Source organism: Ruminococcus sp. J1101004sp1_RTP21198st1_B9_RTP21198_201120, from assembly GCF_040924245.1.
Classification (GTDB): domain Bacteria; phylum Bacillota; class Clostridia; order Lachnospirales; family Lachnospiraceae; genus Blautia_A; species Blautia_A faecis.
Genome location: NZ_JBCOMI010000006.1, coordinates 60,172 through 172,968 on the forward strand (window position 1 = coordinate 60,172; position 112,797 = coordinate 172,968).

The following is a 112,797-nucleotide window of genomic DNA, read 5'->3' on the forward strand; positions in this document are numbered from 1 at the left end:
GAGAACTCAGGTGTTCTAAAATATGGAACCTGTTCTGCTCCAATAGCGCGCACTACGTCATCCGACATTACCGGACCAACTGTAAAATTAAGCATTTAAACCATCCTCCCAACGAACAAGGTCATGGTACTCAATGTACCAATCCACAATGTTATCATATTCCGTACTTATATAATTCCCTTTCGTATGATTTTGTAAGTAAAGTGCTATCGCTTCTTGTAGACCATCCTTCATACTTTTGTAGGTTATTTGTGTGATTTTGGATATATTTGCAGAGTGAAAGCGTCTATTATACATAATATCATACGGCATTTGATACCCCCCCTCAAATAGTTTATCTATTTCTTTTGTATCATCAGCGAGATAGATAACAGGCTTATAAGAATATTTGTGTAGAATTTCTGAATATAACAACAATACATCATTCCATGTCATATATTCATTCGTAACAACTTGAAATATTTGTCCTAGTGCCGCTTCATTTCCCAACAGCTCCACTATTCCTTTTGCAACATCCACTCCATCAGTCAGTGCTGTATACTTGTCAAGAATTCCACGGTTTAAAACAATAGGTTTATCATTGATAATTCGATTCAGCCAGTGCTTAATCTCATATTCACCCAGTTGTAATCTATCAGATGAGTAGGTTTTATATGGACGGACAATCGTAACCTTATTGCATCCGTTTTTCAGAACATACTTTTCTTGGTGTGCCTTTTTTACTGCATATGTTCCAGAATCCTTAAAGCTCTGATTCTCCGTAGTATTTGCCAGTAATGAGCAACTTTCATCAATAAATGGCATTGAATTATCGTAAACACGTGCCGAGCTTAAAAACACATACTGTTTTGCAATTCTAATCAATTTTGAAAAATTTGTTTTCAAAATTTCATTACGGTAATTCATAAAGTCAATCAAAACATCAAACGAATTATCCTCAATCGTATTGATAAAATCAAAATCATTGGCATTTCCGAGTAAATAGTGGACATTTGCATATAAAGATTTTCGTTTGTTCCTAGATGTAACTGTAATATCATACACGACATCATTTCCAATAACGGATAAAATTGACTCTCCAATGGCTCCTGTTCCACCAAGCATCAGTATTCTAATCATTTCATATTCCTCATATTCCTCAGTTGTTTTTCCAATTTTCGATAGGTTTTTAGAACAGTCTGTCCATCGGTTTCCAAATCTGTAAAGACCTCAAAAACAATTGTTTTTGCATTATCCGAAACAAAATATTTCAATTTTTCTCGAAAATCAACTTCATCATTAGCCGAAATGTACTCAAAGCCCAGAGATTCAACCCATCCTTTTGCAACTTGATGATGCGCTGCACCAATATGTAAATCAATAGTTTTTAGCTCGTTATGAGAAGGCACAATATGGAACTCTGCTCCACCACCATTGTTTATCAATAAAACGCGAACATTATTCTTAATATGTTTTATGCCCATTGCGTTCATTGCGTAGAAAAAACTCAAATCACCTATCACGATAAATGATACGCCGTCGAATGCATAGGCTTGTCCTAAAAACGTTGGGAGGCAACCGTCTATTCCAAACGAATTTGCATTAGAATAAACCCTAATTGACTTATCCAAGTCAAAGAACTGCATTAAACGTGTAGCGTTCAAAATGCTCAAATGAAGTAGTGAATTGTCAGGAATTACATTGGCAAAATCTCTGATTATAGAAAAATTAGAGAATGGCAGGTCGGTAATATGCAATTGTTCGTCCAGTTGTTTCCATTTCTTTAAATAATGATCATTTGTGCAGAATTTCCACCCAACAATCCGAGAAACGAAATACTTTAGAGAACATTCAAAAATCTTTGTTTGACTTCTAAAACAATCTTTAATTTTCCCATCCTCTGCTATCAACCAATGGGCGCATCGTCTTTCATTCGCCTTAAACAAATCTTTGATTCGTTCCTGAAAATTCGCGCCATAGGTAATAACAATATCTGGCATATAATCTTTTATCGTATTTCCATCTAATGCTTTTATTGTTTTTTCTGGATTAATAGAGTTTTTTGAGTGAAAATTAGTCAAATTGTCACACAGTACTACCGCATTTAATTTATATATAAGTTCATTAAGGTACGCTTTTTCTACTTCAGTAAGCGTACAATTCTGGCCTAGTACAAAAAGAACTCTTTTTCCATCAAGTTCATTTTTCAAGTGCTCCCAATTATCTGTTTCATACGAATAATATTCAATAAATTTGATTGACTCACTTATACCTTCTTGTTTCTTCCATAGATCATTTGTTGAGCCAACCAGTGGAATATTAATATGAACTGGTCCAACATCATGCTGCCTTATTGAGATAAATGCTTCATTCAAAATTCGCTCACAATACCAAATATCCTCAACATCCTTTATCATGGGAAGTTCAATATTAGCCTTTGTAATTGAGTCAAATACCGTCATCTGATCAATTTTCTGTGTTTCTAGTTGATTTAACACATAAGGTGATCTATCAAATGTAATTACAATAAGCGGAACGTGAGAATAGTATGCCTCCGTTACGCCTGTAACATAATTAGAAACTGCTGTCCCACTTGTACATGCAATAGCAACCGGCTCATTTGACTGTTGTGCAAGTCCCATTCCGAAAAAGGCAGCATTCCTTTCATCGACAACTGAAAAGCATTCAAACCACTTATCAACTTCTACAGAACTCACAAATGGGATATTCCGTGTGCCAGATGACAGTACTAACTTATGAACATTATATTTTTTGAGAAAGCCAATTAAAATATCATTGCTTATATATGTCATTTATTTCCCCTCCAACAAATTCAATTCCATCATCAGAAATTCTTTCGATGTACTCCGGTCCATAGCAATTCTTTTATGAACGGCCTGATAATCTATTTGTGGCACGGTTAATTCCTTTATTTGTTCTGGAGTCACCATGCATTCAGAAAGTTCGAAAAGTTCTAGCAATTCCTTGATTTTCGTATCGCACTGTTCACGAGAGAATACATAAAATGGCCTGCAATACTGTACTGCAAAAATCATCCCGTGAAATGAATTCGTAATTACACATTCTGCATACTTCACAAGCGACAGAAATTCCTCAACTCCAGCTTCATAGAACATCTGATGATTAGGTTTTTCTGCATTTGTTGCGCGCAAGCTGATTTCGACAATTTTCCAGCCATTTTCTGTCGCAATTTTTTCTGCATATGCTTCCATTTTAGGATTATAGCGTCGTGCATAAAGCAACAGATATTTATCCTGTTGTAACCGTTCCTTCGCAATCTTGTCATAATCATCGCTCGTCAACAGCAACGTTGGATCAATTACCTTTTTTACTGGAACATTTGTATGCTTCGTTACATATGGAACCATTAATTTTTCTCGAAGACCAAAAGCATTAAAGTTTTGAAGTCTGTCATTTAGCACCTTATATGTTTCATCCGTGAAATGAGGATCACCAAAACTTGCTGCATAAGCGACCGAGTGTTTTTTCATGCACTCATAATTTGCATAGTAGCCATCATCAAATCCGAACTCATCCGGGCAAAAGATCGTATCGCTTCCACACACAAAACCTGAAATCTCCTCATCTTTGCAAATCCCGTTAAAATTCTGTGCTGTATATCTCTTGCTTGTCCGCGTAAATCTTTCGTGATAAAACCGATCGAACTTATAATAGTTTTCCCGAATTGCAGGCATCGTGAGTTCACACATTCTGCGTGATTCCTCATCTTTATCCCACATATTGGCAAATGGATTCAATGGATCTTTATCAGCTAAAATCTCAGGGCAATAATCAACAAGAACAGGATCAATCATATCCCCTGCCACTTTTTTTATTGCTTGATGAAGTGCCCATGTTTGAAGTGCTGAACCGTAGTTTGTAAAATTACAGTATATGTTATATGACACCGTTCCTATTCTTTTCATATTAGTATTAGTTTCCTTTCATAAAATACATCTGACGCTTCTCATTTAATACAACAGTTGTAATCAATTGATTTCAAGTCCGCAATAATTAGCTAATGTGTTTGTCGAATTCAAAACGAGAACCCCCGTCGTCATTATGTCAATAACATGTAAATATTCATTTAAGTATATATTCTTTCAAGTATCGAACGTCTTTTTTAAATAATAACAAGCTCAAAATCAAATATAGAACTCCAAATATAAGTGCATAGATAAAAGCATGTAAAACCCAATTCCAAACGGTGATTTCAGTCAGCGGTACAAAATGACAAATAGCGACTCCGATTAAAGTAACAAAAGAAAACGCCAATAATTTTTTGTAAAAGATCCATTGCTTTCTATTTTTCACTATCTTAGTTGTGAAATAGATTTGATATGCCATTCTATAAGTCATGCCCGCAATAGTTCCAATCGCAACTCCAATCAATCCAAGTTTATGTACAAGAATTATAGAAACCAATATATTAATACCTGCTTCAACAAATGCTGGTACCGATAATTCCTTGAATTTATTTGCAGAATAAGACAAATCCAAATGCGGTTCTTTTATAAGATACAGTCCCTCAGCCATAACAATTAGCACGCCAAATATAGGTTGAATATAATCAACATCCGTAATACCGTTTGTGTAAAGCTGTACAAATGGCGTTATCAGCAATCCAGATAAAGTAAAGCAAAAGTAAACCGAAATAAATGTAATGAACTCAAATAAGTCTAGCTTCTTATTCAATTCATGTTCATCGCCTTTAGCATAAGCTTGGCCAACTGTGGGTGCAATAGCTCTAAAAACAGCTGCAAACAATCCATTTAATCCATTCGTCACTAATGTATATACGCCATATATAGAAACCGTAGCGAGGTTTGTAAAAATTGTTAAAATTGTTATATCTGTACTATTGTGGATAAATGCTGCACAATTTATCGCAAAACCATTCCATCTTTCTTTCAAAAGATTATCATCTGGTTCAGTACCCCAATTAATACTATAATGTTTCTTTACAAAGTATCCATATACAAGTGGCTGAATAATATATAAAAGTCCCGTTAATAATTTTAGCAAATGAATGCTTGGATAAATCTTTACGCTAAAAAAAGCACAAGCTATATTGCATACAGTAATTACGATCTGAGTGAAAGATATAACATACAGTTTCTTATCGGCTTGCAGCAGCACCCTAAAACTCAAAGAGAAAAGGTACTGTATTAATAAATTTAATGAAAGAACAACCGTTAATGAAGCAACAAAAGACCAAGAAAAGCCTTCCTTTGATAAGATTGGATAAACAACTGCCACCCCAATGGAGTATGCAATAAACAAATAGCCTATCTTGTTAAAGAATTTCTTAGCTGTCACCAAAACTGCACTAATTTTTTTATTATCATGGTCAACAAGTGGTTTATATAGATTGGCAAGAACAACTCCCGTAATTCCGCCTTCAATCAAAGTAATATAACTCAGAAATTGATTCAGCGACGAAACAAGTCCATTAACACTTGAGCCAAAATTAGTGAGAATAATCTTCGGAATTATAAATCCGCTTATCACAGTAACAACTTGAAGTGTTAAACTTGATATAATATTGATCAGTGTCACTTTACTTTTCATTTGGTAATTCTCTCCATGCTTTTATTCCGTGATTGATTCTTTGGTCCTCTGGAGGTAATTTCATATAATCACCATAGGCAATTGACAAATAAGTATCCGCATCTTTCATACCATAAACTTGAATGTTTTCAAAATCGTACAATTTAAATTCTGTCATTAATTCCTTAGGCAGATATTTCAGACCGTCCCCCCAAGTGTTATTATTAATAAATTGCGATTCAGTTTTATTAAACTTTTTCCAATATTCAATGTATTTAAATGTCAATTTTTCCAAAGAATAATTTCTGAACAGAAACTCAACGATTTTATGGTGAATTGGGTTATTATATCCACATGTCACATTGTGTTTCTTTGCTCTTTTGCTTCCCCAAGCATGTCTAATATAAGATTTGAAGTAAGCATAGCGGAGCTTTGTAAAACGCATTGGAACATTGTCCCAGCAAAAAATATCAACCCATAAAAAATCCTCTTTAAATTCATTTCTATCAATAGACGCCGTGTGATCCTCTACAAAAATATTCTTATTCACAATTTTGATGTACGGTATATCATCATTGCCAAGTTCAAAACCTTCAGCATACACGCATTCATTGACAGAATTATGCTGTTCTCTTAAAAGACGAACCAATTTATCATATTGCTCTCTGGTTAAAGCAATATCAATATCATCATCCCAAGGTATAAAGCCCTTATGTCGAACAGCTCCTAACAAAGTTCCTGCAGTAATAGTATATTTAATATTGTGTTCAACTAAGAATTCATGAACCACCTGCAAAAGTGCTGTTAATTCGCTTTTTATTTGTTTATCTGATAAATATTCTCTCATTTTATCTACCTTTTATTTTCTTTATCTGTTTTTTAACTTTAACAGCAAAAACATCAAATCATATTTTTTATTATTAACAAGCCAAATTTTAAACCTACTTGCCAAATCGCAGTTTGATTTATCCACTCTGCTTGCCATATCATATAAGAGCTTGAATTTATGAGTTTCTAATATTTTATTTCTAAACTCAGATATCGAATTAACTGATTCTGCTATTCCAGCATACTCATTACACAAGGCATGAAAGGAATACGCATATATTCGGCGATCATCTACTATCTCAGACTCAACCAATGCTTTAACTGTATTCTCGAAATGTTCAAATTTTTTCACATTATACGAGTGCATCATCGAGTTGTTTAATATTCGATAAACATAGAAACTTTCGTCCAGGCAAACCATTGATTTAGCAAGTTTCAAGCAATACAAAGAACATAGCATATCCTCGCCAATAACGATTTTATCATCTACCAACTCTTGTGCCTTTACATATATTTCCCGTCTAACGACCTTGCAACACAAAGAATATGAGATTATGCCCGGATTTGAAATATTTTTATCCGTAGGATCGTAGATAAATTTGTCTCTAACTTCTTCATATTCTTTGTCTTGCAAGAGATCTTGCACCACAAAATCTTTGTTTAAAATCTTTTTGTTGCCCTCTAACGAATAATGACTAAGTACTACTATATCCGGATTGAATTCATCTAACGACCTTGCAACACAAGAAAAGTATCCCTGTTCAACATAATCGTCGCTATCTACACAAATAACGTATTCACCTTTAGCAATCTTTGCTCCAGCCTTCCGAGAAGAGGTAGATCCGCCGTTCGGTTTATTTATGATCCGCACTCTTTTATCTTTTTCCGCATATTGGCGACATATAGAAAGTGAATCATCTGGAGATCCATCATTAACCAGTATTAACTCGAAATCCTTATAATCCTGATTAAGAATTGAATCTATACACTGCGGAAGATATTTTTCCACATTATATATTGGCACTATTATTGAAAACTTCATCTAATTTTAATACTCCAATCAGAAAAATAATAAAACAATGCAACACCTCGCTGACGTCAAAACTTATCTCGTATGTACACGCCGGTTATCTTGAGATATCACCCCTCTAATCAAGCAGTACATTACCGGTCCAACAACGTAATGAATGGAAACAGCATATGTCTCCGTCAGTCCGGATATCAACAATACAATGACTAAAGACTTGACTATGCTTTGATCTATTGCTGTGCATCGTTTGCAACCGCTTAAGAAATCCTTGAAAATCAAAATATACGAAACAAATCCAATTAATCCGCTTTTGATTAGAATATTAACAGGCGCCATTTCTACACTAGATTGCCACCCAAGGAATTGTCTCATATTAGTTGTGTAGCTAAAACCTGTATTTGCATAAGCAATATCTGAAATGCCAAAGAACATATTCCTTGAATCCTGCAACAAATAATCCACAAGATTGCTCAAGCCACGCATACGGTACGCATACGTATACACATTGATTAAAATATTATTGTATATAAAAACACCTATTAAACAGGCAACGCTTCCAGCAAAGAAAACAAATAATTTTTTTTGATCTCTTCTAAACTTCAGAATTCTATCAAAATTTATCAACAAAATCCAAATCAAGCTAAGAGCGAATGCGCCTTTTGAGCCACTAAGAACAATCAGAAATAGGAACATTGTCAAAACGATTTTTTCCTTGTGACTAAGCCTTCCATTTCTTATATAGTATATATAGTTAAGAATAAACAAAAGAAGCCATATTCCACCACAGTAGTTTTTTACTTGAAATCCAGACACATATAATATTCCGACAATTGATTCGTCTGATCCAAGTGTAAATCCTAATGTTCCGGTGATTAAACCAATGAGTGCAGAAAAAACAGCTCCTGAAAAAATAGCATTCGCAGCAATTTTAATTCTCTTATTTGTAGACAGGATACTTTGCGACATCAATGCGAACGACATCAAAGCTAATGAGGTCAAAGCAAGCATATAACAGGCTTTTGTCGGCGTTCCTTTTATAAATGCACCAATTGACAACAATGACGTCAAGAAGAGTACCTTGATAATTTCTGTTACACTTACATGATGTACCTTACTTGGCCAATAACATAAGATCAATAATACCGCTATCCCTAAATACTCAATTAAGTCTCCGAATTTTGCACCTAAATATTTTCCGTTTCCAATTGTAATTAGAAAGAATCCTAGAAAAGGAATAATATCGTTCTTTGTGATTTTCATTTTCTAATATTTTCTCCTTCGGTAGCATCGCCTCCACTAATTACCTTTCGATAGTCAGCTATTCCAGAAGTATAATACGAAAAAAGTTTTGCTGCCTTTTTGTAGCTTCCCAAAGATTTTTTGCTATTTCGTACTGATTGTAATATTGCAAGGAGATATGAACATCTCGGATACGCTGCTTCGATAAGAGCTCCTTTGTCCTTAAAATATTTTTCATTATATCCCTTAAACCAAGTTGAATCGCTCATATCAACACTTGCTATTCTGATGGGGGTCTTATAGAGCTTTAAATCCTTTTCAATTAATTCCTTTAGAAATAATGTATCCTCTCCGCATGAATATGTTGCTCCACTTCCAAACAGGGTGTTAAAATAAACATTTTTACCTATAAGTGCTCTCTTTCTTATGGCGATATGAACCGACCCATATTCACGAGATTCTCTTTTCCCTACGCGTGCATACTTTTCTATAGGTTTTCCTGATCGTTCGTCATTAAGCGCTGTTACATTGAAAACCAACGCATCAGCTTCCGGATGTTTTTGAAACTCATTTATAATATCTTCTCTGTAGGTGTCTGTGTATACCATATCATCATCTGCGATACACAGAATCTCCCCTGTGCATCTTAAAAGAGCATTATTCCTACTTCTTGATAATCCTCTTTCTGCAAAAGTATAACATTCTATCTTATATCCATGATAAAATAAGCATTCATATTTCACGCAATCAGACTGATTTATAATCAATGCATCTGATGCAATATGCATCTTATCACATAGGCCAATAATATCTGTCAAATTCATTGTCGCCACAAGTAGTTGTAGTCTAGGCACTATTATCCTCCTCATATCGCTTGCTTTTTCATCCCATTAAATTTCTCTATTTATAGAATTCCAATATGGTATTTTTAATTTCTTTCCAAACATCAAATCCGTTTCGTATGTTATATCTGCATCAAATCCAGAATTCGGCGACAACGTAATTTCTCCGAAATAAATTTGACCATTGATGTTATACAAATCAATTCGTGCAAAAACAAAATCCTTAGATAAAACTTTTGCTATTTCCAACATTTTATCTAAGTTCTTTGGCATTGGAATTTTAGGATCCGGTAGCTTATCATCGCCTTTGTTCAATGGAACGAAATTCCATTCTTGGTCATAGTATAAATAAGATGCTTTATGTGAATTTTTGCTAAATCGGTCTTTGCAAACCAATATAACATCCGGCTTACCATTAAAGCAATAAATCTTATAATCCATCGGAACATTTCCATCATCAGAAATGAATTTTTCGCAAAGAATCATTGGCTTAATGTTTCTATATTGATATTCCCGTCCAATGTAAAAGAAATTACTCTTTAACGATTTCTCAATTTTCTTTTTTGCTTCTTCATAATTCAGTTTATCCTTATCTGTACAAACAACCAGACCTCCTGAATCATGATTGCATTTTAAGACAAATCGCTCTGGCAATGAAGAAAAATCAATATCACTATACTCTTCCCAACTTCCAAGTAAAGGAATCAAATATTCTTCTCCTATTTTTTCTTTTACATAGTCTCTAACCAACAATTTGTCTGACACAATTGACTGTAATGGAAATCTATAATTAAATTTCAGCCATTGAAGCTTTTCATTCAACGTTTCTGGATCATGCGTATTTAATTTTCTACCAACTCGCAACCGATAATATAATTTTATATATGCTTTATCCGGTAAAAATCTCAGACTCTTTTTCATAAAAGTCATAGCTTTTTCTCTATTCATATCAGACAAGTTCCTCTATGTATTTTTCTATGCTATCTACGATAGTGGTTGTATTGGATTCGTATGCAGCATATCTTGTATGTTTTACTGTTTCTATTGCCTCTGCTAATTCATCTGTATCTCTGCATGGGCAAATCAAGTTCAGGTCGTCAAATTGCTTAATCAACTGCAGTTGGTGATCATCAACGTGTTCTCCATATTTTGCAAGACGTGGAACAGCAATGACTTTCTTTTCTTTTTTTACTGCACCAATAATCGCACCTGTTCCGCCATGAGTAATCACTATATCCGCTTTACCCATTTCCATGCTAAATTCTTCTCTGTCCAGAAAATTATTATAGCGATAATTTTGGGGAACATAGTCACTGTAACCAATCTGCGCAAATACATCTTCTCCGCAAATAATCTTTTTTTCGCACAGTTTATCCACAGCTATAAGCAATCTATTGAACTGAAATTTCTGAGAACCCAATGTTATGAAAATTTTCTCTTCCATTTAATAAATCCCTCCCAAATATATAGCTTTAGGATAGAATTTCAGCATCGGCTTCCACTGAACATAAAACTGATCTGCAAATTTATAGAGCAGTTTACCTGTTTCTGTCGGAGAAGTAACTTTTGCGAAAGATTCAATGTAAATCAGCTTTTTACCCATAAGTTTAGAAATCAAACAAATCGGTATCATCGCTAGAACTCCTGTGCAGATTACTACATCAGGTTTCTCTTTTCTGTAAATGCCGATAGACTTCCAAGCATTTTGAATCATCCGCCAGATAAACTCTTTTTCTCGGCGATTAACCTGCTTCATATAGTATGTTTTTTCACCCTTTTGTTCTGCACTATAATCAGTCTTCTCCGTTATGATGAAACTGTCATATTTTTCCATCAGTGGTTTTAGCATCATGAGCTGCTCATAGTGTCCACCTGATGAAGCCGCAAAACATATCTTCACGTTTTTCTTTTCATCCATCTCTCTACTAACCCACATTTATTAATCTCTCTGAAAAATATCTCTCGTGTAAACTTTTTCCTTCACATCATCCAAACACTTGTCATAGCGGTTTGCGATGATGGCATGGCTTATTTCCTTGAACTTAGCCAAATCATTGACCACTGTGCTGCCGAAGAAAGTATCGCCGTCTTTCAGAGTCGGCTCATAAATGATGACCGTTGCGCCCTTTGCCTTGATACGCTTCATAACACCCTGAATAGAACTCTGACGGAAGTTATCAGAATTGGATTTCATGGTCAGGCGATACACCCCGATAGTTACTGGCTTTTCCTGCTTTGCATCATATTCGTTATCCTCATCATAGCCGTAATAGCCAGCCAGTTTCAGGACACGATCAGCGATGAAGTCCTTACGAGTGCGGTTACTCTCAACAATAGCTTCAATCAGGTTTTCCGGCACATCGGCATAATTGGCCAGCAACTGCTTCGTATCCTTGGGCAGACAGTACCCGCCATAGCCGAAGCTGGGATTGTTGTAGTGGCTACCGATACGCGGATCAAGGCAGACACCGTTGATAATCTGCTGGGTATTCAGTCCTTTGCTCTCCGCATAGGTGTCCAGCTCATTGAAGTAAGCCACGCGCAGAGCCAAATAGGTGTTAGCGAAAAGCTTGACCGCCTCGGCCTCAGTGAAGCCCATGAACAGCGTGTCAATGTTCTCCTTGATTGCACCTTCCTGGAGCAGACCAGCAAACTCATGTGCGGCTTTCACCAGACGTTCATCGTTCTGGTCAGTACCCACAATGATACGAGAAGGATACAGGTTATCGTAAAGGGCTTTAGATTCACGCAGGAACTCCGGGCTGAAAATGACATTCTTGCTGTTGAACTTTTCTCTTACACTTGCCGTATAGCCCACAGGAATCGTGGACTTGATAACCATAATGGCATTAGGGTTATATTCCATGACCAGCTTGATTACAGCTTCAACCGCAGACGTATCAAAGTGCTGGGTCTTGCTGTCATAGTTAGTAGGAGCCGCAATCACAACAAAATCCGCATCGCTATATGCTGCCTTTGCATCCAGCGTTGCGGTCAAATTCAAGTCCTTTTCTGCCAAGTATTTTTCAATATAATCATCCTGAATCGGAGATTTCTTGTTGTTAATCATATCGACCTTAGCCTGCACAATATCGACTGCAACTACCTGATGATGCTGGCTCAGAAGCACTCCCAGCGAAAGCCCGACGTATCCCGTGCCGGCCACAGCGATTTTATAGTTTTTCATCGTTCTATTCTCCCTCACTAGTCTTTTATTTTGTAAAAACAGCAAACAAGCCCACGGCGGATCACTCAATGGCAATCCACCGTAGACTCGATTCGTTCTCCTTAATTTTTTACTTGCTGCTCATTTTGTGGGTCAAAACAGAGCTGCACCAAAGCCTCCCACCTATAACCTCTGGATTTCAGCTTCTCCGCAGCCTGTCAGCAAATAAATACTTTTGTTGAACGAGTCGAGCCGTTGAAACCCTTTATTTGTCGTGGTTTTTCTTGGTTGACCCTATTATATCTCTAGCCCCGGTACCCGCAACCGCAATTTTATAGTCCTTTTTCATAATCCTATATCCTCCTGAAATCTCTTAGTGTATGGTAAGACTCATTACAAGCCGATCAAATTATATAAAACAGTGTATTCATCATCCATTTCTCAACGATTTTTGTGCCTATTATCACTGCATCACCAATCAGATACATATGCTGTACTTCTTTTTTTGAATCCATTCCTCTATTCCATCCTCACTTTTGTGTTTTTATCGCAATAATTTCTTTCCCCAAACACTTTTTCCAGTTACCTTTTGCACTACAATCTAAATTATAATTTATCTATATTATAGTAGACACAATCATATCGATCCGTCTTTCTTCGCAACAACCATCACCGTCTTCAAAAGAATCTTAATATCCAACCCAATATCCCAATTCTCAATATATTCCTTATCCAACCTCACAACCTCTTCAAAGTCCGTAATATCACTTCTCCCACTCACCTGCCACATTCCGGTAATCCCCGGCTTAATTGCCAGTCTTACCTTATGTCTCGGTTCATACAAATTCGTCTCCGAAATCAACGGCGGTCTCGTCCCTACAATGGACATATCCCCCTTGAGCACATTAAAGAACTGCGGGAACTCATCCAGGCTCGTCCTTCTGATAAAATCTCCCACCCCGGTCTTATGTGTCCCATCCGGCAGCACCTTATTTCCGATTACTCTGGGGTCGAAGTCCATCTTGAACATTTTGCCATCGCCCAGTTTGTTCTCTTTCATAAGTTCGGCTTTCCGCGCTTCCGCATCCATGTACATGCTGCGGAATTTGTACATTTTGAATTTCTTTCCGTTCTTTCCCACACGTTCCTGGGAGAAGAAAATCGGGCCTGGGGATGCCAGGTAGATGGCGGGGCCAACGAAGATGGTAATGATTCCTGTGAAAATACAGCCAACCAGTCCTCCGCAGATGTCCATCAGGCGCTTCAGGAAAAGCTGTCCGAAGGATGCATAGTTCAGGCTGGTGGTCAGAACTGTATAGCTTCCAACCTTTTCCACAAACTGTCTTTTGCCAGTCTGGTTGGTGATTTTTGCAAGGTTCAGATGAACAGTTACGCCGGTTTCGGTGAGCTTGTCGATAAGCCCGTCCGGGTATGGCAGATTTTCGGAGATGACGATCAGCACCTCGTCAATCCACTCCTGGCAGACATACATAGGCACGTCACTTTCGCCTGCCACAACAGGGACTCCACAGATTTTCTCACCGGTACAGTCCTCATCGATCACAACCACTCCGGCAAGGGAATATCTGGCATAATTGTTTTCCTGCATGCTGTGCACTACGTTTTTGGCTACCGCTTTGGAAGTGATGATCAGCAGCTTCTTGTCGCCGCCGTTTTCCATTTTTTTATGTAAGGAATTTTTCCAGATTTCTCTTATGGCATAGGTAAAGATCAGATAGATCACAATCGTGGTGATCAGGATCATTCTGGAAAAGCTCTGGCCTTCCTGGATTATGAACAGGTAAGCGATTGCAAGAGCACCTACTGCCACAGCATTTTTCAAGGTGGAGACAAATTCCTTATAGTGACCTCTTTTCAGCACGCTTTTCATGGTGCCGGAGGTGAAGATCACCACCAGGTCTGCAAATCCAAGGAATATTGCCATATTTCGATACAATATATCTCCATACACATTGAATCCGTACCCGCGGAATGCATATGCCAAAATAAATGCCAGCTGCAGACAGATCATATCCAGAACAATAAAATCCGCATGTTTTAACCAGCCCTCTGAGTCCTTCCGATACATATTTTCCTTTTCCCTCCCAAGTACTTTTCTTCCGTTCAGCTTAGGTAAATACAGTTGACAGAATCCTTCCATTCTCTAAAATGCAATGGTGAAATCTATTTTATTTATAACTTATCTAAATTTATATTTTCCCGCCAACGCTTCCCGGTTATGCTTTTTCTCAGGCATATTTAGGTCACATCACTCCTGATCTGTAACCACCGTTTATACGTCAGCGGTATTATTTATTTTCCAATTTCGACAAATTTCACCATTCCAGTCTTCTTAATAAAATACCACCCTGCCCTATTAGTGTCAACCCCCCCCCAGGTTTCTTTCTGGCTTTTCCGACAAAGTTTGGTAATTTTATCCACTTAACCCGATTTTTCCACTGGTTTTTTCCACTACTTTTTCATAAAGTGCTTGATAAACAGATACATAAGAATCACCAGCGCCCCAAAGTACCCCAGCACTCCCAAAGCCGGAATTCCCATTATCTTCGGTGTCATATCTGTGGTACAGATAATACTGGAGCTGATCAGAAGTGCCATTACCCAAAGACCAAGCACAATGTTCCGGATCAGGCGACGCATCAGCCACGCCAGGTCATCAGAGGCGTGAAGATCCAGGTTGATCTTGGTCTGGCCTTTCATACAGCCCTGCAGGAAATCTGCTGCCAGCGCAGGGATATCCACAGCGCGGAGCATGGAGCGGTACAGTTTTTTCCCGGTGCCCTTCATCTGCTTCTTCCAGTTTCCTTCATCCAGAAGGTTCCCTTTCAGACGGGCAGCTGCAATCTGCACCATATTAATCTCCGGGCTGATATCTGCCAGTACCCCTTCCATATGAGTCAGCCCTCTTGCAAGCATGGTGAGGCCATGGGGCATGACAATCTTGTTCTCCTTCATTACGTCCATCAGATCTGTAAGGATTTCTACGATATCGATTTCGCCAAAATCTGCGGTGCCGTATTTTGCCATAAGGTCTCGGATGTCTGTGTAAAGACGGCTCTGGTTAGGTTTCCCCTTGAATTCTCCAAGTGCCAGCACTGCATCCTGAATTTTTCCAATGTCATTCAGTGCCACACCTTCGATAGCCTGACCGATCAGCTCCCGGTCACGATCATTCAGCCGCCCCATCATTCCCATATCGATCCACACGATTTTGCCGCCCTGGATCATCACATTTCCCGGATGGGGGTCTGCGTGGAAAAAGCCGTCGTCCATAACCTGCTTGATAAAATTATCCACAAATTTGCTGCCGATCTCATCAAGGTCATAGCCGCCTGCGAGAAGCTCTTCCTTATGGTCGATGGGAATACCGTCGATGTATTCCATAACAAGGACACTGGCTGTGGTATACTCCCTGTAAAGAATAGGCGTTTTTACAAATGCCACATTTTTATTTTTCCTGGAAAATTCTTCCATGTTGGCTGCTTCCGTCAGGAAATTCATCTCTTCCTGGGTGACGCGCCACAGCTCTTCCAGCACAAGATTCAGATCTACCGCTTCCTTGATGCTTACAGGGGGAAGGAGCTTCACAGCCTTCTTCATCAAGCCGATATCGCGGGCCATGATCTCGTAGATGCCCTTTCGCTGAACCTTTATCACAACTTCTTCGCCGGTTTTCAGGACGGCGCGGTGTACCTGGGCGATAGAGGCTGAGCCAAGGGGCTTCTCCTGGATTTCCTGAAATTCTTCCTGCCAGGGACAGCCAAATGCTTCCCGGAGGACTTCTTCAACTTCTGCAAATGGCATGGGGTCTACATCAGAGCAAAGCTTCATCAGCTCGTCGCAGTAGCGCTTGGGCAAAATGTCGGAGCGCATGGACATGATCTGTCCCAGCTTGATGAAGGTGGGGCCGAGATCTGTGAGAATGAGGCGGAGCTTCTCCGGGGAGACGCCTCGGGTGATGGCATGCTTGTGGAGAACGGCTGTAATTTCTTTTAGCCTTTCTTTATACGTGCCGGTGTCTTTGCCATTTGACTTCTTACCGGCTGTGCTGTTTTTCTCATTTTTATCCTGTTGGATTTCCACTTCCTGATTCTTTCTTTGTGCCTGGTCTGCTTCTGACTTCATCGTACTGTCATTCTTTGTCACGCCCATGTCTGTTCCCCTTACTGAAAAGGCAGGATTCGGGTACTCTTTCTCCTCATCCTGCCTTCATAAATTTCTTTATTTCGTTCTGCAATGCCGTTCAGGATTTCCTGCTGCACTTCTTAAACAAGGCAATACTATTTCTTTTTCGGAAAATGTTATTGCTTATTCCTGAGGGTCGTCCTCGTATTCTTCTTTGGCTTCCTCCACTTCTTCTGCCTCTTCCTCTTCTTCGGCAGTTTCCTCTGCGTCTACGTCTTTCGCCTGCATCTTGCTGATCTGCTCTTTCAGGGCAGCCAGCTGATCCGGAGTCATTTTGCCAAGGACTTCCTTCAGCTCGTCCGGGTTGGACGGCTTCAGGGTTACGTTTACGTTCTTCTTCACGCTCTCTTTGATATTGTGCTTCAGTTCCTGATTGAGGACCTTGCCCTGTTCTACGGTGAGCTCACCTTTCTTTACCAGTTCATCCAGAACTTCTTTGGATTTCTCTGCGGTCACTGCTGCAGTGCCGATTCCTGCAAGTAATATTTTTTTGATGCCTTCTCCAAGTTCCATAGTGTGTGCTCCTTTCTTATTTACAGCTATATCTGCCAACTCCCTGTGGGATTTTCGTTTTCAGCAGATCGGACTTCTCATAAAAGTCCAAGAAATGCCAGCCCTTTAGGTACGAAAATGATCAGTCCGGCGATGGCTGCCATGATGGCGGCAATCAGGACGGCTCCAGCGGCAGTGTCCTTGGCGGTTTTCGCCAGAGGCTTGTGCTCGCTGGTTACCAGGTCTACCACGGATTCTACGGCGGTGTTCACCAGCTCCAGTGCCATTACCAGTCCGAAAAGGCCAAAACAGATGCACCATTCCACTGGGGAAAGCTTCAGGATGATGCCTGCGATCACTACCAGGACTGCCATGGCACAGTGGATCTTCATGTTCCGTTCCTTGCGGATGCAGGTGAAAATTCCTTCAAATGCGTATCCGAAACTTTTCGTAATTGGTGGTTTCTTTGGTGCTGTCATTTCGTACACTTCCTGTCTGTTGGTTTGGGGATAGTATAGCATATTTTGTGCTAAATTACTATAAATTTAGATATTTTTTACATTTTTCTCATTATTACTGTACGAATTTCAAAAAGGGCAAGCTGCAAAACAGGCCTGCCCTTACATACATTTTCTAAATATCCAGTTTACTAAAATCAATCATCAGGTTCTCATAAATTCCTGCTTTTACCGAATCCTGCAGTGTATATTGTTCTGCATCTCCTTTTTCAAAATTATATACAAATATCTGATTCTTAGCCGCATCTATGATCCAGTATTCTCTTACACCTGCTGTTCTGTATTTAAAAAGCTTCGTATAATAGTCCATTCGTTTACTTGCAGGAGAAACGATCTCAATAATCCAGTCTGGTGCACCATTGCAGCCTTGATCATCCAGTTTATCCGGGTCACAAATTACTGAAATGTCTGGCTCTACATAAGTACTAGTCGTGTCATCCAGATATACTGCAAATGGAGCAGCATAGACTTCGCATTTCCCCTTATGGGAACGGATGTACTCAAGAATTCTGGCTGACAGTTCCATGGATATTTTCTGGTGTGTTCTGTTAGGTGGTGCCATATAGTATATATGTCCATCAATAAGCTCCGCTCTCTCCCCTTCTGGAAGAGCATATATATCATCTATTGTATAAACTTTTTCTTCGAGTAATGGCATGTAATCACTCCTTTTCGATGATTTCTATTACTTCTAAGTATATCGAAAGAACTTCTTCAAATCAACCATTTGAAAATGAATTTTCATTGATATAAATCAAAAAGCAGTTTATAACTTTATATCTTTCTGTCGTTCTTTTAGTTTCTCCATAACCGTAGGATACCGCTTATAATCTGTATGGGGCAAAGCCTGGGCTGCTACCATTAGTTCCAGGAAATCCTCCACTTCGGCAAACTGAATATAAACCATTTCTTCCAGGATCTGGTCAATATCTGTGAGGAGACTTCGGTTTAAAAGAAGCTTCTGAGCTCCTTCCAGTGAGGAGTTTCCAGCGTTGATAATGTGGTCGCGGTCCATGTCGTGATACATGCCGATGGTGATGGCGGATTCTTTGGATACGTGTTTGCCAAAGGCTCCTGCCACGTAGAAGCGGTCTGCCTGGTTTAAGTCAAGACCGGATTCACGGAGCATGATCTCCACCATAGTGTGAGCGGCGGATTTGGTGCGGATAAATTCGTCGATGTCCTTCTGGTAGAAGTACAGACCGGGGGCATATTCCACACAGAACTGGTTGTCTCTCTCCTGGATAAGAGGGCTTTTTTCCGGGGAAAGCTTGCCACGGATGTCGATCCAGCCTTCCAGGAAAAGCTCTGCGATCAGGTCTATGATGCCGGAACCACAGATTCCCTGAGGCGGAGTTTCTCTCTTTCCATTACTGTCTTTGCATTTCTCATCTGATACATCTTCTGACAATAAATTTGTCATTTTTTCAGTGTTAGATTGTACTGAATCTGTGATATTTTTCTGGTTTTTTCTCTCTCCATGCATAACTTCAAAGCATTCTGCCTGTTTTCCAATTACATGCACAAAGATGTTTCCATCCCTTATCTTCACTTCATCTACTGCCCCTACGTCTGCCCGCATTCCAGTGCGCACCACGCCTCCCTCCAGCGCTGGTCCTGCTGCGCCTGCGCCGCAGAGAAGAAATTCTTTATTTCCGATCACCAGCTCGCCGTTGGTTCCGATATCGAAGAAAACACTGATCTCGTTTTTCTTGTATAATTCAGTGTCAATCATGCCACTGATAATATCGCCGCCAAGGTAGTTTGACTTGGCAGGATAACAATAAACGTAGCCTTTCAGCGGAATGTCCAGATCGCGCGCCAGCTGGAAGCCGGGGCAGTCGGCATGGACTGCGTGTGGGGTGTAAAAGACGCAGAAAGCGTCCATTCCCAGAAGGAAGTGAATCATGGTGGTGTTGCCTGCGATTACCATGGAGAACGCGGAGTGGCTTGCATCCAGCTTATCCATACATTCACAAATGGATTCCACCGTAGCCCGCCGCACTTCTTCCAGCTTTTCCCTATTATCTTTACAGTAAAAAATCCTGGACAGAATATCTGTCCCCCACTGGATCTGCTTATTGAAGCAGCTGACCTCTTTCAAAATCTCTCCACTGTTGCAGTCCAGAAGTCTCGCGACCACAGTGGTACTTCCCAGATCCACCGCCAGCCCATAATGCTGCGCGGTGGTATCTCCTTCCTCAATCTCCACCATTTCCCAGTTTTCCCCATTCCAAGCAAGGGAAACCGTTATTTTCCACTTTGCGTTGTCCAGCAAGGGGTATAACTTCCGCAAAATATGGACAGGTATATGAACTCGCTCTTCCACACCTGCTGCCGCCAGGCTATCCAGGATCCGCTGCTGATCTGAGCGGGGATCGTCTTCGGTTGGGAGGGGGAGTTCGAGATATATTTTTCGGCTGAGTCCGTTCATCGTTTTTCAGCTCCTTATTTTTTACTCATTTTTCAACCTATGAAGAATTTATGATTATTTTAACCGCAGGTATTTTACTTGTTTCTATTCCAGAGCATGTTTGAAAAAGGCTTTCTGCAAGATGTGCGTCACAATTTGTGGGAGATTTTGCCCGGATGAGGGCGCCGTAGCGGGCTACGGCAACCGAATTCGGACAAAATATACCGCAAAGTGGGGCGTGCAGATTGCAGGAATGCTTTTTCAAACAGGCTCTGGAATTCGCCATACATAAGAAATAGCCGTCCTAACCCTGGAAAAGTTGCGGAACGGCTATCTCAATAGTCAACACCCAATATAACAGGATCAGGTAGAGAGCATCTACCTTCCAACTGTTCTGGTGAGTATATTATATCTATTCTATATGATTTTGTCAATCAATAATAGAAAATGGAGGGATTTTTATCATGACTTTTGGAAAAAGACTTATGCAGCTGCGTAAAGAACATGGTTATCGCAATCGCGACACTTTCGCGGCTGAGCTTGGCATTCCTGCCAACACTTTGCGCAATTACGAAATGGACATTCGGGAACCTGGCTTTCCATTTCTTATAAAGATATCGCAGTTTTTTCACGTCTCTACCGATTACCTGTTAGGATTAACAGAAGAAAGAGCGACTACAGCTGTCGATGTTCAATCCCTCGCCGAACAGCAGCTTATCGAAAAATATCGTCTTCTCGACTGCACTGGAAAAGAACTTGTAGATTACACAATTGCCATTGAATTAAAGCGAACCACCTTATTGGAAAATCAAAAAAATCGTATTCTCCATTATGAGCAGACATTTAATTCCTTAAAGCAGTCATAATCGTTTTATGCATTTTCTATATACTTCTATAACCAACAGTGGACTATCTCTGCATTTTCTCTGGCTACGTCAAAACTCCCCGCCAGCTTCCTGACAGGGAGTTTCTCTATTCCAGTAATCTTTATTTCGCAACAAAGTTTACAATCTTATTCGGTACATAAATCTCTTTTACAAGGGTCTTTCCTTCCAAGAAGGAAGCAACTCTCTCGTCCTTCTTAGCCAGCTCAAGAGCTTCCTCTTTCGCGCAGCCGTTGGGGATTACGATGGTTCCACGGACTTTTCCGTTGACCTGGACACCAATCTCTACGGATGCTTCTACAGTCTTGCTCTCCTCGTACTCCGGCCACTGGGAAAGGGAAAGTAAGCCTTCTCCGCCGATGGTCTCCCAGATTTCCTCGCAAAGATGAGGTGCAAACGGGCAAAGGAGCTTGATGAAGATTACAAGGTCATTCTTGCTGATCTTGCCAACTGCATAAATCTCATTGATCAGAGTCATCAGGCAGGCAATTGCAGTGTTGAATTTCATAGCCTCAATATCGGAGGATACCTTCTTGATTGCCTTATGGATCTTAACCTCCATATCCTTGGCTGCCGGCTCCTCTGTCATAATATCGGTCAGTCCTGCAACTCTCTCAAGGAAACGCTTGCAGCCTCTTACGGAGCTGTCGTTCCACGGAGCAGCTGCGCCGTAGTCACCCATGAAGAGAACGTAAGTACGAAGTGCATCTGCACCATACTCATTTACAATGTCAAGCGGGTCAACAACGTTGCCCTTGGATTTACTCATCTTGTCACCGTCTGAGCCAAGGATCATACCCTGTGCAGAACGTTTCGCATATGGCTCCGGAGTATTGACAATTCCCATGTCATACAGGAAATGATGCCAGAATCTGGAGTAGATCATATGTCTGGTTACATGCTCCATACCGCCGTTGTACCAGTCAACCGGCATCCAGTATTCCATCTTCTTGCGGTCTGCAAGAGCTTCTGTATTGTGTGGATCCACATAACGAAGGAAATACCAGGAAGATCCAGCCCACTGTGGCATGGTATCAGTCTCTCTCTTGGCATCGCCGCCGCATTTCGGGCATTTGCAGTTTACGAAGGAATCGATCTTTGCAAGTGGAGACTGTCCGTCCTCACCTGGCTGGAAATCCTTGATCTTCGGCAGACGAAGCGGAAGCTCCTCATATGGAACCGCTACGTCACCGCACTTCGGACAATGAACAATCGGGATTGGCTCGCCCCAGTATCTCTGACGGTTGAATGCCCAGTCTTTCATCTTATACTGAACACCAGCTTTACCAATGCCCTTCTTCTCAAGCTCTTCCAGCATGCGCTTGATGGAATCCTTCTTATTTGTATAGCCATTCAGGAAATCGGAGTTGATCATCTCGCCGTCACCTGTGTAGGCTTCTTTCTCAATATCACCGCCCTTGATAACCTGGATAATGTCAATACCAAATTTCTTGGCGAAATCATAGTCTCTCTGGTCATGTGCCGGTACCGCCATGATCGCGCCGGTACCATATCCCATCATTACATAGTCTGCAATGTAGATCGGGATCTTCTTGCCATTTACAGGATTTACGCCTTCAAGTCCCTGGATGCATACACCTGTTTTCTCTTTTACAAGCTGGGTTCTCTCGAACTCAGTCTTCTTCGCACACTCTTCACGGTAAGCCTTGATCGCATCCATGTTTGTGATGCGGTCAGCATACTTGTCGATCAGCGGATGCTCCGGTGCGATAACCATGAAGGTTACACCGAACAGGGTATCTGGTCTGGTGGTGTAAATCTGCAGGGTCTCATCAATTCCGTCAACTGAGAAGTTTACGAAAGCACCTGTGGATTTACCGATCCAGTTTACCTGCTGCTGCTTGATGTTCGCCGGATAGTCCACATCCTCCAGTCCCTCAAGAAGCTTGTCTGCATACTGGGTGATTCTTAAATACCAGACATCCTTGGACTTCTGGATAACGTCGCTGTGGCAGATATCGCATTTGCCGCCCTGACTATCCTCATTGGAAAGAACAACCTTACAGGATGGGCAATAGTTAACTAATGTCTTATCACGGAAAACAAGTCCGTTCTCAAACATTTTCAGGAAAATCCACTGGGTCCATTTATAGAAATCTTCCTGCGTGGTATCGATCACACGGCTCCAGTCAAAGGAGAATCCAACACTCTTCAGCTGATTGGTGAATTTCGCAATGTTCTGGTCTGTGATCTCACGAGGATGTGTATTCGTCTTAATCGCATAATTCTCAGTAGGAAGTCCGAATGCATCGAATCCGATGGGGAACAGTACATTGTATCCCTGCATTCTTCTCTTTCTGGAAAGTACCTCGATACTGGAATATGCCTTAATATGTCCGACGTGCATTCCCGCACCACTTGGGTATGGGAACTCTACAAGGCCGTAGAATTTCGGTTTATCACTTCCGTCAACAGCTTTAAATGCCTGCTGCTCTTCCCACTTTTTCTGCCATTTCGGCTCGATTTTCTTAAAATTGTGTTTCATTGATGGTTCCTCCACATTTATTGTGCCTGTCATAACTGTTCAATTCCTTCACAGTTATTGCCTGTCATAACTGTTTAATACCTTCACAGCTATTGCCTGTCATAACTGTTTAATACTTCCACAGCTATTGCCTGTCAACAAAATAACCGTCAGATGATCTGCCTGTTTATCGCGCAGATCAGGCGCGTTATTTTGCAAAAATCCTTTTACCATTCTAATCCAACATAGTGGTTTTGTCAACGAGAAACCGCCTCTATTGCGGCCTGAAGCTGATTATCCTCGTCATGGGTATAATCCGTCCGGTTCAAAAGGCTGGCATCCAGTTTTACCTCCACATCCGGTGTGATTCCCACCTTGTGGATATCATTGCCCTTGGGGGTAAAATATTTCGCCGTAGTCAGCTTCACCGCACTTCCATCAGAGAGCTGGCAGATGCTCTGAACGATTCCCTTTCCATAAGTGGTGGTTCCCACAATCGTTCCAATCTCATAATCCTTCACAGCTCCGGCAAAAATCTCCGATGCACTGGCGCTGTTCTCATTTACCAGCACTGCCAGCGGAATGTCGATCGGGGTGTCTCCGTCACACTTCATCTCCTGTTTTTCCCCATATTTGTCCTCTGTATACACGATCAGTCCTTCGGGCAGAATCTGGCGCAGCACATCGCACACAGAAGAAAGCACCCCACCTGGATTGTCACGAAGATCCACGATCAGCTTCTCCATGCCTTTTGCCTGAAGATCTTTGTAAGCATCCTCAAACTGCTGGGGTGTCACCATGGTAAACTCTGTAATTCGCAAATACCCTATAGAATCCTCCAGCATTTCATAAGAAACAGTGGGCAGCTCCACATCGCTCAAAGTCACTGTTATTTCTTCCGGTTCATCTGCCTCCTGGTGATAAACGGTCAGAATAGAAGTACCGTCCTCCTTTTCCCGTATCATCTTTGAGACCTCAGCAGGCGTCATTTCCGTTACATCCGTTCCGTTCACAGCCGTGATCACATCATTCGCCTTCAGCCCGGCCTCATCTGCCGGACTGCCCTCATAACAATCCACCACCAGAATACCACCCTCCGTATTTTGGGTAATGCTCACGCCGATTCCAGAGTAAGAGCCCTCGGTGTCTCTCATCTCCTCCTCGTATTCTTCCTCCGTATAATATCTGGAATACGGATCCCCCAGCCCATAAAGAAGCCCGGTATAAATCCCCTCCTTCAGCGAATCCTCATCCACATCTTCCAGATAATTCTGATCTATAATATCTTCCAGATACTTAATCTTCTGGGTAACTGCCACATCCGACAGTACATTACTTCCCGCACGTCCCGCTTTCTGAAGCCCCACATATCCCCCGCCCAGCACCAGGGATACGCAAAGCACACCAGTTATGGCTCCCTTTAAAAATTGTTTATCTGCCATCTATATTTCTCCTTATTTTCGCTATACAAGTTCTATCCAACCAGCAGCATTTGGGCAACTGATATTCCTAAGCAAGTCATTTCAGGTGCGCCCTTAGCGCAGGTGAGATCCGATGGTTACGAAGACTTAGACGCGAGGGCTCTCCCGAGCGTCTTAGTCGCAGTTACCAGCTAGCTCGCCGGAGCGTTGCACCGACTTGCGTGGAATATCATTTGCCCAAATGCGTCCGCCCTGAATACCCTCTCTATCTCTTTATATAAAAGGACTGCCAGATCTCTCCAGCAGCCCCCATATCCTCTTCTCATATTCTGGCGGAATGCGAATAACCGCCCTTATTGTAAAACAGAACTCTCACACCTTCAAGTGTTTTCTTGTAGTAATAAAGCTTCCCACAAGACCAATTCCAATTCCCAGTGCCAGCGCCACCGGAACCAGTGTCTGGTAGATCTGTCCAACCGGAATGAAATCTACAACACCCAGAAGTACGCTGAACTTGGTATATACATAGGTTACCACATTATTGTAACAGAAATACAAAATGATCAGTGGAATTCCCGCACCGATCAGTCCCAGGATCATACCCTCCAGAAGAAACGGTGCACGTACAAAGCTATCAGTAGCACCAATATATTTCATAATTCCGATCTCGTCCTTACGAACTGTAATACCAACGGAAATAGTATTACTGATCAGGAAAATGGCGATCAGCAGCAGGATCACGATCACAGCCACAGATACATAGGAAACAATACGGTTGATAGAACCAAGAGTCTTGGCAGCCTGCTCAGACTGATTAACCTCTCGTACATTATCCAGTGTCTTGATATAGGCAACCAGCTCAGACTGTTTCTCAATGTTATTCATGTACACACGGTAGTTGGATGAATTTGCCAGCGGGTTATCATCCTTGAAACCGTCTGCTGCCTCAGAGTCATCACCGAAGTATTCCTGCTTCATCTTCTCCCAGGCTTCATCACCGGACTCAAACTCAATCTTGGAAACCTCCGGGCGCTGCCTGATCAGTTCTCCAACTGCATCCATCTGCTCCTGTGTGGTTCCTTCATTAAAAAGCACTGTGATCGGCACATCTTCCTCAACCTTATGCGCCAGCGTATTCACATTATTTACAATGGAAAAGAAAATTCCGAAAAGAAAAATACATGCTGCCATCGTAATAATAGAAGCAATGGAAAACATGAAATTTCTCTTGATATTCTTGATACCCTGCTTCAGAGTATACCAGATGGTACTAGGCCTCATAATATTCTCCCTCTTTCTCGTCGCTGATGATCACTCCATTATGCATGGTCAGTACACGCTTCTTCATGGAATTGACAATCTCTTTATTATGGGTTACTACCAGAACGGTGGTTCCACGCTGGTTGATCTCCTCAAGGAGCTTCATGATCTCCTCGGATGTCTTCGGGTCAAGATTACCAGTAGGCTCGTCTGCAAGAAGGATATCCGGGCGGTTTACAATTGCTCTGGCAAGAGCAACTCTCTGCTGCTCTCCACCTGACAGCTCGTCCGGGTACGCCTTGTATTTCCCTGCAAGTCCAACCTCCTGAAGTACCTCCGGAACTCTCTTGCGGATAACTCTGGTGGGACGGTTCACAACACGCTGTGCAAAAGCTACATTCTCATACACATCCCTGTCCTTCAGAAGACGGAAGTCCTGGAATACGACGCCAAGCTTACGGCGGTATTTGGCCACACGGCGGTGCTTCATTCCCTCAAGCTTCTCTCCGCTTACGATAATCGTACCGGATGTGGAATCCAGTTCCTTCAAAAGCAGTTTGATCAGCGTGGATTTACCGGAACCGCTATTTCCTACTATAAATACGAATTCACCTTTATCTACATGGAGATTGGCGTGATTCACTGCCGGCAGTCCCGGTCCATAGGACTTGCTCACATCTATCAGATCAATCATGATATCCTCCTAAATTTTTCATGTAAAAATTCAATTCAGCAGTTTGCTTAATTTTTATGTAACATTATTGTAATATATGTCTGGTAAAAATGCAACCTTATTTTTTGCAGTACCTTATTATACCAGAGAAAACCAAGAACGCAATAGATTTCACAAAGGAAACACAAAGCAGGTCCAGGAATGATTTTTCAAACAGGCTCTAGTCCAGCACAAAGATGAAAAATGCCTGCCACAAACAAATGCAGCAGGCGCAGAAATTACAAATATGAAACTTAATACTCCAGAGTCTCCATATACTTCATGTATCTTACAACCATCAGCGCGATCTTGAATGTGATCGCATCCTCGAATACACGAAGGTCAAGTCCGGTGCTCTTCTGGAGCTTGTCCAGACGATAAACCAGAGTATTACGGTGAATGTAAAGCTGTCTGGAGGTCTCGGATACATTCAGGCTGTTCTCAAAGAACTTGTCGATGGTAACCAGAGTCTCCTCGTCGAAATCATCCGGGGACTTGCCGCCGAAGATCTCCTTAATGAACATCTTGCACAGCGGGATCGGAAGCTGATAGATCAGACGGCCTATTCCAAGAGAGCTGTAAGCAATAACATCCTTCTCAGGTGAGAAAATCTTGCCTACATCAAGAGCCATTCTGGCTTCCTTGTAGGAACGGGAAACTTCCTTCAGCTCGCTTACGATAGTTCCGTATGCAATATGTGTAGTATTCTCTTTCTCAAGTCCTAAGGTATCAAGGATGGTCTGGGCAAGCTTGTCCATCTCCTCGTATCCTTCGTTCTCCTCAAGTTCCTTGACAATGATAATGCTCTTCTCATCAACAGCTGTGATAAAGTCCTTGCTCTTGCCGCCGAACAGACTCTTCACGCTCTCCATGGAGCTGTGCTCTCTCTCCTGCTCAAGCTCCAGGATCATAACCACCCGTCGAACATCAGCATCAATATGAAGCTTCTTCGCACGATTATAAATATCTACCAGAAGCAGGTTATCAAGAAGCAGGTTCTTAATGAAGCTGTCCTTGTCAAAACGCTCCTTATATGCAACGATCAGGCTCTGGATCTGGAAAGCGGCAAGCTTTCCTACCATATAAGTATCTTCATCTTCTCCGTGGGCGACCAGAATGTATTCCAGCTGGTAATCATCACAGACCTTGAAATACTGATAACCTTTCACAAGCTGGCTGGCAGCCTGGGATTCCACAAATGCCTGAATATCCTGTGGCTGAATCTCAAATTCACTGTAGGTGGACGCCAGTGTCTTGCCATCTGTGTCAATAATGCAAAACTCCGTCCTGGATATCTCCCTGAGCCCCTCAAGTGTATTCTGCAGTACCTGATTTGATATCATTACCCTTCCGTCCCTTCTTGTAAATTATAGGGCTACTGGTCTCACAGCTGTCAATGTATTCCAGGATAGTGAAAACATTGTCAAAGAGAGCAGTAACATTATATGTTCGCCGGTATACCCGGCATGAATCGCTGTCCATTAGTGCCAAAATTCGCGGTCTCAAATCTGTAATATTGCACAAAACCTCAGACAGTCTTAGGAAAATCTACTGATTCCAAAAATTCATGAACCTATTTTAATACAAAATCACCAAAAAAGGAAGAGGAAAGTAGAAAAAATTTACAAATTTCCAGCATATTTTTTTAACTTTTTCTATATCACTCCAATTTCAAGCCCTATTTTCCCCTTTTTTTGCGGTGCGCAAAAGGCTTTGGTAAAGTTTTCCTTTTTACTTACGTTCAATAAATCCCTCACCATGGACTTCACGCACGTCAGACACGATCACAAAAGCATCTGGGTCAATATGGTCCACCAGCTCTTTCAATGCCACGATCTCCTTGCGTCCCACAACGCAGTAAAGAAGCAGCTTGTCCTGGCCGGAGTACATTCCCTTTCCGTGGATTCCGGTCACGCCGCGATCCAGTTTGTCCATAATTTCTCTGGAAATCTCGTCAGGCTTGCTGGTAATGATATACGCCTGTTTGGAAAATTTCAAACCTTCGATCATGCTGTCAGATACCTTTGTCACAAGGTAAACGGCGATGATGGCATAAAGTGCTTTCTGCACACCGAACACATACATACCTACAAGTACAATGGCTCCGTCAATAAACTGCATAATCTGGGCAATGGAGTAATGGCGGAGCTTCCGCTGAAGCAGTGCCGCCATCATGTCTGTGCCCCCGGTAGTTCCTCTTCCAAGAAACACAAGTCCGATTCCAATTCCCTGGATCACACCACCATAAACGGCTGCCAGCAAAAGATCATTTCCTGCAATGTCAAATGCCGGAAGAACCGCCAGCCAGAATGACAGGCAGATTTCTCCCACCAGTGCCCTTTTCACAAACTGGAATCCACTAAGCTTCATTCCAATCAGAAACAGCGGGATATTCAGACTTAAGTTCGTGATCCACAGTGGGATGCCTCCCGGCACGACTCCCTCTGTCCACTCTTTTACCAGGATCGCAATACCGGAAAAGCCTCCGGTTACCATACCGGACATATCGAAAACACTGTTTATGGCAGTTGCCATAAGGGCTGTACCAACAATGATCATCAGATAATCCAGGAAGGCAGCTTTTTTGTTATTTTGAAACATGGCGTTACCTCCGTATTCTGCTTTCTTATTCATCATCCTCCAATTGCTTTGTAAGATATCTTCCAACGATTTTGGAAAATCCGGTAATATTCCGGATATATGCAAAATCCTTTCCAAAAATCTTCTTCTCCGTCGCCAGATCTTTCTCTTCCCCGGCGAAAACACCCAGCACGCTCACTCCCTGGCTGCGCAGCTTACGGATCTGGGCTGCAGTGTCGGTAATTGCATACTTCCCATGATACGGTGCCGGATTCTTCGCATTGGGACGATTGACAATAACATCGTAAGGACGTCCATCACTGAGAATGATCAGAATCTTTTTCTCTTCCTCCCGGTTCAGAAGGCCGTATCCTGCTGCCCGGATGGCAAGTCCGTCACGGTTGTTGGATGATGTTACATAGTTAAATATATTTTCATTTGCACTTCTTTGGTCGTCATATTCTCTGAAGCGGTGGAGAATGGTATAGTCCCAGAAGGTGCAGTAGCTCATCACTCTGTGGGGCAGCTCTGCATTGCTAAGTGCCTCGCTGATAATGTAGGCCTGCAGCGCTACCTCGCCCTGGCGGCTCATCTGGGAACCACTGGCATCGATCAGCACATCCACCACAAAATCAGAAGAATCCCCCTTCAATTCCCGCCTAAAAACCTGTGCATCACTGCTTCTTCCAAGCCGCCACAGCCTTGATGGAACAATCATTCCTCTGTCTGAAAGAATCTCCTGATTTTCACTTTTGATGACCAGTGACTTTTTCAGCATTTCTGTGAGAAGGGCGATATTCCGCTTCACAATGCGGTGTTTGTCATGATAAAGCCAGATATTCTTATTTTTCAACCTTTTTGCATATTCATACTGGTAATTTCGTTTTACCGGACTTTTCAGAATTCCCTCAGTAAAATACAGGCTGCAGTCGCTGTGAATGTCACGGCACATCAGCTGGTTCATCCGCTTCTCTTCCAGCTCGCTCAGATAAGTTTTTCCAAAATTCAGTTCCACATAGGTGTGGGCTTTTTCCAAAGCCTCCGGAGGCAGAACTGTAATTTTCTGTTTCGATTGCCGTTCCTCTTCCATCTCCCGGGTGACATCCGCATTCTCCATACCCGCCACATTGGAGGTAAGCTGCTCCATATAGCTTTCCAATGCATCCTCATACATTTCTTCGGAAAGATAGTCGTGCCAGTCAAACTCCGTCAGATCTTCCATAGTGACAGCAAGCACCTGCTCAAGGGTTGCCTTTTGGGAAAAGTCGGGGTCAGCGACTTCATTGTATACTGTGTCTATGATGCGGATTAAAGACATTGTATCCGTAGTCTCTGCTGCGCTGGAAATCAAGTCAATATAGTGATGGATTCCTTTGTATTTTCTATCTTTTTGTTCTTTTTCCGTTATATTTGTTATAGTTTTGTTTGATGCATCCGCATTTTCCCCTCTGTCAATCCGCCTTCTCAGCAGATTCACTCTCAGATAGCCCAGCTTATCTGCTGCCGACGGCATAGTCTCATATTCCTGATCCAGTATGTCCTCGCAGGCTTTCCTCTGCATCTCCCAGATTCCCGGACGCTGCTCACAGATCCGGTCTCCAATGGCTTCCTCAATGCAAAGCTGGGAGACAAAGGTAAGGGCTGCCTCATCTGCCCCCATAAAAATCTTCTTAACCAGATACATTCCAAGAAAGTCTTTATCGAAAAACTTTGCCAATGCCCCCTGCTTGATTCCATCATAAAGCGCAATATCCTTCGACCTGCGAAACAGGGAAATATCCGGCTTCATCTGCTGGGTGTAATCCCCACTGATGGTCCACAGCAGATTTCGAATACGATTTTCCAGTTCTAGCTGATAATCCTGAAGGCTCAGTTCTTCACTGTCAGCCCGGCTTTCCTCTGCATCTTCCAGATCAACTAATTTCGGTGAAAGCCCTTCTCCTTTATCGTGCTTCATAAACATCTTCCCGTGTCCAGCTCTGTGGAATTCTGGTTCGCACCACATCCTCCACGATTTCCTTCTCAAACACATCAAATGTTTTATTCACAATGCCCATGCGTACCGCCTGCCATGGGGAAAGCCCGGTACGCACGATCTTCATGGCAGCAAGCAGGCCGCGAAGATCCAGTGGCTTTGTGGAAATCTCACTGTTCATGGATTTCTGCTGCAGATCCAGAAATACTCCCATAAACTGCTCCACAGCCTCTTTCTTTGCATCAGGGAACATCCTGTTGAAAATAAAACCAAGCGTTTCCTCATTCTGCGCCGGCATGTCGATTACCAGAAAACGGGAAACCAGAGCCTCATTCAGCTCCTTGGTTCCGGCATACCCGTAATTCATGGTTCCAATAAATCTTGCCGCCGGGTGAAGGTCTATTTTGTCATATCCTGGCACATCAATAGACCGGCGGTAATCCAATGTGGCGTGAAGTACAGAAACCGCATCATTCTTCGCCATATTGATCTCATCCAGAATACCGAATCCGCCTTCCTCAGCACACTGGTAAATGCTTCCCTTACGCAGCTTCACCTGATTATCCACGAAAGTATCTGTTCCAATCAGGTCACCGCTGTTTGTATTCACATGGAAGGACACGTTATACACCGGTCTCCCGAAAATATATGCCAGATTCTCTGCCAGCACATTCTTTCCCGTAGCCTTCGGTCCTGCCAGAAGCAGATTCTCCTGCTCCAGCACCGCTGCCATGGCCATCTCCAATGTTTCCTTCCCATAAAATGGCAGCGCCGGTTTTATCCGTCTGTGCTTCGCTTCCTCTGAAACACCATATTCCTGTCGAAACTCTTCCGCCGCCTTAATAAGCGCCGCACTGACGCCTTGTTCCTCTAAAAAATCAAATTCACTCATCTTTTTCCTGCTTTCACTTTACCTCTTTAATAGAAAAGAGGACTGCGGCTGCAGTCCTCCTGATCACTTTACGGCTCAAACACCAGATCTCCATAAGATGGCATCGGCCACATATCTTTATCCACTAACATTTCCAGTTCGTCAACCGGCTCTCTTAATTTCTCCATTGCCGGAACCAGTTTCTCTCTGCAGAACACAGCCCTGTCACGTCCTTCCGGATGCGTCTCGATCTGATCTACCAGCTTGCTCAGCTTATTCATGGTACTGTTCACTTCTTTCAGAAGCTTGCTTGCTTTCTTCAGAAGATCCATCTGAACGCTCACGTCAATTGGTCCAACTGCCTTCACCTGATTGATGGACTCTGCCAGTACAGTTGTATACTTGATGACTGCCGGAATGATCTGCTTGGTTGCCATGTCCACCATGGTTTTCGCTTCGATGTTAATTGCTTTCGCATAAATCTCATACTGGATCTCCGCTCTGGACTCCAGCTCAGTCTTTGTAAATACTCCAAATTCTCCAAACAGTTCTACAGCCTTATCTGTAGTAAGTGCCGGAATGGCATCTACCATAGATGGCAGAACAGGAAGTCCGCGACGGCGTGCCTCTTTTTCCCATTCAGGAGCATAGCCATTGCCGTTAAATACGATTCTCTGATGCTGGGTAGCATATTCCTTGATCAGATCATGGACTGCCAGATCAAAGTCTTCTGCGCTCTCCAGAACATCGCAGGCTTCCTTAAACGCCTCAGCAGTAATGGTATTCAGCACCACATTGCATGCGGAAATGGAATCCTTGGAACCAACCATACGAAACTCGAATTTATTGCCGGTAAAAGCAAAGGGTGAAGTACGGTTACGGTCTGTAGCATCCTTCATGAAATCCGGAAGCGTCTTAACGCCTGTATCCATTTTCTCCCCTGTCTTACTTCTTGTAGCAGTACCAGTGCTGATCAGCTGCTCCAGCACATCCTCAAGCTGCTCTCCAAGGAAAACCGAAATAACAGCTGGCGGAGCCTCATGACCGCCAAGGCGCTGGTCATTTCCAACATCTGCTGCGGACTCACGAAGAAGATCTGCATGCTTGTCAACGGCTTTCAGGATACAGGTCAGAACCAGAAGGAACTGAATGTTCTCATGTGGTGTCTTCCCCGGCTCCAGAAGATTAATTCCGTCATCAGTAGTCAGGGACCAGTTATTGTGCTTACCGGAACCATTCAAGCCTGCAAAAGGTTTCTCGTGAAGCAGACAGCGCATGCCGTGACGGCTTGCCACCTTTTTCAGGATACGCATCATGATCTGGTTGTGATCTGCTGCAATATTAACAGGTGCATAGATCGGCGCAAGCTCATGCTGTGCCGGTGCAACCTCATTGTGCTGGGTCTTGGCTGTAACTCCCAGCTTCCAGCACTCTTCATTTACTTCTTTCATATATGCGGAAACTCTCTGACGGATGGTTCCGAAATAATGGTCATCCATCTCCTGTCCTTTCGGAGGCATGGCTCCGAAAAGAGTGCGTCCGGTGTAAATCAGATCCTTTCTCTGCATATATTTCTCTTTATCAACAAGGAAATACTCCTGCTCTGCACCAACAGATGGTGTCACTCGCCTGGAGGTCGTATTTCCGAAAAGTCTGAGAAGTCTTAACGCCTGTGTATTGATGGCTTCCATAGAACGAAGAAGCGGTGTCTTCTGATCCAGCGCTTCTCCTGTATAGGAACAGAAAGCGGTAGGAATGCATAAGGTTCCACCTGCTGCATCATGTCTTACAAAAGCCGGTGAGGTACAATCCCATGTTGTATAGCCTCTTGCCTCAAAGGTGGCACGAAGACCGCCAGATGGAAAAGAAGACGCATCCGGCTCTCCCTTGATCAGCTCTTTACCGGAAAAGCTCTGAAGGACTTTTCCATTCTCCATAGGTGCGGTGATAAATGCATCGTGCTTCTCTGCAGTTACGCCTGTAAGGGGCTGAAACCAGTGACTATAATGAGTGGCACCCTTCTCGATGGCCCATTCCTTCATCTCGTGGGCAACCACATCTGCAACCTCCATGGAAAGCTCCTTGCCCTCTTCAATGGTTTTCTTCAGCTCTTTATAAACCTTCTTCGGCAGACGGTCCTGCATGACGGAATCATTGAATACATCACATCCGAATAATTCCTTCACATTAACATAATCTCCCATTGTTCCTCTCCTCTCGTTCATCTCGCTGCTTATTTTCCCAGGCTGCCATTTATCTGCGGTACCTTCTCTCCATAAACAACGATTCATCACACATTACTGGTTCTTATTTTTTCACATGTAAGCACTCAATGCTTTCACAGATGCAAGGCAAAAAACGCGCAAAAATTCTCTCTGGTGATACCAGCCGGTCTCACCCTGTTTACTTGTCGCTCTTCAAGCAAAGGTTCAGTGCCTGCTGCAGGTTCTCAATCTCTACCAGCCTTGGGCTTCCGCCGTATTCTCCGTCCAGCGTCCATGCTACTTCTTCCTCTGCTTCAACTGTAAGCTTCCGGGCCTTGAAAGAATAGATCAGGTCAGAATTATCCTCCATGTTGAGAAGATTCCGGACAATCTCCTGCATTTCCAGCGGGTTCTTAGGCTGTACGATCAAAGTGACCTCAAAAAGGCCGTCGTTCATATCCACATCCTTGGTCAGGTTCTTAAATCCGCCCACAGATCTGGAATTGGTGACCATGCCGTAGATAAAATTATCTTCGATCACACCATTCTCTGTTGTCACTTTCATATGGTAAGCCTTGATATCCAGAAGTCTCTTGGCACCTTCCAGGACATAAGCAAGATGGCCCAGAATGTTCTTCAGATCCTGACTTGTCTCATAAGACACATCTGTAAAAAGACCAAAAGCAGCTACATAGGCAAAAGTCTGGCTGTTAAATCTGCCTACGTCGCATCTGTAAATCTCTTCCTTCATGATCATAGATGCCGCATCCAGCATATTCTTCGGCATAAAAAGGCTGTTGGCAAAGTCGTTGGTGCTTCCTGCCGGTATGTATCCGACCGGAACCTTGCTTCCCACCTCGGTAATTCCTGTAACCACTTCATCCAGCGTGCCGTCACCGCCGCTGCAGACGATCAGATCCACCTTGTCTGCATATTTCTTCACCTGTTCATAGGCATCCTTCGGGGCCTGAGTTGCGCGGATGATCACCTCATAACCGCCTTTATTAAAGATATCTACTATATCCATCAGAGATGTCTTGATCTTGCCCTTCCCTGCTTTGGGATTAAAAATAAATACCAGTTTTTTCTCCAACTTCATTCCTCTTTTTCATTACCATTTATTTTACACATAAAATTAATTCACATATGATACTATAAAAAAAAGAGGGCAAAATGTCAACGCTTTTGCCCTCTTTTATAGTCTTTTTAGAATTATAACAAGCTAAATTTTTTTGGTCTGTTCTGCTTATTTTTGGAAAAACTGAAGCATTTCTTTTCCATTTTTTATATTCTGCCTGCTTAAGCCTCACGCACAGCGTCCTTCATGGACTTTACATAGTCCTTTACATATGGGACGCAGTTTTCTCCATGTGCGGCACAAATTTTCACAATGGCGGAGCCTACAATCGCACCGTCGGACTGGGCAGCCATTTTCTTTGCCTGCTCCGGGGTGGAGATGCCGAAGCCCACTGCACATGGAATGTCCTTTGCAGCTTTTACCAGCTTCACCATCGCTCCGATATCAGTGGTGATCCGGGTTCTGGTTCCGGTTACGCCAAGGGAGGAAACGCAGTATACGAAGCCATTTGCCTCTTTTGCAATCCGGGTGATCCGGTCGTGGGATGTGGGGGCGATCAGGGAAATCAGCTCCAGACCATACTGTTTGCAGACCACATCGAACTCCTCTTTTTCCTCAAAAGGTACATCAGGAAGAATCAGTCCATCCATTCCAATTTCTGCTGCTTTCCTGATGAAACGCTCTGTTCCATAGGAAAAAACAACGTTTGCGTAAGTCATAAATACCATTGGGATACTGGTTTTTTTACGGATTTTTACCACCATGTCAAAGATCTTGTCTGTGGTTACTCCGCCGCTCAGTGCACGCACATTGGCTTCCTGGATCACAGGACCCTCTGCTGTCGGGTCGGAAAACGAGATTCCAAGCTCAATAAGGTCTGCGCCTGCTTCCTCCATTGCATAGACAAGCTGCTCAGTGATCTCCAGAGATGGATCTCCGCAGGTGATAAATGGGATAAATGCTTTTCCTTTTGCAAATGCTTCTGAAATTCGGTTACTCATGGATATCCTCCCCTCTGTATCTTGCGATTGCTGCACAGTCTTTGTCGCCTCGGCCGGAAATAGTGATGACTACGCACTGATCCTTGCCCATCTGGGGCACGATTTTTTTTGCATAGGCAACAGCGTGGGCACTTTCAATGGCAGGAATGATTCCTTCTGTTTTGGAAAGATATTCAAAGGCTTCTACTGCTTCTTCATCTGTTACAGGTACATACTGGGCACGGCCAGTGTCGTAAAGGTGGGCATGCTCCGGTCCGATTCCCGGATAATCCAGTCCTGCGGAAATAGAGTAAACCGGCGCGATCTGTCCGTACTCGTCCTGGCAGAAATAGGATTTCATTCCATGGAAGATTCCAAGTCTGCCAGTGGCAATGGTGGCTGCGGTCTCTGCAGTATTTACGCCGCGGCCTGCTGCCTCGCAGCCGATCAGCTGTACATCTTTGTCTTCAATAAAGTGGTAAAAGGTTCCGATGGCATTGGAGCCGCCGCCTACACAGGCAAGGACTGCATCTGGAAGCCTGCCTTCTTTTTCCAGCATCTGTTCTTTGATTTCTTTGGAGATAACTGCCTGGAAATCGCGGACAATGGTTGGGAAAGGGTGAGGGTCCATAACGGAGCCCAGTACATAATGGGTATCTGCTATACGGTTGGTCCATTCACGCATGGTCTCGGATACGGCATCTTTCAGGGTGGCAGTTCCGGAGGTTACAGGATGAACTTTTGCTCCAAGGAGACGCATCTTATATACATTTAATGCCTGGCGCTCGGTATCTTCTTTTCCCATGAATACCTCGCATTCCATTCCCATAAGGGCTGCTGCTGTGGCTGTGGCTACACCGTGCTGTCCGGCTCCGGTTTCCGCGATAACACGGGTTTTGCCCATTTTTTTTGCAAGAAGCACCTGACCTAAGACGTTGTTGATCTTGTGGGCGCCGGTGTGGTTTAAGTCTTCTCTTTTTAAATAAACCTTTGCGCCGCCAAGGTCTTCGGTCATGTGAGCTGCGTAGTAGAGGCGGGATGGTCTTCCTGCGTATTCATTTAAAAGTTCTGTAAGCTCCCGGTTGAATTCCGGATCGTCTTTATAGTGGTTGTAGGCTTCTTCCAGTTCGATCACCGCGTTCATCAGGGTTTCGGGGATATACTGGCCGCCGTGGATTCCAAATCTTCCGTTTGACATAGCGTTGTTTCCTTTCGTTTCGCTGTTTTGTATATGAATTACTTTCTTCACTCTTCACTCTAAATCTGCTTCTCGCTCTTTTCTGTATGCTTCCAGTGTATTAATCTGCTTCAGCATACGGGCAATCTGCTGGATTTTCGCCCGGTCTTTTCTTCCATCGGTTTCCAGGCTGCTGCTCAGGTCTACAGCCCATGGGTGTAAGGTTCCAATGGCGCTGCGGAGGTTTTCGGGACCGATTCCTCCGGCAAGGAAGAATGGGCGGCGGACTGGGGGAACCAGGGTCCAGTCGAAAGGTTCGCCGGTTCCTCCTGCGCCCTGATCTAAGAGGATGTAGTCGGCAGGGCTTCGAAGAGCCCGCTGAACATCTTCGGGTGTTTTTATGGAAAAGGCCTTGATGACGGGCTTTCCAGTCATATTCTGGATTTTTTCGATGTAGTCTTCGTCTTCATCCCCGTGAAGCTGGGCAGCCCATAGGGTGCCATCTTTTAATAAGGAAATGGGGAGTTCCGGGGCAGCGTTTACGAATACACCTACGGAAAGGATTTCCTTGTCCAGTCCCTTAACCAGGACTTTGACCTGTTCTGCCGTAAGGCTTCGTCTTCTTCCTGGAACTTCAATTATGAATCCCGCAAAATCCGGTTTTGCTTCATTTACGGCTTCAATATCCTCTTTGCAGGTCAGACCGCAAATTTTTAATTTTGCCATACTGTTTCATTCCTTTTCTTTAATTTTTTATTTTCCAACTATTTTATCAGCACATTGTACATCTTAGATTGCCAGAGCGTGTTTGAAAAAGGCTTTCTGCAAGATGTGCGTCACAATTTGTGGGAGATTTTGCCCGGATGAGGACGCCGTAGTTGGCTACGGCAACCGAATTCGGGTGAAATATACCGCAAAGTGGGACGTGCATGGAATATCACTTATCACCATGAGTCAGCTCAGACAATCCCTGCATTTAATGCCCCAAGTGCCGCTTTCTTGTCAGGGCTGCGCATTAAGGTCTCCCCGATCAGGACTGCATCTACTTTGTTTTCATATAATATACGGATATCCTCCGCTGTCTTAATACCACTTTCGGAAACAAATACCGTATCAGCCGGTGCCATGTTCCGCAGTCTGATACTATTTCCCATATCAACGGTAAAATCATGGAGATTCCGGTTGTTCACTCCCACGATTTTTGCTCCAAAATTCAAAGCACGGTCCACTTCCCACTGATCATGAGCTTCTACCAGAGCATCCAGTCCCAGCTCCTGTGCCAGTTCCCCAAAGGCTTTTAACTGGCTGTTATCAAGAATCGCACAAATCAGAAGTACAGCGGAAGCCCCAAATGCTTTTGCCTGGTAGATCATGTACTCATCTACTGTAAAATCCTTTCGAAGCACCGGAATATTCACTGCCTGGGAAATTTCCTGCAAATACCTGTCTGCGCCCTGGAAATAAAAGGGCTCTGTGAGACAGGAGATTGCAGAAGCACCGGCCTGCTCATATTCCTTTGCAATGTCCAGATAAGGAAAATCTGGTGCGATCAATCCTTTTGAAGGAGATGCTTTTTTTACTTCACAGATGTAAGACATTCCCGGCTTTTTTAATGCCTCCAGAAAAGAGATTTTTTCCTCGGCATGTTTCGCCAGATCGGAATTCTGCTGTGAGATAAGTTCCCTTAATGGGAATTTAAATTTTTCCTCCGCAATACGCTCTTTTGTGCGCGCTGCTATCTCGTTTAAAATACTCATTCTATCTCCTATAAAACTCTCTGTGATGTCATTCTCTCTTGTCGTCATTTTTATCTAAATGAGTTATATTGTTATTTTTTTCAGTGCTATTTTGTTTTGTGATGTGATTATTGTTATTTTTGTTATTATTTGTGTTTATTTTTCACTCCTGATTACTCTTTTGTATAAATTCTTCCAGTTTCTTCAGTGCAGCCCCGCTGTCGATCAGCTGCTCTGCCATCTTCACACCTGCTTCAATGGAAGCTGCTTTGCCTGCAATATAAAGTGCGGCACCAGCATTCAGGCAAACTGCATGACGTTTCGCACCTGTCTCTTTGCCTTCCAGAATTGCTTTTGTGATTTCGGCGTTCTCCTGCGGGGTTCCTCCCTGAAGCTCCTCTTTTGTGCAGCGCTCATAACCAAACTGCTCCGGAGTGAGTACATAGGATGTAAATTTGCCATCTTTGATCTCGCATACAGAAGTCGGTGCACTCATGGAAATTTCATCCAGACTGTCCTGTCCGAAGACAACCATTCCTCTTGTTACTCCAAGATTTGCCATGACCTGCGCAAGAGGCTCAACAAGGGCTTCATCATAAACACCCATCAGCTCCATATTGGCGCCAGCCGGGTTGCTTAACGGTCCAAGAATATTAAATACAGTACGGATTCCCAGCTCTTTACGGATTGGAGCCACATACTTCATTGCAATGTGATAGTTCTGTGCAAACAGGAAGCAGATTCCGATTTTTTCCAGAAGTTCCTGGCTTTTTTCCGGTGGAATTGTGATCTTAACGCCCAGAGCTTCCAGCACATCTGCAGCTCCGGATTTTGAAGAAGCAGCTCTGTTTCCATGCTTTGCTACCGGTACGCCTCCTGCTGCGATCACAAGGGAGGCAGTGGTGGAAATGTTAAAGGAATTGGAGCCGTCTCCACCAGTACCTACGATTTCCAGTACATCCATGTCATGAAGCAGCTTGATGCAGTGTGCTCTCATGCCTGCCGCGGAAGCGGTAATCTCATCAATGGTTTCCCCTTTCAGCGCCAGAGCAGTCAGGTAAGCGGACATCTGTACCGGAGTAGCTTTTCCGCTCATAATCTCGTCCATTACCTCTTCTGCTTCCTGATAGGTTAAGTTCTGTTTCTTCGATAATTTGATAATACTTTCTCTGATCATTTTTTCTGCTCCTCTCTGATGTTGTCCTTTATAAATTGTCAAATCTGACTTGCGCTTCTAGAGCGTGTTTGAAAAATCATTCCCGCAATCTCCCACAAATTGTGACGCACATCTTGCAGAGAGCCTTTTTCAAACACGCTCCAGAAAATTCTCAATCATCTTCCTTCCATCGGAAGTCATAACAGACTCAGGATGAAACTGTACACCATAAACCGGATATTCCTTATGTTCCACTGCCATGATTTCTCCATCTTCTGCTCTGGCTGTCACAACCAGCTCTTCGGGAAGAGTCTCTTCTATTGCTGCCAGGGAATGATATCTTGCTGCCGGGAACTTTTCCGGAAGTCCTTTAAACAGGACATTGGAACCGCACTGGATCATCTCATCTCTTTTCCCATGCTTCAGTTCTTTTGCATAGGAAACCACTCCGCCAAAGGCTTCGCAGATGCTCTGATGTCCCAGACACACACCCAGAATTGGGATTTTTCCAGCGAACTCTTTGATCACCGGAATACAGATGCCTGCCTCCTCCGGTCTTCCAGGGCCCGGGGAAAGAACAATTGCTTCCGGTACCAACTTCTCTATTTCTCCCAGGGAAATTTCGTCATTTCGAACCACCTGAATATCCGGATTAACGGACCCGATCAGCTGATACAGGTTATAGGAAAAGCTGTCGTAATTATCAATCAGTAAAATCATTCTAATCCCTCCTCTGCCTGGCTGATGGCCCTTACCACCGCTCTTGCCTTATTCTGGCACTCTTCAAATTCTTTTTCCGGTACGCTGTCTGCCACGATTCCGGCTCCCGACCGGATACAGATTTCATCTTTTTTCTTATATACCAGACGGATTGCAATGCACACATCCAGATTTCCTGTGAAATCCACATATCCGATTGCACCGCCGTAAATGCCTCTCTTGCTTTGTTCCAGTTCCTGAATGATCTGGCAGGCACGGAATTTCGGTACCCCAGAAAGGGTTCCTGCAGGTAAGATGGCATCCACTGCGTCTATGGCATCTTTGCCCTTTTTGATAGTTCCTGTTACTGTGGAACCCAGGTGCATGACACAGGAATAACGTTCCACAGTCAGGTATTTTTCCACTTTTACGCTGCCAAGCTCACTGATTTTTCCAATATCGTTTCTTCCCAGATCTACAAGCATGTTGTGCTCGGCAAGCTCTTTTTCATCCTGAAGAAGATCAGCTTCCAGTGCTTTGTCCTCTTCCGGTGTTTTTCCTCGCGGCCTTGTTCCTGCCAGTGGGAAAGTGCTTAACTTGCCGTGATCTAATTTTACCAGTGTCTCCGGGGAGGCACCTGCGATTTCAATGTCATCACTGGAAAAATAGAACATGTAGGGGGATGGGTTGGTGGCTCTCAGAACACGGTAAGTATCAAACAGGCTGCCCTCTGCTTTTGCCCTCATGGGGTTTGACAAAACCACCTGGAAAATATCGCCCTCGTGGATATAATGCTTCGCCGTTTCCACCATCTGGCAATATTTTTCTTTAGGGAACTGAGGCTGGATTTCAGATTTAAGCCTGATCGGAGGAAAGATTTTTTTCTCACCCTTTTTGATCAGCTCTGTCATTTCTTCCAGTTTTTCACAGGCCTGTTTATAGGACTTTTCCAGATCATCTGTCATCACACCTGTGATGAGAAGAACCTTCTGACGGTAGTGGTCGAATGCGATCACATCATTAAACAGCATCAGATCCAGATCCCGGAAATCCTGCTGTTCCTTATCTTTTAGCTCCAGCTTGGGTTCACTGTATTTGATGTAGTCGTAGGAGAAGTAACCTACCAGACCGCCGGTAAATGTGGGCATATCGTCCATAACCGGACTTTTGTACTGACTGATGATTTCACGGATAGCATCGCCTGGATGGGCAACCTGTCGAACCTCTTCTGTACTGCTTTCTGCAGCATTGCCGCTTCTGCCAAAAGTTTCCGTCTTACTGGTTTTTCGAATTCGCAGGATTCCGTCTGTACAGGTGATTTCCATGGAAGGATCATATCCCAGAAAAGAATACCTGCCCCACGCTTCGCTCTGGCTGGCACTTTCCAGCAGATAGCAGTGATGACTTGCCTTTTGCAGAATCCGCATCATCTCTACTGGTGTGTAGCTGTCTGCGTATAACTCTTTGCAGATTGGAATTCTTTTGTAATCTCCTGCTGCCATTTCCCTGATCTTATCAAATGTTGGATACATAGAACACCTCCCGATTTATTTCCTGAACAGTGCACGCGCCGCATCCTCGCAGAGCGTTTTTAGGTGTAACAGGAACATTACGGAGTAATTTTCTAGTACACAAAAAACCCGTCCAGGACAGAATTTCCATATCTGTCAAGGACGGGTCTGAATATTCACCCGCGGTGCCACCTTGCTTCACGATAAAATCGTGCTCTTAACGGAATACCATCATATTCCTGACAACTGACGTATGTCCTACGTCGCATAATACTTGGCTTCTGCAGAATCTTCTTTCATGCTTCAATCAGATATGTCTACATTTCTTCTGCACGCATTCTGCCTTTCCATGCGCCCTCAGCGGCCCATTTAACAAACTGCCTTACCGCCCGGCTCTCAGCCTCCCGGACTCTCTGTGGGTGCACGATTGTTTTTATTCCCGCTTCATCGGTTTAGTTCGTTGAATTAAATTTTTATTTAAAATAGCATACAGGCAATGAATTGTCAAGCAATTTTTTCGCATTTTATAAACATTTATTAAAATTAATTTCCTCTAACGTAAAAAATCTGCCTGTGAATTTTCTCATCACAGACAGATCTCACATTATTATATTAATTTACTTACTGCTCTTTTTCATAAAGAAATTCTTCCGGTAAAGTAACATGAAAGTCTTTGGCTACTGCGCGGAAATCATCAGGAGTAATGGTCTGAAGCTTACGCGGTGCCATGGACATTACCTTCACCAGGATTTCCGCAGACTTCTCTACTGTATGGAGAAGGCCAAAGGTCAGGTCAAAGTCCTCACCGGAGCAGAACATTCCATGATGTGCCCAGATAACAACATCATATTTCTTCATCAGCTCCGCTGTTTTTACTGCAATTTCTCTTCCGCCTGGTACCATCCAGCCTACAACGCCTACGCCATCTGGGAAAACAACCGGACACTCAGTAGCAGACTCCCACAGCTCTCTTGTAAATACCTTGTCATCCAGTGGAAGAACAAAGGTTAATGCGATGGTGTTGGTTGTATGTGCGTGATAAATAACACGATGTCTGCCATTTGTAAGCTTCTTTTTTACCTCATGATTCATAAGGTGAGTTGGAAGCTCGCTGGTTGGGCGGCCACCTTCTACCAGTCCCCAGCGGATTCTGTAATTAACACCCTTGTCATCCAGTTCAATGATTGCAAGACATGCTTCCGGGTCAACTGCTATGTTTCTGAAATATTTGCCGCTTCCGGTTACCAGGAAAAACTCTCCTGCAAGTCCCGGCACCTCTGTGCCGATTGGCTGCCACTCGCCTGGTGCATTCAGACGGGGACGGATCATTTCTACTTCTTCTGCTTTCAGACGATAGCTTAAATTTCCGCCGTTTCTCTCATGCCAGCCCTGCTGGAAACCATCGTCTGCCATTTTGATAAAGCCCTTCATAAATTTGGAATCTAAAATCTTCATACCTTCTTCTCCTCTTCTATTTTTCGTATCGCCAACTGACGTTTCCTAATAAGAAAAACAATTGTCAGCTGATCGCAATTATGGTCTCAGGGCGTGTTTGTGAGCCCTTTCTTATGAGACCATACGAATACGCTGCGTCCGTTCTTTTTCTTCTTACAGGTATCCGGTATGCTTTTGTTTGCTCTTCTTGTTTACAGGCTCAGTATAACACCAATTCTCATTTTTGAAAGAACCTTACTTGCCAAATTGTTTTCCGCTTTTTGCAAATAAGGACCCAAAATAAAAATTTCTGTTTCTAGAGCCTTTTTTTCCAATAAAATAGTAAAAAAATATAATTCTAAATTTTTTGAAAAAATTAAAAAAAGTTGTTGACAATTTGCGACAGTTAATAGTATAATAGCAAAGCGAGCTGCGGAAGAGAAGAAACTTCACAGTTTGTATATGGGGTCTTAGCTCAGCTGGGAGAGCATCTGCCTTACAAGCAGAGGGTCACAGGTTCGAGCCCTGTAGGCCCCATACTTATGAAATGAATATGGCGAGATAGCTCAGTTGGCTAGAGCACGCGGTTCATACCCGCGGTGTCGAGGGTTCGAATCCCCCTCTCGCTATTATAGATGTTGCAGATTGCAGCATCTATTTTTTTGTCCATCAGTAAATCGGACATTCCAGGTCTGCTTCGCTACTTGCTCATGAACGCCATAAAACCTGGCACGCAATTTTTCCAGTTAATAATTTTTAAAGGAGTAACTGCATGAATATTGCCCCATCTATCCGTAAACTTCTTGATAATGAAACTACCATCCACGAAGCTCAGATTCGCGCTTTGTTCCAGACTCTTGACCGCAAATTTGGTCTTCGGGGGGCTTCTGTACCTATCCGCTTTGGTTACGATGAAGCTGTACTTGGCTCTTATACCCCGGCTTCTGCCCACGAAAAAGAAAGCTTCTATTTTTCCCTTCTGTTTATTGGTTATGCCGTAAAGAAGCCTCTTTCCAAAGAGGATCGCCTGGATCTTTATAAGCACGAATACGCCCATTATATGCAATACAATATGAAAATCCCGGCGCAGTATAACTGGCAGGCAGGAAAGCATGGGAGCGCCTGGAAATACTGCTGTTCTCTTGTGGGCGCCGCGCCTACTCCTTATTACAGAATCGGAGAAAGCCTTCTGAAGCACAATTATGACAAAGCTCTGAAAAACCCTATTCACGACAAGACAGTTCCCATCCGGGACACCTACCGTCGTGAACAGGCCTACAAAAGCGCCAAACATAGCGAAGTCAAATTCCAGGTAAATGATGTAGTAACTCATCCCAAATTCGGAGAAGGTACTGTAGAGGAAGTCGTACAGCTTTCCAATTCTGTCAGACTGCATATCCGGTTTGCTGATGATGAAGTGAAAAAAATCGATCAGAAATGGCTGCTACGGTCTGGTCATAAATAGTTATATTTTTACAAAACCCAATAAACTTATCATATAAAAGGAGTAAAAAGCCATGAAAAAAAATCATCATCTACACCGGCAGATTCACCTCTGCCTCATCATTTTACTGCTTCTGTTTTGCAGTTCAAGCCAGGTATTTGCCGCAGCAAGGGTAAATGTGAAAAATACCAGGATTAAATTATCAGCCACAAAGCTTACCTATAATAAAAAGGTACAGCGTCCAAAAGTAAGAGTAACTTATAAAGGAAAAGTCTTGAAGGAAAAGAAAAACTATATTGTAAAGTACTCTAAAGGCTGCAAAAAAGTAGGAACTTACACGGTTCAGATTATTGGAAAAGGCACTTATACCGGCACTGCTAAAAAACAGTTTGTTATTTTACCGCCGAAAGCCCAGATAATGAATATCTATGCAAAAACAGCAGCTGCAACTGTAGTAGTAAAAAGACAAACCTCCCAGACCAGTGGTTACCAGCTGCGCTATGCAACTAATTCCAAACTTAAAAATGCAAAAACTATAACAGTCAAAGGTAACAAAAACAACAAAATTTTTCTCAATGGCCTCCGTGCCGGGACTACATATTATATGCAAACCCGTACTTACATGACTGTTAAAGGAAAAAAATACTATTCCAAATGGTCTTCTACATGCCATTGCACAACAAACAAAAAGACAAACAGTACCCACCAAAGTGCAACCCCTACACCTACACCTACACCAACGCCTACATCCACACCGGTTCCTACACCCACACCGATTCCCAAAGCTGATCTGCCTGCACACGATAAAGAAGGAACTGCACCAGCTAAATATACATATGAAATTTATGGTCTGGACAAACAGAAGGCAGATATTTACACCGATTGTCCCAAACCTTTTTTTATAAAGACAGACAATCCGGATCCGAACTCTTTTTCCTGTATTTTTAATGGAAATGACTCTCGGACCAGCGCATACAGAAGTGGTTCATCTCGTTTCTTTGATGATATTCCTTTAGAAAACAATGACTCAGAAACTACTTCATTAGAGAAAGTAAAAGGCGGTTATATCAAATACGTGCATTTTTCCGAAGCAGGAACCTACACTGTAGAATTCAGGGAATATTCATTATCAGGTTATACGGTTGCAAATACAGTGACATTAAATGTTCTGGATTATGAACAGGCAAAAAACGCATGGATGATTGACATTATTAACAAAACTACAACTACCGATATGACTCCTTTTGAAAAGATGGACGCTATAAGTGCCTACCTCAGAGAACCAGGCCGCTTTAAATATTTAACCAGATATAACGATCATACAGTCTCTCTGGCAGCAGATCCCAATGCTCCATTTTTTGTAACTTACCGTTGGGACTCTAGCACATCACCGGCAATTCTCGGTGAGTTCGCTGAATTAGTCGGTGGATTTGATGATATTCATTATTGCTTTGGTGATTATCCGGTTGGCTCTCCATCATGGTCCATATGGCATTATGTGGTAAAGCTTACTATAGGAAATGAGACGCGAAACTACGCCGTTTGCCCAATGGCTTCAACCGGCAACGTTGAAGAAATCAAAATGATTGATTTTTCCGATCTGAGTAATATGCGAAAGTTCGGATAATCTTAATTTAACAAATCAAAAAAGTCCCCATCCCACTGTTTTAATTGCAAAAAACAGTGAATGGGGACTTTTTTCGATTATTCTATTTCTTAAGCTTCATTTTTACCGGCTCATACGTGGTATTCGTTTCATAGTCATATCCCCGTATTCCGATTTCGTCGGCAAGGTCCGTTTTCTGATAGCTTCTCTGGAAGGTGGCTTCTTTTCCAGACTCTGCCACCTCTGAACCACCGCCAAGGTCGGAAAGCTGCCACAGATTTCCATTCAGATCCATTACATCAAGGGAAATACTGTCGCACTCTTCTAAGAAGATGCAATGGATTGTGACGTAATCGCCCACTTCTGTTTCTTCTATATCTGCGGACAGGATCTTTACTTTTCCATCTGCAGTTATCCCTTCACCATCCACAGGCACATAGGTCATACTTTTCCCCTGGCTCTTATCTTCCAGCTGAAAAGTAATGTTTGTACGCATCACATCATCAACGCACTTAGCATCAGGAAGCGTGGCAGTTCCGATGCAGGAAACGGTAAGATTTTTACTCTCATTTGTCTTTACTGCGGAAGAATAGAAATCTACTACATCATCTTCCAGATTTCGGTAATTTCCCACTGCTGTTTCAATGCCAAGATCTGAATCAAAATCAAAGCTGGCTCCAACCTTTACTATGGTCAGTCCTTTTTCTGCGGCATATTCTCCTATTGTCTTGTCACTTTCAATTCCAAGATTTCTTACAGGATCCTCATTCATGGTATCTTGTCCTGCCAGAAGATACTTGCCTCTTTCTTTCGCTGTAACTTCCACCACCACCTGGACACTGTTCTTATCACAAAGGGCTTCCTTCACGGTGTAAGTAAGAATGGAATCGCCATCTTCCTGCTGCACCGGATCTTTTTCAATCAGCTCCTTGGCTTCTTCCGGCATCTTATTTCCAGCTTCCTGGAAAAAGCCGGAAATGCCTATATACTTCTCTGCAGCAAAAACAGTGGCACCAAATGCCATCACTGCCGCAAATGTCAAGATCAAGCTGCGCTTCCAGTTTTTCCGTGTACCAATTTTTCCCATTCTGTCAGTGCCATTTATTACTTTTCCCGTTTTTTCTTCTTTCTGATACCCTCTATCGGACTCCGCCGAATTCTCTATCATTTCCAATGTCTCATCTACACGTCTGAGCACACATTCCGGCACTTCTGTTTCTTCTGAAAAAATATCAAACAATCTATCATCCATGAATATATCCTCCTTCATACTCTGCACGAAGCTGTTTTCTGGCTCTGGAAAGCCTTGTAAGCACTGTATTCTGGCTGATTTCCAGAAGAGCGGCAATTTCCTTTACACTAAGGGATTTGCTGTAATACAAAAGCATCACCACCTGGTACTTCTCATCCAGGGATGCCAGGATTTCCTTCCATTCACAATCTACATAGCCAGGTTCCTCGAAGATTCCCTCTTCCATTTCCATCGTAGGAAAAACGCGGCCTTTGTGCCGAAGCATTTCATTGCAGTTATTGATCAGGATCCGAATCATCCAGGTTTTGAAGTAAGAATCCTTTTTTAAAGTGGAAAGCTTTTCATAACACTTTAAAATCGTTTCCTGTATGGCATCTGCCACATCTTCGTCATTCTTCAGATAGGCCCAGGCTACTTTATACATACTCTGTGTATTCATCCGGATGAGCTGTGCAAATGCACCGGAATCCCCGGATTTTGCCTTTTTCACCAAATTTTCCATAAGGTTTTTCGCTCCTTTTTGTGTTCTGCAGTACACGAAATTAATTGCTGTATTTCCTTTTACATACATTAGATGGAAATAGCCTGGAAAATATTTCATTAAAATTATTAAATATAGCGCAAGAACTATATTGATGGCAATGCATCTGCGGTGACGAAAATCAAAGTAATGAAGATACAAAAAATATCCTGGATAAGTTACAATGCGGAAAAAGCTTTGTACTTACCAGGATATTTCTTTTTTAACGTTTTATTTGCAACGTTTTATTTGAAGTACTCAACACCGGACTCAAAGATCTGAATATCCTGCTGTCCATAGATGTTGATTGCGACGCCATTGTCGCGGCGCTCGCTATGTGCCATCTTACCGAGAACACGTCCATCCGGGCTTGTGATACCCTCAATGTTATAGGTAGATCCGTTGATATTGGATTCTTCGGACTGATCCAGCTCTCCGTTTGGATTTACATACTGGGTAGCTACCTGACCGTTTGCAAGGAGCTTAGCAAGCCATTCATCGTTTGCTACGAAGCGTCCCTCACCGTGGGAAGCCGGGTTGCAGTATACACCGCCAAGTGTGGCTTTCTGCAGCCATGGAGACTTGTTGCTTACAACCTTTGTGTAAACCATCTTGGAAATATGACGTCCGATGGTGTTATAGGTCAGTGTAGGAGAATCCTCTTTCTGTCCGCAGATCTCACCGTATGGAACAAGTCCCAGCTTGATCAGCGCCTGGAATCCGTTACAGATACCAAGTGCAAGACCATCTCTCTCATTTAACAGCTTCATAACTGCCTCTTTGATCTTTGCATTCTGGAAGGCAGTTGCAAAGAATTTCGCAGAACCGTCTGGCTCATCACCAGCGGAGAAACCGCCTGGGAACATGATCATCTGTGCCTGGTCAATGGATTTCTCAAAGATTTCCACAGAATCACGGATATCCTCTGCACTTAAGTTCTTAAATACTTTAACATCAACCTCAGCCCCAGCTCTCTCAAAAGCACGGGTGCTGTCGTATTCGCAGTTGGTTCCCGGGAATACAGGAATGAATACACGTGGTTTTGCTACTTTATGCTTGCAAACATAAATGTTCTTAGTATTGTAAACACCATTCTCATAGGTTGCTTCTGGATCTGCTGTCTTTACAGCCATGGCAACTGGTCCGTCGTTTTCTTCGCCGGAGGTTGTCTTGAATACTTTCTCCAGAGTGCCTGTCCATGCCTTGTAAGCCTCATCCAGAGTGATCTCAGCGTTTCCGTAGGAGAATTTACCATCAGCTGTTACTTCACCGATTACGGTGTATGTAATAGAAAGCTGACCAACCTTTTCAGCCGGAACTTCCAGAACCAGATCGCCGAAGCCTGGTGCAAAGAAGTCTCTTGGATCCAGATTATGCTCGATCTTCACGCCCATTGCATTTCCAAATGCCATCTTGCTGACTGCTGCCGCAATACCGTGACGGTCAAGTGCATATGCAGAAACTACTTTTCCAGCCTGCATGTCATTGTGTAATTTCTCGTACTGATCCATAATTGCTGCATAGTCCGGTAAATCGTACTGATCTTTCGGAGCGCGAAGCCATACCAGCTTGTTTCCAGCCTTTTTCAGCTCTGGTGTGATCACATCCTGAAGCTTGGCAACATCCACAGCGAAGGATACCAGTGTTGGCGGAACATCAATGTCATTAAAGGTTCCGGACATACTGTCCTTACCACCGATAGACGGAAGACCGAATCCCATCTGTGCTGCATAAGCACCAAGAAGTGCTGCAAATGGCTGGCTCCATCTCTTTGGATCCTCTGTCATACGACGGAAGTATTCCTGGAAGGTGAAACGGATCTTCTTATAATCACCACCTGCTGCCACGATTCTTGCAACAGATTCTGTCACTGCATAAGCAGCTCCGTGATATGGGCTCCAGGAGGATAAGTATGGATCAAAGCCATAGCTCATCATGGTTACCGTATTGGTGGTTCCATTCTGTACCGGTACCTTGGCAACCATTGCCTGAGTCTCTGTAAGCTGGTTTTTACCGCCATAAGGCATGAGAACGCTTCCTGCACCAATGGAGCTGTCAAACATCTCTACAAGGCCCTTCTGGGAGCATACATTTAAGTCTGCCAGTGTGGAAAGCCATTTTTCTCTTACATCCGCTACGTCCGGACGCTCTTCAAAAAGGTTGCCCTCTTTATTCGGGATTTCAACTTCTACGGTTGTCTCCTGATGTGCACCGTTGGTATCAAGGAATGCACGGGAAATATTTACAACCTCTTTTCCTCTCCAGGAAAGCACCAGTCTTGGCTCTTTTGTTACAACTGCAACCGGAACTGCCTCCAGGTTCTCTTCGTTTGCAAAACCAAGGAATTTCTCTACGTCTTCCGGAGCAACAACAACTGCCATACGCTCCTGGGACTCGGAAATTGCAATCTCAGTACCGTCAAGACCTGCATATTTCTTCGGAACTTTGTCAAGGTCGATCTGAAGACCAGGTGCCAGCTCTCCGATTGCTACGGATACACCGCCTGCACCGAAGTCGTTACATTTCTTAATGATATAGCTGACTTCCTCACGACGGAACATACGCTGGATCTTACGCTCTGTAGGTGCATTTCCTTTCTGTACCTCAGCGCCGCAGACCTCGATAGAAGCCTCTGTATGTACTTTGGAGGAACCGGTAGCACCACCGATACCGTCACGTCCGGTACGTCCGCCAAGAAGGATGATGATATCTCCCGGATCAGAGTTCTCACGGATAACTGCACGTCTTGGAGCAGCACCCATAACTGCACCGATTTCCATACGTTTTGCAACGTAATTCGGATGATAGATTTCTTTTACATAGCCGGTAGCAAGACCGATCTGGTTACCGTAGGAGCTGTAGCCGTGAGCTGCACCACGAACCAGTTTCTTCTGCGGAAGCTTGCCTTTCAGAGTCTCTTTTACGGAAACAGTAGGATCTGCTGCTCCTGTTACACGCATTGCCTGATATACATAAGTACGTCCGGAAAGCGGGTCACGGATTGCACCGCCAAGGCAGGTAGCTGCGCCACCAAATGGCTCAATCTCAGTAGGATGGTTGTGTGTCTCATTCTTGAAGTTGATCAGCCATTCCTCTTCTTTTCCATTTACATCAACCGGCACTACAATACTGCAGGCATTGATCTCGTCGGACTCCTCCTGATCCTGAAGCTTGCCTTCGGATTTCAGTTTCTTCATAGCCATAAGAGCAAGATCCATCAGGCAGACGAATTTGTCGTCTCGTCCCTTATAAAGGACTTCTCTGTCGGAAAGATATCTGTTATAGGTATCAACGATAGGAGTTTTATAATCACCCTCATCAAATTTCACCTGTGTAAGCTCAGTGGAGAATGTGGTATGACGGCAATGGTCAGACCAGTAAGTATCCAGAACACGGATCTCGGTCATGGACGGATCACGTTTCTCCTCGTTCTTGAAATAGTTCTGGATATGAAGGAAATCCTTGAATGTCATAGCAAGGTTCAGGGAGCTGTAAAGCTCCCTCAATGGTGCTTCATCCATATCGCGGAAGCCATCGAAAATCTTAACATCTTCCGGGTCCTTGAACTCTGTAACCAGTGTCTCCGGCTTCTGAAGGCCTGTCTCACGGGAATCTACAGGGTTAATGCAGTGATTCTTGATTGCCTCGAATTCTTCCTCTGTAATGTCACCTTCGATCACATAGGTAGTGGCAGAGCGGATGATCGGCTGTGCATTTTCATCCAGGAACTGCACGCACTGAACAGCGGAATCTGCTCTCTGGTCAAACTGACCAGGAAGGAATTCTACGGAAAAAACATGTGCGCCATCTGCTGCCTCGAATTTCTCCAGATAAAGATCATCTACCGGCGGCTCGGCAAATACGGTATGGCATGCTTTCTCAAATACATCATCGGAAATATTCTCTACGTCATAGCGGATCAGTTCCCGCACGTTTGTTACAGTCTGAATGCCCAGATAAGAGCTGATCTCATGCTTCAGTTCTTTGGCTTTTACGGCAAAGGATGGTTTCTTTTCTACGTATACTCGTCTTACGTTACTCATTGGAAAACTCCTTTCGTGAATGTGAAATCATAGTGTGGTGTGCTTTTTCATTTTGAAAAAATATGGATGACTGCGCAAAACTGCAGCCATTCTTGCACATTTTCGTTTATTATAGTATCATAGGTTTTGTCATAAGTAAAATTAATATATCTTATATTTTTTATTACTATTACTTCTATATGTAAATAAACATGGCTCATCAGTCATGGCAGAGTTTGAGTTACTGTTCACTGACAATATTCCGCGAGGTTTTTTTTGTGAACAAAGTTCACAGAAAACCCGAGAATTAAGTTTGCGCAGCAAACGCTACTTCTTGTGCTTGTCACAAGAAGGTTCGTCTTTCTGTGCATCGCGAAGCGTGTTACTGGTCACGGAGTGGACAGTAACGAGTTTGATTTTGGAGGATTTATATATGGATATCAATCTTGAATTATACAAATGCTTTTACTACGTTGCCACCACCTTAAGCTTCTCTGAAGCCTCCCGCCAGCTGTTCATTTCCCAGTCTGCAGTAAGCCAGGGAATCAAGACTCTGGAAAAAAAGCTGGGACGGGAACTGTTTTTCCGAAGCACCAAGAAGGTTTCCCTTACCCCAGAGGGAGAAATACTTTTCCAACATGTTAAACCAGCCCTGGAAATGCTTTCCCAGGGAGAGGCACAGCTTCTTGAGGAAGACAGACTTCAGGGGCAGCTTCGGATAGGGGCAAGCGATACCATCTGCCGGTACTTTCTGATTGACTACCTGAAGCGCTTTCATCAGGATTATCCTGGAGTGCGGATCAAGGTCACAAACAGCACCTCCATGGGCTGCGTGGAGCTTCTGGAAAACCGTCAGGTGGATCTGATCGTAAGCAATCTTCCCAATTCCCGGCTTACCGCACACACAAAAGTACAGGTGGTAAAAGAATTTCGGGATATTTTTGTTGCCAATCCGGACTTCTTTCCACTTGAAGGAAAAGCCCTGGAAATAAAGAAGCTGATGGAATATCCTCTTCTCACCCTTTCGTCCAAAAGCACAACAAGTGAATATCTTCATCAGTTTTTTGCATCCCACAGACAGAATCTGATTCCGGAGGTTGAGCTTAACAGCAATGATCTGCTTATTGATCTGGCACGCATTGGTCTTGGAATTGCCTGTGTTCCGGATTACATGCTGGCTTCTTTACGGGGACAGGAAACCTCTCTGATAGAGGTCAGCCTGAAGCAGCAGCTTCCGCCCAGACAATTGGCCCTTGTATATCACGAAAGCCTTCCCTTATCCCAGGCTGCCCAGAAGTTTTTTGACTATTTTTCATCAAAAAGCACAAAAACTACTTCTTTTTAGCATATTTTGATAGCTAAATATTACCATATCATGTACAATGTAGATGTATGAAAAAAACAATGGGAGGTATTAAATTTTATGGATCTTTCAACTTTGGTAAAAATGTCAAACACTTACGGAAGCAATCCTGCTTACGTTCTTGCAGGCGGTGGAAATACTTCTGTCAAAGATGAAACCACACTGTATGTAAAGGGTTCCGGTACACAGCTTGCCACCATTAAGGCAGAGGAATTCGTTGAGATGAGCCGCGCCCGTCTCAATGAGATCATGAAAACAGAGTATCCGGGAAATGACACAGAGCGTGAAGCTGCCTATCTTGCAGATGTAATGGCGGCAGTAACAGATGCAGATAAGACCAAGCGTCCAAGCGTGGAAGCATTACTCCACAATTTATTTGCATATACCTATGTACTGCATGTTCATCCTACTCTTGTAAACGGTCTGACCTGCGGCAATGGCGCAAAGGCACTTTCCGAGCAGCTTCTTGGAAAAGAGGTTCTCTGGATCGACATCTGTAAACCAGGATACACTCTTGCACGTATCTGTTATGAGAAAATGAACGCTTATAAAGAAGAATTTGGAAAAGATGTTCAGGTTCTTCTGCTTCAGAATCACGGTATTTTCGTAGCTGCAAATACCGTAGAAGAGATTGGTGTTTTATTTGATGGCGTGATCTCCACCCTTGAAAAACAGGTAAAACGAACAGCTGACGTCAGCGATGCTGTTACCCCGGAAAAAGAGGCTGCTGCACAGAAGCTTTCCCAGCTGCTCGGACATGCTGTAGAGGTTGTACCGGCTGCTGAAGTAGATAATTTTGTAAAAAATAAAGAAGCTGCCGCACCGCTTCTGAAGCCTTTCACTCCTGATCACATTGTATATTGCGGTCCATATCCTTTATTTGTTGAAAACATTGATCAGGCAAAAGAAGCACTGGATGCATTTATGGCTGAAAATGATAAAGAACCAAGACTGATCCTGGTTCAGAGCGTTGGTGCATTTATTATGGAAGATGACAAGGGGAAAGCTGCCAAGGCACAGCTTCTGGCTAAGGATGCCATCAAGCTTGCTGTCTATGCAGAAAGCTTCGGCGGTCCGCTTCAGATGACAGATGAGATCACTTATTTCATTACCCATTGGGAAGCAGAGGCTTACCGCAGTAAGAAATAAAGAAAAGAAAAAGATTCTGGTAAAAACAGGATGTTACAATCTTGTTTTTACACAGAATCTTTTTTTGCAAAATGTTCGCCACAATTTGTGTGATTTTCTATAGTGCTCTCAGCCTCTTACTGTGGCAGAACCTCATCTGCTGCTTCAATATACGGATTATCGATCTCATCAAAGGCGCCCTCGTCAACCTTGGCTGCATAGGCCGGGTCGATTGGCATTTTGCCAAGAACCGGGACATTCAGGGATGCGGCAATCTCGTCAATGTGGCTTTCGCCAAATACTTTCAGTTCTTTGCCACAGTCTGGACATTTCACATAGCTGTAGTTCTCTACAAGGCCCAGAACCGGCACCTTCATCATTCCAGCCATATTGTATGCCTTCTTCACGATCATGCTTACAAGATCCTGTGGAGAGGTTACGATCACGATTCCCTGAATCGGAAGGGACTGGAATACAGTCAGAGGAACGTCACCTGTTCCTGGTGGCATATCTACGAACAGGTAATCTACATCGCCCCAGATAACATCTGTCCAGAACTGTTTTACCATGTTGCCAAGGATCGGTCCCCGCCAGATTACCGGAGTGTCCTCAGTTGGAAGAAGCAGGTTAATGGACATAACCTTGATTCCGTTTTTGGTCTCCATAGGGAAAATACCGCTGTCGTTTGCCTGGGCAGCACCTTTCAAGCCGTACATTTTCGGAATGGATGGTCCGGTAATGTCTGCGTCAAGGATTCCTACTTTATAGCCTTTCTTTGCCATTCTGTTTGCAAGAGATGCTGTCACGAAGGATTTTCCAACGCCGCCTTTACCACTTACAATACCGATCACATGCTTTACATTGGACATTGCATTCATTGCAGCCTGCATGCTCTGCGGATTTTTCTTGCTGGCACAGCCTTCACAGCTTGATTTGTCGCAAGTCTTGCTGTCACATTCTTTTGCCATTTTTATCTATCTCCTTTTTCCTTATTTATTTCATAAACCTGTCAATTGCACGTTCCAGTTCCTTGATGGCGTCCTTGTCTCCATGCTCTACCGCATCCACAATACAGTGTTCAATGTGATCCTGTAAAATAATCTTGCCTGTATTATTAATAGCAGATTTCACTGCGGAAAGCTGGATCAGCACTTCGCTGCAGTCCCGGCCGTCTTCCACCATACGTTTGATGGATTCCAGGTGTCCGATTGCACGGGAAAGCCGGTTCAGTACAGCCTTGGTCTGTGCATGACTGTGGTGATGTCCGTGTTCTCCATGGGAATGCATGACAGTAGTGCCATCTTCCAGAACATGGGTATGCATATGCTCTTCCTCGCCTTCATGCAGGTGGTTCTCTAAATGTTCTTCTATCATGTCATCCTCCTGTATTTGCCAACCATTTCGCATATCCAACAGTGTTCTGTGGATGGTTTCTGACTGGTGTAATTCTTTTGAAGCACGTCCGTTTATTATAACATACTTCCCTTAAATATGCACTATTTCTGATGATTGTATTAAAAAATATGCCTTAGAGCCTGTTTGAAAAATCATTCCCGCAATCTGCACGCCCCACTTTGCGGTATATTTTGTCTGAATTCGGTTGCCGTAGCCCGCTACGGCGCCCTCATCCGGACAAAATCTCCCACAAATTGTGACGCACATCTTGCGGAAAGCCTTTTTCAAACATGCTCTAAGGTCGTTGTTGTAAGCAGTAGCTTAAGATCCGCTTCGTGACCTGCAGCTTATATTTCCGTAAAGGAACATCTCTGTTTGATCTGGGAGGTCTGGATGTCAAATATGATGGTGCCATCTTCCAGAACCGTCTTCTCATAGGTTACTTCTTTTCCCTTAAATTTATTCTTCACATATTCCTCAGGATCTTCAATTTCCACCTCGTCCACAAATACATCCCTCATCTGATTCCTTGGACATTTATTAAAAATTTCCCAGATTACTTCATACTCTTTCATATTCTCACCTGCTCTTTTTTGTAAAACTATCTGCTCCTTTGTCATCTCCCGCATTTGCATTACTGTTTATCCGGCTGACTGCAGATGTTTTTCACAATAAAGCTAATCCTTTTTCCATAAATTAATTTCATTATAGATATTTTGTACTTTTTTGTCAAAAATAATTGAACTTCTTCAGAGAATGTCGTATCATAGAAATACTAAAATCGAAACGACATGAAGCGAAAAGGAGATATAGCCATGCAGCTTTTAAAAGAACGTATTCTGAAAGATGGCGTTGTGAAACCAGGCAATATATTAAAGGTAGACAGTTTCCTGAACCACCAGATGGACATTGACCTGATCAATGAGATTGGTAAGGAGTTTAAGGCGCGTTTCTCAGACTGCCCCATCACCAAGATCCTCACTATTGAAGCTTCCGGTATTGGCATTGCCTGTATTGCAGCACAGTATTTTCATGTTCCTGTAGTATTTGCCAAGAAATCCCAGAGTGTAAACCTGGACGGCGAGATGTACTGCACCAAGATTGAATCCTTTACCCATAAGAAAGTTTATGATGTTATTATTTCCAAGAAGTTCCTTAGTCCGGAGGATCACGTACTTCTTATTGATGATTTCCTTGCAAATGGCTGTGCTCTTCTCGGACTGATCGATATTGTAAAGAAATCCGGAGCTACTCTTGAAGGTGCCGGAATCGTAATTGAGAAGGGCTTCCAGCACGGCGGACAACAGATCCGCGATATGGGTGTCCGTCTGGAATCTCTGGCTATCATTGATTCCATGACAGATGATTCCCTGACCTTCCGCGATTAATTTTTAGGAGCAAAAATACCAGTAATCATCAAACGATTACTGGTATTTTTATTTTACTTACGTATTTTCATTTTACTTACGTTTTATGCTTTTCCACTACTCTGCAGCTTGCTATTACTCTCCTGGTTTTCTCCATCCTTTACAGCCGGAACTTCTTCCGTGCTCACTTCAGGCTCATCCTTTGGGGTTACCTGGCTCTTTTTCCCAGATTCACCACCTTCCGGTGTAAGACTCGCCTCCGGCGTCACTGTCACTTCCGGTGTCGGACTTATTTCCTCTGGTACAGGCGTAGGAGAGGCTTCCGGCGCGATCATTTCTGCCTGATAGAATCCATTATCCACAAGAATCTGATAATTATCCTTATCAATCAGCTTTCCATCACAAGTAACCGTTCCAATAATCTTCACACCATTATCATACTGGGAATAATTATTGATATCAACGTCATCCCCATTCAGGTAGGTTTCCACCAGCTTCGTCAGGCCTTCTGCCAGATCACGGCGATCCAGCATGACTGTAAAACCGATTTTTTCTTCTGCCACACTTTTAACAGCATCTGCATCTGCATTTACACCTGTGATCAGAGGCCAGTTCTCATCACCAGGCTGGAGCTGCTCTTTTTCCAGAAACTCCAGAGCCGCCAGCGCAAAATCATCAGAAGCAGTGCAGATAATATCCGGAGTTTTCTCCAGAGAATAAAATTCGTCTATCTCAGATTTCAGCTGCTTCTTCGCAGTATCTGTATTCTGATCCATAATGCTGGTTTCATCAAAAGTCACACGGCCGGAACGGCAGATCAGTGTACCATCGTCAATATACTCCTGCAGCACCTCCATTATTCCGTTAAACAGGAATAACGAATCGTCATCATCCGGAGAGCCCATAAGAAACTCTATGGTACGAACGCCTCTGTCTTCCCGGACTTTATCCAGTTCTTCTTTCTCTACAATATTTTTGGCGATTTCTTTTCCAATCGCACGCATATTAAAAGTGACAAAATATTTCACATTGGGCGTATCCATGATCAGATTGTCATAGTCAATTACCGGAATTGAGAGCTCGGAAACCTCTTCCAGTACATCTGTAAGGCCATATGGATCAACAGGTGAAATTACCAGTGCTTTCAGTTTCTCATCCTGAAGAAGCTCCCGGATCTGTTCTGCCTGGGTGTCAGAATCATCCCCGGCAAAATACATAGCAGCTTCATAACCGGCCTCTTCCAGGCGTGATTTCAGTTCTGTACGCTCCAGACTGCTGTTGATATCCTCTCCCTCTTCCGGAAGCAGAACCCCCACCTTATCAAGATTTTCCTCCGGGGCTTCAGTTGTCTCACTTTCTTCTGAATTTTCATCACTTTTATCACTGTCCTGTTTATCGGACTTTCTATTCGTATCCTTTTTGCTGTCAGCGTCCTTCGTGTCTCCAGTGCCCTCATTTTCGTCCTCAGTGCTCTCTTTTACAGCCTCGGTGGCTTCATTTTTACTGCAGCCTGTGAGAAAAGCACTGCACACCAAAAGTCCGGTAAGAAGTCCTGCAATTTGCTTTTTCATAAAAATCCCTTTCTATGTAACTTCATATCATTCTCTATTTCCAAGCTTTTTCAAAAAGCATTCTTACTTATATTCTTTCAGGATTCCCTTCAGGTAATCACGGTAAGCCTGAACTGACTTCTTAGGCTTCATAAGGATTACATCTTTCCCCATGCCTGTAAGCCATCCGTAAAACTCAGAGGTCTCATCCACCTGCACTGCAGCAACGAAAGTATCCTCTTCTTTCTCCTTGTACTGGGCATAATTTCCAAGTGCTGCCATGACTTCTTTCTTTTTCTTATTTCTGCAAAGAAGCTTCACCGGTTTATCCTCCTCAGAATCTGACGGTGGAAGCAGCCAGGAATTTTTCGCCTTTTTTTGAGCCTCATTGGAAAATGCACTGCCTTCATTCTCTGTTCCAGCACTGTTTTTTGCAGAGTCGTCCGGATTTGCACTCTTCTTTTCTGTAGTGGATGTATTTACGCTCTCTGCGGCAGCTTCTCCGGCAACATAATATCCGGTATACTTTCCTCTTTTAAACTTAATGTCCATGCCAAAGCTTCTCAGCACTTCCATATCGTCATAAATACTTTTTCGCTCAGCACTGACTCCGTTTTCCTGAAGTCTTCCGATAATTTCCTGCATAGTGCACGGATGTGTTTCACTGGTCTCTCTCAATATTTTTTCAAGATAAAGGATTTTCCCTTTTTGATTGATTCCTTTTGCCATATCGTTCCCCTTATTTTTTTCTGTACATATATCCCAGAGCGTGTTTGAAAAAAAGCTTTCTGCAAGGCAGGAATGATTTTCAAACAGGCATTGGAGCTTGTTTGTATCAGTTCTCTTTTACAAAGCGATGATATACGTAATCATTTGCTGCCTTCTCTTCTGTATCATCCAGCGGCGCAAGCTGGACTTCCTTTCCATATTTCTGCTCAAGAGCATGTGCGATCAGCCAGTCTGCCAGCTGCGGGTTCTTGGGAAGAAGCGGACCGTGAAGGTACGTTCCGATCACATTCTTGTAAACCACACCCTCATAGCCTGTTTTTCCATCATTTCCAGATCCATAGAGTACTTTTCCCAGAGGCTTGCAGTTATTAATACAGGTTCTTCCTCCATGGTTCTCAAATCCAACCACAGGCATATCAAAAAGGTCGCTTTTCAGCACAATATTGCTGATCAGACGTCCCTCTCCCTGTTCGGTGTAAAGATCTACCAGGTCAAGCCCTGTAATGGTTCCCTGATCTGTCTTATAATATTTTCCAAGAAGCTGGTAACCACCGCAGATAGCGATAACTACGCCTCCATCTTCCACATATTTCTTAAAATCCGGCTGAATTTCTTTCAGTTTCTCACAAACCAGCATCTGCTCCCTGTCAGAACCACCGCCCAGTAGCACAATATCCAGTCTGGAAAAATCAATCTTGTCCCCCAGTTCAAAGGCAATGGTCTCTGCCTCAATTCCACGCCACTGGCAGCGTCTCATAAGGCACTGGATATTTCCTCTGTCTCCATACAGGTTCAGGAGATCAGGATATAAATGTCCGATTGTCAGTTTCATTCCTTTTCTCCCTCCATTTTCTTAAGAATATTATGAGTGCTGAATAATGCAGTGTAGTTTACCAGAACGTAGAGATTGCCTACGCCGTCTTCAATCCTTTTTCGGATCGCTGTTTCCACATTTTCCTCAAGCATAACCGGAATGTCCACATATTTCATCCGAAGGCGCATATCCTGGCAGCGGATACCGCTGACTGTAATGGAATGAATGCTCGCATCGCCCAGAAGGTCAAAATCCACATCCCAGAGCCAGGAAATATCTGTTCCATCCTGTGCATTGTCGTTGATGGTGATAATAATATCTTTCTGTGTTTTATCCTGCATAACTGCGGAAATATTCTGGTTAAAACCGGCAGGATTCTTTGCAAGGTTCAGCATAACACCAGTGCCTTTAATACGGAACTGTTCCATACGACCATTTTCCGGATTGAATTTCTGAAGCATATTCTGGAAATGCTCTCCGGAAAATCCAGCTGTACGCAGCCCGGCATAAGCAGCCAGAATATTGTATACATTATAGAAGCCTTTGTAATTGGCTGTAAGGTGCTTATCCTCTACCTGAAAGGACAGCTGGTCACCAACTTTTACATCGTGGGCATCATATTTGATTTCTGGTCTTGCAAAGCCACAGGATGGGCACTTGTAATCCCCCAGCTGACTATAGTGGTAAAAACTGTATTCCAGCCTGGCACCACACTTTTTACAAAAACGGCCTTCCCGTATCTCGTTTGCCGCGCTCTTCTGGACAGGCTTACTGATTCCATATGTGATATACGGATTGCCGCTGTCCATAGCAAGATACGCCGAAAGCGCATCATCCGCATTTACGATTACCTGCATTTTCGGTACTGTGCGGATCATCTCTTCCAGAATGTTCATGGTAATATCAATTTCACCGTAGCGATCCAGCTGGTCGCGAAACAAATTAGTCAGAAGCATGTAGTCCGGCTTCAGGCCTGGAAATACATGGCGGGTAGAAGCCTCGTCTACCTCAATGCAGGCGTAATCTGCATCCAGCCTGCCTGTAGGTCCGGCAGCCAGCACAAAAGCTGCTACAACGCCGTTTAACATGTTAGAACCAGTGTGATTGCAGACTACTTTCTGCCCTTCATTTTCAAGGGCTGCGCAGAGCATGTTGTTGGTGGTTGTCTTACCGTTGGTTCCACAGGTTACAAATATTTTCTTCCGCACCTGAGAAGAAAGATCTTCCAGGATGTCAGGATTGATCTTTAATGCGATCTTGCCCGCCCAGGTCACTCCCTGGCGTCCCATTTTCCTGCAGATAAAGCCTGCAGATTTCGCTGCAAAAACAGCAGCCATTGTTCTGATTTTCATGTGTATTTAATCCTTTTTCACTACTATTCACAGGGTAAAGCTCAAAAAGCAATTATGAATGAGCCAATGAATGGCAGTCCTTTTCAAGTATTATTTTCGTATGTTATATAATTAGACAGTGCAGCTTAATTCAGGTTATCTGTGATCAGTACATCTGTACAGACACCTTGCGCCCCATTCGCCAGATATCTTCTGGCTTCCTCTTTGTCATTTATGGTATAAATATATACCAAAATGTCCCGTTCGTCAAAAATTTTCTGCACTTCTTCGGACCAGTAGTCACGATAAATGGTTACAGCCATTATTTTATTGGTTTGACAGAATTCTGCAATATCGTTCAATTCTTCTGTGGTATATTCCTGCCACAGAGAATAGATATATGCAGGAAATTTATACAAAAGTGCTGTTCCAGGATACATGGCTGAATTGTATATTTCCGGGATGATCTGTTTAAGCGTATGCTCGATGCCAGCTTTTATAGAGATTTCCCTGTACTGTGCATAATCCTCAAGAGTACGCTGGTAATTACGGACAGAATATTGTTTGGAATCTATCATTACAAATGCATCCGGATATTCGTCCAGCAGTTTCAGAAGGTCTTCAAAGGTCATAGGGGTGTATTTCCCATATATAGGCGTATTTAAAAATTCTTCTGAGGATAGAACTTTTCGTTCTTCTCCTTTCCATTGTCCAAGAGATTCTTTCCAGTTATGGCGGCACACCCAAACTCCATCACTGGTCTGCGTCAGATCCACCTCAAACAGGCGGCACCCCTTATCATAATAATTGATAAAGCTTTCTCTGGAATTTAAGTATGTGAGACCGTCAATCCCACCCAGAGCATGCGTTATAATATTGTAATTTTCCCAGTCAAATTCCGGTGTATTCACTGGAATTTCTTTTTTCGCTTCGTACCGGGCGGAACCTGTCAAAAGCCAGGCTAACAAACAAATTTCTATTAATAAAAGTAACTTTCTCACGTTGGTATCCCTAAATTAAGAAAAAAGAGATATCTACGAAACGTAAATATCTCTTTTCTTATGATCAGTAATTCTGTTTCGGATTAAACCAGCTCGATGAGCACTTCCATAGCGCCATCACCTTTACGCTGTCCAATCTTAACGATTCTGGTGTATCCACCGTTACGGTTAGCGTATTTTGGTGCGATTTCCTCGAACATCTTCTTAACCATATCTACATCTTTGGTGTTTTTCTTCTTGCCAGCGCCCTTAGCCGGAACTTCTTTAACCGGGTAGAACACTTTCATCATCTGACGACGAGCGTGAAGTCTGGATGGAGCATCTTTTGTGATCTGCTTCTCAACTTCATCGTAAACAGTTTTCTTCTTACCGTCTACAACTTCTTTTACTCTCTTGCCTTCAGCGTCTTTTCTTGCAACTTTAGCTGTTACAGTAACAGTCTCAAAGTTGTCTTTCTCGCGAACAGCCATAGCTACAAGGCCTTCAGCGATCTTGCGGATCTCTTTAGCTTTAGCTTCTGTTGTAACAATTTTTCCGTTGTATAACAGATTTGTAACCTGGTTTCTTAACAGAGCTTTTCTCTGGTCAGCTGTTCTGCTTAATTTTCTATATTTTGCCATTTAATTTTCCTCCATCTGTGGGACAGCAGTCCACGCTTGTTCGGTCTTACTGGGCTGCTGCTTAGCAAATCCCCACTGTAATAATCTTACGCGATACCTTTATGGTTATCTTACTCTTCTGTTGGCTGAAGCTGTAAGCCCAGCTCTTTCAACTTGGCAAGTACTTCCTCTAAAGACTTACGTCCAAGGTTACGTACTTTCATCATGTCGTCAGAAGTCTTATTGCAAAGCTCCTCAACAGTATTGATGCCTGCTCTCTTCAGACAGTTGTAAGAACGAACTGAAAGCTCAAGCTCATCAATGCTCATTTCAAGAACTTTCTCTTTCTCATTGTCTTCTTTCTCGATCATAACCTCAGCGGTCTTTGCATTCTCGGAAAGGTCAATGAAAAGGCTTAAATGCTCGCTTAATACCTTTGCTGCAAGGCTTACTGCCTCATCAGGATCCAGCGTGCCATTTGTGTATACATCAAGTGTCAGTTTATCAAAGTCTGTAACCTGACCCACACGTGTATTCTGCACAACCATATTGACTCTCTCAACCGGGCTGTAGATTGCATCAACTGCAATCACACCGATTGGCATGTCATCTGATTTGCCCTTATCCGCGCTCACATATCCGCGGCCTTTTGTAATGGTAAGTTCCATTGCAAGTCTGCAATCCTTACCACCGTTTAAGGTAGCGATTACCTGATCCGGATTCATGATTTCGATATCCTGATCTGCCTGAATATCAGCAGCTGTCACAACACCTTTGCCCTCACACTCAATGTATGCGGTCTTTGGCTCATTGTCAGCACTGTTATTCTTAATTGCAAGACTCTTAAGATTCATGATGATCTCTGTCACGTCTTCTTTTACTCCAGGGATGGAGCTGAATTCATGAAGAACACCGTCGATCTTAACCTGACTTACTGCAGCTCCCGGCAGGGAGGACAGCATAATTCTTCTAAGAGAATTGCCAAGTGTAGTACCGTAACCTCTTTCAAGAGGTTCTACAACGAATCTTCCAAATTTTTTATCTTCAGATATCTCGGTAATTTCGATTTTTGGTTTATTAAAATCAAACACTATAAATTTCCCTCCTTCTGGGTTGTATGCAATTGAGGGTATTATCAGGGCTCATTATTTGGAGTACAACTCGACGATAAGCATCTCGTTTACAGGAACGTCGATTTCTTCTCTTGTAGGAAGCTCTTTTACAACGCCCTTAAGATTCTCCTGGTCAGCCTCAAGCCAGTTCGGAACAAGTCTTCCGCCTGTTACCTCAAGGATTCCTTTGTATCTCTCAGAACCTTTGCATTTCTCTTTGATCTCGATGCTGTCGCCAGCTTTTACGAGATAAGAAGGAATGTTAACGCATTTTCCGTTTACAAGAACGTGCTTGTGGTCAACGATCTGACGAGCTTCTTTTCTTGTTCTTGCGAATCCCATACGGAAAAGAACATTGTCAAGTCTTGTCTCAAGCATGATCATCAGGTTCTCACCAGTCTGACCTTTCATTCTGTCGGCTTTCTTGTAGTAGTTACGGAAAGGTTTCTCCAGAACGCCATAAATGAATTTTGCTTTCTGTTTTTCTTTTAACTGAAGACCGTACTCAGATACTTTACGGTTTGCACGTTTTAACTGTCTTGTGGATTTTTTATCAATTCCTAAATAAATTGGATCCATTCCAAGGGATCTACATCTTTTCAGGACCGGTGTTCTATCTACTGCCATCTTGGCTTACCTCCTAATTCAATTAGACTCTTCTACGTTTTGGTGGACGGCATCCGTTGTGCGGAACCGGAGTTACGTCACGGATACTTGTTACTTCAAGACCGCATGCCTGAAGGGCACGGATAGCAGCCTCACGACCTGATCCTGGTCCTTTAACCATTACGTCTACTGTTTTTAATCCATGAATTAAAGCAGCCTTTGTTGCAGTCTCAGCTGCCATCTGTGCTGCATAAGGAGTAGATTTCCTTGAACCTCTAAATCCCAGACCGCCGGCACTTGCCCATGAAAGAGCGTTTCCTTCGTTGTCAGTCAGAGTAACAATTGTGTTGTTAAAAGAAGACTGGATATGTGCCTGTCCGTGTTCAACGTTTTTCTTGACACGACGTTTTGTTGTCGTTTTTTTAGTTGTTTTTGCCATTTTAAAACTAACCTACGCTTTCCTTAATCAATCAAAATTTATAGTTAGGATACTGAATTATTTCTTCTTATTTGCTACTGTTCTCTTCGGACCCTTGCGTGTTCTAGCATTGGTCTTGGTCTTCTGACCACGAACCGGAAGTCCTTTACGATGACGGATTCCTCTGTAGCATCCGATTTCCTGCAGTCTCTTAATGTTCAGGGCGATTTCTCTACGAAGATCACCTTCTACCATCATTGTCTCATCAATGACAGCCTGAAGTCTCTTAACTTCATCATCAGTCAGGTCTCTGACACGTGTGTCAGGATTTACATTTGCCTGAGCAAGGATTTTGTCTGCACTTGGTCTTCCGATACCATAAATATAGGTAAGACCGATTTCGATTCTTTTCTCTCTTGGTAAGTCTACACCAGCTATACGAGCCATGTACTGTTTCCTCCATTTTCTTTACTGAAAGTTCTGCGTCTTCGTACATCACTTGTATCAGATACAAGGTGAAATGGGATGCATCCATACGCACTCTTTCTTAATTCTTAGTTCCTAATTGGGGTGCCTCGGTATAACACCCAGCTGCTTTTGGCGATTCGCAGCCTTTCCGAAATTTGCGGCCAACGGGCCAACGTTGCCTCCGGTATTAGGCAATACATGCTTAGTTCATTATATGTCAGATGATACAACCCATCCGGGTGTTTCACCTGCAGCCGCATTCACAAACAATGGATCAATCAACCCTGACGCTGTTTGTGCTTTGGATTCTCACAGATAATTCTGATAGAACCTTTTCTCTTAATGACCTTGCATTTCTCGCAGATCGGTTTTACAGATGATCTTACTTTCACTGGAAATCCTCCTTCCGTAAAATATAGCATTAAAATCTGCAGTTTAGGGCGCAGTTATACACACGTACAAGCGCGTCCGCATTGTATTGTAGCATTATGGTCTACAAAATGCAAGCAGTTTTTTAAATTTTTTTTACATTTTTCTAATTTTTTTAGTTTCTGAAAGTTTGAAACATTTTTTTCTATGTTCATTTGCTTCTATAATAATAGAAGAAACTCCTGTACCATGGGAGCTTTTCCCCAGGCACAGGAGTTTTATATTCATTAATCCGAATTTGCTATTAACAAATCTGAATTACTTATCTCGCCAGATGATTCTTCCCTTGGAAAGATCATATGGGGAAAGCTCCATTGTTACTTTGTCTCCTGGAAGAATACGGATAAAGTTCATGCGCAGCTTGCCGCTGATATGAGCAAGTACAACATGTTTGTTTTCAAGTTCCACTTTAAACATTGCGTTTGGCAGCTTCTCTAAAACAGTGCCTTCTACTTCAAGTACATCTACTTTTGACATTTTATACCTCCTGTATCGCCTTAATGATAATGATTAATACTCTGTGAGTGTCAGAATCTCCGGTTCGCCATCTGTAATCAGTATGGTGTTCTCATAATGTGCGGAAAGGGAACCATCCATGGTCACCACTGTCCATTCGTCATCCAGCCAGCATACATCTGCTCTGCCCATATTGATCATGGGCTCTATGGCAAGTGTCATGCCTGGAAGTAATTTCACTCCCCTGCGTTTCTGAGGGAAGTTGGGAATCTGCGGATCTTCGTGAAGATGAGTACCAATCCCATGTCCCACCAGATCTCGTACAATACCATAACGGTATTTCGCCGCATACGCTCCGATTGCCTTGGAAATATCATTGAGATGATTTCCTGCTTTCGCGAATTTTATTCCTTCAAAGAAGCACTGCCTGGTTACATCCATAAGCTGCTTGGCTTCTTTGGAAACTTCTCCGACTGCATAAGTACGGGCCGCATCAGAATGATATCCTTTATAGATCAGTCCTGCATCAATCTTTACCAGATCACCATCCTGGATAATTTTGTCCTCCGAAGGAATTCCGTGGACCACTTCATCATTCAGGCTGATGCAGAAGGAGCCAGGAAAGCCTCCATAATTCAGAAAATTGGGAATGCATCCCATGGAACGGATCATATCTTCGCCAATACGGTCGATTTCCTTGGTACTCATTCCTGGTTTGATATAAGGGATCAGCCCGTCATGGACTTTTTCCAGAAGATGTCCGGATTCCCTCATAAGTTCAATTTCTTGTGCTGTTTTTATTGAAACTGACATTACTTCTTATCCTCTATTCTATTCGCCAAGGATCTTCACAATATCACCAAATACCTCATCCAGGTTCTTGGTGCCATCTACAGTTTTCAGTACGCCCTGACCAGTATAGTAGTCGATAAGCGGCTGAGTCTGCTCATGATATACATTCAGACGCTTCTGTACAGTCTCCGGCTTGTCATCGTCACGAAGCACAAGATCCTCACCACATGTATCGCAAACCCCCTCTGTCTTCGGAGCTGCAAATACAACGTGGTAGGTTGCACCACATTTTACGCATGCACGTCTTCCACCCATACGGTTCACGATATTCTCATCCGGAACATCAACATCAATAGCATAATCAATCTTGCTTCCCAGCTTGCTTAAAGCATCGGTAAGGCATTCAGCCTGTGGGATTGTTCTTGGAAAACCATCCAGAACATAGCCGTTCTTGGCATCCGGCTGCTGGATTCTGTCCACAACAAGGTCGCAGGTAAGTTCATCCGGTACAAGCAGACCCTGGTCCATATAAGTTTTTGCTTTTTTCCCAAGTTCTGTGCCATTTTTGATATTGGCACGGAAAATATCGCCTGTAGAGATATGGGGAATACCATATTTCTCAGCAATTTTCTTAGCCTGGGTTCCTTTTCCTGCACCTGGTGCACCTAACATGATAATTCTCATAAAAAGCCCTCCATTTTCTCATACTACGAATTAAGGCTGTGACGCATATAAGCACCACAACCTTTATTCTTTTAGTTGTTCAGGAAGCCTTTGTAATTGCGGACAAGCATCTGTGATTCAATCTGTTTCACAGTCTCCAGGATAACTCCAACAATAATGATGATGGAAGTACCACCGAAGGATACGTTTGCACCGAATACTCCATTGAAGAAGAACGGAATAACCGCAACGATAATCAGGCCTACTGCACCTATAAATATAATATAATTTAAGATTTTAGTCAAATAGTCTGACGTTGGTTTTCCTGGACGAATACCAGGAATGAAACCACCCTGCTTTTTGATATTGTCTGCAACTTCCAGCGGGTTGAATGTGATGGAAGTGTAGAAATATGCAAAGAATACGCAAAGTACAATATACAGAAGCAGTCCCCAGCTATACTGTGGCTGACTTGGATTACACCAGTTATTGGATGATAATCCTCGAATAATCTCACTGCCGATGCCGGTTCCATTAGCTTTTCCTGCAAGCTGTGCGATTACGCCTGGGAAAGACATAATTGAGGAAGCAAAGATAACCGGAATAACACCAGCGGTGTTAACTTTCAGCGGTATATTGGTAGTCTGACCACCCATCAGTTTTCTGCCGACCATTTTTCTGGAATACTGAACAGGAATTCTTCTCTCTGCACCGTTAAGGATCAGTACGAATACCACCATGACAACGATGATTGCAACAATGATAACCCCTGCAAGCAGTCCTTTTGCAATTGTTTTTCCTTTGATGAAGTTCTCATAAAGAAGAGATAAGTCACTTGGAACACGGGAAACGATGTTAATGGTCAGGACGATGGAAATACCATTTCCAACACCCTTCTCAGTAATACGCTCACCGATCCACATCAGCATGGCAGAACCAGCTGTGAGACAAGCAACTACAGTTAAGCCCTTAAAGAAGTTCATGTTCGGGATCAGACCCTGGCGACCAAAACCGATTGCCATTGCCACAGACTCAAACAACGCAAGACCAACAGTTACATAACGGGTAATGGCAGTAATTTTCTTTCTGCCCTCTTCTCCATCTCTCTGCATCTCCTCCAGAGCCGGAATGGCAATTGTGAGAAGCTGCATGATAATGGATGATGTAATGTATGGCGTGATGTTCAATGCAAAGATTGACATCTGGGTAAATGAGCCACCGGTGAACGCATCAAAGAAATTGAATGCGTCACCAGTGTTTTTAGCAAACCACTCTTTAAAGAAATCGCTGTCTACTCCTGGAACAGGAAGCTGTGATCCAATACGGATGACAAGAATCATCCATAATACATAGAGGAGTTTACGTCTCATCTCTTTTACTCTGAAAACGTTTTTGAGAGTTTCAAACATTTGATCACCTCTATTAGATCAGCTCTACTGTACCACCTGCAGCTTCGATTTTAGACTTTGCAGTCTCACTTACAGCGTTTACTTTAACTGTAAGCTTCTTGGTAAGCTCGCCGTTTCCAAGGATTTTAACGCCGTCACCAGCTTTGGAAATTGCACTGCTTGCAAGTAAGCTCTCAACTGTAACCTCTGCACCATCCTCAAAACGGTTCAGAACATCAACGTTGATTGCAATGATCTCTTTAGAGTTTCTGTTTGTGAATCCTCTCTTAGGCAGACGTCTGTATAAAGGCATCTGTCCACCTTCAAATCCCGGTTTCTTGTGTCCGGAACGTGCTAACTGTCCTTTATGGCCTTTACCAGCTGTTTTGCCGTTTCCTGAACCATGTCCACGGCCTCTTCTGAAGTTATCGCTGTGCTTAGAACCCTCAGCTGGTCTTAAGTTTGATAATTCCATTATGGCACCTCCTTTTTGTAATTATGCTTCTTCTACTTTTACCAGGTGCTGTACCTGCTGAATCATTCCTCTTGTTGCCGCATTGTCTGGCATCTCAACTGTTTTGTGCATTTTGGTAAGACCCATTGCTTTAACAGTAAGTTTGTGCTTCGGAACTGCGCCAATCGGAGATTTTACTAAAGTAACTTTTAATGTATTTGCCATTTTAATATTCCTCCTTAAGCCAGAATCTCATCAACAGATTTTCCACGAAGTTTTGCAACTTCTTCCGGAGTTTTTAACTGTCTTAAGCCTTCGATGGTTGCAAGAACAACATTCTGCTTATTTCTGGATCCCATACATTTTGTACGGATGTTTTTGATACCAGCTAACTCGATAACGGCACGAGCCGGGCCGCCGGCGATAACTCCAGTACCTTCCGGAGCTCTCTTAAGAAGCATGGAAGCGCTTCCGTAAGAACCTACGAAGTCATGTGTAATGGAACCATTCTCATCTCTTGCTACGGTTACTAATTTCTTAATAGCATCCTCTTTTCCTTTGCGGATTGCTTCCGGAATCTCGGCTGCCTTTCCAAGTCCTGCACCAACGTGTCCATTGCCGTCACCTACAACAACTAAAGCTGTGAAACGGAAGTTACGACCACCTTTAACAACCTTGGTAACACGCTTGATTGATACTACTTTATCTTCTAACTCTAACTGACTAGCATCAATAAGATTACGTTTCATGTGTTTCGCTCCTCCTTATTAGAATTTCAGTCCAGCTTCTCTTGCTGCGTCTGCCAGTGCTTTTACTTTACCATGGTAAATGTATCCACCTCTGTCAAAAACAACTTCCTCGATGCCGGCTTCCACTGCCTTCTTACCGATTACAGTGCCAAGATATGCTGCTGCTGCAACATCGTCGGTGTTCTCAAGCTGTGCTTTTACGTCTTTCTGAAGAGTAGAAGCAGATACTAAAGTCTTTCCAACGGTGTCATCGATAATCTGTGCATACATGTGTTTATTGGAACGAAATACTGCAAGACGCGGAGTTGTTGCAGTGCCATTTAAATGATGACGTAATCTTCTATGCTTTTTCTCGCGAATTTCCGCTCTAGATGCTTTATTAACCATTTTCTCACTCTCCTTAATTATTTCTTACCAGTCTTACCAACTTTGCGTCTGATAACCTCAGTATCATACTTAATACCTTTACCCTTGTATGGCTCAGGTCTTCTCTTATCTCTGATCTCAGCTGCAAACTGTCCAACTTTTTCCTTGCTGATACCGGAAACGATAATCTTGTTACCGTCTACTTTGGTCTCAATACCTTCCGGATCTTCCATTTCTACCGGGTGAGAATATCCAAGGTTTAAAGTAAGCTTCTTGCCCTGCTTAGCGGCTCTGTAACCAACACCGTTAACTTCAAGAGTCTTGGTGTATCCTTCGCTTACACCAACAACCATGTTGTGGATAAGGCTTCTTGTTAAGCCGTGAAGGGATTTCATTTTCTTTAAGTCGTTTGGTCTTGCAACAACTACATGACCATCTTCAACTTTGATTTCCATCTCTGTTGGAAGCGCTCTCTCAAGTGTTCCTTTTGGTCCTTTTACGGTTACTACGTTTCCTTCTGCAACAGATACTTCAACTCCTGCCGGAATAGCAACCGGAAGTCTACCGATACGTGACATACTATGTGTCCTCCTTACTTAGATTATCGGAGAGGTTTTCGCAACCTCTCTGTTTTCAGTGTTTCGTCTACTTCTTGAATGTACGGAGCCGAAGCTTACCATACAAATGCAAGAACCTCGCCGCCTACCTGAAGTTTACGAGCTTCTTTATCGGTGATAACACCTTTATTAGTGGAAAGGATTGCGATTCCAAGTCCTCCAAGAACCTTCGGAAGCTCTTCCTTACCAGCATAAACACGAAGACCCGGTTTAGAGATTCTCTTTAAACCTGTGATGATCTTCTCGTTTTTGTCTTCGCCATATTTCAGTGTGATATGGATGTTTTTAACAACACCATCTTCAACTAAATCGTATTTTGCAATGTATCCCTCATCAACAAGGATGTTTGCAATTGCAATTTTCATCTTGGATGCTGGTACATCTACTGTGTCGTGTTTTGCAGTGTTTGCATTACGAATTCTTGTAAGCATGTCTGCGATTGGATCGCTCATTGTCATGTTAGTTTCCTCCTCATATTCAGACTTTACATGTCATAGTATATTTATATAAATTTACGTGTTACCTGTGTAACATCATCCCGTGACTAAACCGGTACTGCACCTTGCGGCTTGTACTCGTTAAGGTTCGGGATGGACTTTGCACGAAATTCATGTTCGCCTTACGGCTTACATTCATTAAGCGACTTTCAGCTTCGGCTTACCAGGAAGCTTTCTTAACTCCCGGGATCTGTCCTTTGTAAGCTAACTCACGGAAGCAGATTCTGCAGATTCCGTATTTTCTTAAATATGCATGTGGACGTCCACAAATTCTGCAACGGCTATATTCTCTTGTGGAAAATTTAGCTGGACGCTGCTGTTTGATTTTCATTGCTGTCTTAGCCATGAATCGTTCCTCCTATATCAGATCTGCTGACCCCGGCAAGGAGCCGGCGGTCAACTTTGGAATGTTCCTCTACTTATTTCGCAAAAGGCATGTTGAACAGCTTCAGTAACTCACGAGCTTCCTCATCAGTATTTGCTGTTGTAACGAAGATAATGTCCATACCTCTTACTTTGTCAACTTTATCGTACTCAACTTCTGGGAAGATAAGCTGCTCTTTGATACCAAGAGCGTAGTTTCCTCTTCCATCGAATGCGTTAGGATTAACGCCACGGAAGTCACGTACACGTGGAAGTGCCAGGTTGATCAGACGATCAGCGAACTCATACATCTTCTCGCCTCTTAATGTTACTTTACATCCGATCGGCATTCCCTCTCTGATTTTGAAGTTAGCAACAGATTTTTTAGCTTTTGTTGCGATAGCTTTCTGTCCTGTGATCAGCTCCATATCAGCAATAGCTGCGTCAAGAAGCTTAGCGTTCTCTTTTGCTTCACCAACACCCATGTTAATTACGATCTTGTCGAGTTTTGGCACTTGCATAACGTTTTTATATCCGAATTTTTTGGTCATGGCATCCATGATCTCATTAGTATAAAGTTCTTTTAATCTACTCACTTATGTCTGCCTCCTCTCTCAATTAATCGATAACCTTACCTGTTGCTTTGGCAACGCGGACTTTTTTGTCACCATCCATCTTAAAGCCAACTCTTGTTGCTTTTCCATCTGCCATAAGCATTACGTTGGAGATGTGAAGCGGAGCTTCTTTTGTGATGATTCCACCATTCTGGTTTGCAGCTGATGGTTTGGTGTGTTTTGTAACCATATTAACGTTCTCTACTAATACGGTATTGTCTTTTACGTTAACGGCAAGGACTTTGCCTTCTTTGCCTTTATCTTTACCAGCGATTACTGTAACAGTATCACCTTTTTTAATCTTCATAGCTGACATTAGGCACCCTCCTATAATACTTCCGGAGCTAAGGAAACGATCTTCATGAATTTTTTCTCACGAAGCTCTCTGGCAACTGGTCCAAAGATACGTGTTCCTCTCGGAGTTAAGTCGTCTTTAATGATTACGGCAGCATTTTCATCGAAACGGATATAGGATCCGTCTTTACGACGAGCGCCTTTTTTGGATCTAACTACAACAGCCTTTACTACGTCACCTTTTTTAACAACGCCGCCTGGTGTTGCATCTTTAACAGTAGCAACGATTGTATCGCCGATGTTTGCATATCTTCTTGTAGAGCCACCCATAACACGGATACAAAGGATTTCTTTTGCACCAGTGTTGTCGGCAACTTTCAGTCTTGTTTCCTGCTGAATCATACTGGTTATCCTCCTTATTTAACTCTCTCTACTACTTCAACCAGTCTCCATCTCTTGTCTTTGGACAGCGGTCTGGTCTCCATAACTTTTACGGTATCACCGATGTTGCACTCATTGTTTTCGTCATGAGCTTTTAATTTATATGTTCTCTTCACGATTTTCTTGTAAAGAGGATGTTTTACATGGTCTTCAATTGCAACTACGATGGTCTTATCCATCTTATTGCTGACAACCTTACCCACGCGGGTTTTTCTCAGATTTCTTTCCACGATTATGTCCTCCTAAATTCACTATTTGGAAGCGTTAGCTTTCGCAGTGATCACTGTCTGGATTCTGGCAATATTTCTGCGAACCTCTTTGATTCGTCCTGTATTGTCTAATTGATTGGTTGCATTCTGAAATCTCAGATTGAAAAGTTCTTTCTTAGCAGCTACTAATTCTTCGTTTAATTCTGCAGCTGATTTTGCCTGTAAATCTTCTACGAATTTATTAATTTTCACTGTTATCACCGCCTTCTAACTCTGCACGAGAAACTATTTTGCATTTACATGGTAACTTGTGCATTGCAAGACGTAATGCCTCACGAGCGATTTCTTCAGAAACGCCTGCGATCTCAAACATAACACGTCCTGGTTTAACAACTGCTACCCAGTATTCCAGGGCACCTTTTCCGGAACCCATACGAGTTTCTGCTGGTTTTGCTGTTACTGGTTTATCTGGGAAAATCTTGATCCAAACCTTACCACCACGTTTGATATAACGGGTCATAGCAACACGGGCTGCCTCGATCTGATTAGATCTGATCCAGCAAGGCTCGGTAGCAACAAGACCGAATTCACCATAATTGATCTGATTACCTCTAAGGGCTTTTCCTCTCATGGAGCCACGGAATTGTTTACGACGTTTAACTCTTTTTGGCATTAACATTATTTATCGCTCCCTTCCTTAGTTCCTTTAGTTGGAAGAATCTCACCATTGTAGATCCATGCCTTTACACCAACTTTGCCATATGTGGTGTCTGCTTCTGCGAAACCATAATCGATGTCTGCACGAAGTGTCTGAAGCGGAATAGTTCCATCGCTGTAGAACTCTGTACGAGCCATATCAGCTCCACCAAGACGTCCGGATACGGATGTTTTGATTCCCTTTGCTCCAGATTTCATTGTACGCTGCATTGTAGATTTCATAGCACGTCTGAAGGAGATACGGTTCTCCAGCTGAAGAGCGATGTTCTCTGCAACAAGCTGAGCGTCTCTGTCTGGTCTCTTAACTTCTTTGATATCAACGATAAGCTTCTTGTCTGTGTATTTAGCAAGTTCAGCTTTAACTTTCTCGATCTCAGCGCCGCCTTTACCGATTACGATACCAGGTTTAGCTGTGTAAATGATAACTTTGACTCTGTCAGATGCTCTCTCGATCTCGATCTTGGAAACACCTGCGCTGTATAATTTCTTTTTGAGGAATGTTCTGATGTTGTAGTCCTCTACCAGATAGTCTGCGAAATCGCTCTCTGCATACCATCTTGAATCCCAATCCTTGATAACACCGACTCTAAGGCCATGTGGGTTAACTTTCTGTCCCATGTTTATCCTCCTTATTTCTCATCCAGCACGATGGTAATATGGCTTGTTCTCTTCTCGATTCTGTAAGCTCTACCCTGTGCTCTTGGCTGGATTCTCTTCATTGTAGGTCCTTTATTTGCATAGCAGGCTGCAACGACGAGATTGTCTGCGTTCATTCCGTTATTGTTCTCAGCGTTAGCAATAGCTGATTCCAGTAACTTTTTGATTACGCTGGAAGCGTATCTTGGGTTGTATGTCAGGATACCAAGTGCTGTCTGCACATCTTTGCCACGGATTGCATCTAAAACGTAGCAGGCTTTCTGAACAGAAATTCTTGCATAAGATAATTTTGCAGACGGTCTTGTCTCTCTATTATTCTCATTTCTGGCTCTCTTAATCTGGCTTCTATGTCCTTTTGCCATTTTAAAGTGCCTCCTTTCGTCATATTCAATATTCAGGTAAACACCTGGGTTGCCCGGACCGCTTCTTGCGATCAGGCAGCCTGGTGAAAAGTACTAACTAACGAACACCGGATTTCTTTTCGTCTTTTCCGTGTCCTCTGTAGGTTCTGGTAGCAACAAACTCACCAAGTTTGTGACCAACCATATCCTCAGTAATATATACCGGCACATGTTTTCTTCCGTCATGGACAGCGATTGTATGTCCAACAAAAGACGGGAAGATTGTGGAACGGCGTGACCAAGTTTTGATTACGGATTTATCATTTGCAGCGTTTAATGCATCTACTTTTTTAAGTAAGCTCTGATCTGCAAAAGGTCCTTTTTTCAGTGAACGAGACATTCTTAATCCTCCTTATTATTTGCTTAAAGCTTTTCCATCGCGTCTTCTTACGATGAGCTTGTTGGACGCTTTGTTTTTCTTTCTTGTCTTCAGACCAAGAGCAGGTTTGCCCCAAGGTGTACACGGACCTGGACGTCCAACCGGAGCGCGGCCCTCTCCACCACCATGTGGATGGTCATTCGGGTTCATAACAGAACCGCGAACTGTAGGTCTGATTCCCATGTGACGCTTACGGCCAGCTTTACCGATGTTGATCAGGTTGTGATCACCATTTCCGATGATACCAACTGTAGCACGGCAGATGATCGGAACCATTCTCATCTCACCAGATGGGAGACGAAGTGTAGCGTATTTGCCTTCTTTAGCCATAAGCTGAGCACCATTACCAGCGGAACGAACCATCTGTCCGCCCTTTCCTGGGTGAAGCTCAATGTTATGAACCATAGTACCAACCGGGATAAGCTCTAACGGTAAGCAGTTACCTACACGGATTTCAGCTTCCGGTCCGTTCATAACTTTCTGTCCAACTTTAAGTCCTTCCGGAGCAAGAATGTATGCTTTCTCGCCATCTGCATAGCAGATAAGTGCGATGTTTGCTGTTCTGTTCGGATCATACTCAACAGATTTAACTACTGCCGGGATTCCATCTTTTCTTCTCTTGAAGTCAATGATTCTATATTTTCTACGGCTTCCGCCTCCCTGATGTCTTACAGTGATCTTACCCTGGTTGTTACGTCCAGCGTTTTTCTTTAAAGACACGGTAAGGGATTTCTCTGGTGTTGCTTTAGTGATCTCAGAGAAGTCGGAACCAGTCATATGTCTTCTAGACGGGGTATATGGGTTATAACTTTTGATTCCCATTTCTTTTCTCCTTTCAAATTTGTTCTCACGCTTTTGAATGCGTATAAACTGCTATCTGTTAATTAAAGACCCTCGAAGATCTCGATGTCTTTGCTGTCCTCTGTAAGGGCTACGATAGCTTTTTTGGATTTAGCAGTTTTTCCAACTACCATTCCGCGGCGTTTTTTCTTACCATCAAGATTCATGGTATTTACGCTTTTAACTTTTGTTCCATCGAACATTTTCTCAACTGCTTCTTTGATCTGAGCTTTGTTTGCTTCCGGATGAACAAGGAAAGTATATTTCTTCTCACCCATAGCAGCCATGGATTTTTCAGTGATCACTGGTCTTTTGATCACGTCGTAATATTTAATATCTGCCATTATGCGTATACCTCCTCGATGGATGCTACAGCGTCTTTAGTTACTACTACAGTACCGTGGCTCATAACATCATATACGTTGATGCCGTTAGCAGCTACAGTCTGTACGTTCTCGATATTTCTTGCAGAAAGGATTACGTTCTTGTCTTCCTGTGCTGTTACAATAAGAGCTTTCTCTGCTTTCAGGTTTGTAAGAACCTTCTGCATTTCTTTTGTCTTTGCATCAGCAAGTGCAAGGCTATCAACAACTACGAATTTATTGTCCTGAACTTTGGAAGTCAGAGCGGATTTAAGAGCTGCTCTTCTTTCTTTTTTGTTCATTTTTACTTCATAATCTCTTGGAGTTGGTGCGAAAATAATTCCGCCGCCTGTCCACTGTGCAGCACGGATGGATCCCTGTCTAGCATGACCGGTTCCTTTCTGTCTCCAAGGTTTTCTTCCGCCACCGCTTACTTCAGAACGAGTTTTCGCTTTCTGAGTACCCTGGCGTTTATTTGCAAGCTGACGAACAACAGCAAGGTGAACAAGATGCTCATTGACTTCAACGCCGAATACTGCATCGTTCAGCTCCATTGTTCCAACTTCATTGCCTTCCATATTATAAACAGTTACGTTTGCCATTTGTGTGCTCCTCCTTTCTTATTATAAGGACTTTACTGTCTCTTTGATTGTAACCAAGGATTTCTTAGGTCCTGGAACAGCACCTTTAACTAACAGTAAGTTATTCTCTGTATCTACGCGTACGATCTCAAGATTCTGAACAGTTACCTGCTCGCTTCCCATATGACCTGGCATGTGTTTTCCTTTGAATACCTTGCTCGGATCAGAACAAGCACCATTGGAACCTGCATGACGATGATATTTGGAACCGTGAGCCATAGGTCCTCTGGACTGTCCATGTCTCTTGATTGCGCCCTGGAAGCCTTTACCTTTTGAAACTGCTGTTGCATCGATGTGATCTCCAGCTGCAAAGATATCAGCTTTAATTTCCTGTCCTACCTCATATTCAGCAGCGTTCTCAAAACGGAATTCTTTAACGAATCTCTTAACTGCAACGCCTGCTTTTGCAAAGTGGCCTGTTTCCGGTTTGTTCACCAGTTTCTCTCTGATGTCGCCGAAGCCAACCTGAACTGCTGTGTATCCGTCGTTCTCATCTGTTTTAACCTGAGTTACGACACATGGACCAGCCTGTAAAACGGTTACCGGAATTAACATTCCATCTTCGTTGAAGATCTGAGTCATTCCGACTTTGGTAGCTAAAATAGCTTTCTTCATCTTTCTTCCTCCTATAGCGGATTGCCCTTTCGGGTAATCATATAATAAATAGCTAAATGCTTATGCATTTACAAGATTAATTATTTTGCCTTCATCTTGATGTCGATATGAACACCAGCAGGCATTTCCAGTCTGGACAGTGCATCAACTGTCTTCTGGGTCGGAGCAATGATATCAATCAGTCTCTTATGTGTTCTCTGCTCAAACTGTTCTCTGGAATCTTTATATTTGTGAACAGCTCTTAAGATTGTAACAACTTCCTTCTTAGTTGGAAGCGGAACCGGTCCGCTAACTGTTGCACCATTCTTCTTAACAGTGTCGATGATCTTTGCAGCAGATGCATCTACTAACTGATGATCGTAAGCTTTTAATGTGATTCTCATTACCTGATTTGCCATAAAAAAAGTCTCCTCCTATTCGTACTCACTATCAGTACGACAAGCGGCGACTGTACACATCTCCGTGTGTGTCCTAAAACATCTTCCTGCTACGGACATTCTTTCACACGTCCCATCCCAAGATGGCTATTGAACTTGTACAGTGACTTGTCGTCAGTTTCCTAACTTGACATTCGCTCCACGGAAAACCCGCCTTAGTCGGCGGCAACCTCGCGCTTCATTGCTATCATGTCACAGCAGATATTAGTATACACAAAGGTTTTAAAAATTGCAAGTGTTTTTTTCAAAAAATCCAGATGTTTTTTTGTATTATTTTAAATACAATCCAGAGTGTGTCTGAAAATGGTTTTATGCAAGATGTGAGTGTGTATATTCCAGTTTTTTCTTTCTTCCTATTATATAGTGCTTCTAATAGCTGTCGGTTACACTCCTGCTGCCGGCAACTATCAATCAGCTTTCATTATTTAACACAGTGGCTCTAAAACCTTACGAAATCATTGTCTTTTCCTTAATATAAAAACGAGAAGAGGCATCATCGAATGCCTCTTCTTTCCTATTATAATAATGAATTAATCTTCATCATCATAGTATTCGTCTTCATCCTCATCTTCGTCAGCAAAGATATCAGAATAATCAAACAAAGTTACCTTGGTTATCTCATCCTTTACAATGTCAGGAGCATCTCCTTCTTTCTTTGCTTTCGCAGCAAGCTGCGCCGGTGAATATCTTGGGATTGCCAGTTTCTTGATCTCAACTGGTTTATCCTCTTCTTCCTCATGAATCTCCGGAGCTGCTTTCTTCTTCAGTGCTGCCTTCTTAGTCTGTGTTGCAGGCTTAGCAGACTTCCTGACTGGTTTGGAGTCTTTTGCAGTAGCTGCTGCTACTTCTTTCTTCAGAAGTTCATGTGCTTCACTTGTAGCACTCTGTACAGCTCTTTGTGGCGCTTCCTCTTCCTCTACATCAAAATCATCTTCATCGATTTCATCCACAAAGCCACCGGTACGGATCTTACGCTTCTCTTTCTTGCTGCGCTTGCCCTGAGCTTTGATTTCACGCTCTTCATCACGGTACTCACGCTCTTTACGCTTTTCTTCTTTCTTCAGCTCTTTACGGCTCTTCACGTATCCTGGTTCTGTATCCTCCGGATAGTCGTCATAATCATCCAGATCTTTTTTCCAGAGTTCTGCGATTACATAAAGAATAATCAGAAACAAAACGGTAAGCCCAAGAACAATCAGACCCTCAATACTCTTGGTAGCTGCCATCAGATATCCGATAAACGGAATTGTTACAACAATTTTCGGAAGGTAGCTTCCAATTGCCACATTAATCGGCTGTCCCTGAGAAACAGTTGGATCCATAGCAGTACCTGTACCATTTGTGACTTCAGCGCTGGCCAGTGTATAACGATACACTGCATTCTCATCATTTACAAGGATCGGTGTACCCAGAGCTGCTTCTTCGGTTTTAACCGGAATTGCATATGTAACAGATCCCATTGCCAGATTTGACTTGACTGTGGAGTCGTCTCTGATTTCAGTCGTCACTCCAAAGAATGGAGGAACCGCTAATGCAACCACACAAAGTATGGTACATATTACAACAAAATGTACTATAAATTTCAAAAACTTAGACATTGGTAACCATCCTCACTTTTTACGGCAGCCTTTACTGGTTGCTCAGATACTGTTCAATACTGCTCATCGCAGCTTCTTCATCTTCACCATTAGCAGAAAGTGTAATCTCCTCACCGGCGTCAAGTCCCAGTGTCATCATACCCATAATACTCTTGGCATTTACTTTCTTCTTGCCTACTTCTACATAAATTTCACTGTTGAACTGACTTGCCACCTGTACCAGCTGTGCAACGGGTCTGGCTTCAAGCCCTGTGGACAGGTGAATGGTGATTGGTTTTTTAATCATAATAACTCCTCCTTGTTTTCCCTCAGGTCATCTGCAAGCAGGCTTAATTTACGAAGCCGGTGATTTACTCCAGACTTTCCAACCTGTGGATTCAACATCAATCCTAGTTCTTTAAGTGTTGCTTCCGGATACTGCAACCGCAATCTGGCGATCTCCTCAAGTCCTTCATTCAGACTCTCCAGGCCCACCTTTTCCTCAAGAAGTCTGATATCCTCGATCTGCTTCACTGCTGCATTAACCGTCTTATTTATGTTAGCAGTCTCACAGTTTACCTTCCGATTCACAGAATTGCGCATCTCTTTCAGGATACGGATATTCTCCAGATCCATAAGAGCAACATTTGCTTCCATAATAGCAAGCATGTCTACGATCTGTGCGCCTTCCTTCACATAGAGTACATAAGACTTCTTACGCAGAACAATCTTGGCATCTATATGAAAGCTGTGAATAATTTCCTGTAGCTGCCCGCTGATCTCCCGGCTGGGACATACAATTTCGAAATGATATCCCTTCTGCGGATCACTGATCGAACCTGCCGAGAGAAAAGCACCGCGTACAAACGCCCTTTTGCAGCAATCCCTCTGATATACAATAGAATTGGATACAAGTGGCATTCCTCCGCTCACTCCCGAAAATTCCAGCTTGGCAGAATCCAGTATTTCCTTTACCAAAACCTGATCAATAATGGAAATACAATAAAGATTTCCCTTTCTGAAACAGTCAATCCGGGAATTTGATATATCTGTCTCTATATTAAATGTTTTTTGCAATAATGTAAAGCCTTTTCTTGAAAGTGCCTCATTTTCTGTCTGGATACGCAGGGATTTTTTCCCATCAGTTCCAGCCTCCAGGCTGCCGCAGAAAGTAAAGATTGCAGCCAGTTCCGCAATCCTGCAGTGTCTTCCGGAGCCGATATGCCTGGAAAGTTCTTCTTTCACCATCCCTGAAAAAGACATTCATCGATCTCCTCTTTCTATTTTTTCAATAGGCGATCTTTATCCACATCTCTGTGCTCCAATCGAAAACCGTATTCACCATTTCTGGCGATCCGGCTATACAACTCTCTTGCAATGGTAACGGAACGGTGCTTGCCCCCTGTGCAGCCAACTGCAATTACAAGGCTTGTTTTACCCTCCTGTGCATACTTAGGAATCAGGAACTCCACCATATCTTCCAGTTTATTTGCAAAAATCCTTGCGGTCTCATTATCCATCACATAATTAAACACGCTCTCATCCATACCGGTAAGGGGACGTAATTCATCCTCATAATATGGATTCGGAAGAAAACGCACATCGAATACCAGGTCTGCATCTGCCGGAATTCCATACTTAAATCCAAAAGACAGAACCGTGACCATCATATTACAGAATTTTTCATTATTTACAAAAATCTTCTCAATTTCCTGGCGCAGCTCCCTTGTAAGAAGGTGACTGGTATCAATAATATAATCAGCTCTCTTACGAAGAAAATCCATTTTCTGGCGTTCCAGACGGATTCCGTCATCTACCCTGCCGTTACTGGCAAGCGGATGGCTGCGTCTGGTTTCCTTATAACGCTTTACCAGCACGGAATCTTCTGCATCCATAAAAAGAATCTCAAAATCATATCCAGCTTCTTTCATATGATCCAGAACCTGTGCCAGTTCTTCCAGAGAGTGACCGCTTCTGGCATCAATACCAAGAGCCGCATTCTGGACTCCTTCTTCATGTACTTCCAGCATCAGGGAAGCAAATTTCTCCACCAATGGAATAGGAAGATTGTCCACACAAAAATAGTGGGCATCCTCCAGCATTTTCAGCACTGTGGATTTTCCAGCACCGGAAACGCCTGTAACAATTACAAATCGCATAATTTATCTCCTGCCGGGCAGAATGTTTAATGTTCATAACCTAACCTGTAACGCAAATTGAACTCATCTGCCTCTTATGTGTCTTAAGTCCATTCCAAAGGACTCTTTATGGATCTAGAATTCTCCCAGAAACTTCACCTCAGGTTCAAGCTTCACACCAAATTTCTCCAGAACAATTCTTTGAACGTCAGACATCAATGTAGTAACATCTTTCGCTGTGGCATTTCCTGTATTGATCACGAAACCGCAATGTTTCTCGGAAACCTGGGCACCGCCTACCTGATAGCCTCGCAATCCGCTGTCCATGATCAGTTTACCTGCAAAATAGCCCTCTGGCCGTTTGAAAGTGCTTCCTGCACTTGGATAAGAAAGCGGCTGCTTGCTGGTTCGCATCCCTGCCAGCTCCTGCATACGGCTGCGAATCTCCTCCTGATCACCTTTTTCAAGAGAAATGACAGCTTCCAGAACAATATAGCCAGCTTCTTTTATCACACTGGTTCGATAACCCATGTGAAGTTCATCTGCCTGCAAGGTCAGGACTCCGCCCTCTGGAGTAAGAACCGTGACTTCTTTCAGAACATCCTTCATTTCTCCGCCATACGCTCCTGCATTCATCACCACAGCGCCGCCTAAGGTTCCCGGAATTCCCCCTGCAAACTCAAAGCCAGTCAGCGATGCCTCTCTTGCAGCTGCAGCAATTCCAGATAAAAGAGCTCCTGCCTGGGCATGGATCCGGCTGTCTTCAACTCTGATCTGTCCAAAGTTTCTATACAGCTGCACTACCACTCCCTGATAGCCCTTGTCGCTTACAAGAAGATTGCTTCCATTTCCAAGAATAAAATATGGAACATTTTTTTCCTTACAAACTGCTATGATTCTCCTAATCTCGTCAGCATTCTCCGGTACCAGAAAGAAATCTGCCGGACCGCCAATTCGGAATGTAGTATGCCTGCTCATAAGCTCCGCTTCCAGTATCCGGTTATCTTCCAGAATTTCCTGGAACCTCTGTTTTAAATTCACATTCACAGATTTACATCCTCTATCTTTCTATACTCAACTTTTCTATCAAATAATATCTGCGCCAATCCTATTCTTTCCATTGCCGCATCGTTTTATTATACTATTTAACTTCACAAATGTACAGAAAAAACGCATATTTTCTAAGATTCTTTCCATACTAAATGTTGTTATGATAGTTGCAAAACAACAAACTTTTCTCAGCGACAGGTCCGTTTCGTGAAAGGAGAATTCACCCATGCTCCAGCAAGTTTTTCTATCCATAGTTGGCTTCTGCTCTGGAATCATCATCGCAGGCGGTGTAGTTGGCCTGCTTATCGGTCTTTCCATCGTTCCCCGCTATGCCGGTATCACTCATACAGGAAAACATATATTGTTATATGAAGATATTACGCTTCTTGGCATTGTATGTGGCAACCTTTTTTTCCTCTATGGCTGGCACATTCCAGGCGGAACCTTTGCTCTGCTCCTTTATGGACTTTTTTCCGGTATCTTTCTGGGCGGATGGATCATGGCACTTGCTGAGATGGCAGATGTTTTCCCCATCTTTTCCAGAAGGATCAAACTGACCAATGGAATCCGATGGGTCGTGATCGCGGTGGCCTTCGGAAAAGCTTTGGGATCTTTGTATTATTTTTATAAACGGTGTTTTCCCTGAATTGCGTAAAAAAATCGACGCAGCTAATTTTCTATAATAAATAAGAAGGAACGTTTTTACCAGACTTTCCTTTTTTATCCTTCTTTGACACCTTGGCGCTTTCTTCTTTATTTTCTCCGGTGATTATCGGACATTCATCTGACAGGCCACGGTACCATTTCCGATAATCTGCAGGAGAACAGCCCATCTCTTTTCGGAAAGTCTCTGAAAAATAGCTTGCTCCTGCAAAACCATTTTCCACTGCAATATCTCCCATGGAAGCAGTCTTCTCCAGAACTGCATCCATACTGTTCCAGATTCTGCATTTCTGCAAATATTCGAATGGAGTCATCTCCATATGTTTCTTAAAGAAACGGCAAAAATCACCAGTGCTTACCTGGCATGCTTCTGCCATAGCAGAAAGAGTCAGTTTCTCGTTACAATGCTCCGTGAGATATCCTGTCATACGATTTAGTTTCAACCGTTCCCTGATCACTGCATTCTTACATTCTGGACGCGGCTGGGCAAATTTCTTATAAAGGCTTCCCCATGCAGTGAACAGCCAGCTCTTCATATCCAGTTCATAGGCCATATCCCTGCCTTCTGCTGTCTGCGCAGCGGCAAGAAGTGCCTGAAGAAGAATGTCTTCATCTGTATCTTCCTCAGCTGATGGCATAAACCTGCAATAAGCGAATGATTCTGCTTCTGCAACCGGTGAAATATATTTATTCTGAAGGCTCTCATCTCCAGCTGCCAGATACTCTCCAGCCACCTCAATTATATAAAAACTGCTGCTTTCCTTCTCACTTCTGACCAGACGATAGGACTGTCCTGCATTGATAAATAAAGCCTCTCCAGCTTCCAGATCTACTTTCTCCTGATTTATCTGACACTGTATTTCTCCTTCTTCTGCCAATAAAAAAGTAAATGCATTCCCACTGATGCATGGCATATGTCCAAATTCCGGCTGAAGCAGTCCCAGCTTATAGATTCTGATCTTATTCTCAGTTTCCTCTGTAAGGAGCTTTACTCCCTTCCCCATAAAATATTTTCCCATAAGTTACCTCTCTTCTTTGGTTTATAATATAAAGCTACTGCTATTCTGTTTACAAGCAATAGCAGCATCTTCCGTAATAACTATAACAATACTATCATAATAGTATAAATTCAGCTAAAAAGAAAGTATATTTTACATATTTTTTCACATAATAATAAAACCCAAAAGGTTACTGTACTCTAAACAAGCAGTTCCATTCATCATGGCTACAGGAGGCATTTATGAACAATTCCATACCAAAAGAAAAGCAGAAACAATACGCCGATTATGTAAAACAGATCACCCCCACCCACAGTCTTCCCATGAACATGGCAAAGGCTTTTCTCACAGGCGGTGCAATCTGTGTCGTTGGGCAGATTATAACAAATTTCGCAAAATCCAGAGGATTAGACCAGGATATGGCCGGTACCTGGTGTTCTGTCACCCTGGTTTTCATCAGTGTTATTCTTACCGGATTTAATATTTATCCAAAGATTGGAAAATTTGGCGGAGCGGGAAGTCTGGTTCCAATCACTGGTTTTGCTAATTCCGTAGCTGCCCCTGCCATTGAATATAAAACGGAGGGTCAGGTCTTTGGAATCGGCTGCAAGATTTTCACCATTGCAGGTCCTGTGATTCTTTACGGAATCATGAGTTCCTGGGTTGCCGGAGTGATCTACTATCTTCTGAAAATAATGGAGGTGATTTCATGAATTCACAGACACCAGCCAGACTTACCGGTTCTGCCAGTATGAGCTTTCAGAATCCGGTTTACGTTGTAAGCTGTGCTTCTGTAGTTGGAAAAAAGGAAGGGGAAGGACCTCTTGGAAGCAAATTCGATCTGGTCTGCGAAGAGCCTATGTTTGGAGAGGATACCTGGGAAGCTGCGGAAAGCACCATGCAAAAAGAAGCAGCCGCATTGGCTCTTGGAAAAGCCGGGCTTACTCCCGGGGATATCCGCATGACCTTCGCAGGTGATCTTCTGGCTCAGACTACCGCCTCTTCCTTTGGAATTGCCGGAATGGGAATCCCATTTTATGGACTTTTCGGTGCATGCTCCACCATAGGGGAATCCCTCTCTCTTGGCGCCATGTCTGCCGCAGCCGGATACGGAGAACATATTCTCTGTGCCACTTCCAGCCATTTTGCCAGTGCAGAAAAAGAATTCCGCTTTCCTCTGGCTTACGGAAACCAGCGTCCTCTCTCAGCCACATGGACTGTTACCGGGAGCGGTGCCTGTGTTCTCTCCGGAACTTTGCCTGTTCCGGAAATCCCGGAAAAGACTGAGTCGCTTATTTCAGAAGAAGGATGTGTCCAAATAACAGGACTTACCACTGGAAGGCTGATTGACTTTGGACTTAAGGATTCTCTGAACATGGGTGGATGCATGGCACCTGCCGCCTGCGATACCATTTACCGGAATTTTTGTGACTTTGGCCGAGCACCTGATGATTACGATGCAATCTTCACCGGAGACCTGGGAGCTGTTGGAAAACGGATCCTACTGGATCTGTTAAATGAAAAAGGATATGATATAGAGTCCATTTATCAGGACTGTGGGCTTTTAATCTTTGATGGTGAAACACAGGATACTCATTCTGGTGGAAGTGGTTGTGGGTGCAGTGCATCTGTGCTGGCTGCCTATATTCTGCCGGAACTGGCAAAAGGAACCTGGAAAAGGGTGCTCTTTGTTCCTACAGGAGCATTGCTTTCCAAAACAAGTTTTAATGAGGGAGATTCCATTCCGGGGATTGCACATGCGGTAGTGTTAGAGCATGTTTCAAAAAAAGATCAAAAGCAGTAAACTAAATAATTGTGCGTACTTCCTGTATAATTGCAATCCTATAAACCGTACTGTATTAATTATAATCTGTCTCTACCAACTATCTTTGTCTGTATCTATGAGGAGATGATTCCATGGACTATTTTAATGCATTCTGGGTAGGTGGCCTGATCTGCGCCCTTGTCCAGATTTTACTTGATAAAACCAAACTTATGCCCGGACGTGTCATGGTTCTTCTGGTATGCACCGGCTCTATTCTTGGCGCCATAGGCATTTATCAGCCTCTGATTGATTTCGCCGGTGCCGGTGCTGCTGTGCCACTACTTGGTTTCGGGAATACACTATGGAAAGGTCTGAAAGAAGCCATCGACACAGATGGTGTCATCGGGCTTTTCACAGGAGGCTTCACCGCCTGCGCAGCTGGTGTCTCTGCAGCCCTGATTTTTTCTTATCTGGCAAGCTGGTTTTTTAAACCGAAAATGAAAGAATAACAACGTACTTTATCCTTGCCTGTAACCAACATTTTTTGCAATGGGAGTGAATTTCATGAGTGACACACTATACATCCAAACCAAAGAAAACGTGGAGGTTCATCACCCCCATGTCTATCTCCAGGACATTGCTAAGCTATCCTGCACCAATTCCAAAATTTTAAATCACCTGCGGGTTCTCCCGGTAGCAAACCTGGATCCGGACAAGACAGGCAGGTATGTGATTTCTGTTATGGATCTTATAAATGATATCCAGCTCAAAGAGCCTGATCTTGCTATTACGCATATTGGCGAACCAAACTTCATCATCACCTATCAGAAGGAAGGAACTGTCAATATTGTTATAAGATGGTGCAAAGTCATATTTGTCTGCCTCGCCACCTTTTTCGGTGCAGGCTTTTCCATTATGACCTTTAACAATGACGTAGACATCCCCGCTCTATTTGAGCAGATCTACACCCAGGTCACCGGACAGCCCACAACCGGCAATACTGTCTTGGAAATCTCCTACTCTCTCGGTATCGGTCTTGGTGTCCTGTTCTTCTTCAACCACTTCGGTAGAATAAAGCTCACCGACGATCCCACACCTATGCAGGTGCAGATGCGTCTGTATGAAGATGACATAAATACCACGATCATTGAAGATATTTCACGAAATAAAGAATGACCGCTCACAGTAAGTTACTGTTCACTCCGTGACCAGTAACACGCTTCGCGATGCACAGAAATCATGCATTCGCATGATTTCGCGCCGCAATTTGCACCAAGCCGTTGCTATTTTTATAAAAAAATGATACTATATCTTTATGTGAATGCTCTCTGTGAACACTTTTCCACAGGGAGCTTATTTTACCAGAAGAGGAGACACATCATGAACAATTACAGAATGGGAACAAAATGTGTTCAGGCCGGATATAAACCGGGAAATGGTGAACCAAGACAGATCCCGATCATTCAGTCAACAACATTCAAATACGACACCAGCGAGGATATGGGAAAACTTTTCGACCTTGAAGCTGAGGGTTATTTCTACTCCCGCCTTCAGAATCCTACCTGCGACCATGTTGCAGCCAAGATTGCTGCAATGGAGGGTGGAACTGCAGCTATGCTCACTTCTTCCGGACAGGCAGCCAATTTCATGGCTCTGTTCAATATCTGTGAGTGCGGAGACCACATTGTGGCTTCTTCTTCCATTTATGGCGGAACCTTCAACTTAATCTCTGTTACCATGGCCAAAATGGGTATCACCGCAACCTTTGTTTCCCCAGATGCTACTGAAGAAGAATTAAACGCAGCTTTCAAGCCAAATACCAAAGTTATGTTCGGCGAAACCATTGCGAATCCGGCACTTACCGTCCTGGATATTGAACTTTTTGCAAAAGTTGCTCACGAACATGGGGTTCCCCTTGTAGTCGATAACACCTTCCCTACACCAGTAAACTGCCGCCCCATCGAATGGGGTGCTGACATTGTTACTCACTCCACCACCAAATACATGGACGGACATGGTGCAGCATTAGGCGGTGCTATAATTGATGGCGGTCACTTTGACTGGATGGCGCACAAAGACCGATATCCAGGACTTTGCACGCCAGATGAGAGCTATCACGGAATTACATATGCTGAGAAATTTGGAAAAGAAGGCGCATTCATCACGAAATGTACCGCTCAGCTTATGCGTGATTTCGGTTCCATGCAGTCCCCGAACAGTGCTTTCATCCTGAATCTCGGACTGGAGTCCTTGCATGTACGCATGCCGAAGCATGTGGAGAATGGACAGGCTGTAGCAGAATTTCTGGAAAGCCATCCGAAGGTAGCTTACGTAAATTACCCTGGACTTCCATCTAATAAATACTATGACAGAGCGAAGAAATATCTGCCAAACGGCGGCTGCGGTGTTGTCTCCTTCGGTCTGAAGGGCGGCCGTGAAGCAGCTTCCACCTTTATGCAGAACTTAAAGCTTGGCGCAATTGAGACTCACGTAGCAGATGCAAGAACCTGCTGCCTGAACCCTGCCACCTCCACCCACAGACAGATGACAGACGAGCAGCTCATTGAAGCTGGCGTACCGGCAGAGCTGATCCGTATCAGTCTTGGTCTTGAGGATAAAGAGGATCTGATCGCGGATATTTCCAATGCGCTGGATGCAATTAAATAATTGCATGCTTTCCACAATAACGGATTGAAATTATAGAGTTTTACACTTTTTATAACTATTCCTACACATAAATCCCCATAACAGACCTTAAATTTGATCTGTTACGGGGATTTTTCTTTTCCTCACTAAAGCATATACCACGTCAATTATTTTCGATGGAGAACTGCCATGTTTTTTTTCCATATTATTGAACTTCGAATAAGCAATAACTTCTCCATCTCCATTTTTACATTTTTACATTTTTACAAATGCTATACCAGAATTTTTTATTGTAATTCCAGGACAGGTATGATACAATTTATCCGGTTAACGGAATGCAGTGCCAGGGGGAGCGCCCTTGTGCTGCGGTCAGAATTTGTGATGACGAAAACCAGATTGCGAGGGAGCCCGTAGGTCCGGGTTGAGAGGATCCCGTCAGGATCGATCGAAACCTGTTCACCTGTTTTTTTGCAGGTGGATTGTCAGCATCTGCTCGAAAGTCATTTTCGATACATGCTGGGAGGCATGTATTTTTATTTACATGAATAATGAGCCCTTCTCACCATGGCATATTTGAGAGTCCATTGCTGTAATCTCTATTCCCAGCTTTGCAGAAAAATTTTTTCAAACATTCTATAGTAAGAAATTGGGCAATTTTCTCGTTATAACCGACTTCCAGCAGAAATAAAGTTACTGCCCATTTTATTCGCAGCGATTCGCTTTGCGTCATATTTCAAATGCGCAGTAACACATTATATGATCAAACAAAAGCATGGAGGTATTTCACTATGAAGAAACACATTGTATCCGCACTTTCCCTGGCATTATGCCTGGGACTTACCGTTGGGAGCACTGTCACTGTTTTTGCAGAGGACACCAAAACCATTGATTCTCTGAAGATTGCATTTTCCCCATATGCAGATTCCGACACCATCACCACTGCTACAGAGCCGCTGGAAGATTTACTGAAGGAAACATTGCTCACCAAGGGGTATGACGTGGAGAACGTGGACATGACAGTAGGTACAAGCTACACCGCTGTTGGCCAGGCTTTAAGTGCAGGAAGCGCAGATATCGGATTTATTTCCGGCGGAAATTACGTACTTTTCTCTGATGACTGTGACGTTCTTCTTACCGCCCTTCGCTATGGAATCAACAAAGATTCTGATGATCCGAAAGATTGGAATGATGGTACAATCGAAGAAAACACCGATGAGATGTCTACCTATTACCGTTCTATTATTCTGGCAGGTCCAAGCGAAAAGGGACAGGCTTTACTGGAAAAGGTAAATAACGGCGAAGAGCTTACCTGGGATGATCTGAACGATGCTACCTGGGCTGTTATGGGACCAACTTCAGCTTCCGGTTATATTTATCCAAGCTTATGGCTGAACGAAAAATATGGAAAGGGAATCAGTGATCTGGCAAATGCGGTAGAATCTGATTCTTATACAACCTCTCTTGCACGTCTGGCTTCCGGACAGGCTGATGTGATGGTTTCTTATGGCCACATCCGTACCAAATACGCACCGGAATGGAAAGAGACCTTCGGAGGTACAGATGATATGGTAAATCAGACTGGTGTGATCGGAGTTACAGATAAGATTTACAATGATATGATTGCCTACAGCAAAACTTCTGAAGTTATGCAGGATGAAGATTTCCGCCAGGCGCTGGGAGATTCCTTTATTGAGATTGCGAATACGGACGAGGGAAAAGATATTATCAGCGTGTTCAGCCAGGTTGGATATGAATGGGGCGATGACTCCAATTACGATGGCGAACGAGAGGCGCAGGAGCTGCTGAAGTCTATGGAATAGACTTCAACTTTTCTGAATAGTTACAAAATATTTTAAACTGCCGGGGCAGATTATTTGCCTCGGCAGTAGTTTTAAACGAGGTCAATTTTATCTATGAATTTACAGATTCAGCATATCGCAAAAAAATTTCATAATGGCACAAAAGCCCTGGCAGATGTGGATTTCTCCGTCTCACAGGGGGAATTTGTCTCGGTGATCGGGCCTTCGGGGGCGGGGAAGACAACGCTCTTTCGCATTCTCAATGGAATGATGGAGTGCACTGGCGGACAGGTGCTTCTGGATGATAAGCGCTTTGATTCTCTAAAAGGAAGGAAAAAACGTGAACTGCAAAAATCCATCGCAACTATTTATCAGGACTTTTGTCTGGTGGAGAATTCTACCTGTCTGAAGAATGTGCTGACTGCCGGACTTCCGGATATGGGATTTTTCCAGGGCGTGTTTGGACTTTATGGAAAAACACGTAAAGAAGAAGCTCTGAAACTGCTGGATCGGGTTGGACTTCTGGAAAAGGCAGAGGAACCGATTAAGAATCTGTCTGGCGGACAAAAGCAAAGGGTGGCAATTGCAAGAGCACTTATGCGGCACCCGGCGATCCTGCTGGCAGATGAACCGGTGGCGTCTCTTGATCCAGTTACCGGGAGACAGATTCTAGAGTTGCTGAAGAGTATTCATGAGACTGATGGTGTCACCATTTTAATGAACAGCCATAATCTGGAATTCTCCCAGGAGTTCTCCGACCGACTTATTGGTCTGAAAGATGGCAAGGTTGTATTTGACGGTAAGACTGCTGATCTGACTGATTCTATCACTACACAAATTTATAACAAAAATGATACTCAGATAGAGAATAAGCGAGGTGTCGCTTATGAATGATAACAAAACAAGCAAAAATTCCATTGTGGCAAAATTTGCTGTTCCAATTTCTTTTCTGATTTTGTTTTTCCTTGCAGCAAATTTCACAGACTGTGACCTTGTAACTTTCTGGAAACGAAGGAACCACCTCACCGACCTGGTCGTGGATATGATCCCGCCAGATTTTTCTTATATTCAGAAGATCCTGCTACCGCTTTTTTACACCATTCAGATGTCTGTTACCGGAACGGTACTTGGCACCTTTTTTGCCCTTGTACTCTCGCCTTTTGGCGCTGCAAACTTAGGATTTCCAGCTGTAATACGACGGATACTTAGAATTGTAATCCAGATTCTCCGTTCTTTTCCAGCCTTGATTCTGGCGCTTACTGCTACCTTTCTTTTCGGGCTTGGAACCTTTGCAGGTACTTTTGCCATTACCTTGTACACCTTTGCCATTATGACAAAACTTACCTACGAGGATGCAAGTGCCGCCGATGTAAAAGCTTACCAGGCACTTCGGGCTATGGGTGTTTCAAAGTATGTAGCTTATATCCATGGAATTCTACCAGAGATCATTCCTGGATTTCTCACCAATGCACTTTACCTGTTGGAAACCAATGTACGGCACAGCTCCATTTTAGGATATGTGGGAGCTGGCGGTATCGGACTGCTTCTCAATGAGAAGATTTCCTGGTTGGAGTATGACAAAGTGGGGACCATTCTGCTGATGCTGTTTCTAACAGTGTGTGTGATTGAATATTTCAGTCGGTATCTGGCCGCCTTGATACGAAAAGAGCGCACAATAAAAAAAGAGCAGGCCAGACTGCTGCTTCTGTTTCTGGCTGCCCTGTTTCTGATCTGCACGTTTACCCTTTCCCTGCCGGATTTTTCCAGAACCAGTCCACAGACTTTGCGAAATATGTTTGCTGGCTTTCTGCAGCCAGACTGGAGCTTCTTTTTCTCGGCTGAAAAAGATGGGCTTGGGTATCTTTTACTGGAAACAGTGTGCATTGCTTTTATTGGAACGGTAATCGGAGCCATTGTATCTGCACCGCTGGCTTTTCTAAATACCAAACGTTTCGTACCTGCTCCTGTGTCCTTTCTTTTTAACCTGGTGATCATGGTAATCCGTTCGGTGCCTTTTCTGGTGTATGGACTGATTTTCATCCGGGTATCCGGGCCAGGAGCTTTCACAGGAGTGCTGACATTGGCCGTATGCAGTATCGGACTTCTCACCAAAAGATTTACAGAAGCACTAGATGCCCTGGACCCTCGTCCCTATCATGCGCTGCTGGCCATGGGGGTCCGTCCTCTTCCCGCCATCTGCCACAGTGTCCTGCCGCAGCTGAAGCCTGTTTTCACCTCTATCATCCTCTACCGGTTTGATGTAAACATCCGTGAAGCTTCCGTTCTCGGTCTGGTAGGCGCAGGCGGAATCGGAGCGCCCCTTATTTTTTCCATGAATCAATATGCCTGGGAAAAAGCTGGTGCAATCATGCTGGGATTGATTCTGTTTGTGTGGTTTATCGATATGGTATCTGAAAAAATCGGAGCTGGCAATTGATGGCCAGCTCCGATTTTCTGTCTTCTGGATCCTGTTTAAAAAATCTTTTAAACCTCGTCGTGAAATTTCCAAAGACTTTCAAGGGATCTTTTCATTCTGTTATTTTTCTAATTTTCTATAATTCTCAGCCTTATCGTACTCCTTATGCACGCCATCATCCTCGTACAAAGTATAACTGCTGCCTTCATATCCCAGCATAGTGAGTTTGGAAGTATCAATATCCTTCACACACTCCGCAGCCTCTGCAACCGGAATACACTTACCACTACGGATAAACAGAGGCACTTCATTTAAGGCAACCTCCACATAATGAACGCCCTTTTCCAGAATCTCCTCAGAAATGCTTCCGTCTGTCAGAAATTTCACAAACTTCATTTCTTCCGGAAGGTAAACATAACGCCCTCTTGCGTTCTGCTCGTAAACCGGTGCGATCATAATCTCATTTCCAAGGATCAGCTGGTCTTCCACCCGGATTGCCATCTTATCATCCGGATAAACAAAGCCAAGTGGTTTGAAATACATATCATCGTTTAAAGCGGCCTTCATGTATTCGCTGTACAGATACGGAACAAGGCGGTATCTCGTATTTACCACATTTCGGAAATCCTCAACATTCTCAAACTGATAGCACTCTTGCTCTCTTGTTCCGATTGCGGAATGGTTACGCATAAGCGGAGTAAATACCCCAAGTGCCATATGGCGAAGCACCAGGTCTCTTGTTGCATCCGCACCAAATCCACCAAGATCTGCTCCTGTGTAAAGGAATCCGCACATATTCAAAGACGGCAGCATTTTCAGGTTCAGAAGAATGTGTGACCACCAGGATTTATTGTCTCCCATCCAGATTCCGCCGTAACGGTGCATTCCAATATAGGAGGAACGGGAAAACATCAGGAAACGCTTCTCCGGATCAATGCGGTCGAATGCTTCGCCTGCTGCTCTTGTCATATTGTAGCCAAACAGGTTATGTACCTTGTCGTGACGGATCTTTTTGCCATCCACATTATGATAAAATCTGCGGTAATCTTCTGGGTTGTTTGCGAGTCCGTTTAGCTCGCCCTGCATTTTCCAAATGTGGATCTTACCTTCTTTATCCTGGTAAAACTCTCCGGCAAGTTTCTTCGCCTCTTCCATTCCCTCTGAGGAATAGAAAATAGCAGGCTCATTCATATCGTTCCAGAAGCCTTCAATCCCCTGTCTAATAAGGAAGCTGTATTTGTCTCCAAACCACTTTCTGGCATCCTTGTTCAGAAAATCCGGGAAATGAGTATCCCCCGGCCATACGGCTGCCACAAAATCACTTCCGTCCTCCCGCTGGCAGAAGTATCTTTTTTCCACACCTTCCTCGTAAACCTCATAGCCGCTTTCCACTTTTACACCAGCATCAATAATAGGGATCAGGCGTAGCTCCTGGTCTTTCATCTCTTTTACAAAATCCGGGAAATCAGGGAAATTCTCCGGATTCAACGTAAAGTCCTTGTAGGAATCCATATAATCAATATCCATGTAGATCATGTCCAGGGGAATGTGATTCTCACGGTATCCTGCTGCCACCTTGCGAAAATCCTCCTTGGTGGTATATCCCCATCTGCTCTGTCCGAAACCAAATGCAAATTTCGGGGGAATATAGCTGCGTCCGATCACATGGCGAAACTGCTTTACAATATCATAGGCAGATTCACCTTCAATCACATACACATTCAGATCTGCATCTGCGCATGTCACTTTCAGGGTGTCCATTCTGGTATATCCAATATCAAAGGTCAGTTCAGAAGGGTAGTCGAAAAACAGTCCAAATGTTGTCTTTCCGCTTACAATGATAAAGTTGTGGGCACCATACAAAGAACGCTTGTCTTCCGTATGGTTTGGATCATCGGTACAATTGCTGATATAGCAGTATCCTCTTTTATTGATGCCGCGGTTGGCTTCCCCAAGTCCATAAACAATATCATCCTCATCCATCACATATGTAAAATCAAAGCCCTTTTCCAGGCTGATTTTTCCATAAGGAAAAGCGCCATTCGCTGTTTCAATCTTCTCTGTTACTGCCTCCGTATCAAAAGGAGCTCCGTATCTGTATTTTCTGATCATAACAATCTTCCTCGTCTTTCAAAAAAGAGGCAAAAAATTTTGCCCCTTTAAGTCTGGTTATGCTGCTGTCCGTTTCTCGTCCAGTAACCTGTTTATTTATATAACACAAATGCCTCATAAGGTTTCAGCACGATTTTACCCTTAAATACTTTTCGGTCAAGGTTTGTAATCAGGCACTGGGAACCTTCAAATTCTGCAGGAACTTCAAATTCTGCAGACTGCTCACTGAAATTGCAGACTGTAAGAAGTCTTTCCTCATCCAGCTTTCTTGTATATGCGAAAATCTGATCATCCTCACGGCAAAGAGGTTCAAACTCACCGTACACAATAATATCTTTCTCCTTGCGAAGAGCGATCAGTTTCTGATAATAATGGAAAATGGAATCCAGATCATCCAACTGACTGGCTGCATTGATTTCTTTACAGTTTGGATTTATTTTAATCCACGGCTCCCCATCTGTAAAACCTGCTTTTTCTGAACCGTCCCACTGCATAGGTGTTCTTGCATTATCACGGCTTCTGAGCATCAGACATTTCATCATGTAATCCGGCTCCATCAGCCCTGCATCTGTCAGCTCTGTATAATACTGAATGCTCTCAATATCCTTATAATCTTCCAGCTTATGGAAATATGCGTTTGTCATGCCAAGCTCTTCTCCCTGGTATACATAAGGGGTTCCCTGCATCATATGAAGACAGGTTGCCAGCATTTTTGCAGAAGTCTCTCGGTATGCCGGATTGTCATTTCCAAATCTGGAAACGCTTCTTGGCTGATCATGATTTCCCAGGAAAAGACTGTTCCATGCTTTTCCCTGAAGTTCCTCCTGCCATTTGATCATCGTCTTTTTGAAAGCCTTAAAGTCATATCTGTCAGTGGTCCATTTGCCAAACTCCGCATGCGGGGAAGCATCTTCTACATGTTCAAACTGGAACACCATATTCAGCTCGCCACTGTCTTCCCCGGCATATTTCTGTGCCTCTTCAATGGTAACACCAGAAGTTTCCCCAACTGTCATGATATCATATTTAGACAATACCTCACGGTTCATTTCCTGTAAAAATTCATGGACCCGCGGACCGTGAACGCTGTATGGACCGAAATCTCCATACAGGCCGCTTTTCACTTCTCCATCCGGGAAAGCCTGATCCTTTGAAATCATACTGATCACATCCATACGGAAGCCGTCGATTCCCTTGTCACACCAGAATTTCATCATATCGTAAACTTCCTGGCGCACTTTCTCATTTTCCCAGTTCAGATCCGGCTGTTTTTTGGAAAACAGGTGCAGGTAATACATCTGTGTCTCATTGTCGTATTCCCATGCAGAACCGCCGAATGCACCACCCCAGTTATTTGGCTCTTTTCCGTTTACCGGATTTTTCCAGATGTAATAGTCACGGTACGGATTATCCTTGGACTTTTTGCTCTCCAGGAACCACTGATGTTCGTCTGAAGTATGATTTACAACCAGATCCATCAGCACCTTGATTCCACGCTCATGCGCCTGAAAAAGCAGCTCCTCGTAATCCTGCATGGTTCCGTAATCTTTGTAAATTCTGCGATAATCTGAAATATCATAGCCGTTGTCATCCTGTGGGGACTCCAGCATAGGTGAGATCCACAGAACATTTACCCCAAGCTCCTTCAGATAATCAAGTTTCTCTATAATTCCTCGGATATCACCAATTCCATCCCCATTGCTGTCATTGAAGCTTTTTGGATAGATTTGATATACAATGCTTTCTTTCCACCAGTTCTTCTTCATTTTCTGGCTGTCCTCCTGATATTCTATATTTGTTTTCTTTATTTAACCGCACCGGCTACTACACCATTCATGATCCATTTCTGGCAAAAAATATACACGATCAGCACTGGAAGCAGAACAAGCAGATAAGAAGCACTTCCAATCTGGTAGCCGCCTGAATAATCATCCACTCCCACATTCTGGATATTCTTCCCTCCGATCAGCATGACATAGTATCCTTTCATTTCAGCTTCCATCTGAATGGTTCCTACAAGTTCTCCTACAAAGGAGTCCTGCAAGGAGTACATTCCATGGGCCTGGGAAACTCTTTTCGTATTACCATTTATTACATTTGATACGGTAGTCCTGCTCACTCCCGCCATATCCGCAATATCCTGAAGCCGGATCATCTGATTTTCCTGCTCATATCATGCCATTCTTCCCCGCCCCAAGCGGAACCGGAAATTCCGTTGTCGGTGTAGTCCATTTTTTTGTACATCTCTACTTTGTTATCCAGACAGGTCAGATACAGGCATTCGCGGCCTCTTTTTTGTTCTCTTTCCACATATTGTGTCATGATTTCACGGGCAAGCCCCTGGTGGCGATACTCCGGAAGAACATCAAGACCAAGGAGCATAATGTTCCTTCCTTCCGGATTGTGAAGAGTACTATCCGTAAAAAATTCATCACGAAATACTGCTTCGTCTGTTGCCACCCCATTGAGAAAGCCGGCAACTTTACCTGTTTCTTTATCCACTGCAACCATAAATGTCTCTGGTGCATTTGCCACTCGTTCTCTCATACTCTTGGCAGAGCAGGCCTCATTTGGCGGAAAACAGATCTGCTCGATCTGAATCACCTGATCTAACTCCTCTGGAAGAATGTCTCTAAATTCGTATTTGGTTGTCATTTTTCCTCATCCTTTTATATTTCATGCTCTCTCTCCACTTTAATAGTAAAAAGACTGTAAACTTCTTTTTATTATACCTCTGCGTCTTTTTTCCGTCAATGTAAGAACGGCAAAAGGTCCCAAAAGGCATACCTTGAAATATGCCTTGAAGTATCCCTTGAAGTATCCCGGAGGACTTCATCGCCGTACTTATCGATCATCCTCACCAGAAAATCAATGCACCGCTCAAATTCCATATTCTGTTGCATAAGCTCCTTCCGTCATTGTTTTGATCTGGGCTTATTTTACATAGCCTGCCGGATTGGCTTCGAAATTGACCATTAACAACATTTATGATGCTGGGAATATTTCTGGTGAAAGCTCTTATCAGATATATAAAGTCAAAAAAAATCAGAAAAGGGCACTCCTTTTCCAGAAATTCTGGAAGCAAGTGCCCTTTCGGCTTTTCTCATATTTTTTGTAAGCAGCATACAGTTTCAACGGTACTTTCGTTGTCCCAACAAAGTTCCTGTGTCTCTCTGTCTCCAAAATACACCGGAAAACGGAACTTTATGTGCTTCAGGAATCTGCCATCTGGCTGCTCCTGCTCGTAAATGTCCACCTGTTCCATAAAGCTGTTAAGAAATTCTTTCTTCTCCAGGTCGGTGAACTTATCATATAGTTTATCAAAATATAAAAGAAATTGATAGACGTTTTCTTCTGATATTTTCTGTTGCCGGATATTCAGCAGGCGATTCTTAACTTCCTCTATACTGTTCTCCACGCCTTCAATCTCATCATACAGACGATATAACCGTGTCTCCATATCCTAATATTTCTTTTCATAAAATTTATCCATGATGTCCAGACTGTCCATCTGCTGTCCAAGTCTTGCTTTTGCTCCGGTCAACTGCCTGTGCTGCTTTTCCAATCCTTCAATCTCTGTCACCGCAGACAGAACGTAAATCATCAGCTTTCCACTATCTTTTGAGCTGTCAATTCCATCTTCTACACAGATCAGATTCACTTCAAAATCCTGCATCCTCTGCAAAGAATTTAAAACATCCGCCGCATTACGACCAAATCAGGAAAGCTTGAACACCAATACAAGCTGTACCTCATCTATTCCATTCTCAGCATTATCCAACATTCTCTGAAATTCCGCATATCTCTTGAGTTTTTCTTTCTAAGCATCCAAACTGTAGACATCTATCTGCATGGTTGTGGATACTCTGGTATATATCGCATTTAATCTTTTTATTCTTCATAATTTTTCTCGCAATATAACTTTGTTTTATAGTCCCAACTTTATTTCAGTACTTGTTCCAACTAATTTCAATACTTATTTTCCGTATTGACGCATTTCTCTGTCAATCGTATAATTAAGTTAGATACAGAGCATTTCTGTTATCAAAATATATTGCCCGCCCACCATTGGCGACTTATAAATGATTGACTCGAAAATATTGTTCGCTTACCGGAAGCGTCTAATAAATGTCCGGCTTGAATATTATTTAAAAATTATAATTCTGCCATCTGTCTTCTCCTGGTCGGTGAGCTTATCATATAATTTATGTAAAAGATATGACGCTTACAACTTCTCTGGACGCTTTCTCAACTGAAATAAAATATTCGAGCAACAAATACCCACCTGTTCACATTTGGATATTTGTTGCTCGATTTTATATTTTCTCTTATGCCGGAAATACTATCTGTGCATTTACACATGTCATAATAGTTATAATTACTGCATTAATTATGCCCCCTAAATATGGATTCCTCGTCTTTTTATAGATTGCTCTTGTAACAAAAGGAGTAACAAGCATAGGTACTAATGGAGCTACCATCCAGTCAGATATCTGATTGTTTGTACCATAAAAACCATTCACACCTGTAATAAAGAAGTATCCATATCCAGCCACCGCCAAAAGCAATGGTGGCAGAATGTTCAAAAATGCAAGAAGGCAAATATTTTTCCTTTCTGTTTTTCCAAAAGATGTATTAAAATTCAAACAATTAATGAAAATAGAAGCTGTCACATATGCAACTGTAAAGAATGGTAAGAGCTTCATAGCTTCCAACATACGTCTTGCGTTAAATGGACGTACTGCCCAATAAAGAAATCTGAAATCTGTATTAAAGAAAAATTTCACTGAAAAGAGCAAGACAAATGCCATACCTGTAACTACTAATGCTGTCGCAATTGTCTTTCCAATCTGTGCAGCTGATGTTCTCATATCAATGGAATCCAAACTGATTCCATTTTTCTTTGCGTAACAATTATACCAGATGATAGTGGTAAGGATTACAAATATTGCATTTACCGTTCCCCATACTCCATAGAACAACGGCATTCCCTGCATAAAAAAATCATCTACCACTTTATCCACTTTAAAGTGAAATAACACCAACGCACTGAGCAACGGAAATACGGTATTAACCAACAGACAACCTGTAAGCCATATTTTTCCTTTTTTATCATTTGCTGCCAGTCTCATTGTTGCATCGCGATCAGCACTAACACCTTTAAACGGTTCATACTGCACCAAAAGAAGCGCTACTCCTGTTACAAATACAAAAAATCCCGCAAATCCCATTAAACATCCTAATGTTTTTAATGGAAAAATATGATTGTCAGCTTTCAGCGTACTATCTGTTGGAATTACAGTTTGCATAAATTCTACTGCATCTGTACATGCGTCAGGCACATATACTGATGTTCCATGTGTTGCTAACGGCATATAAATGATATGTTTTGCTGTTTTTCCATCTATTTCCTGTTCATACCACTGGCCTTCTAACCCATCCTCAGTTTTCTCATCCGGCGTAATACCAAAATTCAAGAAAGATTTGGCATTGTTAGATTTTAAAAACTCAGGATTTGGTTTCATCTCACCTGTTTCCTCATCTTTTTCTTTAAATGAAAAATCATCATATTTATCAGCAATAATACCTACATCTCGATTTCCATAATAATTGAAGTATTCACCATTTCCGCCTTTTTCAGCTGCCTGTGTTGTATTGGTTTTTCCCGGAAAATATCCAAATGATGCAGTTTCATTATCACGATAAATGGCATCTCGTCCCACATAAAGAATTGCCTTAATTAACGGTGTTTCCAGTTCATTGTCCAGCAAAACAGACTCGTGGATGGTATTGCCTCCTCTGGAATGTCCTGATACTGCAATTCTATCTGCATCCACATAAGGCAATGTTGCAACATACTGAACCGTGTCATACAATCCTCGTCCATTATCAAACCATTCTGTATCATTTAAAACTTCCGATTCACCATGTCCATACAAGTCAAAGGAAACTACTACGTATCCTCGCCGCGCCCATTCAATCTGAAAATTATCACTTCGTTCTTTATTTGCATTTCCTCCATGCGCCCATACAATTGCCGGTAATGGATTTTCTTCTCCTGCCTCATTAGGAATCAATACATCTGCACTAATCGTATGTCCAGAATTGCTTTCAAATAAAATTGTTTTTTTTGTAACTTTACCAAAATCAGTTTGTGCAAGATTAGCAAGAAACCCTCCTAATAAGCACACACAAAGAGCCACTGCAACCAACAATCCATACTTTTTTTTATTCTTTTCCATTATTCCTTCTCCCTTCTTTTAATTTTTTCATAATGTATCTACCCACCCTGTCGCTCTGTTCTGTTTCCGGTGAGTTAACACTTATTACAGAATTTTGATCTGAAAGTACAATGCAATACTGCCCATATTTTCCATTCGCCATATATGCATCTCCCTTCAAATGCCAGAATAGATATCCGTATCCGTCAACCTGAGAATTATTATAATCCCCACATTCCACCTGTTTCTTTGTTGATTCTTCAATCCATTTTTCTGAAAGAATCTGTTCACCTTTCCATTTGCCTCTCTGCAAATAAAGCTGTCCAAACTTTCCCAATTCTCTTACATTCATTTGCAATCCCCCAGCACCAAAGACATAACCCTTGGGGCAAAATTCCGCTTCCAGTGGTTTTATCTCCAGTTTGTCAAATAAGCGAGGGGTAAGATACTCTATCAGATTTTTTTCTGTCTTTCTCTGAATCAAAACGCCTAAAAGATATGGACCCGCATTATTGTATTGAAACACTGTCCCTGGTTTTTCTGTTACTTTTTGTCTGAATACATAGGATACCCAGTCACTTTCTTTCAATGTCTTTCTACTGTCTCCCATAAGAATCGGTGTTTCCAGTCCCATTGTCATAGTAAGCAGGTGTCGTATTTCCATCATATTCCAGTAAGGATCTTCTATTTTTATTGCCTCATCAAACAGTTGGCAAACCTTACTGTTTAATTCAAAAAGCCCCTCCTCAATTGCAAATCCAACTGCCGCTGAGGTAAAACTTTTCGTAATAGAATATTGATTTTGTCTTTTATATTCCTTTTTCATGAAGCAACCTATTTCTTGGCCGTCTTGAATAATCTGTATTCCGTTTATTCCTATTTTTTTTAGTGTTTCAATATACGTATGTACCTCTGACATTTTTATATTTTTCCTTTTCTAATAGGGGAGTATCCCTATTATTATTGCAAAACCCAACATTGTGATACTTAAAAATAATGTCCATAAATATGTTTGCCGGATATGCTCTCTTAAACTTACGCCACATAGAGAAAGTCCAAGATGAACAGATACTGTCATTGGAAGTACAAAAATAACTGCACTATATGGAATCAGAAATGCGGCGGCTGTAACTTCCACTGCTATTTGACACTCTGATGCTATTTTTGCAGCAATTGGCATGAATCCAAAAATTTCTACTTCTCCACTCATGATCCAGCTTATGGGATTGGCCAGCGCCCCGAGTAAAATATGTATATGCTCTCTCATGCTTACCGGAAGTAATCCAGATATCATTTCTGACATACTTGTCAGCATGCTGCTCTGTGTCAGAACACCAACCATAACGCCTGATGCCAAAACTGTTCCTGCCATGATTCCCGCTGATTTTATGTATTTCATTAATTCCATTTTCTTTACTTCTTTAAGATTAATGATACTTATTACAGATAATCCCATCATAAAAACAATCCACGAAGAGATTCTTGTGATGATAAGCAAAATGATTATTATTGTCATAATTCCCACTGACAAACAGCATTTTTTTCTACTTTGCTGTATTAAAATCGGCTTATTTCTCGCAATACACTGCTTACAATTATTTTCACTCAAAGAATCAATATCCGAAAGCTTTTGATAGTTTGACAAAATACAGGCAATTACACACACCATCAGTATTCCAAATATCTGAGACGGGATACACAAACGCCAGATTGAAACCGGATCTGTATTTAAAACTCCTGCAAGGCGTCCGCATGGTCCTGCCCATGGCAACATATTCATAACACCAAAAGTTAAAGAACTAAGGCACATCAAATTTGTTAATGGAATTTTATTTTCGTTGTATATACTTTTACATGTTGTAATCACAATCAAATACGATACTGCACCTGAACCACTTAAATGTGCGATTGCTGATACGAACACAGTCATAAGAAAAATATTCTTCCTGGTTAGATGAAACCTTCCTGCTATTTTTGTGATTATTGCTGTGAAAGTTCCTGTTTCATTTAATATCCCAAAAAATAAAATCGCAGTTGCAAACATCAAAGCTACCGGAATCACATTTTCAATTCCTTTTAAAATATACAAACTCATTTCTGCCATTGAAAACCCGGATAAAAATCCTGCTATCACCGGCAATGTCATAAATAGAATTCCCAGACTTACCTTTATCTTATACACCAGCAACGTCATACATATCATAAGGACAAATCCCATAATTCCTGATATATCCATCTCAAAACCTCTGAAAATGAAACCACCCATAAAGCTGCGCAAACTTTATGGGTGTATTATATGTTCGTTTTTTTCTTTTATCAAATAACAGTTTCTTATATTGTATATACGTCTTCGTTATATTTTCCTTGAACTCTTTCTGCTGCGGTTTGATATAACTGAATGAGATATTTTAGAGGTTCTGTCATATATCCTCCTATTCTCAATGCTGCTACAAACTTCCAGGTAACCGGCTGTTTTCCGAAAGAATAAATATCTAATCTATTCTGATATTCTCTCACTCCAAGACTGGAACAAAGACACACCCCATAACTATTTGCCACAAGCTCTTGTGCGGTTTCGATACCGGCTATTTCTATTTTTTCCGGTGATATATGATTCTCTTTTAAAATTTCTTCTGCTATCTGTCCCAATCTCATATTCTTTTTTAGTAAAATAAAAGCAAACTTTTCAAAACATGAAAGTTCTACCCAGGGATATTGAAATCCAATTTTGCGTAAAGGCTTGCAGGCAATTTCTGTTCCTTTTTTTACAGTCAGCACGATTTCTTCTTTTCCAAGTATCTGGTAATACAAATATTTATCGTCTGCTTTCTCTTGTTCACTCAATGTGAAAAATGCTACATCTATGCGTCCTTTTCTCAGCGCTTCCTCCAAATTATGCACATTCTCCTCATGTATCTCTATTTTTAATTCAGGAAAATTCTTCCGTATTTCAGGCAAAACCATAGGCGTTAGGGATTTACTTCTCCCCGGCGTTATGCCAAAACATAATGCGCCCTGCTTATACTGCAACAACTCTTTCAAATCTGATTCGAATTGAATTTTTCTTTTCGTAATATCTGCTGCAAACTCCAGGTATATTTTTCCTGCAGGTGTTGAAACATAATCTCCATCTATTTTTTCAAAAAGCTGAATTCCTAATTCCTTTTCCAAATTAATAAGACATCTACTGATTGCAGGCTGAGATACATTCAGCATTTGTGCTGCCTTTGTTATACTTTTTTTCGCTTCAATCGCACGCATATATTCAAATTCTTTAAATTTCATTCTCACGTCTCCTAACCGGAAATTTAGACTTATGTGTCCCAGAGTCTTGTTTCATTCATATCAATCCCCTTGCAGAATAAACAGTTCCAATAGACTTATTATCGTATAAAAATCGCTTTTGTTATACAAAATATTCACTTTTGTTATGTTCCTATAAAGTCCCTTATCTTTTTTGGCATTTTACACAATTTCAACATCCATTTTTATAAAATCTGCCAATAGTATTATTTTAATTCTGCGATCTCATGAGGGATGCTTTCCTGTGTTTCTTACGGGTAAACATTATACAGGAAGATAACTGTTTGTTCAAGTATTCTAAAATCCCCCATATCCAACCTTTCCTCCTCAATTCTCCACCAAATTTTGAAGTAGATCAGTTTCCTAATGCGGATAAGGCAATAAAAAGCAAAAGCCGTTCCACACCTCCCGGAACGGCAAATTTACAGATGCAAACAGACGTGACCTGCAGCAAAATTAACATCGCTTTTCTTACTCCTTTCCTCCGGTGCATCTGCCCAGATGATTAATCCCATATGCTCCTTTGTATGATCAGTTCTTTCTACGATCAGTTCTGACACCGTATGTCTATAAACTGCGTAATGTATTTTATTCTGGACTGTCAGATACATTCCTCATGATGTCCTGCATCACAGTAGAGATTGTAATGGGTATATCATCTGATCGATTATAGCCCAGAGCCATTGTGAGATTTGCCTGTGCATCGGCATCAATCAACAACACCTTAGAGCCTTGCTTTGCCAGACCCACACCCAGATTGACCGCTGTGGTCGTTTTTCCGACACCGCCTTTCTGGTTTGTCAGAGCAATCACTTTGCAATTTGACATAGGTGCGTCCTCCTTTCGCATAGATTTAGCCACTTTGTCAAGGTGGCTATGTAACAGTATCAGAGAATGCAAAAAAGCCGCTTACTCTTAACAATCAATAAGAATAAGCGGCTCCGTAATCTGCCTTAGATATATTCAATTTTCATTCTCTTGGTCAGTGCATTTATGACCTTAAAAATAAGCTCGTCAACACAATCCGTATATCTGCCCTGTTGTATAAGCTGATTTTTCAGCTCCACAAGGCTATGTAATAATAGGCTTCTTTCTTGGCTATCCACATATAAATGATATAGTTTTTCCAACATAAATGCCACCTCCGTTTTCCTTTGACTTTATTATATACGGAAATGATAAGATACTAAAAATCTGCAATGAGAAATAAAACATTAAATTCTACACTTCTCCAATACTTACTATTTATCATCTAAGTGTATTAATGTCATACCACTTATTAATTTTCATAATTGCGGAATCCAATGATGTGTCTGTAACTTCACTTCCTATATCATATAATAGTGTTAATCTAAATAATAACCTCAGTTTTTTATCCGCTAAATCTATTTCTTTTCCTATAAAGCGTCTCTTTTGTTCAGTTAAATGTGATAGCCAATTCCTATGTCCTGACGCTTTTTTAATAAATAAATCCAGTAATGTCATTGTATCGTTTATTCTAGTCTTTTTCTCATATTCAAAAAGACGTTTTGTCGCATCATAACTCTCGACAGCATATTGTAGTATATCCTTTAGACTGTATTCATTAATATGACCTGACATTAGATTAAAACTGGTTATTATATCTTTAAGCAAAATTCCATTTTCTTCACAAATCTTTTTCAAATTATCTGAAGAACTCAACAGTTTTGATATTTCTTTCTTTATCTGATTTTTAGTGTCTTTTGAAAATTTAAGCATTTTCTCAGCATGATGAATACGAAAATATCCCTCAAAACACTGTATACAAGTTGCTACTGGTACTTCTCTGACAGGAGAACTTTCCGTTGTTAGATATGAAAACAAATTAAATGTTACAACTTCTTTTTCTCTTAATCCCCACCATTTATCATAAATAGCAGAAAAAGCTAAATTGTTTTTCGTGTCTAAAACAAAATCCAACTTAATATTCTTTTTTGCAGTTTTCCCATAAGCAGCAAAATCCTCTATGAAATAATACTCTTTTTGAGTCACTGAAATCATTCTTCGTTTCTCAACCTTTGGAAAAAAACCTATCTGCAAAAAGTAAATTTCTAACAATCTTAAAATAATTTTTTCTACCATAGCAATTGTTACTGGCACTTCCACAGATATATAAATAGCTACTCCTTCAATATTTGTATTTTCTTGATTCCAATCAGTGCTAATATGAACTATTCCATTTAATATATCAAAACAATTTTTCCCAACAAACATATGGAATGGATACTTCTTATCCGTCTGGACAATATACTCGGCTGATTTAATTTTTTCACTTTGTATATCTTCAATATGATATCCTATTAAACATTTATTCCATATTATTTTCATTTGTCTCACAGGAATCTGTAACGGCATTAGATAGCAATTATAAAGTGTAAAAGCTTTTTCATTTTCATCAACACAAAATAAACATTCTTTGTGTAGTGATTCATTTCTACATAGCAAATCAAATGCTTTTTCTATTGGATAATCATCAACTTCAATTACAAATTCATGGCTATCTTCTTCAATATAAAAATCACATATTTGCTGCTCTACTTCTACATCTCCACATGGAAATCCCAAAATTTTTCTACCATGTATTCGCATCTTTTCCCTCATTCATTTTTCATATTTACTTCTAATCGAAAGGTTAAATAATTTCAAAATATCACACTATCCATTTGATATCATCAAATCATACAAAAATGCTCCAATGCCTCCTTTATAGCCTTTTCTTTTTCTGGCGGGCATTTCGGCTGTCTGGAGTTTTCTGATTTCGGTAGGTTATAATTTACCCTCTCAATAATACCGCATTTCTGCTTTACCTGTGCGATATATAAATTGCTGACCTTTAATCCCGTATGCTCCAATACATACTTCTTGATTTCCTCATAAGTGGCTTTACTCTCCGCAGCGGTCAAATCAAGCTCATCCATCTCAAGTTCTACCTCGATATGATGGTCTGAATGAAGTTTGAACAATAAACATACCGTCTCCACCGACACCGTATTCGGGAACATATCAACCGGACAGACTTTCTTCAATTCGTAGCCTCTTTCACAAAGATACTTCAAATCCCGTGCCAGAGTTGCGCTGTCGCAGCTTACGTAAACTACACGGTCGGGCTGCATTTCGATAATGGTAGAAAGCAAGGTCTCGTCGCAGCCTTTTCTCGGCGGGTCTACTACAATCACGTCAGCACGCTCACCAGTGCGTGCAAACTGCTCTGGAAGCACTTCCTCCGCTTTTCCCACAAAGAATTCCGTATTATCAAATCCGTTCAGGCGTGCATTCTCTTTAGCATTCTCAATGGCTGCAGGAATGATCTCCACGCCCCTTACCATCTTTGCCTGCTGCGCAAGAAACAGGGAAATGGTTCCAATTCCACAGTAAAGATCCCACACAGTCTCATTTCCGGAAAGCTGTGCATATTCCAGTGCTTTTCCATAAAGACGCCCTGTCTGGTAAGGATTTACCTGGAAAAAGGACAGCGGCGAAATCTGATAGGAAATCTCTCCGATCTTGTCTGTAATGTATGGCTGTCCCCAGAGCAGCCGCACCTTTTCCCCAAGAATCACATTATTTCTCTTCTTATTCACATTTACCATCACACTGACAGTCTCCGGAATCTGACAAAGAGATTTCACCAGAGCCTCTTCGCCAGGAAGCTTCTCCCCGTTAATGATCAGACAGACCATCATCTCATCCGTAAAAAAGCCATATCTGATCAGCACATGGCGCACTAAACCCTTGCCAGTGTTCTCATCATACGGCTGGATGTTGAACTTCTCCATATGGGCGATCACACGGTCCAGAACCTCCTTATTCTGTGTTACCCCAAGAGCACAATCCCGATTCTCAATAATGCTATGTGTACGACCAGCATAAAATCCGGTAATAATTCTGCCGTCTTTTGACTTTCCAACTGGAAACTGCGCTTTATTTCTATAATGGAAAGGCTGCTCCATTCCCAGGATTTTCTCCATAGGAATATCTGTAAAGCCGCCAATCCGCTCCAAATGTCCCCTGACTTTGGAAGTCTTAAATTCCAGCTGCTTCTCATAGGAAAGGGCCTGCAGCTGACAGCCTCCGCACTGTCTTGCAAACTGACACTTCGGCTCCACACGGTCAGGAGATGGGGTGATAATCTCCTCCAATCTTCCGTAACCGTAATTTTTCTTCGCTTTCATGATCTTTGCGCGGACTGTGTCTCCGATTACTGCATCTTTGACAAAAACGGTGAAGCCATCAGCCTTTCCGATACCTTCACCGTCAATTCCGCAATCTTCAATCTTTAACGTAACAATATCATTCTTACGATACTCCATAAAGATTACCATTCTCCTGTCTTTCTTAAGTTAGATTCAAATATTCTGTTAAATCCAAGCCATTCTTTCTTGCTCTTATCTGCCGCAAAAATCTCGGTAAGAGTCTCCATGCGGGCATCTGTATTATCTGCAAGATTCAAAGCAACTGCCTCTACCATAGCAGGTTTCTTAGGGGAACCGTACTCAAGTTCGCCATGATGTGCCAGGATACAATGTACCAGCTGGTTCTCCAGATCCAGTGGAAAGTCCGGTATCTCCTTAATCAGATCATGAATCATCTGTGCTCCGATGATAATATGTCCCAGAAGCTGTCCCTCGTCTGTATAATCATTCAGTGGAAAAGAAGAAAGTTCTCTTGTCTTTCCTACATCATGAAGAAGTGCTGCTGTGATCAGCAGATCTCGCTTGATCACCGGATAAGCAGATGCCATATAATCACAAAGCCTGGCAACACTTAAAGTGTGCTCCATCAGCCCGCCTATAAAGCCATGATGTACGGTCTTGGCTGCTGAATGCTCTTCAAAAGATTTCAAAAATTCTTTATCCTCTATAAACAGTTTCTTCAAAAGTGTATTCAGATAGGTATTCTTCACAGTGCCGATCATGGCAACCAGCTGGGTGTACATATCATCCGTGCTGTTCTCACTTACTGGAAGATAATCTGCCGGGTTGTACTCACCCTCGCCTGCTTTGCGCACACGCTTGATATTCAGCTGCATAGCTCCTGCAAAGCTGGTCACATCTCCCATGACTTCAATATAATCCAGTGCGTCAAAATCATCAATTCCCAGAGAATTCGGATCCCAGATCTTACCATCCATCATTCCAGTCTTATCCTGGAGTATAATATTCTCATAAGGCTTTCCGTTCTTGGTCACAGCCGGCTGTTTCTGCTTACACAGATAAATGCCACTGATCCGGTCGCCTTCATGTAACTCGTTTAAAAAACGCATAATTTCCTTCCCTTTCTAAAAAAAGACACGTCCGTTTTCCCAGACATTACAATCTTTTGTATCATAACAAATATTTATGAACATTTTATGAATTTCACCCCACTTTTTCCTTTTCAAGTCCCTAAAAATCATGTACAATAAGGTGTGCAGTAATTATTGTTTACAAATTTGCTATTTTGTGGATTGGTCGTTATTCCGGACGCGATTTCACAATGTATATTCACCGCCGCGCGTCGCAACGTTCCGGCAAGCTAATGACTAACTACGACTAA

General features: G+C 42.6%; 117 protein-coding genes, 2 tRNA genes and 7 pseudogenes (1 of these 126 only partly in view). 21 read left to right on the forward strand and 105 right to left on the reverse strand.

Annotated features, from left to right (window positions below):
* The 20 genes and pseudogenes from AB5618_RS05320 to AB5618_RS05415 all read right to left on the reverse strand — a co-directional run.
* Positions 1–95, reverse strand: the beginning of a protein-coding gene (locus AB5618_RS05320; RefSeq protein WP_148463225.1) for an alanine--glyoxylate aminotransferase family protein. 979 nt of this gene lie to the left of the window's left edge; 95 of the gene's 1,074 nt are visible here — the first part of the coding sequence; it begins with the start codon at positions 93–95; the stop codon falls past the left edge of the window.
* Positions 88–1,119, reverse strand: a complete 1,032-nt coding sequence (locus AB5618_RS05325; RefSeq protein WP_148463226.1) for an NAD-dependent epimerase/dehydratase family protein — start codon at positions 1,117–1,119, stop codon at positions 88–90. Before AB5618_RS05325 ends, AB5618_RS05320 begins: the two co-directional genes overlap by 8 nt.
* A complete protein-coding gene (locus tag AB5618_RS05330; protein ID WP_148463227.1) occupies positions 1,116–2,792 on the reverse strand; it encodes a 2-succinyl-5-enolpyruvyl-6-hydroxy-3-cyclohexene-1-carboxylate synthase in 1,677 nt (558 codons plus the stop codon). The genes AB5618_RS05325 and AB5618_RS05330 overlap by 4 nt, the downstream gene beginning before the upstream one ends.
* Complete coding sequence (locus tag AB5618_RS05335; protein WP_243271325.1) at positions 2,793–3,926, reverse strand: polysaccharide pyruvyl transferase family protein; 1,134 nt, start codon at positions 3,924–3,926, stop codon at positions 2,793–2,795.
* A 157-nt stretch (positions 3,927–4,083) separates the two neighbouring features.
* Entirely contained in the window at positions 4,084–5,571 is a 1,488-nt protein-coding gene (locus tag AB5618_RS05340; protein WP_148463228.1) for a polysaccharide biosynthesis C-terminal domain-containing protein, read from the reverse strand.
* Positions 5,561–6,397, reverse strand: a complete 837-nt coding sequence (locus tag AB5618_RS05345; protein WP_148463229.1) for a phosphorylcholine transferase LicD — start codon at positions 6,395–6,397, stop codon at positions 5,561–5,563. Before AB5618_RS05345 ends, AB5618_RS05340 begins: the two co-directional genes overlap by 11 nt.
* 21 nt (positions 6,398–6,418) lie before the next feature.
* A complete protein-coding gene (locus tag AB5618_RS05350) occupies positions 6,419–7,420 on the reverse strand; it encodes a glycosyltransferase family 2 protein (protein ID WP_148463230.1) in 1,002 nt (333 codons plus the stop codon).
* 63 nt (positions 7,421–7,483) lie between these two features.
* Positions 7,484–8,668 carry a hypothetical protein gene (locus AB5618_RS05355; protein ID WP_148463231.1) on the reverse strand — a complete coding sequence of 395 codons (1,185 nt, stop codon included), beginning with the start codon at positions 8,666–8,668 and terminating at the stop codon, positions 7,484–7,486.
* Complete coding sequence (locus AB5618_RS05360; protein ID WP_173769309.1) at positions 8,665–9,501, reverse strand: glycosyltransferase family A protein; 837 nt, start codon at positions 9,499–9,501, stop codon at positions 8,665–8,667. The genes AB5618_RS05355 and AB5618_RS05360 overlap by 4 nt, the downstream gene beginning before the upstream one ends.
* A gap of 36 nt (positions 9,502–9,537) precedes the next feature.
* Positions 9,538–10,437 (reverse strand): ATP-grasp fold amidoligase family protein, encoded by a 900-nt coding sequence (locus AB5618_RS05365; RefSeq protein ID WP_148463233.1) that lies wholly within the window; start codon positions 10,435–10,437, stop codon positions 9,538–9,540.
* A 1-nt stretch (position 10,438) separates the two neighbouring features.
* Positions 10,439–10,933 (reverse strand): PssE/Cps14G family polysaccharide biosynthesis glycosyltransferase, encoded by a 495-nt coding sequence (pssE, locus tag AB5618_RS05370; protein ID WP_148463234.1) that lies wholly within the window; start codon positions 10,931–10,933, stop codon positions 10,439–10,441.
* Entirely contained in the window at positions 10,934–11,425 is a 492-nt protein-coding gene (gene pssD, locus AB5618_RS05375) for a PssD/Cps14F family polysaccharide biosynthesis glycosyltransferase (protein WP_243271326.1), read from the reverse strand.
* A 3-nt stretch (positions 11,426–11,428) separates the two neighbouring features.
* The gene (locus AB5618_RS05380) at positions 11,429–12,676 is read right to left on the reverse strand and encodes a nucleotide sugar dehydrogenase (RefSeq protein ID WP_148463235.1); all 1,248 of its coding nucleotides are present in this window, start codon (positions 12,674–12,676) and stop codon (positions 11,429–11,431) included.
* Between the two features lie 616 nt (positions 12,677–13,292).
* A complete protein-coding gene (locus AB5618_RS05385) occupies positions 13,293–14,744 on the reverse strand; it encodes a sugar transferase (protein ID WP_195589395.1) in 1,452 nt (483 codons plus the stop codon).
* Positions 14,745–15,127: 383 nt separating this feature from the next.
* Positions 15,128–16,828: an AarF/ABC1/UbiB kinase family protein gene (locus tag AB5618_RS05390; RefSeq protein WP_243879984.1), complete on the reverse strand. Its 1,701-nt coding sequence runs from the start codon at positions 16,826–16,828 to the stop codon at positions 15,128–15,130.
* Positions 16,829–16,984: 156 nt separating this feature from the next.
* Positions 16,985–17,374 carry a phasin family protein gene (locus tag AB5618_RS05395; RefSeq protein WP_148463236.1) on the reverse strand — a complete coding sequence of 130 codons (390 nt, stop codon included), beginning with the start codon at positions 17,372–17,374 and terminating at the stop codon, positions 16,985–16,987.
* Between the two features lie 77 nt (positions 17,375–17,451).
* Entirely contained in the window at positions 17,452–17,832 is a 381-nt protein-coding gene (locus AB5618_RS05400) for a diacylglycerol kinase family protein (RefSeq protein ID WP_368366565.1), read from the reverse strand.
* Between the two features lie 154 nt (positions 17,833–17,986).
* Positions 17,987–18,529 (reverse strand): Uma2 family endonuclease, encoded by a 543-nt coding sequence (locus AB5618_RS05405; RefSeq protein WP_368366566.1) that lies wholly within the window; start codon positions 18,527–18,529, stop codon positions 17,987–17,989.
* 108 nt (positions 18,530–18,637) lie between these two features.
* A complete protein-coding gene (locus tag AB5618_RS05410; RefSeq protein ID WP_368366567.1) occupies positions 18,638–20,305 on the reverse strand; it encodes an ASKHA domain-containing protein in 1,668 nt (555 codons plus the stop codon).
* A gap of 37 nt (positions 20,306–20,342) precedes the next feature.
* Positions 20,343–20,489: pseudogene (locus AB5618_RS05415) on the reverse strand (DUF6783 domain-containing protein); the annotation flags it as partial.
* On the opposite strand from AB5618_RS05415, the gene AB5618_RS05420 reads away from it, so the two are divergent.
* Together AB5618_RS05420 and AB5618_RS05425 are read left to right on the forward strand one after the other, a co-directional pair.
* Positions 20,427–20,576, forward strand: a complete 150-nt coding sequence (locus AB5618_RS05420) for a DUF6783 domain-containing protein (protein WP_319017204.1) — start codon at positions 20,427–20,429, stop codon at positions 20,574–20,576. The pseudogene AB5618_RS05415 and the gene AB5618_RS05420 overlap by 63 nt on opposite strands.
* Before the next feature lie 172 nt (positions 20,577–20,748).
* Positions 20,749–21,150, forward strand: coding sequence for a helix-turn-helix domain-containing protein (locus AB5618_RS05425; RefSeq protein WP_368366568.1), 402 nt, complete (start codon positions 20,749–20,751; stop codon positions 21,148–21,150).
* A gap of 121 nt (positions 21,151–21,271) precedes the next feature.
* Here the strand turns inward: AB5618_RS05425 and leuS are convergent, their stop codons facing one another.
* From leuS to AB5618_RS05495, 14 genes and pseudogenes are all read right to left on the reverse strand, one after another.
* Entirely contained in the window at positions 21,272–23,674 is a 2,403-nt protein-coding gene (gene leuS, locus AB5618_RS05430; RefSeq protein ID WP_173773489.1) for a leucine--tRNA ligase, read from the reverse strand.
* Between the two features lie 236 nt (positions 23,675–23,910).
* Complete coding sequence (locus AB5618_RS05435) at positions 23,911–25,095, reverse strand: S41 family peptidase (protein ID WP_368366569.1); 1,185 nt, start codon at positions 25,093–25,095, stop codon at positions 23,911–23,913.
* A gap of 351 nt (positions 25,096–25,446) precedes the next feature.
* Positions 25,447–26,355, reverse strand: coding sequence for a permease-like cell division protein FtsX (gene ftsX, locus AB5618_RS05440; protein WP_148463242.1), 909 nt, complete (start codon positions 26,353–26,355; stop codon positions 25,447–25,449).
* Complete coding sequence (gene ftsE, locus AB5618_RS05445) at positions 26,345–27,028, reverse strand: cell division ATP-binding protein FtsE (RefSeq protein WP_118578359.1); 684 nt, start codon at positions 27,026–27,028, stop codon at positions 26,345–26,347. Before ftsE ends, ftsX begins: the two co-directional genes overlap by 11 nt.
* 272 nt (positions 27,029–27,300) lie before the next feature.
* Positions 27,301–28,389, reverse strand: a complete 1,089-nt coding sequence (locus AB5618_RS05450) for a CdaR family transcriptional regulator (RefSeq protein ID WP_173716296.1) — start codon at positions 28,387–28,389, stop codon at positions 27,301–27,303.
* A gap of 388 nt (positions 28,390–28,777) precedes the next feature.
* The gene (locus AB5618_RS05455) at positions 28,778–29,647 is read right to left on the reverse strand and encodes a YitT family protein (RefSeq protein ID WP_148463244.1); all 870 of its coding nucleotides are present in this window, start codon (positions 29,645–29,647) and stop codon (positions 28,778–28,780) included.
* 25 nt (positions 29,648–29,672) lie between these two features.
* Complete coding sequence (locus AB5618_RS05460) at positions 29,673–31,583, reverse strand: nitric oxide reductase activation protein (RefSeq protein WP_243271328.1); 1,911 nt, start codon at positions 31,581–31,583, stop codon at positions 29,673–29,675.
* The gene (locus AB5618_RS05465; protein ID WP_148463245.1) at positions 31,570–32,493 is read right to left on the reverse strand and encodes an AAA family ATPase; all 924 of its coding nucleotides are present in this window, start codon (positions 32,491–32,493) and stop codon (positions 31,570–31,572) included. Before AB5618_RS05465 ends, AB5618_RS05460 begins: the two co-directional genes overlap by 14 nt.
* Positions 32,494–32,561: 68 nt before the next feature.
* Positions 32,562–34,676 (reverse strand): glutamine synthetase III, encoded by a 2,115-nt coding sequence (locus AB5618_RS05470; protein WP_368366570.1) that lies wholly within the window; start codon positions 34,674–34,676, stop codon positions 32,562–32,564.
* A 199-nt stretch (positions 34,677–34,875) separates the two neighbouring features.
* On the reverse strand, positions 34,876–35,775 hold the full coding sequence (locus AB5618_RS05475) for a diacylglycerol kinase family protein (RefSeq protein WP_334285775.1): 900 nt from the start codon (positions 35,773–35,775) through the stop codon (positions 34,876–34,878).
* A 200-nt stretch (positions 35,776–35,975) separates the two neighbouring features.
* On the reverse strand, positions 35,976–36,755 hold the full coding sequence (gene trpA, locus AB5618_RS05480) for a tryptophan synthase subunit alpha (protein WP_368366571.1): 780 nt from the start codon (positions 36,753–36,755) through the stop codon (positions 35,976–35,978).
* The gene (trpB, locus tag AB5618_RS05485) at positions 36,748–37,932 is read right to left on the reverse strand and encodes a tryptophan synthase subunit beta (RefSeq protein WP_368366572.1); all 1,185 of its coding nucleotides are present in this window, start codon (positions 37,930–37,932) and stop codon (positions 36,748–36,750) included. Before trpB ends, trpA begins: the two co-directional genes overlap by 8 nt.
* 54 nt (positions 37,933–37,986) lie before the next feature.
* Positions 37,987–38,637, reverse strand: coding sequence for a phosphoribosylanthranilate isomerase (locus AB5618_RS05490; RefSeq protein WP_368366573.1), 651 nt, complete (start codon positions 38,635–38,637; stop codon positions 37,987–37,989).
* 46 nt (positions 38,638–38,683) lie between these two features.
* Positions 38,684–38,785 (reverse strand): annotated as a pseudogene (locus AB5618_RS05495) (DUF6783 domain-containing protein); the annotation flags it as partial.
* On the opposite strand from AB5618_RS05495, the gene AB5618_RS05500 reads away from it, so the two are divergent.
* The gene (locus AB5618_RS05500) at positions 38,741–38,998 is read left to right on the forward strand and encodes a DUF6783 domain-containing protein (protein WP_368366579.1); all 258 of its coding nucleotides are present in this window, start codon (positions 38,741–38,743) and stop codon (positions 38,996–38,998) included. The pseudogene AB5618_RS05495 and the gene AB5618_RS05500 overlap by 45 nt on opposite strands.
* On the opposite strand, the pseudogene trpC reads toward AB5618_RS05500, so the two are convergent.
* Positions 38,886–39,668 (reverse strand): annotated as a pseudogene (gene trpC / locus AB5618_RS05505) (indole-3-glycerol phosphate synthase TrpC); the annotation flags it as partial. The gene AB5618_RS05500 and the pseudogene trpC overlap by 113 nt on opposite strands.
* A gap of 142 nt (positions 39,669–39,810) precedes the next feature.
* On the reverse strand, positions 39,811–40,824 hold the full coding sequence (gene trpD, locus AB5618_RS05510; protein ID WP_294674835.1) for an anthranilate phosphoribosyltransferase: 1,014 nt from the start codon (positions 40,822–40,824) through the stop codon (positions 39,811–39,813).
* Positions 40,825–40,888: 64 nt separating this feature from the next.
* On the opposite strand from trpD, the pseudogene AB5618_RS05515 reads away from it, so the two are divergent.
* Positions 40,889–40,951 (forward strand): annotated as a pseudogene (locus tag AB5618_RS05515) (hypothetical protein); the annotation flags it as partial.
* 2 nt (positions 40,952–40,953) lie between these two features.
* Here AB5618_RS05515 and AB5618_RS05520 read toward each other — a convergent pair.
* The 3 genes from AB5618_RS05520 to rhaD form a co-directional block, all read right to left on the reverse strand.
* Entirely contained in the window at positions 40,954–41,523 is a 570-nt protein-coding gene (locus AB5618_RS05520; protein WP_294432018.1) for an aminodeoxychorismate/anthranilate synthase component II, read from the reverse strand.
* On the reverse strand, positions 41,520–43,034 hold the full coding sequence (gene trpE, locus AB5618_RS05525) for an anthranilate synthase component I (RefSeq protein WP_368366574.1): 1,515 nt from the start codon (positions 43,032–43,034) through the stop codon (positions 41,520–41,522). The genes AB5618_RS05520 and trpE overlap by 4 nt, the downstream gene beginning before the upstream one ends.
* 600 nt (positions 43,035–43,634) lie before the next feature.
* Positions 43,635–44,468 carry a rhamnulose-1-phosphate aldolase gene (gene rhaD, locus AB5618_RS05530; protein ID WP_118578371.1) on the reverse strand — a complete coding sequence of 278 codons (834 nt, stop codon included), beginning with the start codon at positions 44,466–44,468 and terminating at the stop codon, positions 43,635–43,637.
* 443 nt (positions 44,469–44,911) lie between these two features.
* Between rhaD and AB5618_RS05535 the strand changes: the two genes are divergently transcribed.
* The 4 genes from AB5618_RS05535 to AB5618_RS05550 all read left to right on the forward strand — a co-directional run bounded on the left by AB5618_RS05535 (position 44,912) and on the right by AB5618_RS05550 (position 47,518).
* A tRNA-Val gene (locus AB5618_RS05535) sits at positions 44,912–44,984 on the forward strand.
* 18 nt (positions 44,985–45,002) lie between these two features.
* Positions 45,003–45,076 (forward strand) — tRNA-Met (locus AB5618_RS05540).
* A gap of 143 nt (positions 45,077–45,219) precedes the next feature.
* Positions 45,220–45,912 (forward strand): hypothetical protein, encoded by a 693-nt coding sequence (locus AB5618_RS05545; RefSeq protein WP_368366575.1) that lies wholly within the window; start codon positions 45,220–45,222, stop codon positions 45,910–45,912.
* Between the two features lie 52 nt (positions 45,913–45,964).
* Positions 45,965–47,518: a hypothetical protein gene (locus AB5618_RS05550; protein WP_173716295.1), complete on the forward strand. Its 1,554-nt coding sequence runs from the start codon at positions 45,965–45,967 to the stop codon at positions 47,516–47,518.
* Between the two features lie 82 nt (positions 47,519–47,600).
* Here the strand turns inward: AB5618_RS05550 and AB5618_RS05555 are convergent, their stop codons facing one another.
* From AB5618_RS05555 to AB5618_RS05565, 3 genes are all read right to left on the reverse strand, one after another.
* Positions 47,601–48,749: a hypothetical protein gene (locus tag AB5618_RS05555; RefSeq protein WP_173716308.1), complete on the reverse strand. Its 1,149-nt coding sequence runs from the start codon at positions 48,747–48,749 to the stop codon at positions 47,601–47,603.
* Positions 48,742–49,251, reverse strand: a complete 510-nt coding sequence (locus AB5618_RS05560; RefSeq protein WP_173716309.1) for a sigma-70 family RNA polymerase sigma factor — start codon at positions 49,249–49,251, stop codon at positions 48,742–48,744. Before AB5618_RS05560 ends, AB5618_RS05555 begins: the two co-directional genes overlap by 8 nt.
* 263 nt (positions 49,252–49,514) lie before the next feature.
* Positions 49,515–53,312 (reverse strand): phosphoribosylformylglycinamidine synthase, encoded by a 3,798-nt coding sequence (locus AB5618_RS05565; RefSeq protein WP_148461630.1) that lies wholly within the window; start codon positions 53,310–53,312, stop codon positions 49,515–49,517.
* Between the two features lie 412 nt (positions 53,313–53,724).
* Here AB5618_RS05565 and AB5618_RS05570 point away from each other — a divergent pair, with 412 nt between their 5' ends.
* Positions 53,725–54,636: a LysR family transcriptional regulator gene (locus AB5618_RS05570; protein ID WP_148461631.1), complete on the forward strand. Its 912-nt coding sequence runs from the start codon at positions 53,725–53,727 to the stop codon at positions 54,634–54,636.
* Positions 54,637–54,714: 78 nt separating this feature from the next.
* Positions 54,715–55,803: a class II aldolase/adducin family protein gene (locus AB5618_RS05575; protein ID WP_368366577.1), complete on the forward strand. Its 1,089-nt coding sequence runs from the start codon at positions 54,715–54,717 to the stop codon at positions 55,801–55,803.
* Positions 55,804–55,919: 116 nt separating this feature from the next.
* Here AB5618_RS05575 and AB5618_RS05580 read toward each other — a convergent pair whose 3' ends face one another.
* The 3 genes from AB5618_RS05580 to AB5618_RS05590 all read right to left on the reverse strand — a co-directional run bounded on the left by AB5618_RS05580 (position 55,920) and on the right by AB5618_RS05590 (position 57,432).
* Entirely contained in the window at positions 55,920–56,750 is an 831-nt protein-coding gene (locus AB5618_RS05580; RefSeq protein WP_195409476.1) for an Mrp/NBP35 family ATP-binding protein, read from the reverse strand.
* Between the two features lie 25 nt (positions 56,751–56,775).
* Complete coding sequence (locus tag AB5618_RS05585) at positions 56,776–57,105, reverse strand: metal-sensing transcriptional repressor (protein ID WP_118581323.1); 330 nt, start codon at positions 57,103–57,105, stop codon at positions 56,776–56,778.
* Between the two features lie 162 nt (positions 57,106–57,267).
* Positions 57,268–57,432 (reverse strand): DUF6783 domain-containing protein, encoded by a 165-nt coding sequence (locus AB5618_RS05590; protein WP_308768419.1) that lies wholly within the window; start codon positions 57,430–57,432, stop codon positions 57,268–57,270.
* Here AB5618_RS05590 and AB5618_RS05595 point away from each other — a divergent pair.
* Positions 57,373–57,516: a DUF6783 domain-containing protein gene (locus AB5618_RS05595; RefSeq protein WP_334285839.1), complete on the forward strand. Its 144-nt coding sequence runs from the start codon at positions 57,373–57,375 to the stop codon at positions 57,514–57,516. The two genes, AB5618_RS05590 and AB5618_RS05595, sit on opposite strands and share 60 nt — an antisense overlap.
* 8 nt (positions 57,517–57,524) lie before the next feature.
* On the opposite strand, the gene AB5618_RS05600 is transcribed toward AB5618_RS05595, so the two are convergent.
* Entirely contained in the window at positions 57,525–57,752 is a 228-nt protein-coding gene (locus AB5618_RS05600) for a hypothetical protein (protein ID WP_118581326.1), read from the reverse strand.
* Positions 57,753–57,992: 240 nt separating this feature from the next.
* On the opposite strand from AB5618_RS05600, the gene AB5618_RS05605 reads away from it, so the two are divergent.
* The gene (locus tag AB5618_RS05605) at positions 57,993–58,565 is read left to right on the forward strand and encodes a xanthine phosphoribosyltransferase (RefSeq protein ID WP_118581157.1); all 573 of its coding nucleotides are present in this window, start codon (positions 57,993–57,995) and stop codon (positions 58,563–58,565) included.
* 83 nt (positions 58,566–58,648) lie between these two features.
* On the opposite strand, the gene AB5618_RS05610 is transcribed toward AB5618_RS05605, so the two are convergent.
* The 41 genes from AB5618_RS05610 to murB form a co-directional block, all read right to left on the reverse strand.
* Positions 58,649–60,115: a sugar-binding protein gene (locus tag AB5618_RS05610; RefSeq protein ID WP_148461636.1), complete on the reverse strand. Its 1,467-nt coding sequence runs from the start codon at positions 60,113–60,115 to the stop codon at positions 58,649–58,651.
* A gap of 63 nt (positions 60,116–60,178) precedes the next feature.
* A complete protein-coding gene (locus AB5618_RS05615) occupies positions 60,179–60,823 on the reverse strand; it encodes a WYL domain-containing protein (RefSeq protein ID WP_148461637.1) in 645 nt (214 codons plus the stop codon).
* Between the two features lie 106 nt (positions 60,824–60,929).
* Complete coding sequence (locus AB5618_RS05620) at positions 60,930–61,655, reverse strand: type 1 glutamine amidotransferase (RefSeq protein WP_118581166.1); 726 nt, start codon at positions 61,653–61,655, stop codon at positions 60,930–60,932.
* Positions 61,652–62,989 carry a Mur ligase family protein gene (locus AB5618_RS05625; RefSeq protein ID WP_118581169.1) on the reverse strand — a complete coding sequence of 446 codons (1,338 nt, stop codon included), beginning with the start codon at positions 62,987–62,989 and terminating at the stop codon, positions 61,652–61,654. Before AB5618_RS05625 ends, AB5618_RS05620 begins: the two co-directional genes overlap by 4 nt.
* Positions 62,990–63,114: 125 nt before the next feature.
* Positions 63,115–63,969 carry a phosphatidylinositol-specific phospholipase C/glycerophosphodiester phosphodiesterase family protein gene (locus tag AB5618_RS05630; protein WP_148461638.1) on the reverse strand — a complete coding sequence of 285 codons (855 nt, stop codon included), beginning with the start codon at positions 63,967–63,969 and terminating at the stop codon, positions 63,115–63,117.
* Between the two features lie 83 nt (positions 63,970–64,052).
* Positions 64,053–64,589 carry a bL17 family ribosomal protein gene (locus AB5618_RS05635; RefSeq protein WP_118581175.1) on the reverse strand — a complete coding sequence of 179 codons (537 nt, stop codon included), beginning with the start codon at positions 64,587–64,589 and terminating at the stop codon, positions 64,053–64,055.
* Positions 64,590–64,699: 110 nt separating this feature from the next.
* A complete protein-coding gene (locus AB5618_RS05640) occupies positions 64,700–65,659 on the reverse strand; it encodes a DNA-directed RNA polymerase subunit alpha (RefSeq protein ID WP_118581178.1) in 960 nt (319 codons plus the stop codon).
* 54 nt (positions 65,660–65,713) lie between these two features.
* Positions 65,714–66,307 (reverse strand): 30S ribosomal protein S4, encoded by a 594-nt coding sequence (gene rpsD, locus AB5618_RS05645; protein ID WP_118581181.1) that lies wholly within the window; start codon positions 66,305–66,307, stop codon positions 65,714–65,716.
* 22 nt (positions 66,308–66,329) lie between these two features.
* Positions 66,330–66,725: a 30S ribosomal protein S11 gene (gene rpsK, locus AB5618_RS05650; RefSeq protein ID WP_148461639.1), complete on the reverse strand. Its 396-nt coding sequence runs from the start codon at positions 66,723–66,725 to the stop codon at positions 66,330–66,332.
* 57 nt (positions 66,726–66,782) lie between these two features.
* Positions 66,783–67,151 carry a 30S ribosomal protein S13 gene (gene rpsM / locus AB5618_RS05655; protein ID WP_117852568.1) on the reverse strand — a complete coding sequence of 123 codons (369 nt, stop codon included), beginning with the start codon at positions 67,149–67,151 and terminating at the stop codon, positions 66,783–66,785.
* Between the two features lie 299 nt (positions 67,152–67,450).
* Positions 67,451–67,564 carry a 50S ribosomal protein L36 gene (gene rpmJ, locus AB5618_RS05660; RefSeq protein WP_003022746.1) on the reverse strand — a complete coding sequence of 38 codons (114 nt, stop codon included), beginning with the start codon at positions 67,562–67,564 and terminating at the stop codon, positions 67,451–67,453.
* Positions 67,565–67,859: 295 nt separating this feature from the next.
* The gene (infA, locus tag AB5618_RS05665; protein WP_117852566.1) at positions 67,860–68,078 is read right to left on the reverse strand and encodes a translation initiation factor IF-1; all 219 of its coding nucleotides are present in this window, start codon (positions 68,076–68,078) and stop codon (positions 67,860–67,862) included.
* 33 nt (positions 68,079–68,111) lie between these two features.
* Positions 68,112–68,870 (reverse strand): type I methionyl aminopeptidase, encoded by a 759-nt coding sequence (gene map / locus AB5618_RS05670; RefSeq protein WP_118581184.1) that lies wholly within the window; start codon positions 68,868–68,870, stop codon positions 68,112–68,114.
* Positions 68,871–68,888: 18 nt separating this feature from the next.
* Positions 68,889–69,533, reverse strand: coding sequence for an adenylate kinase (locus tag AB5618_RS05675; RefSeq protein ID WP_118581187.1), 645 nt, complete (start codon positions 69,531–69,533; stop codon positions 68,889–68,891).
* A 71-nt stretch (positions 69,534–69,604) separates the two neighbouring features.
* Complete coding sequence (gene secY / locus AB5618_RS05680; protein ID WP_148461640.1) at positions 69,605–70,921, reverse strand: preprotein translocase subunit SecY; 1,317 nt, start codon at positions 70,919–70,921, stop codon at positions 69,605–69,607.
* A gap of 13 nt (positions 70,922–70,934) precedes the next feature.
* Positions 70,935–71,375 carry a 50S ribosomal protein L15 gene (gene rplO, locus AB5618_RS05685; protein ID WP_118581190.1) on the reverse strand — a complete coding sequence of 147 codons (441 nt, stop codon included), beginning with the start codon at positions 71,373–71,375 and terminating at the stop codon, positions 70,935–70,937.
* Between the two features lie 21 nt (positions 71,376–71,396).
* Positions 71,397–71,579, reverse strand: a complete 183-nt coding sequence (rpmD, locus tag AB5618_RS05690; RefSeq protein WP_117852555.1) for a 50S ribosomal protein L30 — start codon at positions 71,577–71,579, stop codon at positions 71,397–71,399.
* A gap of 14 nt (positions 71,580–71,593) precedes the next feature.
* Positions 71,594–72,103, reverse strand: coding sequence for a 30S ribosomal protein S5 (gene rpsE, locus AB5618_RS05695; RefSeq protein ID WP_117852552.1), 510 nt, complete (start codon positions 72,101–72,103; stop codon positions 71,594–71,596).
* A gap of 18 nt (positions 72,104–72,121) precedes the next feature.
* Positions 72,122–72,490, reverse strand: coding sequence for a 50S ribosomal protein L18 (rplR, locus tag AB5618_RS05700; RefSeq protein ID WP_118581193.1), 369 nt, complete (start codon positions 72,488–72,490; stop codon positions 72,122–72,124).
* A gap of 17 nt (positions 72,491–72,507) precedes the next feature.
* Positions 72,508–73,047 (reverse strand): 50S ribosomal protein L6, encoded by a 540-nt coding sequence (gene rplF, locus AB5618_RS05705; protein WP_118581196.1) that lies wholly within the window; start codon positions 73,045–73,047, stop codon positions 72,508–72,510.
* Positions 73,048–73,142: 95 nt separating this feature from the next.
* A complete protein-coding gene (gene rpsH / locus AB5618_RS05710; RefSeq protein WP_148461641.1) occupies positions 73,143–73,544 on the reverse strand; it encodes a 30S ribosomal protein S8 in 402 nt (133 codons plus the stop codon).
* A gap of 199 nt (positions 73,545–73,743) precedes the next feature.
* Positions 73,744–73,929: a type Z 30S ribosomal protein S14 gene (locus tag AB5618_RS05715; protein ID WP_117852543.1), complete on the reverse strand. Its 186-nt coding sequence runs from the start codon at positions 73,927–73,929 to the stop codon at positions 73,744–73,746.
* Positions 73,930–74,002: 73 nt separating this feature from the next.
* Complete coding sequence (gene rplE / locus AB5618_RS05720) at positions 74,003–74,542, reverse strand: 50S ribosomal protein L5 (protein WP_118581202.1); 540 nt, start codon at positions 74,540–74,542, stop codon at positions 74,003–74,005.
* Positions 74,543–74,564: 22 nt separating this feature from the next.
* Positions 74,565–74,876 (reverse strand): 50S ribosomal protein L24, encoded by a 312-nt coding sequence (rplX, locus tag AB5618_RS05725; RefSeq protein ID WP_118581205.1) that lies wholly within the window; start codon positions 74,874–74,876, stop codon positions 74,565–74,567.
* 11 nt (positions 74,877–74,887) lie between these two features.
* On the reverse strand, positions 74,888–75,256 hold the full coding sequence (gene rplN / locus AB5618_RS05730; protein ID WP_022067326.1) for a 50S ribosomal protein L14: 369 nt from the start codon (positions 75,254–75,256) through the stop codon (positions 74,888–74,890).
* A 14-nt stretch (positions 75,257–75,270) separates the two neighbouring features.
* The gene (gene rpsQ, locus AB5618_RS05735; RefSeq protein ID WP_117852536.1) at positions 75,271–75,528 is read right to left on the reverse strand and encodes a 30S ribosomal protein S17; all 258 of its coding nucleotides are present in this window, start codon (positions 75,526–75,528) and stop codon (positions 75,271–75,273) included.
* An 18-nt stretch (positions 75,529–75,546) separates the two neighbouring features.
* Positions 75,547–75,756 (reverse strand): 50S ribosomal protein L29, encoded by a 210-nt coding sequence (gene rpmC / locus AB5618_RS05740; protein ID WP_118581208.1) that lies wholly within the window; start codon positions 75,754–75,756, stop codon positions 75,547–75,549.
* Positions 75,746–76,183 (reverse strand): 50S ribosomal protein L16, encoded by a 438-nt coding sequence (gene rplP / locus AB5618_RS05745; protein ID WP_117852531.1) that lies wholly within the window; start codon positions 76,181–76,183, stop codon positions 75,746–75,748. Before rplP ends, rpmC begins: the two co-directional genes overlap by 11 nt.
* Positions 76,183–76,839, reverse strand: a complete 657-nt coding sequence (rpsC, locus tag AB5618_RS05750; protein WP_117852529.1) for a 30S ribosomal protein S3 — start codon at positions 76,837–76,839, stop codon at positions 76,183–76,185. The genes rplP and rpsC overlap by 1 nt, the downstream gene beginning before the upstream one ends.
* 11 nt (positions 76,840–76,850) lie before the next feature.
* On the reverse strand, positions 76,851–77,240 hold the full coding sequence (gene rplV / locus AB5618_RS05755) for a 50S ribosomal protein L22 (protein WP_117852663.1): 390 nt from the start codon (positions 77,238–77,240) through the stop codon (positions 76,851–76,853).
* A gap of 97 nt (positions 77,241–77,337) precedes the next feature.
* Positions 77,338–77,619 carry a 30S ribosomal protein S19 gene (gene rpsS / locus AB5618_RS05760; RefSeq protein WP_015526921.1) on the reverse strand — a complete coding sequence of 94 codons (282 nt, stop codon included), beginning with the start codon at positions 77,617–77,619 and terminating at the stop codon, positions 77,338–77,340.
* A 15-nt stretch (positions 77,620–77,634) separates the two neighbouring features.
* A complete protein-coding gene (gene rplB, locus AB5618_RS05765; protein WP_118581211.1) occupies positions 77,635–78,480 on the reverse strand; it encodes a 50S ribosomal protein L2 in 846 nt (281 codons plus the stop codon).
* A gap of 62 nt (positions 78,481–78,542) precedes the next feature.
* Positions 78,543–78,842 carry a 50S ribosomal protein L23 gene (rplW, locus tag AB5618_RS05770; protein ID WP_117852524.1) on the reverse strand — a complete coding sequence of 100 codons (300 nt, stop codon included), beginning with the start codon at positions 78,840–78,842 and terminating at the stop codon, positions 78,543–78,545.
* Positions 78,842–79,462: a 50S ribosomal protein L4 gene (rplD, locus tag AB5618_RS05775; RefSeq protein ID WP_118581214.1), complete on the reverse strand. Its 621-nt coding sequence runs from the start codon at positions 79,460–79,462 to the stop codon at positions 78,842–78,844. The genes rplW and rplD overlap by 1 nt, the downstream gene beginning before the upstream one ends.
* A 21-nt stretch (positions 79,463–79,483) precedes the next feature.
* Complete coding sequence (rplC, locus tag AB5618_RS05780) at positions 79,484–80,116, reverse strand: 50S ribosomal protein L3 (RefSeq protein WP_117852520.1); 633 nt, start codon at positions 80,114–80,116, stop codon at positions 79,484–79,486.
* Positions 80,117–80,196: 80 nt separating this feature from the next.
* Positions 80,197–80,514 (reverse strand): 30S ribosomal protein S10, encoded by a 318-nt coding sequence (gene rpsJ / locus AB5618_RS05785; RefSeq protein WP_117852518.1) that lies wholly within the window; start codon positions 80,512–80,514, stop codon positions 80,197–80,199.
* A 569-nt stretch (positions 80,515–81,083) separates the two neighbouring features.
* Positions 81,084–82,151 (reverse strand): hypothetical protein, encoded by a 1,068-nt coding sequence (locus tag AB5618_RS05790; RefSeq protein ID WP_148461642.1) that lies wholly within the window; start codon positions 82,149–82,151, stop codon positions 81,084–81,086.
* Between the two features lie 31 nt (positions 82,152–82,182).
* The gene (locus AB5618_RS05795; RefSeq protein ID WP_118581220.1) at positions 82,183–82,437 is read right to left on the reverse strand and encodes an HPr family phosphocarrier protein; all 255 of its coding nucleotides are present in this window, start codon (positions 82,435–82,437) and stop codon (positions 82,183–82,185) included.
* Positions 82,434–83,393, reverse strand: coding sequence for a DNA-binding protein WhiA (gene whiA / locus AB5618_RS05800; RefSeq protein ID WP_368366578.1), 960 nt, complete (start codon positions 83,391–83,393; stop codon positions 82,434–82,436). Before whiA ends, AB5618_RS05795 begins: the two co-directional genes overlap by 4 nt.
* Before the next feature lie 17 nt (positions 83,394–83,410).
* Complete coding sequence (gene rapZ, locus AB5618_RS05805) at positions 83,411–84,289, reverse strand: RNase adapter RapZ (RefSeq protein ID WP_118581226.1); 879 nt, start codon at positions 84,287–84,289, stop codon at positions 83,411–83,413.
* Between the two features lie 114 nt (positions 84,290–84,403).
* Positions 84,404–85,315, reverse strand: a complete 912-nt coding sequence (gene murB, locus AB5618_RS05810) for a UDP-N-acetylmuramate dehydrogenase (RefSeq protein ID WP_148461644.1) — start codon at positions 85,313–85,315, stop codon at positions 84,404–84,406.
* 229 nt (positions 85,316–85,544) lie between these two features.
* Between murB and AB5618_RS05815 the strand changes: the two genes are divergently transcribed.
* Positions 85,545–85,964: a stage V sporulation protein AB gene (locus tag AB5618_RS05815; RefSeq protein ID WP_148461645.1), complete on the forward strand. Its 420-nt coding sequence runs from the start codon at positions 85,545–85,547 to the stop codon at positions 85,962–85,964.
* Positions 85,965–85,995: 31 nt separating this feature from the next.
* Here AB5618_RS05815 and AB5618_RS05820 read toward each other — a convergent pair whose 3' ends face one another.
* The gene (locus AB5618_RS05820) at positions 85,996–87,000 is read right to left on the reverse strand and encodes an AraC family transcriptional regulator (RefSeq protein ID WP_148461646.1); all 1,005 of its coding nucleotides are present in this window, start codon (positions 86,998–87,000) and stop codon (positions 85,996–85,998) included.
* A 221-nt stretch (positions 87,001–87,221) separates the two neighbouring features.
* Between AB5618_RS05820 and AB5618_RS05825 the strand changes: the two genes are divergently transcribed.
* The 8 genes from AB5618_RS05825 (at position 87,222) to phnE (ending at position 95,626) form a co-directional block, all read left to right on the forward strand.
* Complete coding sequence (locus tag AB5618_RS05825; protein ID WP_148461647.1) at positions 87,222–87,692, forward strand: SpoVA/SpoVAEb family sporulation membrane protein; 471 nt, start codon at positions 87,222–87,224, stop codon at positions 87,690–87,692.
* Positions 87,689–88,783 (forward strand): stage V sporulation protein AD, encoded by a 1,095-nt coding sequence (locus tag AB5618_RS05830; RefSeq protein WP_148461648.1) that lies wholly within the window; start codon positions 87,689–87,691, stop codon positions 88,781–88,783. The genes AB5618_RS05825 and AB5618_RS05830 overlap by 4 nt, the downstream gene beginning before the upstream one ends.
* A 113-nt stretch (positions 88,784–88,896) precedes the next feature.
* Positions 88,897–89,253, forward strand: coding sequence for a SpoVA/SpoVAEb family sporulation membrane protein (locus AB5618_RS05835; RefSeq protein WP_118581240.1), 357 nt, complete (start codon positions 88,897–88,899; stop codon positions 89,251–89,253).
* Positions 89,254–89,308: 55 nt separating this feature from the next.
* A complete protein-coding gene (locus AB5618_RS05840; RefSeq protein WP_148461649.1) occupies positions 89,309–89,920 on the forward strand; it encodes a stage V sporulation protein AA in 612 nt (203 codons plus the stop codon).
* A 204-nt stretch (positions 89,921–90,124) separates the two neighbouring features.
* A complete protein-coding gene (locus tag AB5618_RS05845; protein ID WP_148461650.1) occupies positions 90,125–91,411 on the forward strand; it encodes an O-acetylhomoserine aminocarboxypropyltransferase/cysteine synthase family protein in 1,287 nt (428 codons plus the stop codon).
* Between the two features lie 767 nt (positions 91,412–92,178).
* Positions 92,179–93,210, forward strand: a complete 1,032-nt coding sequence (locus AB5618_RS05850; protein WP_148461651.1) for a phosphate/phosphite/phosphonate ABC transporter substrate-binding protein — start codon at positions 92,179–92,181, stop codon at positions 93,208–93,210.
* Between the two features lie 93 nt (positions 93,211–93,303).
* Positions 93,304–94,083, forward strand: coding sequence for a phosphonate ABC transporter ATP-binding protein (phnC, locus tag AB5618_RS05855; RefSeq protein WP_148461652.1), 780 nt, complete (start codon positions 93,304–93,306; stop codon positions 94,081–94,083).
* Complete coding sequence (gene phnE / locus AB5618_RS05860) at positions 94,076–95,626, forward strand: phosphonate ABC transporter, permease protein PhnE (RefSeq protein WP_148461653.1); 1,551 nt, start codon at positions 94,076–94,078, stop codon at positions 95,624–95,626. The genes phnC and phnE overlap by 8 nt, the downstream gene beginning before the upstream one ends.
* Positions 95,627–95,725: 99 nt before the next feature.
* Here phnE and AB5618_RS05865 read toward each other — a convergent pair whose 3' ends face one another.
* From AB5618_RS05865 to AB5618_RS05945, 17 genes and pseudogenes are all read right to left on the reverse strand, one after another.
* Positions 95,726–97,717: a TIM-barrel domain-containing protein gene (locus AB5618_RS05865; protein WP_148461654.1), complete on the reverse strand. Its 1,992-nt coding sequence runs from the start codon at positions 97,715–97,717 to the stop codon at positions 95,726–95,728.
* Between the two features lie 92 nt (positions 97,718–97,809).
* Entirely contained in the window at positions 97,810–99,483 is a 1,674-nt protein-coding gene (locus AB5618_RS05870; RefSeq protein WP_195379431.1) for an alpha-glucosidase, read from the reverse strand.
* Between the two features lie 38 nt (positions 99,484–99,521).
* Positions 99,522–99,617 (reverse strand): annotated as a pseudogene (locus AB5618_RS05875) (carbohydrate ABC transporter permease); the annotation flags it as partial.
* A 171-nt stretch (positions 99,618–99,788) separates the two neighbouring features.
* A pseudogene (locus AB5618_RS05880) lies at positions 99,789–99,872 on the reverse strand (LacI family DNA-binding transcriptional regulator); the annotation flags it as partial.
* Complete coding sequence (locus AB5618_RS05885) at positions 99,869–100,372, reverse strand: GNAT family N-acetyltransferase (RefSeq protein ID WP_148461656.1); 504 nt, start codon at positions 100,370–100,372, stop codon at positions 99,869–99,871. The pseudogene AB5618_RS05880 and the gene AB5618_RS05885, both read right to left, overlap by 4 nt.
* Positions 100,373–100,820: 448 nt before the next feature.
* On the reverse strand, positions 100,821–101,177 hold the full coding sequence (locus AB5618_RS05890; protein ID WP_330589386.1) for a hypothetical protein: 357 nt from the start codon (positions 101,175–101,177) through the stop codon (positions 100,821–100,823).
* Between the two features lie 3 nt (positions 101,178–101,180).
* Entirely contained in the window at positions 101,181–101,393 is a 213-nt protein-coding gene (locus AB5618_RS05895; RefSeq protein WP_347708937.1) for a hypothetical protein, read from the reverse strand.
* A gap of 652 nt (positions 101,394–102,045) precedes the next feature.
* Positions 102,046–103,959 (reverse strand): alpha/beta hydrolase, encoded by a 1,914-nt coding sequence (locus AB5618_RS05900; RefSeq protein ID WP_118617303.1) that lies wholly within the window; start codon positions 103,957–103,959, stop codon positions 102,046–102,048.
* Positions 103,946–104,857 carry a serine hydrolase gene (locus AB5618_RS05905; protein WP_148461657.1) on the reverse strand — a complete coding sequence of 304 codons (912 nt, stop codon included), beginning with the start codon at positions 104,855–104,857 and terminating at the stop codon, positions 103,946–103,948. Before AB5618_RS05905 ends, AB5618_RS05900 begins: the two co-directional genes overlap by 14 nt.
* Before the next feature lie 18 nt (positions 104,858–104,875).
* Positions 104,876–106,204, reverse strand: coding sequence for an SLC13 family permease (locus tag AB5618_RS05910; protein ID WP_148461658.1), 1,329 nt, complete (start codon positions 106,202–106,204; stop codon positions 104,876–104,878).
* Between the two features lie 65 nt (positions 106,205–106,269).
* Positions 106,270–107,223: a LysR family transcriptional regulator gene (locus tag AB5618_RS05915; protein WP_148461659.1), complete on the reverse strand. Its 954-nt coding sequence runs from the start codon at positions 107,221–107,223 to the stop codon at positions 106,270–106,272.
* Positions 107,224–107,663: 440 nt separating this feature from the next.
* Positions 107,664–107,852, reverse strand: a complete 189-nt coding sequence (rhuM, locus tag AB5618_RS05920; protein WP_148461660.1) for a RhuM family protein — start codon at positions 107,850–107,852, stop codon at positions 107,664–107,666.
* Positions 107,853–107,856: 4 nt separating this feature from the next.
* Positions 107,857–108,069 (reverse strand): annotated as a pseudogene (locus AB5618_RS05925) (ParA family protein); the annotation flags it as partial.
* Positions 108,070–108,194: 125 nt separating this feature from the next.
* Positions 108,195–108,374, reverse strand: coding sequence for a hypothetical protein (locus AB5618_RS05930; RefSeq protein ID WP_148461661.1), 180 nt, complete (start codon positions 108,372–108,374; stop codon positions 108,195–108,197).
* 115 nt (positions 108,375–108,489) lie between these two features.
* Positions 108,490–109,851, reverse strand: coding sequence for a hypothetical protein (locus AB5618_RS05935; RefSeq protein ID WP_148461663.1), 1,362 nt, complete (start codon positions 109,849–109,851; stop codon positions 108,490–108,492).
* 83 nt (positions 109,852–109,934) lie between these two features.
* A complete protein-coding gene (gene rlmD, locus AB5618_RS05940; protein WP_148461664.1) occupies positions 109,935–111,572 on the reverse strand; it encodes a 23S rRNA (uracil(1939)-C(5))-methyltransferase RlmD in 1,638 nt (545 codons plus the stop codon).
* Between the two features lie 5 nt (positions 111,573–111,577).
* A complete protein-coding gene (locus AB5618_RS05945; protein WP_148461665.1) occupies positions 111,578–112,525 on the reverse strand; it encodes a 3'-5' exoribonuclease YhaM family protein in 948 nt (315 codons plus the stop codon).
* Positions 112,526–112,797: the final 272 nt, after the last annotated feature.

Coding starts and splice junctions, on each gene's coding strand:
- AB5618_RS05340 (WP_148463228.1), bottom strand. CDS start 5,571: ATGAAAAGTAAAGTGACACTGATCAATATTATATCAAGTTTAACACTT.
- AB5618_RS05450 (WP_173716296.1), bottom strand. CDS start 28,389: ATGATATCAAATCAGGTACTGCAGAATACACTTGAGGGGCTCAGGGAG.
- AB5618_RS05945 (WP_148461665.1), bottom strand. CDS start 112,525: ATGCGTTTTTTAAACGAGTTACATGAAGGCGACCGGATCAGTGGCATT.
- AB5618_RS05820 (WP_148461646.1), bottom strand. CDS start 87,000: ATGGGAAAATATTTTATGGGGAAGGGAGTAAAGCTCCTTACAGAGGAA.
- ftsE (WP_118578359.1), bottom strand. CDS start 27,028: ATGATTGATCTGATAGATGTGAGCAAGTCCTATGGACCGGGACTGCCG.
- AB5618_RS05420 (WP_319017204.1), top strand. CDS start 20,427: ATGTGCGTCACAATTTGTGGGAGATTTTGCCCGGATGAGGGCGCCGTA.
- AB5618_RS05625 (WP_118581169.1), bottom strand. CDS start 62,989: ATGAAAATCAGAACAATGGCTGCTGTTTTTGCAGCGAAATCTGCAGGC.
- AB5618_RS05520 (WP_294432018.1), bottom strand. CDS start 41,523: ATGATTTTACTGATTGATAATTACGACAGCTTTTCCTATAACCTGTAT.
- phnC (WP_148461652.1), top strand. CDS start 93,304: ATGAATTTACAGATTCAGCATATCGCAAAAAAATTTCATAATGGCACA.
- rpsD (WP_118581181.1), bottom strand. CDS start 66,307: ATGGCAGTAGATAGAACACCGGTCCTGAAAAGATGTAGATCCCTTGGA.
- AB5618_RS05470 (WP_368366570.1), bottom strand. CDS start 34,676: ATGGGAGATTATGTTAATGTGAAGGAATTATTCGGATGTGATGTATTC.
- AB5618_RS05850 (WP_148461651.1), top strand. CDS start 92,179: ATGAAGAAACACATTGTATCCGCACTTTCCCTGGCATTATGCCTGGGA.
- AB5618_RS05635 (WP_118581175.1), bottom strand. CDS start 64,589: ATGGCAAAATATAGAAAATTAAGCAGAACAGCTGACCAGAGAAAAGCT.
- AB5618_RS05550 (WP_173716295.1), top strand. CDS start 45,965: ATGAAAAAAAATCATCATCTACACCGGCAGATTCACCTCTGCCTCATC.
- AB5618_RS05345 (WP_148463229.1), bottom strand. CDS start 6,397: ATGAGAGAATATTTATCAGATAAACAAATAAAAAGCGAATTAACAGCA.
- AB5618_RS05390 (WP_243879984.1), bottom strand. CDS start 16,828: ATGGGCGTGACAAAGAATGACAGTACGATGAAGTCAGAAGCAGACCAG.
- AB5618_RS05330 (WP_148463227.1), bottom strand. CDS start 2,792: ATGACATATATAAGCAATGATATTTTAATTGGCTTTCTCAAAAAATAT.
- AB5618_RS05790 (WP_148461642.1), bottom strand. CDS start 82,151: ATGTCTAAGTTTTTGAAATTTATAGTACATTTTGTTGTAATATGTACC.
- AB5618_RS05570 (WP_148461631.1), top strand. CDS start 53,725: ATGGATATCAATCTTGAATTATACAAATGCTTTTACTACGTTGCCACC.
- rplX (WP_118581205.1), bottom strand. CDS start 74,876: ATGTCAGCTATGAAGATTAAAAAAGGTGATACTGTTACAGTAATCGCT.
- rpmD (WP_117852555.1), bottom strand. CDS start 71,579: ATGGCAAATACATTAAAAGTTACTTTAGTAAAATCTCCGATTGGCGCA.
- pssE (WP_148463234.1), bottom strand. CDS start 10,933: ATGGAAGAGAAAATTTTCATAACATTGGGTTCTCAGAAATTTCAGTTC.
- AB5618_RS05575 (WP_368366577.1), top strand. CDS start 54,715: ATGGATCTTTCAACTTTGGTAAAAATGTCAAACACTTACGGAAGCAAT.
- rhuM (WP_148461660.1), bottom strand. CDS start 107,852: ATGTATCTGACAGTCCAGAATAAAATACATTACGCAGTTTATAGACAT.
- rplD (WP_118581214.1), bottom strand. CDS start 79,462: ATGGCAAACGTAACTGTTTATAATATGGAAGGCAATGAAGTTGGAACA.
- rplB (WP_118581211.1), bottom strand. CDS start 78,480: ATGGGAATCAAAAGTTATAACCCATATACCCCGTCTAGAAGACATATG.
- AB5618_RS05585 (WP_118581323.1), bottom strand. CDS start 57,105: ATGCATACCCATGTTCTGGAAGATGGCACTACTGTCATGCATTCCCAT.
- rlmD (WP_148461664.1), bottom strand. CDS start 111,572: ATGGAGTATCGTAAGAATGATATTGTTACGTTAAAGATTGAAGATTGC.
- rpsC (WP_117852529.1), bottom strand. CDS start 76,839: ATGGGACAGAAAGTTAACCCACATGGCCTTAGAGTCGGTGTTATCAAG.
- AB5618_RS05355 (WP_148463231.1), bottom strand. CDS start 8,668: ATGAAAATCACAAAGAACGATATTATTCCTTTTCTAGGATTCTTTCTA.
- AB5618_RS05560 (WP_173716309.1), bottom strand. CDS start 49,251: ATGGAAAATTTGGTGAAAAAGGCAAAATCCGGGGATTCCGGTGCATTT.
- trpB (WP_368366572.1), bottom strand. CDS start 37,932: ATGTCAAACGGAAGATTTGGAATCCACGGCGGCCAGTATATCCCCGAA.
- AB5618_RS05580 (WP_195409476.1), bottom strand. CDS start 56,750: ATGGCAAAAGAATGTGACAGCAAGACTTGCGACAAATCAAGCTGTGAA.
- AB5618_RS05615 (WP_148461637.1), bottom strand. CDS start 60,823: ATGGCAAAAGGAATCAATCAAAAAGGGAAAATCCTTTATCTTGAAAAA.
- AB5618_RS05840 (WP_148461649.1), top strand. CDS start 89,309: ATGAGTGACACACTATACATCCAAACCAAAGAAAACGTGGAGGTTCAT.
- AB5618_RS05910 (WP_148461658.1), bottom strand. CDS start 106,204: ATGGGTGGTTTCATTTTCAGAGGTTTTGAGATGGATATATCAGGAATT.
- rplW (WP_117852524.1), bottom strand. CDS start 78,842: ATGGCAGATATTAAATATTACGACGTGATCAAAAGACCAGTGATCACT.
- AB5618_RS05410 (WP_368366567.1), bottom strand. CDS start 20,305: ATGAACGGACTCAGCCGAAAAATATATCTCGAACTCCCCCTCCCAACC.
- AB5618_RS05425 (WP_368366568.1), top strand. CDS start 20,749: ATGACTTTTGGAAAAAGACTTATGCAGCTGCGTAAAGAACATGGTTAT.
- rplO (WP_118581190.1), bottom strand. CDS start 71,375: ATGGAATTATCAAACTTAAGACCAGCTGAGGGTTCTAAGCACAGCGAT.
- AB5618_RS05455 (WP_148463244.1), bottom strand. CDS start 29,647: ATGTTTCAAAATAACAAAAAAGCTGCCTTCCTGGATTATCTGATGATC.
- AB5618_RS05475 (WP_334285775.1), bottom strand. CDS start 35,775: ATGAAGTTGGAGAAAAAACTGGTATTTATTTTTAATCCCAAAGCAGGG.
- AB5618_RS05900 (WP_118617303.1), bottom strand. CDS start 103,959: ATGGAAAAGAATAAAAAAAAGTATGGATTGTTGGTTGCAGTGGCTCTT.
- AB5618_RS05620 (WP_118581166.1), bottom strand. CDS start 61,655: ATGAAACTGACAATCGGACATTTATATCCTGATCTCCTGAACCTGTAT.
- AB5618_RS05405 (WP_368366566.1), bottom strand. CDS start 18,529: ATGCCATTACTCGAAGAAAAAGTTTATACAATAGATGATATATATGCT.
- whiA (WP_368366578.1), bottom strand. CDS start 83,393: ATGTCTTTTTCAGGGATGGTGAAAGAAGAACTTTCCAGGCATATCGGC.
- AB5618_RS05500 (WP_368366579.1), top strand. CDS start 38,741: ATGTGCGTCACAATTTGTGGGAGATTTTGCCCGGATGAGGACGCCGTA.
- AB5618_RS05835 (WP_118581240.1), top strand. CDS start 88,897: ATGGACTATTTTAATGCATTCTGGGTAGGTGGCCTGATCTGCGCCCTT.
- trpA (WP_368366571.1), bottom strand. CDS start 36,755: ATGAGTAACCGAATTTCAGAAGCATTTGCAAAAGGAAAAGCATTTATC.
- AB5618_RS05460 (WP_243271328.1), bottom strand. CDS start 31,583: ATGAAGCACGATAAAGGAGAAGGGCTTTCACCGAAATTAGTTGATCTG.
- rpsH (WP_148461641.1), bottom strand. CDS start 73,544: ATGACAATGAGCGATCCAATCGCAGACATGCTTACAAGAATTCGTAAT.
- rplN (WP_022067326.1), bottom strand. CDS start 75,256: ATGATTCAGCAGGAAACAAGACTGAAAGTTGCCGACAACACTGGTGCA.
- AB5618_RS05465 (WP_148463245.1), bottom strand. CDS start 32,493: ATGAGTGAATTTGATTTTTTAGAGGAACAAGGCGTCAGTGCGGCGCTT.
- AB5618_RS05885 (WP_148461656.1), bottom strand. CDS start 100,372: ATGACAACCAAATACGAATTTAGAGACATTCTTCCAGAGGAGTTAGAT.
- AB5618_RS05380 (WP_148463235.1), bottom strand. CDS start 12,676: ATGAAAAACTATAAAATCGCTGTGGCCGGCACGGGATACGTCGGGCTT.
- AB5618_RS05335 (WP_243271325.1), bottom strand. CDS start 3,926: ATGAAAAGAATAGGAACGGTGTCATATAACATATACTGTAATTTTACA.
- map (WP_118581184.1), bottom strand. CDS start 68,870: ATGTCAGTTTCAATAAAAACAGCACAAGAAATTGAACTTATGAGGGAA.
- trpD (WP_294674835.1), bottom strand. CDS start 40,824: ATGATCAGAGAAAGTATTATCAAATTATCGAAGAAACAGAACTTAACC.
- AB5618_RS05350 (WP_148463230.1), bottom strand. CDS start 7,420: ATGAAGTTTTCAATAATAGTGCCAATATATAATGTGGAAAAATATCTT.
- rplP (WP_117852531.1), bottom strand. CDS start 76,183: ATGTTAATGCCAAAAAGAGTTAAACGTCGTAAACAATTCCGTGGCTCC.
- AB5618_RS05930 (WP_148461661.1), bottom strand. CDS start 108,374: ATGTTGGAAAAACTATATCATTTATATGTGGATAGCCAAGAAAGAAGC.
- AB5618_RS05565 (WP_148461630.1), bottom strand. CDS start 53,312: ATGAGTAACGTAAGACGAGTATACGTAGAAAAGAAACCATCCTTTGCC.
- trpE (WP_368366574.1), bottom strand. CDS start 43,034: ATGTATCCAACATTTGATAAGATCAGGGAAATGGCAGCAGGAGATTAC.
- rhaD (WP_118578371.1), bottom strand. CDS start 44,468: ATGAAGATTTTAGATTCCAAATTTATGAAGGGCTTTATCAAAATGGCA.
- AB5618_RS05905 (WP_148461657.1), bottom strand. CDS start 104,857: ATGTCAGAGGTACATACGTATATTGAAACACTAAAAAAAATAGGAATA.
- AB5618_RS05385 (WP_195589395.1), bottom strand. CDS start 14,744: ATGTATCGGAAGGACTCAGAGGGCTGGTTAAAACATGCGGATTTTATT.
- AB5618_RS05555 (WP_173716308.1), bottom strand. CDS start 48,749: ATGGATGATAGATTGTTTGATATTTTTTCAGAAGAAACAGAAGTGCCG.
- AB5618_RS05890 (WP_330589386.1), bottom strand. CDS start 101,177: ATGGAGACACGGTTATATCGTCTGTATGATGAGATTGAAGGCGTGGAG.
- infA (WP_117852566.1), bottom strand. CDS start 68,078: ATGTCAAAAGTAGATGTACTTGAAGTAGAAGGCACTGTTTTAGAGAAG.
- rpsM (WP_117852568.1), bottom strand. CDS start 67,151: ATGGCTCGTATAGCTGGTGTAGACTTACCAAGAGAGAAAAGAATCGAA.
- AB5618_RS05490 (WP_368366573.1), bottom strand. CDS start 38,637: ATGGCAAAATTAAAAATTTGCGGTCTGACCTGCAAAGAGGATATTGAA.
- AB5618_RS05915 (WP_148461659.1), bottom strand. CDS start 107,223: ATGAAATTTAAAGAATTTGAATATATGCGTGCGATTGAAGCGAAAAAA.
- AB5618_RS05870 (WP_195379431.1), bottom strand. CDS start 99,483: ATGAAGAAGAACTGGTGGAAAGAAAGCATTGTATATCAAATCTATCCA.
- AB5618_RS05365 (WP_148463233.1), bottom strand. CDS start 10,437: ATGAATAGAGAAAAAGCTATGACTTTTATGAAAAAGAGTCTGAGATTT.
- AB5618_RS05865 (WP_148461654.1), bottom strand. CDS start 97,717: ATGATCAGAAAATACAGATACGGAGCTCCTTTTGATACGGAGGCAGTA.
- rpsS (WP_015526921.1), bottom strand. CDS start 77,619: ATGTCTCGTTCACTGAAAAAAGGACCTTTTGCAGATCAGAGCTTACTT.
- AB5618_RS05825 (WP_148461647.1), top strand. CDS start 87,222: ATGAACAATTCCATACCAAAAGAAAAGCAGAAACAATACGCCGATTAT.
- AB5618_RS05845 (WP_148461650.1), top strand. CDS start 90,125: ATGAACAATTACAGAATGGGAACAAAATGTGTTCAGGCCGGATATAAA.
- rpsK (WP_148461639.1), bottom strand. CDS start 66,725: ATGGCAAAAACAACTAAAAAAACGACAACAAAACGTCGTGTCAAGAAA.
- rapZ (WP_118581226.1), bottom strand. CDS start 84,289: ATGCGATTTGTAATTGTTACAGGCGTTTCCGGTGCTGGAAAATCCACA.
- AB5618_RS05675 (WP_118581187.1), bottom strand. CDS start 69,533: ATGAGAATTATCATGTTAGGTGCACCAGGTGCAGGAAAAGGAACCCAG.
- rplV (WP_117852663.1), bottom strand. CDS start 77,240: ATGGCAAAAGGACATAGAAGCCAGATTAAGAGAGCCAGAAATGAGAAT.
- rpsE (WP_117852552.1), bottom strand. CDS start 72,103: ATGAAACGTAATCTTATTGATGCTAGTCAGTTAGAGTTAGAAGATAAA.
- AB5618_RS05610 (WP_148461636.1), bottom strand. CDS start 60,115: ATGAAAAAGCAAATTGCAGGACTTCTTACCGGACTTTTGGTGTGCAGT.
- phnE (WP_148461653.1), top strand. CDS start 94,076: ATGAATGATAACAAAACAAGCAAAAATTCCATTGTGGCAAAATTTGCT.
- AB5618_RS05830 (WP_148461648.1), top strand. CDS start 87,689: ATGAATTCACAGACACCAGCCAGACTTACCGGTTCTGCCAGTATGAGC.
- ftsX (WP_148463242.1), bottom strand. CDS start 26,355: ATGAGGCCTAGTACCATCTGGTATACTCTGAAGCAGGGTATCAAGAAT.
- secY (WP_148461640.1), bottom strand. CDS start 70,921: ATGTTTGAAACTCTCAAAAACGTTTTCAGAGTAAAAGAGATGAGACGT.
- AB5618_RS05600 (WP_118581326.1), bottom strand. CDS start 57,752: ATGAAAGAGTATGAAGTAATCTGGGAAATTTTTAATAAATGTCCAAGG.
- rplR (WP_118581193.1), bottom strand. CDS start 72,490: ATGGTTAATAAAGCATCTAGAGCGGAAATTCGCGAGAAAAAGCATAGA.
- rpsJ (WP_117852518.1), bottom strand. CDS start 80,514: ATGGCAAATCAGGTAATGAGAATCACATTAAAAGCTTACGATCATCAG.
- leuS (WP_173773489.1), bottom strand. CDS start 23,674: ATGAAACACAATTTTAAGAAAATCGAGCCGAAATGGCAGAAAAAGTGG.
- AB5618_RS05895 (WP_347708937.1), bottom strand. CDS start 101,393: ATGCAGGATTTTGAAGTGAATCTGATCTGTGTAGAAGATGGAATTGAC.
- AB5618_RS05715 (WP_117852543.1), bottom strand. CDS start 73,929: ATGGCTAAGACAGCAATGAAAATCAAACAGCAGCGTCCAGCTAAATTT.
- AB5618_RS05605 (WP_118581157.1), top strand. CDS start 57,993: ATGCAGCTTTTAAAAGAACGTATTCTGAAAGATGGCGTTGTGAAACCA.
- rplC (WP_117852520.1), bottom strand. CDS start 80,116: ATGAAGAAAGCTATTTTAGCTACCAAAGTCGGAATGACTCAGATCTTC.
- rplF (WP_118581196.1), bottom strand. CDS start 73,047: ATGTCACGTATCGGTAGACTTCCGGTTGCTATTCCGGCAGGAGTTGAA.
- pssD (WP_243271326.1), bottom strand. CDS start 11,425: ATGTGGGTTAGTAGAGAGATGGATGAAAAGAAAAACGTGAAGATATGT.
- AB5618_RS05435 (WP_368366569.1), bottom strand. CDS start 25,095: ATGGCAGATAAACAATTTTTAAAGGGAGCCATAACTGGTGTGCTTTGC.
- AB5618_RS05325 (WP_148463226.1), bottom strand. CDS start 1,119: ATGATTAGAATACTGATGCTTGGTGGAACAGGAGCCATTGGAGAGTCA.
- AB5618_RS05935 (WP_148461663.1), bottom strand. CDS start 109,851: ATGCGAATACATGGTAGAAAAATTTTGGGATTTCCATGTGGAGATGTA.
- AB5618_RS05400 (WP_368366565.1), bottom strand. CDS start 17,832: ATGACAGCACCAAAGAAACCACCAATTACGAAAAGTTTCGGATACGCA.
- AB5618_RS05395 (WP_148463236.1), bottom strand. CDS start 17,374: ATGGAACTTGGAGAAGGCATCAAAAAAATATTACTTGCAGGAATCGGC.
- AB5618_RS05545 (WP_368366575.1), top strand. CDS start 45,220: ATGAATATTGCCCCATCTATCCGTAAACTTCTTGATAATGAAACTACC.
- AB5618_RS05815 (WP_148461645.1), top strand. CDS start 85,545: ATGCTCCAGCAAGTTTTTCTATCCATAGTTGGCTTCTGCTCTGGAATC.
- AB5618_RS05795 (WP_118581220.1), bottom strand. CDS start 82,437: ATGATTAAAAAACCAATCACCATTCACCTGTCCACAGGGCTTGAAGCC.